Source organism: Streptomyces sp. NPDC085937, assembly GCF_044540535.1.
Lineage (GTDB): Bacteria > Actinomycetota > Actinomycetes > Streptomycetales > Streptomycetaceae > Streptomyces.
This window is the reverse complement of sequence record NZ_JBITSH010000002.1, coordinates 503,307-602,574: the sequence shown is the minus strand read 5'-3', so window position 1 is coordinate 602,574 and position 99,268 is coordinate 503,307. Positions and strand designations below refer to the sequence as shown.

General features: G+C 72.7%; 85 protein-coding genes, 3 tRNA genes and 2 pseudogenes. 40 read left to right on the top strand and 50 right to left on the bottom strand.

The window, feature by feature from the left end; translation table 11 throughout:
* Positions 1-288: 288 nt before the first annotated feature.
* Positions 289-912, top strand: a complete 624-nt coding sequence (locus ACIF8S_RS06165) for a hypothetical protein (protein ID WP_399997597.1) — start codon at positions 289-291, stop codon at positions 910-912.
* On the opposite strand, the gene ACIF8S_RS06160 is transcribed toward ACIF8S_RS06165, so the two are convergent.
* Complete coding sequence (locus ACIF8S_RS06160) at positions 890-1,783, bottom strand: RimK family alpha-L-glutamate ligase (protein ID WP_399997596.1); 894 nt, start codon at positions 1,781-1,783, stop codon at positions 890-892. The two genes, ACIF8S_RS06165 and ACIF8S_RS06160, sit on opposite strands and share 23 nt — an antisense overlap.
* Before the next feature lie 267 nt (positions 1,784-2,050).
* On the opposite strand from ACIF8S_RS06160, the gene ACIF8S_RS06155 reads away from it, so the two are divergent.
* Both ACIF8S_RS06155 and ACIF8S_RS06150 read left to right on the top strand, forming a co-directional pair.
* Positions 2,051-3,520 (top strand): acyl-CoA synthetase, encoded by a 1,470-nt coding sequence (locus ACIF8S_RS06155; protein ID WP_399997595.1) that lies wholly within the window; start codon positions 2,051-2,053, stop codon positions 3,518-3,520.
* Positions 3,513-4,871 carry a carboxyl transferase domain-containing protein gene (locus ACIF8S_RS06150; protein ID WP_399997594.1) on the top strand — a complete coding sequence of 453 codons (1,359 nt, stop codon included), beginning with the start codon at positions 3,513-3,515 and terminating at the stop codon, positions 4,869-4,871. The genes ACIF8S_RS06155 and ACIF8S_RS06150 overlap by 8 nt, the downstream gene beginning before the upstream one ends.
* Here the strand turns inward: ACIF8S_RS06150 and ACIF8S_RS06145 are convergent.
* Positions 4,850-6,334, bottom strand: a complete 1,485-nt coding sequence (locus ACIF8S_RS06145) for a DUF4157 domain-containing protein (RefSeq protein WP_399997592.1) — start codon at positions 6,332-6,334, stop codon at positions 4,850-4,852. The two genes, ACIF8S_RS06150 and ACIF8S_RS06145, sit on opposite strands and share 22 nt — an antisense overlap.
* A 319-nt stretch (positions 6,335-6,653) precedes the next feature.
* On the opposite strand from ACIF8S_RS06145, the gene ACIF8S_RS06140 reads away from it, so the two are divergent.
* From ACIF8S_RS06140 to ACIF8S_RS06130, 3 genes are all read left to right on the top strand, one after another.
* Positions 6,654-7,691 (top strand): rod shape-determining protein, encoded by a 1,038-nt coding sequence (locus ACIF8S_RS06140; protein ID WP_356788307.1) that lies wholly within the window; start codon positions 6,654-6,656, stop codon positions 7,689-7,691.
* 382 nt (positions 7,692-8,073) lie between these two features.
* Entirely contained in the window at positions 8,074-8,691 is a 618-nt protein-coding gene (locus ACIF8S_RS06135; RefSeq protein WP_399997590.1) for an ANTAR domain-containing response regulator, read from the top strand.
* Between the two features lie 53 nt (positions 8,692-8,744).
* Entirely contained in the window at positions 8,745-8,915 is a 171-nt protein-coding gene (locus ACIF8S_RS06130; RefSeq protein WP_167534608.1) for a hypothetical protein, read from the top strand.
* 660 nt (positions 8,916-9,575) lie between these two features.
* Here ACIF8S_RS06130 and ACIF8S_RS06125 read toward each other — a convergent pair.
* Complete coding sequence (locus ACIF8S_RS06125; protein ID WP_399997589.1) at positions 9,576-10,850, bottom strand: alpha/beta hydrolase; 1,275 nt, start codon at positions 10,848-10,850, stop codon at positions 9,576-9,578.
* A 70-nt stretch (positions 10,851-10,920) separates the two neighbouring features.
* Positions 10,921-11,655, bottom strand: a complete 735-nt coding sequence (locus ACIF8S_RS06120) for an alpha/beta hydrolase (RefSeq protein WP_399997587.1) — start codon at positions 11,653-11,655, stop codon at positions 10,921-10,923.
* Between the two features lie 581 nt (positions 11,656-12,236).
* On the opposite strand from ACIF8S_RS06120, the gene ACIF8S_RS06115 reads away from it, so the two are divergent.
* Positions 12,237-12,842: a SigE family RNA polymerase sigma factor gene (locus ACIF8S_RS06115; protein ID WP_349793088.1), complete on the top strand. Its 606-nt coding sequence runs from the start codon at positions 12,237-12,239 to the stop codon at positions 12,840-12,842.
* A 968-nt stretch (positions 12,843-13,810) separates the two neighbouring features.
* On the opposite strand, the gene ACIF8S_RS06110 is transcribed toward ACIF8S_RS06115, so the two are convergent.
* The 3 genes from ACIF8S_RS06110 to ACIF8S_RS06100 all read right to left on the bottom strand — a co-directional run bounded on the left by ACIF8S_RS06110 (position 13,811) and on the right by ACIF8S_RS06100 (position 14,212).
* A tRNA-Ile gene (locus ACIF8S_RS06110) sits at positions 13,811-13,884 on the bottom strand.
* A gap of 177 nt (positions 13,885-14,061) precedes the next feature.
* A tRNA-Asn gene (locus ACIF8S_RS06105) sits at positions 14,062-14,134 on the bottom strand.
* A 5-nt stretch (positions 14,135-14,139) separates the two neighbouring features.
* Positions 14,140-14,212, bottom strand: a tRNA-Asn gene (locus tag ACIF8S_RS06100).
* Positions 14,213-14,381: 169 nt separating this feature from the next.
* Here ACIF8S_RS06100 and ACIF8S_RS06095 point away from each other — a divergent pair.
* The 4 genes from ACIF8S_RS06095 to ACIF8S_RS06080 all read left to right on the top strand — a co-directional run bounded on the left by ACIF8S_RS06095 (position 14,382) and on the right by ACIF8S_RS06080 (position 20,011).
* Positions 14,382-14,687: a YtxH domain-containing protein gene (locus ACIF8S_RS06095; RefSeq protein ID WP_145825585.1), complete on the top strand. Its 306-nt coding sequence runs from the start codon at positions 14,382-14,384 to the stop codon at positions 14,685-14,687.
* A 37-nt stretch (positions 14,688-14,724) separates the two neighbouring features.
* Complete coding sequence (locus ACIF8S_RS06090; protein ID WP_399997586.1) at positions 14,725-16,176, top strand: FGGY family carbohydrate kinase; 1,452 nt, start codon at positions 14,725-14,727, stop codon at positions 16,174-16,176.
* 173 nt (positions 16,177-16,349) lie between these two features.
* Positions 16,350-18,083, top strand: coding sequence for an ABC transporter ATP-binding protein (locus ACIF8S_RS06085; protein WP_399997584.1), 1,734 nt, complete (start codon positions 16,350-16,352; stop codon positions 18,081-18,083).
* A complete protein-coding gene (locus ACIF8S_RS06080; RefSeq protein WP_399997583.1) occupies positions 18,083-20,011 on the top strand; it encodes an ABC transporter ATP-binding protein in 1,929 nt (642 codons plus the stop codon). Before ACIF8S_RS06085 ends, ACIF8S_RS06080 begins: the two co-directional genes overlap by 1 nt.
* Positions 20,012-20,067: 56 nt before the next feature.
* Here ACIF8S_RS06080 and ACIF8S_RS06075 read toward each other — a convergent pair whose 3' ends face one another.
* The gene (locus ACIF8S_RS06075) at positions 20,068-21,381 is read right to left on the bottom strand and encodes an RNA polymerase sigma factor (RefSeq protein WP_399997582.1); all 1,314 of its coding nucleotides are present in this window, start codon (positions 21,379-21,381) and stop codon (positions 20,068-20,070) included.
* A 101-nt stretch (positions 21,382-21,482) separates the two neighbouring features.
* On the opposite strand from ACIF8S_RS06075, the gene ACIF8S_RS06070 reads away from it, so the two are divergent.
* Together ACIF8S_RS06070 and ACIF8S_RS06065 are read left to right on the top strand one after the other, a co-directional pair.
* Positions 21,483-22,139 carry a hypothetical protein gene (locus ACIF8S_RS06070; RefSeq protein ID WP_399997581.1) on the top strand — a complete coding sequence of 219 codons (657 nt, stop codon included), beginning with the start codon at positions 21,483-21,485 and terminating at the stop codon, positions 22,137-22,139.
* Positions 22,136-23,119, top strand: coding sequence for a nucleotidyl transferase AbiEii/AbiGii toxin family protein (locus ACIF8S_RS06065; RefSeq protein WP_399997580.1), 984 nt, complete (start codon positions 22,136-22,138; stop codon positions 23,117-23,119). Before ACIF8S_RS06070 ends, ACIF8S_RS06065 begins: the two co-directional genes overlap by 4 nt.
* 13 nt (positions 23,120-23,132) lie before the next feature.
* Here ACIF8S_RS06065 and dnaG read toward each other — a convergent pair whose 3' ends face one another.
* The 4 genes from dnaG to ACIF8S_RS06045 form a co-directional block, all read right to left on the bottom strand.
* Complete coding sequence (gene dnaG, locus ACIF8S_RS06060) at positions 23,133-25,046, bottom strand: DNA primase (RefSeq protein ID WP_399997579.1); 1,914 nt, start codon at positions 25,044-25,046, stop codon at positions 23,133-23,135.
* 120 nt (positions 25,047-25,166) lie between these two features.
* Positions 25,167-26,432 (bottom strand): NAD(P)/FAD-dependent oxidoreductase, encoded by a 1,266-nt coding sequence (locus ACIF8S_RS06055; RefSeq protein WP_399997578.1) that lies wholly within the window; start codon positions 26,430-26,432, stop codon positions 25,167-25,169.
* A gap of 89 nt (positions 26,433-26,521) precedes the next feature.
* A complete protein-coding gene (locus ACIF8S_RS06050) occupies positions 26,522-27,838 on the bottom strand; it encodes a deoxyguanosinetriphosphate triphosphohydrolase (RefSeq protein WP_399997577.1) in 1,317 nt (438 codons plus the stop codon).
* Between the two features lie 49 nt (positions 27,839-27,887).
* The gene (locus tag ACIF8S_RS06045) at positions 27,888-28,688 is read right to left on the bottom strand and encodes a sirohydrochlorin chelatase (protein WP_399997575.1); all 801 of its coding nucleotides are present in this window, start codon (positions 28,686-28,688) and stop codon (positions 27,888-27,890) included.
* Positions 28,689-28,889: 201 nt separating this feature from the next.
* On the opposite strand from ACIF8S_RS06045, the gene ACIF8S_RS06040 reads away from it, so the two are divergent.
* From ACIF8S_RS06040 to ACIF8S_RS06030, 3 genes are all read left to right on the top strand, one after another.
* Positions 28,890-29,594: a vancomycin high temperature exclusion protein gene (locus tag ACIF8S_RS06040; RefSeq protein WP_399997573.1), complete on the top strand. Its 705-nt coding sequence runs from the start codon at positions 28,890-28,892 to the stop codon at positions 29,592-29,594.
* 35 nt (positions 29,595-29,629) lie between these two features.
* Positions 29,630-29,884 (top strand): hypothetical protein, encoded by a 255-nt coding sequence (locus tag ACIF8S_RS06035; protein ID WP_399997572.1) that lies wholly within the window; start codon positions 29,630-29,632, stop codon positions 29,882-29,884.
* Between the two features lie 146 nt (positions 29,885-30,030).
* Entirely contained in the window at positions 30,031-32,151 is a 2,121-nt protein-coding gene (locus tag ACIF8S_RS06030) for a molybdopterin oxidoreductase family protein (RefSeq protein WP_399997571.1), read from the top strand.
* A 31-nt stretch (positions 32,152-32,182) separates the two neighbouring features.
* Here ACIF8S_RS06030 and ACIF8S_RS06025 read toward each other — a convergent pair whose 3' ends face one another.
* The gene (locus tag ACIF8S_RS06025; protein WP_399997569.1) at positions 32,183-33,829 is read right to left on the bottom strand and encodes a M4 family metallopeptidase; all 1,647 of its coding nucleotides are present in this window, start codon (positions 33,827-33,829) and stop codon (positions 32,183-32,185) included.
* A gap of 199 nt (positions 33,830-34,028) precedes the next feature.
* Between ACIF8S_RS06025 and ACIF8S_RS06020 the strand changes: the two genes are divergently transcribed.
* The 3 genes from ACIF8S_RS06020 to ACIF8S_RS06010 all read left to right on the top strand — a co-directional run bounded on the left by ACIF8S_RS06020 (position 34,029) and on the right by ACIF8S_RS06010 (position 36,058).
* Positions 34,029-34,442 carry a gamma-glutamylcyclotransferase family protein gene (locus tag ACIF8S_RS06020; RefSeq protein WP_399997568.1) on the top strand — a complete coding sequence of 138 codons (414 nt, stop codon included), beginning with the start codon at positions 34,029-34,031 and terminating at the stop codon, positions 34,440-34,442.
* A 310-nt stretch (positions 34,443-34,752) separates the two neighbouring features.
* Positions 34,753-35,298, top strand: coding sequence for a hypothetical protein (locus ACIF8S_RS06015; RefSeq protein ID WP_399997567.1), 546 nt, complete (start codon positions 34,753-34,755; stop codon positions 35,296-35,298).
* A gap of 112 nt (positions 35,299-35,410) precedes the next feature.
* Entirely contained in the window at positions 35,411-36,058 is a 648-nt protein-coding gene (locus ACIF8S_RS06010) for a class F sortase (protein WP_399997566.1), read from the top strand.
* 19 nt (positions 36,059-36,077) lie between these two features.
* Here the strand turns inward: ACIF8S_RS06010 and ACIF8S_RS06005 are convergent, their stop codons facing one another.
* Both ACIF8S_RS06005 and ACIF8S_RS06000 read right to left on the bottom strand, forming a co-directional pair.
* Complete coding sequence (locus ACIF8S_RS06005; protein WP_399997565.1) at positions 36,078-36,305, bottom strand: hypothetical protein; 228 nt, start codon at positions 36,303-36,305, stop codon at positions 36,078-36,080.
* Positions 36,306-36,525: 220 nt separating this feature from the next.
* Positions 36,526-37,308, bottom strand: a complete 783-nt coding sequence (locus ACIF8S_RS06000) for a sulfite exporter TauE/SafE family protein (protein WP_399997563.1) — start codon at positions 37,306-37,308, stop codon at positions 36,526-36,528.
* Positions 37,309-37,501: 193 nt separating this feature from the next.
* Here ACIF8S_RS06000 and ACIF8S_RS05995 point away from each other — a divergent pair, with 193 nt between their 5' ends.
* From ACIF8S_RS05995 to ACIF8S_RS05975, 5 genes are all read left to right on the top strand, one after another.
* Entirely contained in the window at positions 37,502-38,719 is a 1,218-nt protein-coding gene (locus ACIF8S_RS05995) for an NAD(P)/FAD-dependent oxidoreductase (protein ID WP_399997561.1), read from the top strand.
* Positions 38,719-41,316 carry a nitrite reductase large subunit NirB gene (gene nirB, locus ACIF8S_RS05990; protein ID WP_399997560.1) on the top strand — a complete coding sequence of 866 codons (2,598 nt, stop codon included), beginning with the start codon at positions 38,719-38,721 and terminating at the stop codon, positions 41,314-41,316. Before ACIF8S_RS05995 ends, nirB begins: the two co-directional genes overlap by 1 nt.
* Positions 41,316-41,669: a nitrite reductase small subunit NirD gene (gene nirD, locus ACIF8S_RS05985; protein WP_399997558.1), complete on the top strand. Its 354-nt coding sequence runs from the start codon at positions 41,316-41,318 to the stop codon at positions 41,667-41,669. The genes nirB and nirD overlap by 1 nt, the downstream gene beginning before the upstream one ends.
* A gap of 223 nt (positions 41,670-41,892) precedes the next feature.
* On the top strand, positions 41,893-43,050 hold the full coding sequence (locus ACIF8S_RS05980) for an alkaline phosphatase PhoX (RefSeq protein WP_399997557.1): 1,158 nt from the start codon (positions 41,893-41,895) through the stop codon (positions 43,048-43,050).
* Between the two features lie 148 nt (positions 43,051-43,198).
* A complete protein-coding gene (locus tag ACIF8S_RS05975) occupies positions 43,199-43,621 on the top strand; it encodes an LAETG motif-containing sortase-dependent surface protein (RefSeq protein WP_399997556.1) in 423 nt (140 codons plus the stop codon).
* 39 nt (positions 43,622-43,660) lie between these two features.
* On the opposite strand, the gene ACIF8S_RS05970 is transcribed toward ACIF8S_RS05975, so the two are convergent.
* A complete protein-coding gene (locus ACIF8S_RS05970) occupies positions 43,661-44,248 on the bottom strand; it encodes a hypothetical protein (RefSeq protein WP_399997555.1) in 588 nt (195 codons plus the stop codon).
* A gap of 376 nt (positions 44,249-44,624) precedes the next feature.
* On the opposite strand from ACIF8S_RS05970, the gene ACIF8S_RS05965 reads away from it, so the two are divergent.
* On the top strand, positions 44,625-45,035 hold the full coding sequence (locus tag ACIF8S_RS05965; RefSeq protein ID WP_399997554.1) for an excalibur calcium-binding domain-containing protein: 411 nt from the start codon (positions 44,625-44,627) through the stop codon (positions 45,033-45,035).
* 154 nt (positions 45,036-45,189) lie between these two features.
* Here the strand turns inward: ACIF8S_RS05965 and ppdK are convergent, their stop codons facing one another.
* On the bottom strand, positions 45,190-47,937 hold the full coding sequence (gene ppdK, locus ACIF8S_RS05960) for a pyruvate, phosphate dikinase (RefSeq protein ID WP_399997552.1): 2,748 nt from the start codon (positions 47,935-47,937) through the stop codon (positions 45,190-45,192).
* A 505-nt stretch (positions 47,938-48,442) separates the two neighbouring features.
* Here ppdK and ACIF8S_RS05955 point away from each other — a divergent pair.
* Positions 48,443-50,185, top strand: a complete 1,743-nt coding sequence (locus ACIF8S_RS05955) for a CDP-alcohol phosphatidyltransferase (protein ID WP_399997551.1) — start codon at positions 48,443-48,445, stop codon at positions 50,183-50,185.
* Between the two features lie 53 nt (positions 50,186-50,238).
* On the opposite strand, the gene dusB is transcribed toward ACIF8S_RS05955, so the two are convergent.
* Positions 50,239-51,393, bottom strand: coding sequence for a tRNA dihydrouridine synthase DusB (dusB, locus tag ACIF8S_RS05950; RefSeq protein ID WP_399997550.1), 1,155 nt, complete (start codon positions 51,391-51,393; stop codon positions 50,239-50,241).
* Between the two features lie 97 nt (positions 51,394-51,490).
* Here dusB and ACIF8S_RS05945 point away from each other — a divergent pair, with 97 nt between their 5' ends.
* Together ACIF8S_RS05945 and ACIF8S_RS05940 are read left to right on the top strand one after the other, a co-directional pair.
* Complete coding sequence (locus ACIF8S_RS05945) at positions 51,491-52,939, top strand: MFS transporter (RefSeq protein WP_399997549.1); 1,449 nt, start codon at positions 51,491-51,493, stop codon at positions 52,937-52,939.
* A gap of 361 nt (positions 52,940-53,300) precedes the next feature.
* Positions 53,301-53,507 (top strand): hypothetical protein, encoded by a 207-nt coding sequence (locus tag ACIF8S_RS05940; protein ID WP_349793040.1) that lies wholly within the window; start codon positions 53,301-53,303, stop codon positions 53,505-53,507.
* 9 nt (positions 53,508-53,516) lie between these two features.
* Here ACIF8S_RS05940 and ACIF8S_RS05935 read toward each other — a convergent pair whose 3' ends face one another.
* The 3 genes from ACIF8S_RS05935 to ACIF8S_RS05925 form a co-directional block, all read right to left on the bottom strand.
* On the bottom strand, positions 53,517-54,104 hold the full coding sequence (locus ACIF8S_RS05935) for a TetR family transcriptional regulator (protein ID WP_349793038.1): 588 nt from the start codon (positions 54,102-54,104) through the stop codon (positions 53,517-53,519).
* 25 nt (positions 54,105-54,129) lie between these two features.
* Positions 54,130-55,140: an aldo/keto reductase gene (locus tag ACIF8S_RS05930; protein ID WP_399997548.1), complete on the bottom strand. Its 1,011-nt coding sequence runs from the start codon at positions 55,138-55,140 to the stop codon at positions 54,130-54,132.
* A 196-nt stretch (positions 55,141-55,336) separates the two neighbouring features.
* Positions 55,337-56,719: a glycine--tRNA ligase gene (locus ACIF8S_RS05925; RefSeq protein WP_145825617.1), complete on the bottom strand. Its 1,383-nt coding sequence runs from the start codon at positions 56,717-56,719 to the stop codon at positions 55,337-55,339.
* A gap of 163 nt (positions 56,720-56,882) precedes the next feature.
* Between ACIF8S_RS05925 and ACIF8S_RS05920 the strand changes: the two genes are divergently transcribed.
* From ACIF8S_RS05920 to ACIF8S_RS05905, 4 genes are all read left to right on the top strand, one after another.
* On the top strand, positions 56,883-57,869 hold the full coding sequence (locus ACIF8S_RS05920; RefSeq protein ID WP_399997547.1) for a metal ABC transporter substrate-binding protein: 987 nt from the start codon (positions 56,883-56,885) through the stop codon (positions 57,867-57,869).
* Between the two features lie 26 nt (positions 57,870-57,895).
* Positions 57,896-58,666, top strand: a complete 771-nt coding sequence (locus tag ACIF8S_RS05915; RefSeq protein WP_399997546.1) for a metal ABC transporter ATP-binding protein — start codon at positions 57,896-57,898, stop codon at positions 58,664-58,666.
* Positions 58,666-59,568 (top strand): metal ABC transporter permease, encoded by a 903-nt coding sequence (locus tag ACIF8S_RS05910; protein WP_399997544.1) that lies wholly within the window; start codon positions 58,666-58,668, stop codon positions 59,566-59,568. Before ACIF8S_RS05915 ends, ACIF8S_RS05910 begins: the two co-directional genes overlap by 1 nt.
* Before the next feature lie 62 nt (positions 59,569-59,630).
* Positions 59,631-60,044, top strand: a complete 414-nt coding sequence (locus tag ACIF8S_RS05905; RefSeq protein WP_024882920.1) for a Fur family transcriptional regulator — start codon at positions 59,631-59,633, stop codon at positions 60,042-60,044.
* Positions 60,045-60,168: 124 nt separating this feature from the next.
* Here ACIF8S_RS05905 and ACIF8S_RS05900 read toward each other — a convergent pair whose 3' ends face one another.
* Genes ACIF8S_RS05900 through ACIF8S_RS05890 form a run of 3 tightly spaced genes read right to left on the bottom strand, consistent with a single transcriptional unit; the run spans position 60,169 to position 62,061 of the window.
* Positions 60,169-61,002, bottom strand: a complete 834-nt coding sequence (locus ACIF8S_RS05900) for an isoprenyl transferase (protein WP_215212014.1) — start codon at positions 61,000-61,002, stop codon at positions 60,169-60,171.
* Between the two features lie 37 nt (positions 61,003-61,039).
* A complete protein-coding gene (recO, locus tag ACIF8S_RS05895) occupies positions 61,040-61,789 on the bottom strand; it encodes a DNA repair protein RecO (RefSeq protein ID WP_399997542.1) in 750 nt (249 codons plus the stop codon).
* Between the two features lie 56 nt (positions 61,790-61,845).
* The gene (locus ACIF8S_RS05890; RefSeq protein WP_349793023.1) at positions 61,846-62,061 is read right to left on the bottom strand and encodes a hypothetical protein; all 216 of its coding nucleotides are present in this window, start codon (positions 62,059-62,061) and stop codon (positions 61,846-61,848) included.
* Between the two features lie 527 nt (positions 62,062-62,588).
* On the opposite strand from ACIF8S_RS05890, the pseudogene ACIF8S_RS05885 reads away from it, so the two are divergent.
* Both ACIF8S_RS05885 and ACIF8S_RS05880 read left to right on the top strand, forming a co-directional pair.
* A pseudogene (locus tag ACIF8S_RS05885) lies at positions 62,589-62,756 on the top strand (alpha/beta hydrolase); the annotation flags it as partial.
* Between the two features lie 132 nt (positions 62,757-62,888).
* Positions 62,889-63,125, top strand: coding sequence for a hypothetical protein (locus tag ACIF8S_RS05880; protein ID WP_399997541.1), 237 nt, complete (start codon positions 62,889-62,891; stop codon positions 63,123-63,125).
* A 13-nt stretch (positions 63,126-63,138) separates the two neighbouring features.
* Here ACIF8S_RS05880 and ACIF8S_RS05875 read toward each other — a convergent pair whose 3' ends face one another.
* The 9 genes from ACIF8S_RS05875 to ACIF8S_RS05835 form a co-directional block, all read right to left on the bottom strand.
* Positions 63,139-63,801, bottom strand: a complete 663-nt coding sequence (locus tag ACIF8S_RS05875; RefSeq protein WP_349793019.1) for a response regulator transcription factor — start codon at positions 63,799-63,801, stop codon at positions 63,139-63,141.
* Positions 63,798-65,150: a sensor histidine kinase gene (locus ACIF8S_RS05870; RefSeq protein ID WP_399997540.1), complete on the bottom strand. Its 1,353-nt coding sequence runs from the start codon at positions 65,148-65,150 to the stop codon at positions 63,798-63,800. Before ACIF8S_RS05870 ends, ACIF8S_RS05875 begins: the two co-directional genes overlap by 4 nt.
* 62 nt (positions 65,151-65,212) lie before the next feature.
* Complete coding sequence (locus tag ACIF8S_RS05865; protein ID WP_399997538.1) at positions 65,213-67,291, bottom strand: MMPL family transporter; 2,079 nt, start codon at positions 67,289-67,291, stop codon at positions 65,213-65,215.
* Positions 67,292-67,455: 164 nt separating this feature from the next.
* Entirely contained in the window at positions 67,456-68,640 is a 1,185-nt protein-coding gene (locus tag ACIF8S_RS05860) for a hypothetical protein (protein ID WP_399997537.1), read from the bottom strand.
* Between the two features lie 105 nt (positions 68,641-68,745).
* On the bottom strand, positions 68,746-69,780 hold the full coding sequence (locus ACIF8S_RS05855; protein WP_399997536.1) for an SCO2521 family protein: 1,035 nt from the start codon (positions 69,778-69,780) through the stop codon (positions 68,746-68,748).
* Position 69,781: 1 nt separating this feature from the next.
* Positions 69,782-70,747 carry an SCO2522 family protein gene (locus ACIF8S_RS05850; protein ID WP_399997535.1) on the bottom strand — a complete coding sequence of 322 codons (966 nt, stop codon included), beginning with the start codon at positions 70,745-70,747 and terminating at the stop codon, positions 69,782-69,784.
* The gene (locus ACIF8S_RS05845; protein ID WP_349793009.1) at positions 70,744-71,661 is read right to left on the bottom strand and encodes an SCO2523 family variant P-loop protein; all 918 of its coding nucleotides are present in this window, start codon (positions 71,659-71,661) and stop codon (positions 70,744-70,746) included. Before ACIF8S_RS05845 ends, ACIF8S_RS05850 begins: the two co-directional genes overlap by 4 nt.
* Before the next feature lie 3 nt (positions 71,662-71,664).
* Positions 71,665-73,509, bottom strand: coding sequence for an SCO2524 family protein (locus tag ACIF8S_RS05840; protein WP_399997533.1), 1,845 nt, complete (start codon positions 73,507-73,509; stop codon positions 71,665-71,667).
* Positions 73,510-73,563: 54 nt separating this feature from the next.
* Entirely contained in the window at positions 73,564-74,316 is a 753-nt protein-coding gene (locus tag ACIF8S_RS05835) for an SCO2525 family SAM-dependent methyltransferase (protein WP_349793005.1), read from the bottom strand.
* Positions 74,317-74,651: 335 nt separating this feature from the next.
* Here ACIF8S_RS05835 and ACIF8S_RS05830 point away from each other — a divergent pair, with 335 nt between their 5' ends.
* The gene (locus ACIF8S_RS05830; RefSeq protein ID WP_399997532.1) at positions 74,652-75,191 is read left to right on the top strand and encodes a GNAT family N-acetyltransferase; all 540 of its coding nucleotides are present in this window, start codon (positions 74,652-74,654) and stop codon (positions 75,189-75,191) included.
* Positions 75,192-75,213: 22 nt separating this feature from the next.
* Here ACIF8S_RS05830 and ACIF8S_RS05825 read toward each other — a convergent pair whose 3' ends face one another.
* On the bottom strand, positions 75,214-75,909 hold the full coding sequence (locus ACIF8S_RS05825; protein ID WP_349793002.1) for a TerB family tellurite resistance protein: 696 nt from the start codon (positions 75,907-75,909) through the stop codon (positions 75,214-75,216).
* Positions 75,910-76,096: 187 nt separating this feature from the next.
* Positions 76,097-77,818, bottom strand: coding sequence for a 2-isopropylmalate synthase (gene leuA, locus ACIF8S_RS05820; RefSeq protein WP_399997531.1), 1,722 nt, complete (start codon positions 77,816-77,818; stop codon positions 76,097-76,099).
* A gap of 325 nt (positions 77,819-78,143) precedes the next feature.
* Here leuA and ACIF8S_RS05815 point away from each other — a divergent pair, with 325 nt between their 5' ends.
* Positions 78,144-79,214, top strand: a complete 1,071-nt coding sequence (locus tag ACIF8S_RS05815) for a M4 family metallopeptidase (protein WP_399997530.1) — start codon at positions 78,144-78,146, stop codon at positions 79,212-79,214.
* 20 nt (positions 79,215-79,234) lie between these two features.
* Positions 79,235-79,501 (top strand): protealysin inhibitor emfourin, encoded by a 267-nt coding sequence (locus tag ACIF8S_RS05810; RefSeq protein ID WP_399997529.1) that lies wholly within the window; start codon positions 79,235-79,237, stop codon positions 79,499-79,501.
* 485 nt (positions 79,502-79,986) lie between these two features.
* Here the strand turns inward: ACIF8S_RS05810 and ACIF8S_RS05805 are convergent.
* Positions 79,987-80,415 (bottom strand): annotated as a pseudogene (locus ACIF8S_RS05805) (polymorphic toxin-type HINT domain-containing protein); the annotation flags it as partial.
* A gap of 298 nt (positions 80,416-80,713) precedes the next feature.
* Here ACIF8S_RS05805 and era point away from each other — a divergent pair.
* Complete coding sequence (era, locus tag ACIF8S_RS05800; RefSeq protein ID WP_399997528.1) at positions 80,714-81,667, top strand: GTPase Era; 954 nt, start codon at positions 80,714-80,716, stop codon at positions 81,665-81,667.
* 15 nt (positions 81,668-81,682) lie between these two features.
* On the opposite strand, the gene ACIF8S_RS05795 is transcribed toward era, so the two are convergent.
* Positions 81,683-82,993, bottom strand: a complete 1,311-nt coding sequence (locus ACIF8S_RS05795) for a GH1 family beta-glucosidase (protein ID WP_399997527.1) — start codon at positions 82,991-82,993, stop codon at positions 81,683-81,685.
* A 74-nt stretch (positions 82,994-83,067) separates the two neighbouring features.
* Between ACIF8S_RS05795 and ACIF8S_RS05790 the strand changes: the two genes are divergently transcribed.
* Entirely contained in the window at positions 83,068-83,319 is a 252-nt protein-coding gene (locus ACIF8S_RS05790; protein WP_399997526.1) for a hypothetical protein, read from the top strand.
* An 11-nt stretch (positions 83,320-83,330) separates the two neighbouring features.
* On the opposite strand, the gene ACIF8S_RS05785 is transcribed toward ACIF8S_RS05790, so the two are convergent.
* The 7 genes from ACIF8S_RS05785 to ACIF8S_RS05755 form a co-directional block, all read right to left on the bottom strand.
* Positions 83,331-83,684 carry a cytidine deaminase gene (locus ACIF8S_RS05785; protein ID WP_399997525.1) on the bottom strand — a complete coding sequence of 118 codons (354 nt, stop codon included), beginning with the start codon at positions 83,682-83,684 and terminating at the stop codon, positions 83,331-83,333.
* Between the two features lie 20 nt (positions 83,685-83,704).
* A complete protein-coding gene (locus ACIF8S_RS05780; RefSeq protein ID WP_399997524.1) occupies positions 83,705-84,076 on the bottom strand; it encodes an MmcQ/YjbR family DNA-binding protein in 372 nt (123 codons plus the stop codon).
* Positions 84,073-85,383 carry a hemolysin family protein gene (locus ACIF8S_RS05775; RefSeq protein ID WP_356788212.1) on the bottom strand — a complete coding sequence of 437 codons (1,311 nt, stop codon included), beginning with the start codon at positions 85,381-85,383 and terminating at the stop codon, positions 84,073-84,075. The genes ACIF8S_RS05780 and ACIF8S_RS05775 overlap by 4 nt, the downstream gene beginning before the upstream one ends.
* Positions 85,380-85,877 carry an rRNA maturation RNase YbeY gene (ybeY, locus tag ACIF8S_RS05770; protein WP_024888363.1) on the bottom strand — a complete coding sequence of 166 codons (498 nt, stop codon included), beginning with the start codon at positions 85,875-85,877 and terminating at the stop codon, positions 85,380-85,382. Before ybeY ends, ACIF8S_RS05775 begins: the two co-directional genes overlap by 4 nt.
* Before the next feature lie 12 nt (positions 85,878-85,889).
* Positions 85,890-86,960, bottom strand: a complete 1,071-nt coding sequence (locus ACIF8S_RS05765; protein ID WP_145825646.1) for a PhoH family protein — start codon at positions 86,958-86,960, stop codon at positions 85,890-85,892.
* 207 nt (positions 86,961-87,167) lie between these two features.
* Entirely contained in the window at positions 87,168-88,322 is a 1,155-nt protein-coding gene (locus ACIF8S_RS05760) for a carbohydrate kinase family protein (protein ID WP_399997522.1), read from the bottom strand.
* Between the two features lie 167 nt (positions 88,323-88,489).
* The gene (locus ACIF8S_RS05755) at positions 88,490-89,800 is read right to left on the bottom strand and encodes a glucarate dehydratase family protein (protein WP_399997521.1); all 1,311 of its coding nucleotides are present in this window, start codon (positions 89,798-89,800) and stop codon (positions 88,490-88,492) included.
* Between the two features lie 398 nt (positions 89,801-90,198).
* Between ACIF8S_RS05755 and ACIF8S_RS05750 the strand changes: the two genes are divergently transcribed.
* Complete coding sequence (locus ACIF8S_RS05750) at positions 90,199-91,545, top strand: MFS transporter (RefSeq protein ID WP_399997519.1); 1,347 nt, start codon at positions 90,199-90,201, stop codon at positions 91,543-91,545.
* A gap of 310 nt (positions 91,546-91,855) precedes the next feature.
* On the opposite strand, the gene ACIF8S_RS05745 is transcribed toward ACIF8S_RS05750, so the two are convergent.
* The 6 genes from ACIF8S_RS05745 to ACIF8S_RS05720 all read right to left on the bottom strand — a co-directional run bounded on the left by ACIF8S_RS05745 (position 91,856) and on the right by ACIF8S_RS05720 (position 99,074).
* Positions 91,856-92,764 (bottom strand): ribonuclease Z, encoded by a 909-nt coding sequence (locus ACIF8S_RS05745; protein ID WP_399997518.1) that lies wholly within the window; start codon positions 92,762-92,764, stop codon positions 91,856-91,858.
* 3 nt (positions 92,765-92,767) lie between these two features.
* Entirely contained in the window at positions 92,768-93,121 is a 354-nt protein-coding gene (locus ACIF8S_RS05740; protein ID WP_215213067.1) for a histidine triad nucleotide-binding protein, read from the bottom strand.
* A 136-nt stretch (positions 93,122-93,257) separates the two neighbouring features.
* A complete protein-coding gene (locus tag ACIF8S_RS05735) occupies positions 93,258-96,536 on the bottom strand; it encodes a S41 family peptidase (protein WP_399997516.1) in 3,279 nt (1,092 codons plus the stop codon).
* Positions 96,537-96,582: 46 nt separating this feature from the next.
* Positions 96,583-97,125, bottom strand: a complete 543-nt coding sequence (locus ACIF8S_RS05730; protein ID WP_399997515.1) for a hypothetical protein — start codon at positions 97,123-97,125, stop codon at positions 96,583-96,585.
* Between the two features lie 138 nt (positions 97,126-97,263).
* Positions 97,264-98,004: a 16S rRNA (uracil(1498)-N(3))-methyltransferase gene (locus ACIF8S_RS05725; protein WP_399997513.1), complete on the bottom strand. Its 741-nt coding sequence runs from the start codon at positions 98,002-98,004 to the stop codon at positions 97,264-97,266.
* A complete protein-coding gene (locus tag ACIF8S_RS05720; RefSeq protein ID WP_399997512.1) occupies positions 98,001-99,074 on the bottom strand; it encodes a nitronate monooxygenase in 1,074 nt (357 codons plus the stop codon). The genes ACIF8S_RS05725 and ACIF8S_RS05720 overlap by 4 nt, the downstream gene beginning before the upstream one ends.
* Between the last annotated feature and the right edge of the window lie 194 nt (positions 99,075-99,268).

Here is a 99,268-nt window from a genome sequence, read left to right as displayed (position 1 = left end):
GCCGCGGGGAACTGCGCGACCAGCCCCAGCGGCCCCACACCAGAACCACCACCCGCACCACAGGTGCCCCAAAGGGGCGCGGGGAACTGCGCACCCAGCCCCAGCGGCCCCGCACCCGAGACCCCACCCGCACCACAGCCACCCCAAAGGGGCGCGGGGAACTGCGCGACCAGCCCCAGCGGCCCCACACCAGAACCACCACCCGCACCACAGGTGCCCCAAAGGGGCGCGGGGAACTGCGCACCCAACCCCCACACACCCGCACACCCAACTCCCGAACATCCGCCGATGGGCGACGATGACCCCGTGCCCACCGAACGACACCCACCCGAACCCTTCACCCCCCTCCACTTCCAACTGGTACTGCTCCGCCGCATGGCCGACCACAACCCCGCCCCGGTGGAGGACGCCCGGCGCCGCCTGGGCGCCTCCCTCGCCGACATGCGCGAGGCCAACCGCCGCTGGCAGGCGATGGTCCGCTCACCCCGCCCCCGCCCGGCGCTGTCCCGCTACCGTTCCGTACTCGGCGAGCCGGAGTCACGTACCCCGCGCCGCGTCGGCGACCTGGACTGCGAGGCATGGCACTGGCCGGTCCCGCTCTGGCCGGACCTGCGCTTCGAGGTGCTGACCCCGGCGGGCGGGGGCGCGGTGTGGAACGAGTGGCTGGTCCGCGCGCCGGGCGCACCGGCCCCCGTGCTGCGCACGGTGGAGGACCTCACGCCCTGGTCGTGCACGGTGGACGAGGCCGCCCGCGCCTTCGCCCCGGCCCGCCCGCTGGAGGGCTCGGCGCCCACCCGCTGGGGTCTGGCCTTCACGGCCCCCGACGCGGCGGGCGCCCGTCAGGAGGTGGTCGCCGAGTTCACCTGGGGCCTGCTCCAGCGCACAGCGGTCAGCGCCGCGCCGCCCGGATGATCCGCTCCACGACGAGCGGCACCGACTCCGGGTGCAGCCACAGGAACAGGTTCGGCTCGACCAGTTCCAGCTCCATCACCCGGGGCAGCCCGTCGTCGCCGTCCACCAGGTCGACCCGCGCGTACAGCAGCTCGGGCGCGCCGGGCACGGCGGCCAGGGCGCGCTCGGCGACGGCGGTCTCGGCCTCGGTCGGCGTCCAGTCCGTCAGCCCCGGGTGGGCCACCTTGCGCTGGTCGTAGGGCGTACCGGGCGCGAGCACGGGGCCCTTCCGGCTGGCGTGCAGCAGCGTCCCGCCGAAGAACTGCAGCGCCCGCTCCCCGCCGGTGTCGATGGCCCGCACGTACGGCTGCACCATCGCGGTGAACCCTTCGGCGTGCATGCGCCGCACATGCGCCACGGCCGTGTCGCGCTCGCGAGGCGTGTACCGGGCGGCGAACCGCGCACCGGCCCCGGAGGCGGGCTTCACCACGAACTCGTGGCCGTCCGGCAGGTCGACGTCGTCCCCCGGCGCCAGGTACCGCGTCTCCACCACGGGCACACCGGCCGCGGCGAGGTCGGCGAGGTAGCGCTTGTCGGTGTTCCACCGCACCACGTCCGCCGGGTTGGCCAGCCGGGTCAGCTTCCCGCACCGTTCGGCCCACGCGGTGAACTCCGTCGTGCGCCAGCTGTAGTCCCAGGTGGAGCGGATCACGGCGAGGTCGAACCGCCCCCAGTCGACGGCGTCGTCGTCCCACACCTCCGCGGACGCCTCGACCCCGGCCGCGTTCAACGCCCCCACGAGCCCCGGCAGATCCCGGTCGTCAGCCACATCGGCCCCACCCGCACAGGTAACCAACGCAACCCGCACCCCGCCACCCTCCCTCGACCACATCCTTGCCGAAGGAGGCTAACAACCACCGCCCGACCACCACGCCCGCACCGCCCGCATCGGTTCCCCTCCGCCGGGTGGGCGCGTGCGGCCCGCGGCGCGGTCAGGGCGTCGTCCGGGCGCCGCTCGCGGTCCGGGACGGGAGCGGTGGTGGGGTGGCTGGTGGTGGTCGTGCCGGGTTGGGGGTAGGACCCTGGACGCAGCGGGTCCCGGCGCACCACGGCCGCGGGACGGCGGCGGCCGACGACAGCTACCCAAGGAGTACGACGCGTGTCCTCTCTCTTCCCGGCCCTCACCGACGGCCCGGCCGGCGGCTCCGCCGGCCGTCCCGCCCTGCGCTTCGGCGAGCGCGCACTGACGTACGGGGAGCTCGCCGCCGCGGCCGGCGCGGTGGCCGGGGATCTGAAGGGGGTGCGCCGGGCCGCCGTCTGGGCCACGCCGGCCCTGGAGACCGCGGTCGCGGTCACCGCGGCCCTGCTCGCCGGGGTGGTCGTGGTCCCGCTCAACCCCAGGTCGGGCGAGCGGGAGCTGGACCACATCCTCGGCGACAGCGCCCCCGACGTACTCCTCACCGCACAGGGCACCGGCCTGCCCGCCGCACCGGCCGCCCTCCCCCGCGTCGACGTGGACCCGGCCCGCGCGGCGGACCCGGCCTCCGTGCCCGACGACCGGGAGCGGGACCCGGAGGACCCCGCCCTGATCGTCTACACCTCCGGCACCACCGGCCCGCCCAAGGGCGCGGTCGTCCCCCGCCGTTCGATCGCCTCGACGCTGGACGCCCTCGCCGACGCCTGGCGGTGGACGGCCGACGACGTGCTGGTGCACGGCCTGCCCCTGTTCCACGTGCACGGCCTGGTCCTCGGCACGCTCGGCCCGCTGCGCCGCGGCGGCGCGGTGCGCCATCTGGGCCGGTTCACCACCGAGGGCGTGGCCCGCGAGCTGAACGACGGCGCGACCATGCTGTTCGGCGTGCCGACGATGTACCACCGGATCGCGGAGGCGCTGCCCGCCGAGCCGGAGCTGGTGCGGGCGCTGTCCGGGGCCCGGCTGCTGGTGTCGGGGTCGGCCGCGCTGCCGGTGCACGACCACGAGCGGATCACGGCGGCGACCGGGGCCCGGGTCGTCGAGCGGTACGGCATGACGGAGACGCTGATGAACACCAGCGTCCGCGTGGACGGCGCGACCCGCCCCGGCTCGGTGGGCGTGCCCCTGCCGGGGGTCGAACTGCGGCTGGTGGAGGAGGACGGCTCCCCCGTGACGTCGTACGACGGCGAGACGGTGGGCGAGATCCAGGTGCGCGGCCCGAACCTGTTCACCGAGTACCTCAACCGGCCGGACGCGACGGCCGAGGCGTTCACCGCCGACGGCTGGTTCCGCACCGGTGACATGGCGGTGCGCGACCCCGGCGGCGACGTCCGCATCGTCGGCCGAAAGGCCACCGACCTGATCAAGAGCGGCGGCTACAAGATCGGCGCCGGTGAGATCGAGAACGCGCTGCTGGAGCACCCGGGCGTGAAGGAGGCCGCCGTCACCGGGGAGCCGGACGCCGACCTGGGCGAGCGGATCGTGGCCTGGGTGGTGCCGGCCGACCTGCAGTCACCACCCGGCCTGGAGGAGCTGGCCGCCCATGTGGCCGCGCGTCTCGCCCCGCACAAGCGCCCCCGCGTGGTCCGCCATCTCGACGTCCTGCCCCGCAACGACATGGGCAAGATCATGAAGCGGGCGCTGACGCATGGCTGACCGGTCCTCGGCCCGCGAGGCCGTCGCGCTCGTCACCGGCACGTTCACCGAACTGCCGTATCCGCCGCGGCAGTCGTCGCCGGACGGACCGCTCGGCTGGTCCGGCTACGACGCCGCCCGCACCCGCGCCGCCGCACGCACCGGCGAGGACGAGTCCGTGGTCTGCGGGGTCGCGGACGTCGAGGGCACCCGGGCGGTGCTCGTCGCCTTCGAGTTCGGCTTCCTCGGCGGTTCCCTCGGCGAGGGAACCGGTGACCGTCTGGAGGCGGCGTACGCGCACGCCCGCGCCCACCGGCTGCCGCTGGTGTCCCTGGTCGCCACCGGCGGCAGCCGGATGCAGGAGGGCATGCTCGCCCTGACCCAGCTCCAGCGGGTGGCACGCGCGTCGGCGCGGCTCCGGGGGGCCGGGCTGCCCCAGACAGCCGTACTGCGCGACCCCACGACGGGCGGCGGCTGGGCCACGCTCGGCGCGGGCGCGGACGTGGTCCTCGCCCTGCCCGGCGCGCAGGTCGGCTTCGCCGGCTCACGGGTCCGCCCGGCGGACGCGGACCCCGCGGCGTACACGGCCGAGGCGCAGGTGGCGGCGGGCGCGGCGGACGCGCTGGTCCGCCCCGAGGAGCTGCGCGGCACCCTGGGCCGCTGGCTGCGGCTGCTGACCCGCCCCTCCGCCGAACCGGCCCCGCCGCCGCACGCACTGGGCGTGCCGGACCTCCCGGCCACCGGCTGGGACGCCGTCCGCCGGGCCCGCTCGCCCCGTCGCCCGCGCGCCGCCGCCTACCTGGACGCGTACTTCGCCTCACGCGTCACCCTCTCCGGGGACCGCTGCGGCGGCACCGACCCCGACGGCATGCTCTGCGGCTTCGGCGAGCACGAGGGCCGTACGGTCGCGTACGCGGCGCAGACCGGCACGGCCACCCGCCCCGCCGGATACCGCACCGCGGCCCGTCTGGTCGGGCTCGCGGACCGGCTGGGCATCCCGGTGCTGACCCTGGTGGACACCCCGGGCGCGGCGAACGACGCGGCCGCGGAACGGCAGGGCGCGGGCGCCGCCGTCGCGGACCTGTTCGGCGCGGTGGCCGCCGCCCGCACCCCGCTCACCACCCTGGTGATCGGCGAGGGCGGCTCCGGCGGCGCGCTGGCGCTCGCCGCGCCGGGCAACACATGGGTCACGCCGGACAGTTACTTCTCGGTGATCGCCCCGGAACTGGCCGCGGCCATCCTGAAGCGCCGCCCGGACGAGGTGGAGGCGACGGCGGACGCGCTCCGCATCCGCCCCCAGGACCTGGTGGAGCTGGGGGTGGTGCGGGGGGTCATGGGTCCGGCGGGCGCTCAGCCCACCAGTTCCGCCTGAGCGGCCTCGGTCTCACCGGGCAGCGGCTTCCCCGACCGGTTCTTCACGAGCTCGACCTTTTCCACGAACAGCTGGAAAAGGAGCTGGCTGGGGCCGAGTTCGCGGCCGTTCTTGCCGTTGTTGCCCTGCGCGATGCCCAGGCTGTAGGGCTCCCTGTCCTCGGCCTTCACACCGATGTACCCGCCCAGCGTGCCCTCGTTCGCCGTCGCGTTCTGGTACGTCCCGCCGCTCTTGTTCGCCTTGCGGATCAGGTCGTTCTTGTACCCGGGGCCGAGTGCCATGTACTCCGGGCTGAAGAGGAGTTCGTGGGCGCCGGGCTTCAGCGTGAACCTGAGCTGCACCACGTAGGACTCGCCCTCCATGTCGTAGTACCCGTCGGCCTGCCCCTGATCGCCGAGGTGCGCGCCGATCGTGAGGCCCGTGAATCCCTTCTGGCGGAACTCCTTCGCCGTGCCGGTCCCGGACGCGACGTACGCCAGCAGCTCCTCGCGCGCGCCCTCGTCCCCCCAGTAGGTGAGGGCGGCGTAGGCCTCTTCGAAGCTCATGGAGCGGTACAGCTCCAGCTGTCCGTCCGTCTGCGGCTTCGTCGCCAGTTCGGCGAGGAGGCGGGGGCCGACGGACGCGATGATGTCGTCGATCCTGCGTGGCTTGCCCGCCTTGAAGCCTTTCGCCTTCTTCTTCGACTCGGCCTGCAGCTTGGCCTTCTCCTTGGCGGACGCCTTGTCCTTCCCGCCCACCCCCGCCCGGCCCTCCCAGTACTCCTCCGTCAGGCGCTCCCGCGGGTTGTCCACGCGCTGCACCGCGAGCCCCGCCCCCGAGGGTGCCGGGGGCTCCGTACGGCGCTGCACGTCCGCGGCGGGCCGGTGGCCGGGCGCCATGACCCGGGCGGCGTTGGCCTCCGCCTCGCGCTCGAAGCGGTCCGACGGGTCGGAGACCTTCAGCCCCGCGCCGTTGTCGGTTCCGGCGACCGGGCCCTGCCGCTGCTGGATGACATGGGTGAGTTCGTGGGCGAGGGTGTGCCGGTCCCCGCCGCCCGTGCCGAGGACGACATGACTGCCCGAGGTGTAGGCGCGGGCCCCGACCTCGGCGGCGGACGCCCTGGCCGCACCGTCGTCGTGGATGCGGACGTCGGAGAAGTCCGCGCCGAGGCGGGCCTCCATGTCGCCGCGGGTGGCGTCGTCCAGGGGGCGCCCGGAGGTGCGCAGGACGTCGTGCACCGCCGACCGCTGCACCGGCCGCTCACCGGCCGGCGCGTGCCCGCACCCGTCGGTGTGCCGGTGCTGCTCCTCGCCCTGCTGGTGACCGGCCTGCCGGAGCATCTGCACGACCGCGGCGTTGCCGGCGCTCGCCTGAAGCCCGCTCAGCCCCACGGGAGCCGGGGCCGCCCGGGACGTCACGGGGCCGGGAGGCAGCAGCGTCTGCTCGTCCGTCTTCAGCGCCGGGCGGGGTTTCTTGGGACTCACGGGATCGCCTCTTCGCTACGTCGGGGCCGTCGCCCGTCTCGACCAGTCGTTCTGAAGCATTATCAGGAGAGTCACCGGCACTGATCCGCCGTTCGGCGCCCGGCGCCCGCTCTCTGCCCGGACGTCCCCCGGGTTGTACGGCGGACCTGCCCTTTGAGGCAGTTCCGCCCGCACCCGCGGCGTCGCAGAGCGAGGGGACCCCCGTTCGGCGGCCCCTCGCCCGGCCCCCCAGAAAGGGCGCCGCCCCCGCCCGGCGCGCACGATGCGAAGAGGCCCGCCGACCGGCGGGCCTCCGGCCGCGCACTCGGGAGGAACTGCCGTGACCGCCAGTCTGGAGCAGCTGCGCCGCTGCCACTTCGCCGTCGACCTGGGGGCGGCCCGCACCCGGGTGTACGTCAAGGGCGCCGGCCTCGTCGTCGACCAGCCGTCCGTCGCCGCCGTCAACACCCGAACCGGAGCACTGATCGCCGTCGGCGAGTTCGCGGAGAAGATGACCGGGCGCACCCCGGACTACATCCGCGTCGTGCGGCCCGTGACCGGAGGCACCGTCGTCGACATCGAGATGGCGCAGCGGATGCTGCGTCAGCTCATCGGCGACCGCACCCGCCGCGCCCTGCGCCGCAAGCCCCGGCTGCGGGCCGCCGCCTGCACCCCGCACGACGCGGACCCGCTCGCCCAGCGCGCCGCGATCGAGACGCTGGTGGGGCTGGGCGCCCGCCGGGTGGAGCTGGTGGACACGCTCATCGCGGCGGCCGTGGGGTGCGGGCTGCCCGTGGAGCGGCCCGAGGCGACCATGATCATGGTGTGCGGTGCGGCAGCCACACAGGTGGCCGTGCTGTCCCTCGGCTCGATCGTGCGGGCGGAGCGGATCCCGGTGGGCGGCGAGGCAGTGGACGCGGCGATCGTGCAGCACCTGCGCCACCAGCACGAGCTGATGCTCCCGAGCCAGTCCGTACGTCCGCTCCAGCTCGCGCTGGAGGGGAACGGGCTGACCCCGCAGGGTCCCGAGGTCACGGAGATCCACGGCCGGGACGTCGCCACGGGGCTCGCCCGCTCGGTGAAGGTGGACACGGCGGCGGTGCGGCGGGCCATCCAGACGCCGCTCACCGCCGTGCTCGACGGCATCGGCAAGGTGCTGCGGGACTGCCCGCCCGACCTGGTCGCCGACCTCGCCGACCGCGGCATCATGATGGTCGGCGGCAGCGCCCTGCTGCCGGGCCTGGACCAGATGCTGCGTCAGGCGACCGGCATGCCGGTGCACATCGCGGAACGGCCGGAGCTGTGTGCGGTGGAGGGTCTGGGGGCGATGCTGGAGGGCCGCATCGCCCCCATGGTCCTCGACCCCCTGAGCGCCTGACCCCACACCCAGGGCACCGCCCCGGCGGCCCCGGACCAACAACCGGACCTCGACACCGCCCGGCGGGCGCCCGGCCCGCCGGTGTCCGCACCCGCCCCCGTCGCACGGCGGAGCCGTACCGCACGCCTCTGGCCTGCCCGCATCCATGCGGGCAGGCCCCCGTACGTTCCAGGCCATTCCGGGGCACGGTGTGTACCACCGCGCAAGGTGGGCAGGCGATCCGCAGCGCAGCAAGGCCGTGCGCAGCCTCTCGTGCGGGTACCGGCGGCGGCCGGGGCCGCCGGGACGGGCGGCCGGCCACGAGTACCGAGAGGGCGGTGACATGACTTCCGCGGCATCGTTCCCCCCGGGAAGGCAGGACACCTTGGTCATAGCCGGTCGCATGGACGCGGACCGCGCGCTGCTCACCCCGTGCGGTGAGCTGGTCCGCGGCTGCGCCCAGATGCTGGCCGAGAAGCTGGCCGAGCTGCCCGCCGGTACCGCCCGGGTGGACCTGGACATGAGCGGCGTGCACTTCATGGACACCGCGGGCCTCGAGTTCCTCGAGGTGCTGCGTGACCACGCCCGCAGGCAGGCCATGCCCGTCACGACGACCCGCTGGACCGGTCAGCCGCGCCGCATCCTGGAGCTGGCGGGGCTGGACACCACGGACCCGCTGCGCTCCCCGGCCCCCGCCGTGGGGATGTCGTCGGTCGCCTCGGCGGTGGCGCTGGAGCGGCAGGAGCGGCTGCACCTGCTGCAGGAGGAGGTCGAGCAGCTCCGGCAGGCCATCGCCTCCCGCCCGGTCATCGACCAGGCCCGCGGCATCCTGATGGCGACGTACGGCTGCTCCTCGGACGAGGCCTGGCACATCCTGCGGGACGCGTCCCAGCTGTCGAACACCAAGCTCCGGACGGTCGCCGAGTCGCTCACGGCCTCCGCGGCGGCGGAGGGCATCGCCCCGCCCCCGGAGGTGCGCACCGCACTGGCCCGGGCGCTCGAGCGGCGCTCGACGCGGTGACTCCGCCCCGTGCGGGGTACTCGCCGGGGACGGGCCCGCGCGAAGGAGGCAGCATGACCGAACACACGCCGTCCCAGGCCGAGGGCGACCGGGACGACAGCGAATGGACCATCCCCGACGTCGTGCACACGACGCCCTCCCAGGCGGAGGGTGAACGCGATCCGGCGGACGCCCCGACGGAGGCCGACGACAACGCCGTACGGGGGCGGACCGGGGCCGGCTGACCCCGGCTCGGGAGGCGACGGTTCCGTGGAACCGGGCGTGGTGGGGCGGGTGGGACTCGCACCCACGGCCGACACATCATCAGTCCGGCGAGCCGCTCGCCGCGCTCGTGACGCCTGCTGTCGCCCCCTGCCACCGTCTCCCGAACAGTGCAGGTCACAGACCCTACCGGCGTCCCCGGCCGCCCTGTCCTCGTGATGCGTCGTGACGCCTCACGACAGACCGTTGCGGGGCGTCCGGGCGAGCACCGGGCGCAGAGAAGGCCCGCACCACCAGCGGCGATGCGGGCCTTCGTCCTCAGCTCGCCCGAGCCTGCGCCCGCACGGCGACCTGGTCGACACACCCTGACACGAAGGCGAATCTTCCACGTGGGGTGGCTTCGGCAGGCGTGTGCGGTCGAGCCGGGCCTCCAGGCACGCCCGGATGTCGTGGAAGGCCGGCCTGGCCGCGGCGGCGCAGTCCCTCTCACCCGCCGGCATGCAGCGCCTGCTCGGAGGCAAGGCCGGCCGTACGGCCGCCGACCGGGTCCGCGGCGAGTTCTTCAAGGACCTGCCGGTACGTCTCCTCCGGCAGCCGGTCGGGGCAACGGCCCGGCCCCGTCGTTTCTGGACCGTGCCGGCTGGCACGGTGGCGATGACTCCTCCAGAAAGTCGACTACCGACTCACGGCGCCGCGGCTGTGACATCCACTTCAGTGATGGCTGCATCAGGGTGCCGGGCGCCCGTAAGCACCGGGTCCTGCGTCGTGTCGGTGCCGAGGTACCGATGGAAGAAGGCACCGAGGTAGGTGGCAGCGACACGGCGTTGCTGCGGTTCCGTCAGTTGTGTGGTCGGCGTCGAACCCTCGCGGTCGGTGCACTGCCCGGGATGCCCTTCGACCGGTGTGGCGTCGTCGTAGGCAGCGACCTGGCCGCTCCGGGGTGACCATTGCGTGTTGAAGTAGTTGTGGTTGGCCCCGTGGACCGCGAACCGGTGGAAGCCGCTGCGGTTCCCCTGGGCCACGTCGGCCGCGAACGCGAACGCCTCACCGCCCACCTGCCCGTCGCACGTTCCCCTGACGACAGCGAAGGGCGTTTTGGTGATCGTGTAGTCGGACATGTTCTCCGTCATCACGTTGTAGGCGGGTGCCAGCGCCGCCACCGCTTTGACCTTCACGCCCTGGGGCCACTGCCCCCGATGGCGGTCGGCAGCCTGCCAGGTGACCCCGGCTCCGGCCCGGGAATGCCCCATGACTCCCACCTTGCCCAGGTCCAGGTGGTGGAAGAACCCGACGCTTCGTGCCGCCCCGGTCACCGGATCCGTGAACTTCCCGGCGAGTTCTCCCTTGCCGCTGGTGCTGAGCTTCTGCCACATGCGCAGGTGCTGGTTGATGAGATCGGCCCGCGCTGCGGCGTTCTCGTCCCCCGACACGGAGGAGGCGTTGATGCCGTTCGCGCCGGCCGAGACCACGACGAACCCCTGCGCGGCCAGCTTCTGGGCGAGGTAGTCGTACCCGTCCGCGCTGGGCAGGGCGGGCGTACCCTGCGCACAGGGCCAGGAGAACAGTCTGGCGCTGGCAGCCTCGTACGCGGCATCGTCGCCACTGTTCTCGGCGGCCGTGCGTGCGGCCTCGGCCTGCCGGTCGGCGCAGCTCTCGTGCCAGCCGTGGAGCATGACGATCAGCGGATGCCGCCCCTCACTCAGGTCGGTGGGGTAGTGCACCACACCGGTCAATTCGACCGGCTCGCCTGTCTGCGGCAGATGCCAGGCCTCATCACCCAGGTCGTAACGGACCGTCCTCGTACCCCCGGACACGTCCACAGAGGATCGGTCCGCCCCGCCCGTCCCCGTCGCACCCGCCGTCGCCGTGGACGTCAAGGCGGCTGCCGCGAGGGCCAGTCCCGCCACCGGCCCGGTCAGCAGGCGGAGCGAAGTCCTGAAACGCATGTACTTGTTCATCCATGTCTCCATCTGTACGCACCACGCCCCGGGCTGCCTCTCGGCCCGGGCGGACGTGGCACTACTCCTGTCAGCGGGAAGCGGCGTAGGCGTCCGTCACGAACGTGATGACCCGGTTCTGCAGCGCTGTCCCTGCGGCTCCGGTCTGCTTGATCATGTCCGTTCCGTGGAAGCCGCTCTTGTCGATGACGAGCTCCTTGCGGCGGGCGGAAGAGGCGGCGTACACCTCACGGACCTGCCTCTCCACCGCGCCCTGCATGTCACCGGGAGACACCACGAGCAGCGTCGGAACACGCAGCTTGTGCTTCCTCACCGCGGCGACGGCATCCAGCCCGCCGCACCGGGCCGGCGAGGACATCATCAAAAGGCCCGTCACTCGAAGAGGCGTGTCCACGCCGGCGACCGCCGCCGTCGTCCCCCCGCACGACGCCCCCGCCAGGAAGACCCGCGTGGCACCGACACGGCGCAGTTCGGCGAGCCCGGCCCGGGCGTCACGGTCGATGTGCTCGTTGTCGGCCGACTCCTCGGACGCTCCGTGATTGCGGTACTCGGGAATCACCACGTGATAGCCACGCTGTGCCAGCTCGCGTCCGATGTCGACGAACGAGCAGATGTTGTAGCCCTGCTCATGGTCCAGCAGCACACCGTCCGGCCCCTCCCCCAGGACCAGCGCCGACAAGTGCACACCATCACTGGTCGTCAGGGTGGTGACCTTGCTCCTCAGGCTCTTCGGTACGCAACGGTTGACGAGATGCCCCCGCGTCGTACGCACCGTCCGGTCGGGCCAGCTCGGTTTGTACGCCACCGGCTCATGATCGCGTGGCGCGGCTGGAGCGCTGCTCCGCGCCACGGACGGTCCTTGTGCGGTGGGTGCGGTGGACGCCTCCGCGCCACGAGACGGCTCGCCGATCGGGCCGGCGCATCCCGACACCACGGCCGCACAGGCCAGCGCCGCGGCGGCACCTCTGACTTTCAACACGCTGTTCCTCGGATCTCACCTGGTGGCCTCGGCGCACTGTCCTTGAGCCGGACGTCTCTGCCCCGGAGCCAAGCCGGAATCTTCCTCCTACGCCGTGACAGACGTACGGGGGCGACCGAGGTTGCCGGCGGCCCGATCGATCTTCGGAAGGCGCCGGACCGGCCGCGTGCCGATGCCCACCCGTTCCGTACGGCAGGGTGCAACCTGACGGGCCCCCGTACGTCCTTTCAGTAAAGGGCGCCCCACCAGAGCCCTGCCCGATTCGAATCACCCGACAGGTTTGACCTTCATGCGAGAAATGCCCCGCCGGAGCACCGGCTGCGGCGCCCGTCCGGCGCTCCCTCAGCACTCCGGATCCAGCACTCGTCGTCAGGACGCCGCCGCGCCGTCCACGGGGAAAGGCGCCGATGGCAGCCGCCCTGGCCTGTGAAGGCTCCTTCCCGCACGGCCGGTGGAGGTGGCTGCTCGCACGCATCTCCCAGGGACGAACAGGCCCCGTCGCCCAAGGGCGACCCTCCGATACGGCGTCGGAGGAGATCGACGCGCTCTATCGCCACCGCAGACTCGACCTCGTGCGCCTGGCAGTGCTCCTGGTCGACGACATCCCCACCGCCGAGGACGTCGTCCAGGAAGCCTTTGCAGGGCTCTACCGCCGCCACGGCGACGCACTTGACAGCGTCGCCGACCCCGAGGCCTACGTACGGCGCAGCGTCGTCAACACCTCCCGCGACGTCCTGCGCAGGCGCCGCACGGTGCGCGCCTTCATCCCTCCGCGCATCCTTCCCGCGCCCCCGCCCGAAGACGAGGTCCTCCTCAAAGAGGAGCACCAGGAGGTGCTGCGCGCACTGCGGCAGCTCACCCTGCGCCAGCGAGAGGTCCTTGTCCTCAGGTACTGGTCCAACATGACCGAAGCAGACATCGCCACCACGCTCGGCCTGTCCCGCGGCGCCGTGAAGTCCACCGCCAGCCGGGCGATCGCAGCCCTGGCCAAGAGACTGGAGGAGACGTCATGACAGAAGTCGAGGATCGTCTGCGCGCCGCGCTGCAGGCCCGGGCCGAACAGGTCACCGCTCTGCGCCCATCGGCTCCTGCACCGGCTCACGCGCGGTTGGTCAGCCCCGGCCTGCGCAAGGCCGCCTTGGCCGCACTGGCCGCCGTACTCGCCACCGTGCTCCTCATACTGCCGCGCCTCCTCTCACAAGGTGATCCGGCACTACCCGCCGACACCCCGCCTCCCGCCGGCCCGAGCAGCACCACATCGCCTTCCCCCGCCCCCTCCGCACCCGACAGCGCACCCAGCCCGGTCGCCCCCTTGCCTTCCGAGTCAGGAATCCTGTTCGGATAGCTGGCGAGGCGTTCCAGGATCTCGTCCGCGGTCCTGGTCCACACGTAGGGCTAGGGACCGGTGTTCCATGCGGCGATCCGGGTGCGGATGTCCTTCTCCGGCGCTTGGACCCCTCGTGGACGCCGCGCCGTATCTGACCACATGCACGTCCAGGCTCGCCGGTACCTCCTGGTCGAGCCTGATCGGGGACTTCCTGGACTCCTCGGCCGGTGCCGACGGTGCAGGGAGCCGATCACCTTCCCCGTGGCGACCTCCAGGGCGGCGAAGAATGTGGTGGTGCCGTGCGTGGCATTCTTCGGCGTCGACTCCGGCGTCTTGGTGACCACGGCGGCAACCTGCTCGTCGGTGACCGTCCGGGATCCGGCAGAGCAAAGCCCGAGCCTGCGGGGTGGAACGGCGCCACATCCGAATACCGGCTGCCCGGACGCCCACCCAGCCGCCCCGGCGACGAGCACGGTCTGAAGCAGCGACACCGTGCACGCCGCAGCCTGACCCCCACGGGACTTCTGCGTGCCGCTGCGCTTCGGGCGAGCAACGAGCGAGCAAACGATCTTGGACCCTGTCCAAGTAGGCCCGCCCGGAGAAGACTTTGAGCTCCGCCGCAGGTCAGCGAGACCTTGCGGCGAAGCCCGGACGTGGGGCGGGTGGGACTCGAACCCACGGCCGACGGATTATGAGTCCGCTGCTCTAACCGGCTGAGCTACCGCCCCATAGCGGCGTGTCGCGTACATGTGTGCGCGCCGTCTGCCGCAGCATAGCCGCTCATACGATCTCCTGCTTCGGATGGTCGGCTGCGTACGGCCCTGTTGACCATGAAGACTGCGCCGCGTCGCGCACGGTTCCACGGCACATGAAAAAGGACCCCTACGGGGTCCTCGTTCACCATGCTCCCCCGACTGGACTCGAACCAGTAACCTGCCGGTTAACAGCCGGCTGCTCTGCCAATTGAGCTACGGAGGACCGAGCTCCCCCGACTGGACTCGAACCAGTAACCTGCCGGTTAACAGCCGGCTGCTCTGCCAATTGAGCTACGGAGGAATGCCTCGTTCTGCATCGAACGCACCCGCCTGGGTATTCGCCAGAGGGCGCGCGCTCGCTGCGACACATACATTAGCGCAAGCAGGGGGGTGCTCCGCCAATCGGTACTCCCCGGCCCGTCGCCGCGCCGGAGACCCACGCAACTGCAACAACGGGAAGGGTGGCCGCCATGCGTTACCGGCTCACGTTCGTCGCCGGAGTCGTCCTTGGTTACGTGCTGGGCACGAAAGCCGGGCGGGAGCGCTACGAACAGATCAAGAGGTCCGCGCTGCAGCTGGCGCAGAACCCCGCGGTCCGCAACACCGCCGAGTCCGCGGCCCAGCAGAGCCGCGAGTTCGCCGACAAGGCGTACCACGTGATGAGCGACAAGGTCGGCGACCGCGTGCCCGACTCGGTCACCCAGCGCGTGCACGCCCTGCGCGAGCGCAGCGCCCACGGCCCGGCCGAGGACGACTGGGGCACGAGCAACACCTGAGAACCACGCATCTGTCCCCATGCGGCAAAATCGCCGTATGGGGATAGTCGCCGGGTTGGACAGTGCGCCCGATTTCACTCGCATCGTCGTCTGTGACGCGGACACCGGAGCCGTGGTCAGGCAGGGGTACGCCCCGCATCCGGTGCAGGGTCCCGACGGCGGCCGCAGCTCGGACGTCGACCCGCAGGCCTGGCTGCTCTCGCTCGGCGAGGCCGCGGGCGGCGGGCTGCTGGAGGGCGTGCAGGCCATCGGCGTGTCCGCGCAGGCCGGCGCCCTGGTGCCGCTGGACGCGCAGGGCAACACCGTGCGCCCGGCGATGACCGGCGGCGACAAGCGCGCGCAGGTCGCGGCGGCCGATCTGGTCGACGCGTTCGGCGGGCGCGAAGCGTGGGCGCAGGCCGTGGGCTGTGTGCCGGCGGCCGCGCAGCCGGTGACCAAGCTGCGCTGGATGGCCCGCAGCGAACCGGAGAACGCGGCCCGCACCGCCGTGCTGCTGCAGGCCCACGACTGGCTGGTGTGGCAGCTGCTGGGCCGGCCGGTGCGCCGCACCACCGACCGGGGCGGCGCCTCCGGCACCGGCTACTGGGCGGCGGCCACCGGCAACTACCGGCCCGACCTGGTGGAACTGGCGCTGGGGCACCAGGTGATGCTGCCCGAGGTGATCGGCCCGGCGGACGCCGCCGGCACCACGCCCGAGGGGCTGCTGATCTCCGCCGGTACGGCCGACACCATGGCGGCGGCGTTCGGGCTCGGGATCGGGCTCGGCGACGCGGTGGTGTCGCTGGGCGCGTCCGGCTCTGTGATGGCCGTGCACCCCGAGCCGCTCGTCGACCACAGCGGCATGATCACCTCGCTGGCCGACGCGACCGGCATGCATCTGCCCGTGGTCACCACGCTGAATGCGGTCCGGGCGCTGCGCGGCACCGCGGAACTGCTGGGGCTGCCGGATCTGGAGAGCCTGTCCGACCTCGCGATGAAGTCGACGCCGGGTTCGCACGGTCTGGTGTTGCTGCCGTACCTGGAGGGCGAGCGCACCCCGAACCTGCCGCACACCGCCGGGACGCTGGCGGGACTGCGGCGCGAGTCGATGAAGCCGGAGCACCTGGCGCGGGCGGCGTTCGAGGGGATGCTGTGCGGGCTCGCCGACGCCCTGGACGTGCTGCGCGGCCGGGGCGTGGAGGTGCGCCGGGTGTTCCTGCTCGGTCCGGCGGCCGAACTGCCCGCCGTACAGGCGGCGGCGCCGGCGCTGTTCGGGGCGCAGGTGGTCGTGCCGCAGCCGGCGGACTACGCGGCGACGGGCGCGGCCCGGCAGGCGGCGTGGGCGCTCGGCGTGTCGCAGGGCACGCTCGACCCGCGCACCCCGCCGGTGTGGCCGGGTCCGGTGGCGCAGGTGCTGGACCCGGGCGAGGAACTGGCGGTGGGTCAGGCGGTGCGCCAGCAGTACGTCGCGGTACGCGAGCAGACGCATCCGGGGGCGTTCCGGCCGTAGGCGGTCGCGGCCAGGGGCGTTACGGCGGCAGCCGGGCGCGTTGCGACCGCGGGCCGCGTCCGGGGGCGACGCGCGCGGGCCCGTAAATGGGTTGAGGTAACGCGGGTGGAGTGTTCGACGATAGGGGCCACGGGCAACCGAATGGCCCCGCCGACCACTCCGAGAGATGCAGCGTGCTCATACGACTTCTTCGTGACCGTCTACGGCCCTACAAAAGACCCCTGGCCCTCCTGGTGGCCCTGCAGTTCCTGCAGACCTGCGCCACGCTCTACCTGCCCACGCTGAACGCGGACATCATCGACAACGGTGTCGTCCAGGGTGACACCGGTTACATCCTGGGCTACGGCGGCCTGATGATCGGCATCTCGCTGGCGCAGGTCGTCTGCAACGTGGGGGCCGTGTATTACGGGGCCCGGACGGCGGCGGCCCTGGGGCGGGACGTGCGCGCCGCCGTGTTCGACCGGGTGCAGTCCTTCTCCGCCCGTGAGGTGGGCCACTTCGGCGCCCCGTCGCTGATCACGCGGACGACGAACGACGTCCAGCAGATCCAGATGCTGACCCTGATGACGTTCACCCTGATGGTGTCGGCGCCGATCATGTGCGTGGGCGGTGTGGTGCTGGCGCTCGGGCTGGACGTCCCGCTGTCCGGGGTGCTGGTCGCGGTGGTGCCGGTGCTGGGCATCTGCGTGACGCTGATCGTGCGCCGGCTGCGGCCGCTGTTCCGCACCATGCAGGAGCGGCTCGACACGGTGAACCGGGTGCTGCGCGAGCAGATCACCGGTAACCGGGTCATCCGGGCGTTCGTACGGGACACCTACGAGCAGCGGCGGTTCGCGGGGTCCAACACCGAGCTGACCGATGTGTCGCTGCGCACCGGCAACCTGCTCGCTCTGATGTTCCCCGTCGTCATGACGGTGGTGAACCTGTCGTCGATCGCGGTCGTGTGGTTCGGCGCGCACCGCATCGACAGCGGCGGGATGCAGATCGGCGACCTGACGGCGTTCCTCGCCTATCTGATGCAGATCGTCATGTCCGTGATGATGGCCACCTTCATGTTCATGATGGTGCCGCGCGCCGAGGTGTGCGCCGAGCGCATCCAGGAGGTGCTGGACACCTCCTCCAGCGTGGTGCCGCCCTCCGCGCCGGTCACCGAGCTGCGCCGGCACGGTCATCTGGAGATCCGGGGCGCGGGCTTCCGCTACCCGGGGGCCGAGGAGCCGGTGCTGCGGGCGGTCGACCTGGTGGCGCGGCCCGGCGAGGTCACCGCCGTGATCGGCTCCACCGGCAGCGGCAAGTCCACGCTGCTGGGGCTGGTCCCGCGGCTGTTCGACGCGACCGACGGGGAGGTGCTGGTCGACGGGGTGCCGGTGGCGGAGGTCGACCCGGCGCTGCTCGCGCGGACCGTCGGGCTGGTGCCGCAGAAGCCGTATCTCTTCGCGGGCACGGTGGCGACCAATCTGCGCTACGGCAATCCGGACGCCACCGACGAGGAGCTGTGGCACGCCCTGGAGGTGGCGCAGGGCAAGGACTTCGTGGAGCGGCTGGAGGGCGGGCTCGACGCGCCGATCGCCCAGGGCGGGACGAACGTCTCCGGCGGTCAGCGCCAGCGCCTGGCGATCGCCCGGACGCTGGTGCAGCGCCCGGAGATCTACCTCTTCGACGACTCCTTCTCCGCGCTCGACTACGCCACCGACGCGGCCCTGCGCGCGGCGCTCGCGCGGGAGACGGCCGAGGCGACGGTGGTGATCGTCGCCCAGCGGGTGGCGACCATCCGTGACGCCGACCGGATCGTGGTCCTGGACGAGGGCCGGGTGGTCGGCGCCGGCCGGCACCACGAACTGATGGCGGACAACGAGACCTACCGGGAGATCGTGCTCTCCCAGCTGACGGAAGCGGAGGCGGCCTGATGGCGGGGCCTGGGGGCCGGATGACGGCCGGGGGCGCACCCGGTCAGCGGTCGATCGACTTCAAGGGTTCGAGCAAACGGCTGCTCGCCCGGTTCGGGCCGGAGCGCCTGACGATCTACGGGCTGCTGGCCTGTGTCGTGCTGAGCGTCGGGCTCAGCGTGATCGGGCCGAAGATCCTCGGCCGGGCGACCGACCTGGTGTTCGCGGGCATCGTCGGCCGGGACATGCCGGAGGGCGCGACCAAGGAGCAGGTGCTGGAGTCGATGCGGGAGCGGGGCGACGACCAGGTCGCCGACATGCTCCGCTCCACCGACTTCACGCCGGGGCAGGGCATCGACTTCACCGCGGTGGGACACGTCCTGCTGTTCGCGCTGGCGGTGTTCGGGGCGGCCGGCCTGCTGATGGCGGTGGCGACCCGGCTGGTGAACCGGGCGGTCAACCGCACCATGTTCCGGATGCGCGAGGACGTGCAGACGAAGCTGTCGCGGCTGCCGCTGTCGTACTTCGACAAGCGGCAGCGCGGTGAGGTGCTGAGCCGCGCCACCAACGACATCGACAACATCGGGCAGACGCTGCAGCAGTCGATGGGTCAGCTGATCAACTCGCTGCTCACCATCATCGGCGTGCTGGTGATGATGTTCTACGTCTCCTGGATCCTGGCGCTCGTCGCCCTGGTGACGGTGCCGCTGTCGTTCGTCGTCGCGACGCGGGTCGGCAAGCGGTCGCAGCCGCACTTCGTGCAGCAGTGGCGTTCCACCGGCACGCTCAACGCGCACGTCGAGGAGATGTACACCGGGCACGCCCTGGTGAAGGTGTTCGGGCGGCAGGAGGAGTCGGCGCGGAAGTTCGCCGAGGAGAACGACGCGCTGTACGAGGCCGGGTTCAGGGCGCAGTTCAACAGCGGTGTGATGCAGCCGCTGATGATGTTCGTGTCGAACCTCAACTACGTGCTGGTCGCGGTCGTCGGCGGTCTGCGGGTCGCCTCGGGGTCGCTGTCCATCGGGGACGTGCAGGCGTTCATCCAGTACTCGCGGCAGTTCTCGATGCCGCTGACGCAGGTCGCCTCGATGGCGAACCTGGTGCAGTCGGGCGTGGCCTCCGCCGAGCGGGTCTTCGAGGTGCTCGACGCCGAGGAGCAGCAGGCCGACCCGTCGCCCGCCGAGCGGCCGGAGCGGCTGCGCGGGCGGGTGGAGCTGGAGCACGTGTCGTTCCGCTACGACCCGGAGAAGCCGCTGATCGAGGACCTGTCGCTGACGGTCGAGCCGGGCCGCACGGTCGCCATCGTCGGACCGACGGGCGCCGGCAAGACCACGCTGGTCAACCTGCTGATGCGGTTCTACGAGGTGTCCGGCGGCCGGATCACGCTGGACGGCGTGGACGTCGCGCGGATGACGCGGGACGAACTGCGCGCCGGGATCGGCATGGTGTTGCAGGACACGTGGCTGTTCGGCGGCACCATCGCGGAGAACATCGCCTACGGCGCGTCCCGCGAGGTCACCCGGGAGGAGATCGAGGAGGCGGCCCGCGCGGCCCACGCCGACCGGTTCGTCCGCACCCTGCCCGACGGGTACGACACCGTCATCGACGACGAGGGCAGCGGGGTGAGCGCGGGTGAGAAGCAGCTCATCACCATCGCCCGGGCGTTCCTGTCGGACCCGGTGATCCTGGTGCTGGACGAGGCGACCAGCTCCGTGGACACGCGCACCGAGGTGCTGATCCAGAAGGCGATGGCCCGGCTCGCGCACGGCCGCACGTCGTTCGTCATCGCGCACCGCCTCTCCACGATCCGCGACGCGGACACCATCCTGGTGATGGAGAACGGCGCGATCGTCGAACAGGGCGCGCACGAGAAGCTGCTGGCGGCGGACGGCCCGTACGCCCGCCTGTACAAGGCGCAGTTCGCGCAGGCGGTGGCCGAGGTGGACTGAGGCCCCAGGGTGCCGGAGGGGCGAGCACCGGCTCGGCCCCTCCGGCGTCCCGCCGGTCAGTCGAGGTAGCCGCGCAGCTGGTCGGCGTAGGCGTGGTCGCGGAGCTTGTTGAGCGTCTTGGACTCGATCTGCCGTATGCGCTCGCGGGTCACGCCGAAGATGCGGCCGATCTCCTCCAGGGTGCGGGGGCGGCCGTCGGCCAGCCCGTAGCGCAGCTGCACGACCTTGCGTTCGCGCTCCCCCAGCGTGGACAGCACGGCGTCCAGGTGCTGCCGCAGCAGCAGGAACGCCGCCGACTCCACGGGGCTGGCGGCGTCCCCGTCCTCGATGAGGTCGCCGAGCGCGACGTCGTCCTCCTCGCCCACGGGCGCGTGCAGCGACACGGGCTCCTGGGCCAGCCGCAGCACCTCGCCGACCCGCTCGGGCGGCAGGTCCAGGTGGGCGGCGACCTCCTGCGGGGTCGGCTCGTAACCGCGCTCCTGGAGCATCCGCCGCTGCACCCGCACCACGCGGTTGATCAGCTCCACCACGTGCACCGGCACGCGGATGGTGCGGGCCTGGTCGGCGAGCGCCCGGGACATGGCCTGGCGGATCCACCAGGTCGCGTACGTGGAGAACTTGAAGCCGCGCGCGTAGTCGAACTTCTCGACGGCGCGGATCAGGCCGAGGTTGCCCTCCTGGACCAGGTCGAGCATGGTCAGCCCGCGGCCCACGTACCGCTTGGCCACGGACACCACGAGCCGCAGGTTCGCCTCGATCAGCCGGCGCTTGGCCATGCGGCCCATGACGACGAGCCGGTCCAGGTCGTGCGCGAGCCGGCTGTCCAGGTCGGGGGTGAGACGCAGCTTCTCCTCGGCGAAGAGGCCGGCCTCGACCCGGCGGGCGAGGTCCACCTCCTCGGCGGCGGTGAGCAGGGGGATGCGGCCGATCTCCCGCAGGTACTGGCGGAACAGGTCGGCGGAGGGGCCGCCGGTCTCGGGCCGGACACGGGAGAGGTCGACGGGCTCGACGGCCACGTCGCCGTGCTCCTCCGCGGGCTCCGCCGGTTCGGCCGGCTCGGCCGGCTCCAGGGCCCGCGCCGGCGGCTCCGGACCGGTGGCGGGGTGCTGCGCGACACGGCTCTGCGCGGGCATCGCCACCAGCAGATCCGCGTCGGGCGCCGCGCCGGCGGCGTCGGTGTCGGTCTGGGTGAGGGTCCGGGTCTGCACGGGGGCGACCTCCAGGATGATCGCTGCCGGGGGGTGGGGCAGCGGTGCTTCAGGGGCGGAGTCGACGGCCTCGCCGCTGTCCGTCCCGTACGCGATGAGCGGAACAGCGGGGGTGTGCGACCCGTCACCGACGGGCCGGCCGCGCTCCGAGGACTCAGGCACCGCCCCCAGTGTGGGGTACGACACATCGTCCCCACGAGGGGCGTGCGTCGACTTTTTGCGTCCTCTCCGTCACCACCCGATCACCCGCCGCACAAACCCGGATGCCGGACGCGCGGGTGATCTGGCACGATCCGCGGGTGTCCACCGCCCTGTACGAGACCCATGTGACGGTCCGCTGTTCCGGTCCCGGGGAGTTCGAGCGCCTGCGCCACTGGTCCGCCGTGGCCGGCCTGAAGCTGACGCGCATCGAACTGGCCCGGGGCCGGATGCGCGACCAGCCGATGCTCACCCTGGCCGGCGCCCGCTCCCTGGCCGAGGAGTCGGAGCGGGCGCGTGACGTGGTGGCGCGGCTGCGGGCGGACGGCTTCGAGCCGGTGCGGGTGAAGACGGAGTCGACGCCGTGGGCGCCGGAGGTGCCTCAGGGGCCGTGCGGCGGCGGGCGGTACTTCGAGCACCACGTGAAGCTGCTGCTCGACGCGGCGACGGACCTGGCCGCACTCGCCGCCCGGACGGTGCCGCACGGGGCGCATCTGTCGTGGAACGCCCGGCGGGTGCGGGCCGGGGCGCGGCACGAGCGGTTCGTCACCCAGCGCTGCCACGGCGTGGACGTGTCCGCCGCCGACCGGGCGCTGGAGGAGTTGCTGGCGGCGCTGGACGGGCATCATGTGCTGGACGTGGAGCGGGAGTTCGTGCTGTACGACAGCGATGTGACGGTGGACGAGGGCTGGCTCGGGGAGCCGGAGGGGGCACGGACATGAGCGACTGGTCACGGATGATCGAGTCGGGTATGCCCGTCCCACCGGGCGAGCTCGACGAGCGGACCCGGCAGCGGCAGCAACTCCCCCGGACGCTGCGGACGATGGCGGCCGACGAGGTCGAGCAGCGGCTCGTCTTCGACCCGTCGATGAAGCAGTACCACAACGCCTACCGGGCGACCGACCCCCGGTTCGGCGACCCCACGCGCGGCGAGGACTGGCGGGCGGCCCGGCGGCGCGCCCTGGATCTGGTGCTCGCGGCGATCGCCGACTCCGCGTACGCGGACGCGCTGGTCCTGCGCGGCAGCGTGCTGATGGCCGCGTGGTTCGGCGACGCCGCCCGCGAGCCCGGCGACCTGGACTTCGTCGTCGTTCCCGAGACCTGGCGGATCGACGACGGACGGACCGGGCGGATGCTCGACGGGATCGCCCGGGCCGCGCAGGCACGGGCGGAGGCGTACGGCGAGGGCGTCGGCATCTCGGCGCGGGGTGCGGTCGTCGAGGACATCTGGACCTACGACCGGGTGCCGGGGCGGCGCATGGTGCTGCCGTGGGCGGCGCCCGGACTGCCCGGCGGGCACGTCCAGCTGGACTTCGTGTTCAACGAGCCGCTCCCCGAGCCGCCCGAGCCGGTGGAGCTGCCGGGCGGCGCGATCGTGTGGGCGGCGACCCCGGGGCTGTCGCTCGCGTGGAAGCTGATGTGGCTGATCACCGACACGTACGGTCAGGGCAAGGACCTGTACGACGCGGTCCTGCTTGCCGAGCGGTCGCCGCTGCGCCGTGAACTGCTGCACGAGGTGTTCCGGCTGGGCGGCGAGTGGCCGTACGGGAGGGAGCACATTCTGCTGGAGGACGTGGTGGAGGCCGTCGGGTACGTGGAGTGGGGGCACTTCGCCGTCGAGTACCCGCGGTTCGCGGGAGCCGGGGAGGACTTCGGGAGGCGGCTGGTGCGGGCGGTGTCGGGGGCGTTCCCCGAGGGGTGAGACCCGCCCGGCGCTACAGGGCTGCCGCGCCGTGTTCGCGGAGGGCCTGGTCGTACTGCTGGAGGACCCACAACTCGTTCTGCACGGCGGACAGTTCGGCCTGGTCGGCGTGGTTCGACAGGCGGGCCAGCTTGCCGTTGACCTCGCGGACGCGGCGCTCGACGGCCCGGCGCCGCACCCGGACCAGCACCTCGCCCGCGTACACCTCGTCGACCGCCCGGCGCATGATCGCCTCGACGGCCAGCTCGGTGACCATGGCGCGGACGGTGTCGTCGGGGGCCGCGTCGCGCACCCGGATCAGGTACTCCTGCGGGTCCTGGACGCCGTACTCGGCGCCGCCCGCGTCCAGGATCGCCTGGCGCACGGCCGCGTACGGCGGGGCGGTGAACTCGTCGACGCCGTACGCGTCGAAGGCCGGGGAGACCAGCTCCGGACGCTGCAGGGCGAGCTTGAGCAGCTCGCGCTCGGTGGCGAAGACCGGGTTGCGGAGGTTCAGGGCGGGGCCGCGCGGGGCGGAGGGGGCGGCGGCGTACTGCTGGGGGGCACCGCCTGCGGGCCGGCCGCGCTCCGGGGCCGGGCCCTTGCCGCCGCGGTCGCGGGCCCAGCGGGCGAGCTGGGCGACCCGCTTGACGACGAACTGGGTGTCCAGGATGCCGAGCATCCCGGCGAGCTGGACGGCGACCTCGTGCTGCGCGCCGCTGTTCTTGATGCGGGCGACGATCGGGGCGGCCTCGTCGAGGGCGCCGGCCCGGCCGGCCGGGGTGTCCAGGTCGTAGCGGCGGACGATCTGGCGCAGGGCGAACTCGAACAGCGGGGTGCGCGGCTCGACCAGGTCGGCGACGGCCTCGTCGCCCTTGGCCAGGCGCAGGTCGCAGGGGTCCATGCCGTCGGGGGCGACGGCGATGTACGTCTCGGCGGCGAACTTCTGGTCGTCCTCGAAGGCGCGCAGGGCGGCCTTCTGCCCGGCCGCGTCGCCGTCGAAGGTGAAGATCACGCGGGCCGAGCCGTTGTCCATGAGCAGGCGCCGGAGGATCTTGATGTGGTCGCCGCCGAAGGCGGTGCCGCAGGTGGCGATGGCGGTGGTGACACCGGCGAGGTGGCAGGCCATGACGTCGGTGTAGCCCTCGACGACGACGGCGCGGGAGGACTTCGCGATGTCCTTCTTCGCCAGGTCGATGCCGTAGAGGACCTGGGACTTCCGGTAGATCGCCGTGTCGGGGGTGTTGAGGTACTTGGGGCCGTTGTCCGCCTCGTAGAGCTTGCGGGCGCCGAAGCCGACGACGTCCCCGCCGATGTCGCGGATGGGCCACATCAGCCGGCCGCGGAAGCGGTCGATGGGTCCGCGGCGGCCCTCCTGGGCGAGCCCGGAGAGCACCAGCTCCTTGTCGCTGAAGCCCTTGCCGCGCAGGAAGCGGGTGAGGTGGTCCCAGCCCTGGGGGCTGTAGCCGACACCGAAGTGGAGGGCGGCGGCCTGGTCGAAGCCACGGTCGGCGAGGAAGACCCGGCCGGTGTCGGCCTCGGGGGAGGTCGCGAGCTGTTCCGCGTACCACTCGGCGGCCAGCTTGTGCGCCTCGACCAGGCGGATCCGCTCACCGCGCTGGTGGGTGGGGTTGTACCCGCCCTCCTCGTAGCGCAGGGTGATGCCGGCCTGTCCGGCCAGCCGCTCGACCGCCTCCGAGAAGGAGAGATGGTCGATCTTCATCACGAACGTGATGGTGTCGCCACCCTCCTGGCAGCCGAAGCAGTGGAAGAGTCCCTTGCTGGGGCTGACCTGGAAGGACGGCGACTTCTCGTCGTGGAACGGACACAGGCCCTTCAGGTTCCCGCCGCCCGCGTTGCGCAGCTGGAGGTACTCGGACACCACGGCGTCGATCGGGACCGCGTCCCGTACCGCCTTCACGTCCTCGTCATTGATCCGTCCTGCCACGCGTAGATTCTACGGGTGCGCCATGACATCCCCGGAGCGCGGAGCGCCCCGGGGAGGGCCCGGCCCTGTGACATACGCGGCACCGCGAGGGCGGCCTCGGGGCCGTGACGTCGGGGACCCTTACCCAGCCAGGCTCTCCAGCGGCACGTGCGGGTCGGCCAGCGCCTCCGTGTCCACCGCCTCGCGGGACCGGATGAGCCGCTGGACAGGATCGGTGACGTCCCACACGTTCACGTTCATCCCGGCCAGCACGCGCCCTTCGCGCACCCAGAACGCGATGAACTCCCGCTTCCCCGCGTCGCCCCGGATCACCACCTGGTCGTACGACCCCGGCGGCGCCCAGCCCGAGTACTCCATGCCCAGGTCGTACTGGTCGGTGAAGAAGTACGGGACGCGGTCGTAGATGTCGTCCCGGCCGAGCATGGCGCGGGCCGCGGCCGGGCCGCCGTTCAGCGCGTTGGCCCAGTGCTCCACCCGCAGCCGGGTGTCGAACAGGGCGTGCGGGAAGGACGCGACGTCTCCGGCCGCGAAGATGTCCGGGTCGGACGTGCGCAGCCGCTCGTCGACGAGGACACCTCCGCCGGACGCCGGGTCGGCGAGCTCCAGGCCCGCCGCCTCGGCGAGGGAGGTCCGCGGGGCCGCGCCGATCGCCGCGAGGACGGCGTGCGCCGGGTGCTCCTCGCCGTCGTCGGTGCGGGCGGCGAGGACCATGCCGTCCTGGCCGGTGATCTCGGTGAGCGTGGCACCGAAGTGGAAGCGCACGCCGTGGTCGCGGTGCAGTTCGGCGAAGAGCTGCCCGAGTTCGGGCCCGAGCACCGAGTGCAGCGGGGTCTGTCCCCGGTGGACGACGGTGACCTCCGCGCCGTAGCCGCGGGCCGCCGCCGCGATCTCCAGGCCGATCCAGCCCGCTCCGGCGATCACCAGATGGCCGTTGTCCCGGCCGAGGGAGGTGAGCACGCCCTTGAGGCGCTCGGAGTGAGCGAGGCGGCGCAGGTGGTGCACGCCCGCGAGGTCGGTGCCCGGGATGTCCAGCCGGCGGGGTTCGGCGCCGGTGGCGAGCAGCAGTTTGTCGTAGCGGACGGTGGTGCCGTCCTCGCCGAAGCGGACGGTCTTCGCGGCGCGGTCGACGGCGGCGACGGTGGCCCCCAGGTGGAGCTCGACGTCGTGCTGCGCGTACCAGGCGGGTTCGTGGACGAAGACGCTGTCGCGCCCGGCCTTGCCCAGAAGGTAGCCCTTGGACAGCGGCGGACGCTCGTAGGGGTGGTCGTGCTCGTCGCAGATCAGTATCACGCGGCCGGTGAAGCCCTCCGCTCTCAGCGTCTCGGCCGCCTTCGCGCCGGCCAGGCCGCCTCCCACGATGACGAATGTCTGATCCGCGTCGACCACGTGATGCCTCCTTCGAGCGTTGCCACCAGCGAGCCTCCCGCAAGCGGGAGGCTGCGGGAAGGGGGAGTGACCCGATCAGGCCACCTCCGTCACGTCCGGGCGGTGAGCCGGGCGTGCAGCGAGCGGGCCGAGGCGTCCGTCAAGGACGCGATCTGGTCGACGACGACCCGCTTGCGGGCCCGGTCGTCCGGGGCCCGGTCGAACAGGCTGCGGAACTGCGGGTCCAGGCCGTCGGGGGCGCGGGCGGTGAGCGCCTCGGCCAGTTCCATGACGACGACCCGCTGGTCGGCGCGGAGCCGCTCCTGTTCGGCGCGCTGCATGACGTAGCGGTCGGCGACCGCCTTGAGGACCGCGCACTCCAGGCGCGTGGTGCGCGGGACGACCAGTTCCGCCCCGTACCGGGTGAGGCGGCCGCCGCCCCAGGCCTGCCGGGTGGCGCTCTCGGCGGCGAGGCAGAAGCGGCCGATGAGCTGGCTGGTGGCGTCCTTCAGGCGGGCCTGGGCGACGGCGGTGCCGTCGTAGCCGTGCGGCCACCACTCCTGGGCGAGCAGCCGGTCGAGGGCCTCCGCCAGCTCCGCGGCGTCGGTGTCCGCCGGGACGTACCGGCCGACGGCGACCGCGAAGACGGCCTCCCGCTCCGGGTCGGCGTGCAGGCAGTTGGGGTCGATGTGGCCGGCGTGCAGGCCGTCCTCCACGTCGTGGACCGAGTAGGCGACGTCGTCGGCCCAGTCCATGACCTGTGCCTCGAAGCAGGTGCGGGTGCCGGGGGCGTCCTTGCGGAGCCACTCGAAGACCGGCCGGTCGTCGTCGTAGACGCCGAACTTCACCGACGCCGGGTCGGTGGGGTGGGCGCCGCGCGGCCACGGGTACTTGGTGGCCGCGTCGAGGGCGGCCCGGGTGAGGTTGAGACCGACGGAGCCCTCGGGGGTGAACCGCTTGGGCTCGATGCGGGTGAGCAGCCGCAGCGACTGGGCGTTGCCCTCGAAGCCGCCGCAGTCCTCGGCGAACTCGTTCAGCGCCTGCTCGCCGTTGTGGCCGAACGGGGGGTGGCCGAGGTCGTGGGAGAGGCAGGCGGCCTCCACCAGGTCGGGGTCGCAGCCGAGGGCGGCGCCCAGTTCCCGGCCGACCTGGGCGCATTCGAGGGAGTGGGTGAGACGGGTGCGGGGGCTGGCGTCCCACACCTGGCTCTGCTCGCCCGGGGTGACGACCTGGGTCTTGCCGGCGAGACGGCGCAGCGCCCCGGAGTGCAGCACCCGGGCCCGGTCGCGCTGGAAGGCGGTGCGGCCCGGCCGCTTGTCGGGCTCGGCGGCCCAGCGCTCGACGGCCGACGGGTCGTATCCGGCGGGCGGGACGTGGTTCGCGGGCGGGACGTGGTTCGCGGACGTGTCGGACGTGATGCCTTCCATGACCCGACAGTAGCCCCGGCCGGTGACATCACGGACACCGGTGGTCGTGTCACGCCGGGGCGAGGGCGGTGACCCCGGTGACCGGGGCCGCGGTCCGCAGCGCCTGGTCGTAACGGTGGAGGAGCAGGCGGGCCATCGCGGGGTGGGTGCCCAGCGGGGCGGAGACGGTGCCGGGCGCGGCCGCCGCGCACTCGGTGGCGAAGCGGCCGGGGGCGGTGAAGCAGGAGGCGACGGCGATCCGGGTGCGGCCGCGGGCGGCGAGGGCGCGGACGGCGTCGGGCACGGTGGGGTCGGCGGCGGAGGCGTAGGCGGGGACGACGGGGACGCCGAGCCGGGCGGCGAGCAGGGCGGCGATGCGTTCGGTGTCGGCGCGCGAGGCGGGAGCGCGGGACCCGGCGGCGGCGAGCACCACGGCGCTCGCGCGGCGGCTCTCGGCGTCCCGGGGGGTCTGCCAGCCCGCCTCGGTGAGCCGGGCGTGCAGGGCGTCCACGAGCAGCGGGTGCGGGCCGATCGGGTCGGCGACGCGGGTGGGCAGCGGTGCCGCCGCGGCGGCGTCGGGGATGTCCCGGGTGACGTGGTGACCGCGGCCGAACAGCAGCGGGACGAGGACGGCGGAGGCGGTGCCGCCCGCGCCCAGCTCGTCGAGGGTGCCGGGGAGCAGGGGGGCGTTCAGCTCGATGTGGCCGAGGTGCACGGGCAGGCCGGGGCGCAGCGCGCGAACCCGCTCCAGCAGCCGTCGCACGGTGGCCAGGGCGCGCGGGTCGCGGCTGCCGTGGGCCACCACGACGAGGGCGGGGGGCGGTGCGGCCGGGCGGGGCCGGGCGCCGGGATGCATCGGATACGCCGTCATGCAGCGAGCGTGACCGCAGGAGGTTGCCCTGCCGTTGCGCGGGGGTCACGCGTGTTTTCGGGGCGTTCACGCGGGGGCGGGGGACGGTGTGAGGCGGCGGAATCCCTTCCCCGGCGCCGTGAGGCCGGTCACAGGGCGCGAACCGCGGGCCCCGGCCCGGCGTCCTACCGGGTCAGGACCGACCCGGAGGAGGCCGTCCGTATGCGCCGTTTCACGTTCCGCCGTCCACGGCTGCCGCGCACCCGCGCGGGACGGCGGCGGCTGGTGCAGGCCGTGGTGGCGGTGTGTGTGCTGGGGCTGCTGCCGGCGACCTGGCTGCGGCTGAGCACGGGCGACCGGCTGCGCACCGTCGCCGACGTGCCGCGCACCGAGGTGGCCGTCGTGTTCGGGGCGGGGCTGTGGGAGGGGGAGCCGTCGCCGTACCTCGCGCACCGGCTGGACGCGGCGGCGGAGCTGTACCGCGCGGGGCGGATCGAGGTGGTGCTGGTCACCGGCGACAACAGCCGGGAGGACTACGACGAGCCGGACGCGATGCGCGCCTATCTGACCCGGCACGGGGTGCCCGACGCGCGGATCGTCAGCGACTACGCGGGCTTCGACACCTGGGACTCCTGCGTCCGTGCCCGGAAGATCTTCGGCGTGGACCGGGCGGTGCTGATCAGCCAGGGCTTCCACATCCGGCGGGCGGTGGCGCTGTGCGAGGCGGCCGGCGTCGCGTCGTACGGCGTCGGCGTGGACGACCGGCACGACGTCACCTGGTACTACGGCGGCGCCCGCGAGGTCCTGGCGGCGGGCAAGGCGGCCCTGGACGCGGCGTTCCGCCCGGATCCGCACTTCCTGGGGCCGGAGGAGCCGGGGGTACGCAGGGCGCTGGCCGACGCGGAGGGCTCCGGCACGCCGGGCTGACGGGCGGCCCCGGTACTCGACGGTACGTTCCCCTCGTGGCGGACACGGCACGGATCACGGTGACGCTCCCGGCGGTGCTCGTCGCCGCCCTGCGGGAGCTGACCGACGACGTCCCGGGGTATGTCGCCGAGGCGGCCGCGCGTGAGCTGCTGCGGCGGTTGGCCGAGGCCGATCTTCAGCGCCACCAGGAGGAGCACGGCGCCTCCACCGAGGCGGAGCCGGCGGACGCCCGTTCCCGGATCGTCGAGCACACGGATGCCGGCGCGTCGGCGGACAGGCCGAGCCGGTGACCGAGCGGGCGGCGGACGTCGCAGCCGCCCGCGGTGACGTGGCGGCGGCCCCTCACCACGCCCCCCGCCCGCCCGAGAGGGCACCGTGTCCGGGGTGTAACAGCGGTCGGCGTGGTGCGTAACACCGGGCACGCAGCCTGAGCCGTATGCGAGAAACCGTGACGTCCACGCACTGCCCCTACTGCGCGCTGCAGTGCGGCATGAACCTGACGCCGGCCGCCGACGGGCGGGCCGTCGAGGTGAGCGAGCGCGCGGACTTCCCGGTGAACCGGGGGGCGCTGTGCGGCAAGGGGCGGACCGCCCCGGCCCTGCTGTCGTCGGCCGTGCGGCTGACCTCCCCACTGGTCAGGTCGGCGGCGGGGACGCTGGAGCCCGCCTCCTGGGAGGAGGCGCTGGACCGGATCGCCGAGGGCATCGGAGGCGCCCGCGCGGAGCACGGCGCGGACGCGGTCGGGGTGTTCGGCGGGGGCGGGCTGACCAACGAGAAGGCGTACGCGCTGGGGAAGTTCGCCCGGGTGGTGCTGGGCACCTCGCAGATCGACTACAACGGCCGCTTCTGCATGTCGTCGGCCGCCGCCGCGGGAGGCAGGGCGTTCGGCCTCGACCGGGGGCTGCCGTTCCCGCTGGAGGACGTCCCGAGGACCGGCTGTGTGATCCTCGTCGGCTCCAACCCGGCCGAGACCATGCCCCCGGCACTGCGCTACTTCACGGAGCTCAAGGAGAACGGCGGCACCCTGATCGTCGTCGACCCGCGGCGCACGCGGACCGCCGAGCACGCCGACCTGCATCTGGCCCCACGCCCCGGCACGGACCTCGCGCTGGCGCTGGGCCTGCTGCACCTGGTCGTCGCCGAGGGGCGCACGGACGAGGAGTACATCCGGGAGCGCACAACGGGCTGGGAGGAGACCCGGGCCGCCGCGATGGCGCACTGGCCGGAGTACGTGGAGCGGATCACGGGCGTGCCCGTGCCCCAACTGCGTGAGGCCGTACGGCTGTTCTGCGAGCCGGAGCACGCGATGGTGCTCACGGCGCGGGGTCCGGAGCAGCAGTCCAAGGGCACCGACACGGTCAGCGGGTGGATCAACCTGGCCCTGGCCACCGGCCGCCCCGGCCGCCCGCTGTCCGGGTACGGCTGCCTGACCGGGCAGGGCAACGGGCAGGGCGGGCGCGAACACGGCCAGAAGGCGGACCAGTTGCCCGGCTACCGCAAGCTGACCGACCCGGCCGCGCGGGCGCACGTGGCGCAGGTGTGGGGGGTGGACCCGGACAGCCTGCCCGGTCCGGGCCGCAGCGCCTACGAACTGCTGGACGCGCTGGGCACGGACATCCGCGCCCTGCTGCTGATGGGCTCCAACCCGGTCGTGTCGGCGCCGCGCGCCGCGCACGTCGAGGAGCGCATCCGCTCGCTGGACTTCCTCGCCGTGTGCGACGTGGTGCTGTCGGAGACGGCCGAACTCGCCGACGTGGTGCTGCCGGTGACGCAGTGGGCGGAGGAGACGGGCACCACCACCAGCCTGGAGGGCAGGGTGCTGCTGCGCCGCCGGGCGGTCACCCCGCCGGCGGGCGTGCGCAGCGACCTGGAGGTGCTGCACGAGCTCGCGGCGCGGCTGGGCGGCGAGGACAGCCCGGAGAAGCGCTTCCCGGCCGACCCGGAGGAGGTCTTCGAGGAGCTGCGCCGGGCCAGCGCGGGCGGCCCGGCCGACTACTCGGGGATCACCTACCGGCGGCTGGCCGAGGGGAACGGGGTCTTCTGGCCGTGCCCCTCCCCCGCCGAGCCCGCCGGCCCCGCCGAGGGGACCGTCCACCCCGGCACCCCGCGCCTCTTCCTCGACCGGTTCGCCACCGAGGACGGGCGGGCGCGGTTCGTACCGGTGTCGCACCGGGCGACCGCCGAGGAGCCCGACGAGGAGTACCCGGTGCTGCTCACCACCGGGCGGGTCGTGGCGCAGTACCAGTCCGGCGCCCAGACGCGGCGCGTGGACGAGCTGAACGCCGCGGCTCCCGGCCCGTTCGTGGAGCTGCACCCCCGGCTGGCGCAGCGGCTCGGCGCGGCCGAGGGCGACCCGGTGGCCGTGGTGTCGCGGCGCGGGCGGGCGGTGGCGCCGGCCCGGATCACCACCGCGATCCGTCCGGACACGGTGTTCATGCCGTTCCACTGGGCCGGTGAGGGCCGCGCCAACACCCTCACCAACCCCGCCCTCGACCCGACGTCGAGGATGCCGGAGTTCAAGGCGTGCGCGGTACGGCTGGAGGCGGTGCGCCCGTGAGCGCACCGCCTCCGGAACACGGGTGGCGCGGTCAGCCCACGTCCACCGCGCTCCAGGCCGCCGCGACCGCGTCGTACTCGGTGCCGCCCTCGCCGTAGAGGTCCGCCGCCGCCTTCAGGGTGGCGGTGCGGGCGCCGGCGTAGTCGGTCGACGAGGTCATGTGGACCGTCAGGGCGCGGTACCAGATCGCGCCGAGCTTGGCGCGGCCGATGCCGGTGACCGTGGAGCCGTCGCAGGTCGGGGAGCTGTGCGCGGTGCCGCCCACGGTCCTCGCGCCGCTGCCCTCGGCGAGCAGGTAGGCGAAGTGGTTGGCGACGCCGGAGGAGTGGTGGACGTCGAGGTCCTTGACCGACGCGTCCCAGCAGTCCGCCGAGGAGCCGTCCTTCGACGGGTGGTCCATGAAGCGCAGGGCCTCCTGGCCGAAGCCGTCGCGGACGACCTCCTCGCCGATCAGCCAGTCGCCCGGGTCCTCGGGGTTGGCCGCGTGGAACTCCACCAGCGTGCCGAAGATGTCGGAGGTCGCCTCGTTGAGGCCGCCCGGCTCACCGGAGTAGGTCAGCCCGGCGGTCTTGGACGTGACGCCGTGGGTCATCTCGTGCCCGGCCACGTCCAGCGCGACCAGCGGACCCATCCGGGTGCCGTCGCCGTCGCCGTAGGTCATGCAGAAGCAGCGGTCGTCCCAGAAGGCGTTGTTGTAGGCGTTGCCGTAGTGCACGCGGTTGTACGAGCCCTTGCCGTCGCCCGCGATGCCCCGGCGGCCGTGCACGTCCTCGTAGTAGTCCCAGGTGACGTCGGTGCCGTACTGCGCGTCCACGGCGACGGTGGCGCGGTCGGCGGTGTCGCCGGTGCCCCAGTGGTTGTCGGCGTCGGTGAGGACGGGGGCGGGGGCGCGGATCACGCAGACGACGAGGACGCACAGGTCGGTGCGGTTGCCCGCGTCGCCGGTGTAGGTGCCGCCGCGGGTGGGGTCCTTCAGCTCGTACCCGGACGCGGTCTTCGTGGTCTCCAGCGGGACCGTGCCGCCGTAGAGGGACCTGCCGTCGCCGGTGGCGCTCTCCAGACGGTCCCAGGCGTCGATGCGGGCGCCGGTGTGCGCGTCGGTGAGGACGGTGCGCGCGACCGGGTTGCCGGCGGAGTCCTGGGCGGCGGCGTCGGTGCGCCAGGCGAGGCGGGGGGCGCCGTGCAGGGCGTCGACGACCAGCTGCGGGCGGGCGGTGAGCCGGTTCAGGGTCTCGCCGAGGTGCGCGGCGCGCAGCAGGTTCGCGGCGAGGTCGGCGGCGCGGGGCGCGGCGAGACGCGGGGAGACGGTGGGCAGGTCGATCGCGGCGCGGGTGGCGCGGGTGACGTCCCGGTAGGACCCGTCGGGGGCGAGGTGGAGTACGAAGTCGCCGCCCAGCACGGGGAGTCCGCGGTAGGTGCGGTCGTAGCGGACGTGGCGGCTGCCGTCCGCGTCGACGACGACGTCACGGACCTTCGTGTCCTGGGCGGCGCCGAGACCGAGGGCGTCGGCGCGGTCGGCGAGGACGGAGGCGGCGGCCTCGGCCGCGGCGGCGCGGGTGGGACGGTCGGCCGCTCCGGCGGTGGTGGGGGTGAGGGCGGCGGCCAGCAGGGCGGCGCCGGTGACGGCGGCTCCGGCCACGGCGAGACGGGGACGTCGGGCATGCCGTATCGGGCTCAAGCGGTCTCCTGGAACGGGCGCCCCGACGGGGGTGGGGGGACGGGGCGGGGCTGGTGGTGACCGCGATTCAAGTGGGGTGCGCCTGTCATGTCCATAGCGCGAATGTGGGGGTGTGTGAGGGGAGAGAATCGTTCCCGCAAGGCTCCGGTGGCACTTCGGTGCAGAGGGGCTCCGCCGACCGTCCGCGCAGGTGAAGCGAGTGAACCTCCCCTTCTTCGTCTACGGCACCCTCCGCCCCGGCGAGGTCAACCACGACCGCTTCCTGCGTGGCCGCACCGCACGCGAGGAGCCGGGCCGGCTGCGGGGCACGGTGCTGTACGAGGGGCCCGGTTACCCCTACGCCGTGGAGGCGCCGGACGGGGAGGTGCGCGGGGAGCTGGTGACCGCCCTGCCGGAGGCGTACGCGGAGTTGCTGACGCGCCTGGACCGGCTGGAGGAGTACGTCCCGGGCGACCCGCGCAACCTGTACGACCGGGTGGCGCGGCCGGTGGTCCGGGAGTCCGACGGCGCGACGGTCCGGGCGTGGGTGTACGTCGCCGCCCCGGCGGTCGCGGCTCGCCTGCGGGCGCGCGGGACGCGGGTCGAGGGCGGGGACTGGAGAGGGCCGGCCTGAGGCGCGCGTACGCCCCCCGGAACACGCCGGGGCGTGCGCCCTCGCCCGGTCAGCCCTTCGCCGCCCCGCCCGGCCCAATCCGCCCGCACGCCGCACGGCCGCCCGCTGCCACGGCGTTGACCTGCTGAAACACACCGCGGGCCGAGGTGGCCGCGGACAGCCTGACACCCGTTCAGCCGCCGCCCTGACGCCGCCTCAGGAAGCGCCACCCGCCCCGGGGCACTTACCTCGGAGGGGCAGGGACGCGGTCGACGGCGGCACATGGGGGTGCCGCGGGCCGGGTCGCCTCCGTGAGCTCGAGGGAGCATCGATGCGACGTACCGCCCGGCTGCTGACCGGCATGACCGGCACCGCGCTCGCCGTGGCCACCGCGGGGCTGCTCGCCTCCCCCGCGCACGCCGGGGAGGCGCCCGGCCCGTCGACCGGGGGTCTGCGGATGTACCCGTCGTCGGTCGCGCCGGGCGCGCAGGTCTCCGCGAACACCGCGGCGTGCGGCGACGAGGGCACGGCGGCGGGCGACGCCTCCGCCGTCGGGGCCGGCCGGTTCACACTGGCGCCGAGCACGCACGAGCGGGACGCGATCGGGCAGTTCCAGGTGCCGCCGAGCGCGCAGCCCGGGACGTACGAGATCGTCGTCGCCTGCGCCGGGAGCGGGCGCGAGGTGACCGGTGACCTCGTGGTGACGCTGACACCGGACGCGGAGCTCGTGATTCCGCGAGGAAGTGTGAAGACGGGGGTCGGTGGCGCGCTGGGCACCGACCCCGTACAGACCGCGGCCGGGGTGACGGCGCTCGCCGTCGCCGCCGCGGGCGGTACCTGGCTCCTGCATCGCCGGGCGAGAGGCGACGGGATCTGACGGGCACCCTCCGCTGCCCGTCCCACAGGTACCGCAACCCCTCCCCCTCCGGGTCCGACGCCCCTCGCGGCCCGGAGGGGGGTACGGGGCCGATTCGAGGTGAGGTCTCCCGATGCGCCGCAGGTTCCGCCGGACCCGGAGTCCCGGCAACACGGCGATAGCCGCCGTCACGGTGTGCGCCCTGTGCGCGGGGGCCGTGCTGCTGCGGGACGGCGGGGGCGACGCCCCGCCGCAGCCGTCCGCCGCGCAGGCGCACTCCGAGACCGACGCGCACGGCCCGGCCCGCTCCTCGGTCCCGGCGCTGCCGCCGTCGCCGCCCGACCGGGTCCGCATCCCCGCGATCGACGTGGACGCGCCCCTGACCGGCCTCGGACTGACCGGGACCGGTTCCCTCGACGTCCCGCCCGCCGACCGGCCCGACCTGGCCGGCTGGTACGAGGCGGGCACCACCCCCGGCGAGCGGGGCACCGCGATCGTCGCGGGCCACGTGGACAACGCCGACGGCCCGGCCGTCTTCTACTCGCTGGGCGCCCTGGACAAGGGCAGCACGATCGAGATCGCCCGGCGCGACGGCACGGTCGCCGTGTTCACGGTGGACGCCGTCGAGGCGTACGACGCCCGCGACTTCCCCGACGAGAAGGTCTACGGCGCGGCCCACCGCCCGGAGCTCCGCGTCATCACCTGCGGCGCGGGCTACTCCCCCACGACGGGCTACCGGGGCAACGTGGTGGTGTACGCCCACCTGACGGGGACGCGCTGACGCCGGGGTGGCGCGGGGCTCAACCGGAGACGCCGTCCGGGCAGGCCTCCGCGTCCGGGACCACCAGAAGGACCACCGGGTACGACGTGATCTGCTGGTTCGCCCCGGGCCTGCTGCCGCAGATCCGCCATGCCTGCGGGTCCACCACCTCGCGGTTCTTCCCCGTGGCGTCCTCGAAGCGGACCTGCGCGCCGTCCATCTGCTCCTGTGCCCGGAGCGCGTCGCCCCCGGTGACGTCGGGCATCACGGCGGTGACGGGCCGGGCGGCGGTGGCCGAGGGGGACGCGGGGACCGCCGCCCTCCTGTCGGGCTCGGGGTGCGTTCCGCAGGCGGCGGCCGCGCAGACGACCGCGGCGGCGAGAACGGCTCTCAGCGGTGCGGTGACCGTGGGTCTGGTGATGGCCGTGCCTCTCGTGAGGTGATCATGTCCGGCTCAGTATCCCCACCGGACACCCCCGCGCACAGTCCTACGCCAGCCACTGCTCGTACGCCATGTTCGCCACCAGGGCGAAGACGACCGTCAGCAGGACCACGCGGACGAAGCCGCTGCCGCGCTTGAGGGCGGTGCGGGCGCCCAGCATGCCGCCCGCCAGGTTGAAGACCGCCATGATCACCGCCAGCTGCCACAGCACCGCGCCCTGCCAGGCGAAGGTGGCGAGCGCGCCCGCGTTGGTGCAGCAGTTGACGATCTTCGCGGTGGCCGAGGCGGTGACCAGGTCGAGGTGGAGCAGGGCGGTGAGGGCCAGGACGAGGAACGTGCCGGTGCCGGGGCCGATCAGGCCGTCGTAGAAGCCGATGCCGAGGCCGGCCAGGCCGATCGCGGCGAGGATCTGCCGCCGGGTCGCCGGGCCGGACGCGGGGGCGGTGCCGAAGGCGGGCCGCAGGATGACGAAGGCGGCCACCGCCAGCAGCACCACCATGATCACCGGCTTGAGCACCTCGGTGCTCATCCCGGCCGCGAGGAACGCCCCGCCCGACGACCCGGCGAGGGCGGCGAGACCGATCCGCACCGCGGTCCGCACGTCCACCGGCGCCTTGCGGGCGTACGTCACCGCCGCGCCCGTGGTGCCTACGATCGCGACCGCCTTGTTGGTGCCGAGCGCGTGCGCGGCGGGGGTGCCGGCGGGCAGGCCGAGCAGCAGGGCGGGCAGGAGCAGCAGTCCCCCGCCGCCCACCACGGCGTCGATCCAGCCGGCGGCGAGCGCGGCCACGCAGAGCAGGACGACCGTGGTCAGCGATATGTCGGGCATGGCCGTGAGCCTATGGAGGCGATAGATGGTGCGTCCATCAAGATGAGCGTTTGTTGAGGTTGGGCTCCTCACACCCGCCCCGGGACCGCCTCCGGAAGCCTCACATCCCGTGCCCCCGACCGCTGAGGGCAGCGTTCCGCGCGGGAAACAGAGGGGATGCCACCGGGTAACACCCGCCCCGCACGCTCGGGACATGACCTCGAACGAGCGTGTGGTGGTGATCGGCTCCGGCCTCGCGGGCGTACGTCTCGCCCGGCGGCTCGGCGAGCTGGGCACGCCCGTGACGCTGATCGGCGAGGAGGAGCACCCGCCGTACAACCGGGTGCTGCTCGCCGAGGTGCTCGCCGGGCGCTACCGGCCCGAGGTGATCGCCCTGCCCGCCCCCGCGGAGCTGGTCCGCGCCCGGGTCACCGGCATCGACCGGGGCCGGCGGACCGTCGCCTGCGCGGACGGCACGGAGATCGCCTACGGGCGGCTGGTGCTGGCCACCGGCTCCAACCCCGTCCTGCCGCCGCTGCGCGGCCTGTTCACCGAGGACCACGAGCTGCCCCGGGGCGTGCACGCGTTCCGCACCCTGGACGACTGCCTGGGCCTGTCCGCCGAGGTGCGGCCGGGCGTGCGGGCGGTGGTGATCGGCGGCGGGCTGCTCGGGGTGTCCGCGGCCCGCGCGCTGGCCGTGCGCGGCGCGCAGGTGGTCCTCGCCCAGCAGTCCGAGCGGCTCATGGAGCGCCAGCTCGACCCGGCCGCCTCCGCGCTGGTCCGGCGCCATCTGACCGGGCTCGGCGTGGAGGTGCACACCGAGTGCCGGGTGCGCGACGTGCGCTGCGTCGGCGGCGCGGTCCGCTCGGTGGAGATGGCCGACGGCTACGCCCTGGACGCCGACCTCGTGGTGCTGGCCTGCGGGGTGCACCCGAGGGTGTCCCTCGCGCAGGCCGCCGGCCTCGACGTGGCCAAGGGCGTCGTCGTCGACGACGAGCTGCGCACCTCCGACCCGTACGTCCACGCGGTCGGCGACTGCGTCCAGCACGCCGGCACCGTCTACGGGCTGGCCACGCCCGCCCTGGAACAGGCCGACGCGCTCGCCGCGCTGCTCGCCGGGGACACCACCGCCCGCTACACCGGCACCCGCTCGCTCACCCGCCTCACCCTGACCGGCCCGGACAGCCCCTTCGACCTGGCCGCGTTCGGCGAGACCGAGGTGCTGCCGGGTGACGACGTGGTGCAGCTCACCGACGCCACCCGCGGCACCTACCGCAAGGTCGTGGTCCGCGACGACCGCCTGGTCGGCGGCGTGCTGGTCGGCGAACTCGGCACCGTCGGCGCCCTCGCGCGCGCCTGGGAGGGAGCAGAGCCGCTCCCGTCCGACGGCGGGCCCCTGCTCCACCTGCTCACCAACGACGGAGGCTCCTGATGCCCACGGACACCTCGACCATCGTGCTCGTCGGCCACGGCATGGTCGGCCAGCGCTTCCTGGAGGCGCTCGCCGAGCGCGGCCTGACCGCCACGCACCGCGTGGTCGTGCTGTGCGAGGAGCCGCGTCCGGCGTACGACCGGGTGCAGCTGACCTCGTACTTCTCGGGCCGCACCCCCGAGGACCTGTCGCTGACGGACGCCCGGTTCATCGAGGACCACGGCATCGAGCTGCACGTCGGCGACCCGGCCGAGCACGTGGACCGCGAGGCGCGCACGGTGACCGCCCGCTCGGGGACGGTCGTCGGCTACGACGTGCTGGTACTGGCGACCGGCTCCTACCCGTTCGTGCCGCCGGTGCCGAACAAGGACGCCGAGGGCTGCTTCGTCTACCGCACCATCGAGGACCTGCTCGCCATCGAGGAGTACGCGAGGAGCAGGGCGAAGACCGGTGCGGTGGTCGGCGGCGGCCTGCTCGGCCTGGAGGCGGCCGGCGCGCTCAAGGGCCTCGGACTCACCTCGCACATCGTGGAGTTCGCGCCGCGCCTGATGCCGGTGCAGGTCGACGAGGGCGGCGGCGCGGCGCTGCTGCGCACCATCGAGGACATGGGGCTCTCCGTCCACACGGGCGTGGGCACCCAGGAGATCGTGGTCGACGATTCCGGCGCCGTCTCCGGCATGAAGCTGTCCGACGGCTCCGAACTCGCCACCGACATGGTGGTGTTCTCCGCCGGTGTCCGCCCCCGCGACCAGCTGGCCCGCGACTGCGGTCTGACGGTCGGCGAGCGCGGCGGGATCACCGTGGACGAGCAGTGCCGTACGGTCGCCGACCCGCGGGTGTTCGCGATCGGCGAGTGCGCGCTGGCCGCGGACGGCCGGGTGTACGGCCTGGTCGCGCCCGGCTACGAGCAGGCGGAGACGGCCGCCGCGACCATCGCCGAGGACGAGGCCGCCTTCACCGGCGCCGACCTGTCCACCAAGCTGAAGCTGCTCGGCGTGGACGTGGCGTCCTTCGGCGACGCGCACGGCACCGCCGAGGACTGCCTGGACGTCGTCTACTCCGACTCCCGCGCGGGCCTCTACAAGAAGCTGGTGATCGGCCGGGACGGCACGCTGCTGGGCGGCATCCTGATCGGTGACGCGGAGGCGTACGGCACGCTGCGGGCGTTCACCGGCTCGGTGCCGCCGGTCGCGCCGGAGTCGCTGGTGCTGCCCGCGGCGGCCGGGGCCCCGGCCGCGCTCGGCCCGTCCGCGCTGCCGGACGAGGCGGTGATCTGCTCCTGCCACAACGTCACCAAGGGCGCCGTCCGCGGCGCGGTCACGGACCACGCGTGCACCACCGTGCCCGAGGTGAAGAAGTGCACCAAGGCCGGTACCGGCTGCGGAAGTTGCGTCAAGGTGCTGGGCCAACTGGTGGACGCCGAGCTGGAGGCGAGCGGCGTCGAGGTCGACAAGGGCCTGTGCGCCTGCTTCTCCCAGACCCGGGAGGAGCTGTACGAGATCGTCCTCGCCCTGCGCATCGCCTCCCACCGCGAACTGCTGGACCGCCACGGGCGCGAGGAGGCGCGCGGCGGCGACGGCTGCGAGGTGTGCAAGCCGACGGTCGGCTCGATCATCGCCTCCCTGGCGCCCGCGATCGGCGCGAGCACGTACGTCCTCGACGGCGAGCAGGCGGCCCTCCAGGACACCAACGACCACTTCCTCGCCAATTTGCAGAGGAACGGCTCGTACTCGGTGGTGCCGCGCATCCCCGGCGGGGAGATCGCGCCCGAGAAGCTGATCGTGATCGGCGAGATCGCCCGCGACTTCGGCCTCTACACGAAGATCACCGGCGGTCAGCGGATCGACATGTTCGGCGCGCGGGTCGAGCAGCTGCCGCTGATCTGGGCCCGGCTGGTCGACGCCGGCTTCGAGTCGGGCCATGCGTACGGCAAGTCGCTGCGCACGGTGAAGTCCTGCGTGGGGCAGACCTGGTGCCGGTACGGCGTGCAGGACTCGGTGCGGATGGCGATCGACCTGGAGCTGCGCTACCGGGGCCTGCGCTCCCCGCACAAGCTCAAGTCGGCGGTCTCCGGCTGCCAGCGGGAGTGCGCGGAGGCCCGGTCGAAGGACTTCGGCGTCATCGCCACCGTGGGCGGCTGGAACCTGTACGTCGGCGGCAACGGCGGCGCCACCCCGCGCCACGCCGACCTGCTGGCCCAGGACCTCTCCGACGCCGAACTGGTCCGCCTCATCGACCGGTTCCTGATGTTCTACATCCGCACCGCCGACCGGCTGGAGCGCACCAGCGTCTGGCTGGACCGTGTCCCCGGCGGCCTGGACCACGTGCGGGACGTGGTGGTGCACGACTCCCTCGGCATCTGCGACGAGCTGGAGTCGCTGATGGCCGCGCACGTCGCGCACTACCGCGACGAGTGGGCCGAGACGATCAACGATCCCGAGAAGCTGGCCCGGTTCGTGTCCTTCGTCAACGCCCCGGACACCCCCGACCCGGTGGTCGCCTTCGTCCCCGAACGCGACCAGATCAAGCCCGACCTGCCCCTGCTGAGCATCGGCCTGCGTCCCGCCGACGACGTCCTGGAAGGAAGCGCACACTGATGACCCTGGCACTCGAGACGACCACCGGCCTGACGATCCGACTCCGCCTGGAGGACGACTGGTTCGAGGTCTGCGACCTCGGCGCGCTGATCCCCGGCCGGGGCGTGGCCGCCCTGCTGCCCGACGGCCGGCAGGCCGCCGTCTTCACCGACCGCGCGGGCCGCCTGTACGCCCTTGACAACCGCGACCCGTTCACCGGCGCGGCAGTCCTCTCCCGCGGCCTCACCGGCACCCACCGGGGCCGCCCGTTCGTCGCCTCCCCGCTCCTGAAGCAGCGCTTCGACCTGGAGACCGGCCGCTGCCTGGACGACGACACGGTCCGGGTGACGACGTACGAGGTGAAGGCGGCGTGAGCGGCCGGGGCTGTCGTGTCCGGGCCGCTGCGGCCCCGGGCCCCCGGGTGGCGGTGCCGCAGTGAGACGCGGGGCCGCCGGCCCGGTGCGCGCCCGCCCGCGAGACGGCCACCCGCCCGTACGCCGCCAGCCATGAAACGTCCATGTCATGCCCGTAGGTTCGCTGCTCGCACGCCCCCGTCGCCGACCGGCGGCGGGGCGGTAACGGCAACCTGGAGTGACAGTGGAACGTCGTACCTTCCTTCGTGCGACCGCCCTCGGCGGCAGCTCCGCCGTACTCGGCGGGACCCTGTGGCGCGGTGCCGCGTACGCCGCCCCCGCCCAGCCCGGCACCGGCCCGTACGGGGCGCTCGGAGCGGCGGACGTCAACGGGATCGCGCTCCCGGCGGGATTCACCAGCCGGGTGATCGCCCGCTCCGGGCAGCGGGTCGGGAGCACGTCGTACACCTGGCACAACGCCCCGGACGGCGGGGCCTGTTACGCCGACGGAAGCGGCTGGATCTACGTCTCCAACTCGGAGATCAACCCGTCGGGCGGCGCGAGCGCGGTGAAGTTCTCGGCCACCGGCGCCATCACGGGCGCGTACCGCGTCCTGTCCGGCACCCGGCAGAACTGCGCGGGCGGGAGGACCCCGTGGAACACGTGGCTGTCCTGCGAGGAGGTGGACCGGGGGTACGTCTACGAGACCGACCCGTGGGGCGTGAAGGCAGCCGTACGCCGTGACGCCATGGGGCGCTTCAAGCACGAGGCGGCGGCAGCCGACCCGGTGCGCAGGGTGATCTACCTGACCGAGGACGTCTCGGACGGCTGCTTCTACCGCTTCAGGCCCACGACCTGGGGCGACCTGTCCTCCGGCACACTGGAGGTGCTGGTCGGCGGGAGCGGCGCCGGCGGCCCGGTGAGCTGGGCCCGGGTCCCGGACCCGTCCGGCGCCACCGCCACCCGCAACCAGGTCTCCGGGGCCAAGCGCTTCAACGGCGGCGAGGGCTGCCACTACGCGAACGACACATGCTGGTTCACCACCAAGGGCGACAACCGGGTCTGGCAGTACGACGCAGCCGCCCAGACCGTCGAACTCGCCTACGACGACTCGCTGGTGACCGGCGGAACGGCCCCGCTGACCGGGGTTGACAACGTCACCGGCTCCTCCTCCGGCGACCTCTTCGTCGCCGAGGACGGCGGGACCATGGAGATCTGCGTCATCACTCCCGACGACGTGGTGGCCCCGTTCCTGCGCGTCAGCGGTCAGCCGGGCTCCGAGATCACCGGCCCGGCCTTCTCCCCGGACGGCACCCGCCTGTACTTCTCCAGTCAGCGCGGTACGAGCGGGAGTTCGTCGGGCGGCATCACGTACGAGGTGAAGGGTCCCTTCCGGGCGTGACGCGCGGGAGGTGGCGGACAGCCACCTCCCGGTCACATCACGTTCCCGTCACGGGTCCTTCATCTTCCCCACGCGCCACGAGCCCCCCAGTAGCTTCGACACCCTCGCACCGATCAGACGCTTTCGTCCGACCTGGGGGCTCCTCACCATGATCCCGTTCCGTACCTCAGCAGCCGCGCTGCTCACCGCCGTCGCCCTGGCCGCCGCACCGGCCACCGCCGTGGCCCACGACGGCAACCACCCGTTCGAGAACTGCACCGACGCGTACGACAACGGGTACAGCGACATCCCCAAGGGCGACGAGCACTACGGCAAGCACCTCGACCGGGACAACGACGGCGTCGGCTGCGACCAGCCGCCCGCCGGCTTCGTGCCGCACGACGACAGCGCCGACGGCGCCGGCGCGGGCGCCGAAGGCAGCGGGGCCAAGGAGGAGAACGGCGGCGGCACCGACCTCGCCGAGACCGGGGGCAGCGACACCACCCCGTACCTCGCGGCCGGAGGCGCGGCCGTCGTCCTGCTGGGCGGCGGCCTGATGATCGCCGCACGCCGGCGCCGCGACAACCGCTGACCCGCCCTCCCGGGGGCCGGGTGCCCGGCCCCCGGGGGATCACAGCGACAGCAGCAGGGAGCTCTCCTTGCCCTGGCGGCGCCGCACATGACCGCGCCACCCGGCCAGGGCCGCCATCAGCGTCCAGGTCACCAGACCGGCGAACGCTCCGTGGAGACGGCCGGCGGCGTCCACCTGGCCCGCCCACTCCATGGGCACCACGCCGTCCGGGTCACGGATCACTTCGAACCGCTGCCCCGGCCGGGGAGCCCGGTCGCCCTTGTAGGTCATCCGCTCGGACAGTTCCCGGCCGTCCTCGGTGCGCAGCGTGAGCCGGTGACTGTCGCCGCCCGTCCCGTCCGCGCTGTCGGCGACGATCACCACGCTCTCGCGCACCCCGCGCAGCTCCAGCGCCATTTCGGGCGCGTACTGGACGGCCCCGACGAGGACCATCAGGCCGGGCGCCAGGGAGAGCAGGGCGATCCAGCCCGCGCGGTGCAGCCAGATCAGCAGCCCGCCGAAGGCCAGGCAGAGCACGCCCCCCACGACGATGGGGGCCGCCACCCACCGCAGCGCCAGGTAGGACACGCAGGCGGTGACGAGCGCGGCGACCCAGCCGTACAGCGCCACCCACAGCGTGCGCCGCACCGACCGCCAGGGGTCGACGGCGCGCCCGCCCGTGCCGTCCTGATTTCCGGTTCTGCTTCCCCGTATCACCGGTGACACCGCTGCGCCTTCCGCTCCCCCGCCGTGGCGGCACTCGTCCGGCTCAGGACACTACCGGCGACCCTCGCCGTCCGGTTCCGGGTGGCCGAAATCGAACCCACACCCCTCTCGACCTGGGCTTTCGGCGCGAAACGGAGGAAGGATCGCCTCCGTTCGTGGCGGTCCGCCACGAAGCCGTCACATCACGTTCACATCACAGGTCACTCGTAACCCTCTGCATCACTACTGAACGGCCAGTAACTTCATCACGCCACAGCCCACTTACCGGCACCCGCAATCGGACTGGGGGGCATTTAGCATGCACCTGACACGAAGCATCCTCACGGCCCTCGCCGCCCTCACCCTGGCCGCCGTTCCCGTCACCGCCTCGGCCCACGACGGGGACCACCCGTTCAAGAGCTGCGCGCAGGCGTACGACAACGGCTACTCCAGGCTTTCCAGCGGGGACGACCACTACGGCCCCGAACTCGACCCCGACGGGGACGGCATCGCCTGCGACGAACCCCCCGCCGGCTTCATCCCGCGCGACCACACCGAGGTCGGCGAGGACACCACACCCGTGGCCGAGACCACCACCGCTGCCCGGAGCGACGACCTCGCCGACGAGGACAGCGGCCTCACGACCTACGTGACCACCGGCGTCGCCGCCGTGGTCCTCCTCGGAGGCATCGTGCTCCTCGCCTCCCGCATGCGCCGCAACCGCACCTGACCGCCCCACCGGGCGCGTACCGCGTGTGCGCACGACGGAAGGGGCGGCACCCCCGCACGGGTGCCGCCCCTCCTTCGTGATCCGGAACCGTCGCCGATCGGTGAGGGTGGTCGGGTGACAGACGACGGCCCCGGGGCCGGACGCCCCGGAGGGCTCAGCGGTGGTCGCTGCCCTCCGAGGTCACGGCGGCGCGGCCGGCCTCCAGCCGGGCCACCGGGATGCGGAACGGGGAGCAGGAGACGTAGTCCAGTCCCACCTCGTGGAAGAAGTGGACCGACTCCGGGTCGCCGCCGTGCTCGCCGCAGACGCCGAGCTTCAGGTCCGGGCGGGTCTCACGGCCGGCCTTGGCCGCGGACTGCACCAGTGAGCCCACGCCGTCCTTGTCGATCGTCTCGAACGGCGACACCCCGAAGATGCCCTTCTCCAGATAGGCCGTGAAGAAGCTGGCCTCCACGTCGTCCCGGGAGAAGCCCCACACCGTCTGGGTGAGGTCGTTGGTGCCGAAGGAGAAGAACTCGGCCGCCTCCGCGATCTGGCCGGCGGTCAGCGCGGCGCGCGGCAGCTCGATCATCGTGCCGATGGCGAGCTTGAGCCGGGTGCCGGTGGCCTCCTCGACCTCCGCGATGACCTTGTCGGCCTCCTCGCGGACGATCTCCAGCTCCTGGACGGTGCCGACCAGCGGGATCATGATCTCCGCACGCGGGTCGCCCTTGGCGTTGCGGCGCTCGGCCGCGGCCTCGGCGATCGCCCGCACCTGCATGGTGAACAGGCCCGGGATGACCAGTCCGAGACGGACACCGCGCAGACCCAGCATCGGGTTCTGCTCGTGCAGCCGGTGCACGGCCTGGAGCAGCCGCAGCTCGTTCTCGTGCGGCTCCTGCCGGGACTCGGCGAGGGCCACGCGGACCGACAGCTCGGTGATGTCGGGCAGGAACTCGTGCAGCGGCGGGTCGAGCAGGCGGATGGTGACGGGCAGACCGTCCATCGCCTCGAACAGCTCGACGAAGTCCTGCTTCTGCAACGGCAGCAGGCCCTTGAGGGACTCCTCGCGCTCGGCCTGGGTGTCGGCCAGGATCAGCCGCTCCACCAGCTCACGCCGGTCGCCGAGGAACATGTGCTCGGTGCGGCACAGGCCGATGCCCTGGGCACCGAACCGGCGGGCGCGCAGGGCGTCCTCGGCGTTGTCGGCGTTGGCGCGCACCCGCAGCCGGCGCTTGCGGTCGGCGAACGCCATCATCCGGTGCACGGCCTCGACCAGCTCGTCGGCGTCGTCGGCGCCAGGGTGCATCCGGCCCTCGAAGTACTCCACGACCGGGGACGGGACGACCGGGACCTCGCCCAGGTAGACCCTGCCGGAGGAGCCGTCGATGGAGATGACGTCGCCCTCCTCGACGACCTGCCCGCCGGGCACGGTCATCCGGCGGCGCTTGGTGTCGACCTCCAGCTCCTCGGCGCCGCAGACACAGGTCTTGCCCATGCCGCGGGCGACGACGGCCGCGTGGGAGGTCTTGCCGCCGCGCGAGGTGAGGATGCCCTCGGCGGCGATCATGCCGTCCAGGTCGTCGGGGTTGGTCTCACGGCGGATCAGGATGACCTTCTCGCCGGACCGGGACCACTTGACGGCGGTGTAGGAGTCGAAGACCGCCTTGCCGACCGCTGCGCCCGGGGAGGCGGCGATGCCCCGCCCGACCTGCTCGACCTTCGCCTCGTCGTCGAAGCGGGGGAACATCAGCTGGGCGAGCTGGGCGCCGTTGACCCGGCACAGGGCCTCGGCCTCGTCGATCAGGCCCTGGTCCACCAGCTGCGTGGCGATGCGGAAGGCGGCGCCCGCGGTGCGCTTGCCGACGCGGGTCTGCAGCATCCACAGCTGGCCGCGCTCGATGGTGAACTCGATGTCGCAGAGATCCTTGTAATGGTTCTCCAGCGTCTCCATGATCTGCATCAGCTGGTCGTACGACTTCTTGTCGATCTGCTCCAGCTCCGCGAGCGGGACCGTGTTGCGGATGCCCGCGACGACGTCCTCGCCCTGCGCGTTCTGCAGGTAGTCACCGTAGACGCCCTGGTGGCCGGAGGCGGGGTCGCGGGTGAAGGCGACGCCGGTGCCGGAGTCGGGGCCGAGGTTGCCGAAGACCATCGAGCAGACGTTGACGGCGGTGCCCAGGTCGTGCGGGATGCGCTCCTGGCGGCGGTAGAGCTTGGCCCGCTCACCGTTCCAGGAGTCGAAGACCGCCTTGATGGCGAGGTCCATCTGCTCGCGCGGGTCCTGCGGGAAGTCCCGGCCGCACTCGGTCTTGACGATCTTCTTGAACTTGGTGACGAGCTTCTTGAGGTCGGCGGCCTCCAGCTCGGTGTCGACCGTGACCTTCTTGGCCGCCTTGGCCGCCTCGAGCGCGTCCTCGAACAGCTCGCCGTCCACGCCGAGGACGGTCTTGCCGAACATCTGGATGAGGCGCCGGTAGGAGTCCCACGCGAAGCGGTCGTCGCCGGCCTGCTTGGCCAGGCCCTGCACGGACTTGTCCGACAGACCGATGTTGAGGACGGTGTCCATCATGCCGGGCATGGAGAACTTGGCCCCCGAGCGGACCGACACGAGGAGGGGGTTGTCGGCCTGGCCGAGCTTCTTGCCCATGTTCTGCTCGAGCGCGTCGAGGTGGGCGCTCACCTCGTCACGCAGTGCCGCGGGCTCCGCGCCGCTGTCGAGGTAGACCTTGCAGGCTTCGGTGGTGATGGTGAAGCCGGGTGGCACGGGGAGACCGAGGTTGGTCATCTCGGCGAGGTTGGCCCCCTTGCCGCCCAGCAGGTCCTTGAGGTCCTTGTTGCCCTCGGTGAAGTCGTAGACGAACTTCACGCTCTCAACGCTCGTGCCCGACTGAGCTACGTGGGGATCTTTGTTTTCCGACACGGGTCTCGACTCCTCGAGGACGCGGTGGCTGCCCTGACGGCGAGGAATGTACCCAGATCAAAGGCCTCTGGGTACGTCCACTTGTGCGTCGTGCGCCTGTGACCGGCCGAGTGCCAGCGGATCGAAAGTCAAGGCTTGGCAAGCGGTCAGGGCCGAGTGTTTTCACTTCTTGAACGCGGAGTGCCTCCCGGAACGGCGTGAGCCGCTCATGTGAGCATCTTTGCCCACGTTTGATTTCGCTCGATGAACGATCACCGGGTGGCACTGAGTGCCAATCTTTGAGAAGTGCAGCCTCCCATGATCCGCTCATCTGAGCGGAACCCCTATCAGGGGTGGCGAGAATCACGCTGCCACACGGCGCCGGGTTTCACCATGCGGACCAACAGAACGGCCGCCTGGGTGAACACAACGGCCCGCCCGCCCGTACGGAACAGCGGCGGATCCGGGCCCCCACGCCGGATCCGCCACCCTCTTCACCGGCCTCGGTACGGAAGGAACCTCCGGGTTGCCTGTCTTCACTCGCGCCCTCGCGCGCCTGCGCGCCCTCCGTGTTCCCACACGCCTCGGGACCACACGTGTCCTCGCGCGCTGGCGCCACGCACGCGACGCCCACCCCGCCGCCGACCGGGCCCTGCGCCGCACGGTGCACGTGCTCGCCGCCCTGCTGGTGTGCGCCGCCCTGCTGATGCCGAACACCATGCCGGGCCTGCGCCCCGACCGCTTCACCCGGATCCCCGCCGAGGCGATCGTGGGGGCGGTGCTGCTGCTCGTCCTGCCGCGCCGGCCCCGCGTCGCCGTCGCCGCGCTGTACGGCACGGGCCTCGGCCTGCTCACCGTGCTCAACCTGCTGGACATCGGCTTCAGCGAGTACCTGGGCCGCGGCTTCAACCTGGTCCTCGACTGGGGCCTGCTGGACGACGCCCTGTCCTACGTGCGGGACTCCATGGGCGGCTTCGTCGCCACCGCCGCGGCCGTCGGCGCGGTCCTGCTCGCCGTGCTCGTCGTGGTCCTCATGGCGCTGGCCGCGGTGCGGCTCGGCAACGTACTGGCCCGGCACCGCGCCCGCGCCAGCACGGGCGCCATGGTGGCGGGCACCGTGTGGATCACCTGCGCCTCGCTGGGCCTGCAGATCTCGGGCCTGCCGGTCGCCTCGGACCGCGCCGCCGACACCCTGCGCGGACAGACCCACCGGGTGGTGGACACCCTGCGCGACGAGGCGGCCTTCGCGAAGGAGGCGCGGACCGACGCCTTCGGCGCCACCCCGCCCCGGCTGCTCCTGCCGGACCTGCGCGGCAAGGACGTGGTGATCGCGTTCATCGAGAGCTACGGCCGCGTGGCCGTCGACGACCCGCTGATCGCCCCCGGGGTCACCAGCACCCTCGACGCCCGCACCGCCGCGCTCGCCCGGGCCGGGTACCAGGCGCGCAGCGGGTGGCTGACCTCGTCGACGTACGGGGGGAGCAGCTGGCTCGGGCACTCCACCACCCTGTCGGGGCTGTGGATCGACAACCAGCAGCGCTACCGCACCGCCACCAACAGCGACCACCTCACCCTGACCAAGGCGTTCCAGAAGTCCGGCGCCTGGGACACCGTCGGCATCATGCCCGGCGTGCAGAAGACCTGGCCGGAGGCGGAGTGGTACGGCCTCGACAAGGTCTACGACGCCTTCGAGATGGGCTACGAAGGGCCGAAGTTCAGCTGGTCCACCATGCCCGACCAGTACGCCCTGGAGGCGTTCGAGCGTCTGGAGCACGGGAAGAAGCGGAACCGGCCGCTGATGTCGGAGGTCATCCTCACCTCCAGCCACCAGCCCTGGGCGCCGGTCCCGGAGATGGTCGGCTGGGAGGACCTGGGCAACGGCTCGGTCTTCGACACGATCGAGGAGGCGGGCCGTGACGCCTCCGAGGTGATGGCCGACTCCGCGGAGTCCCGCAAGGAGTACGGCAGGTCCGTCTCGTACTCGGTGACCGCCCTCACCGAATGGCTGGAGCGCTACGGCACCGACGACACGGTGCTGGTCTTCCTCGGAGACCACCAGCCCATCGCCCGGGTCACCGGGCACACGAAGAACCGGGACGTGCCGGTGACGGTCGTCGCCAAGGACCCGGAGGTGCTGCGGAAGATCGACGGCTGGAACTGGACGCCGGGACTGCGGCCCGCCGACGACGCGCCGGTGTGGAAGATGGACGCCTTCCGCGACCGCTTCCTGACGGCCTACGGGTCGGTGCCCCGGCCCACCGGGGACTGACCCCGGCCGGCGGCCTCCGGGAGGGCCGGCCGGCCGACCCGGGTCGGCCCGGGTCAGCCGCCGGAGGTGTCCAGTTCCGCGTCCTCGCCGACGCCCGCGCAGTCGTAGGGGTCCTTCAGCCAGCCGTCCGGCAGCACCACGCGGTTGTTGCCGGACGTACGGCCGCGGGGGCCGTCGGCACCGGCCGGCCAGGACTGGTCGAGGTCCAGCTCGTCGAGGCCGTCCCGCAGCTCCTGGAGCGAGGAGGTGACCGCGAGCCGCTTGCGCATCTCCGAGCCGACCGCGAAGCCCTTCAGGTACCAGGCGACGTGCTTGCGGAAGTCGATCACGCCGCGCGACTCGTCGCCGATCCACTCGCCGAGCAGGGTGGCGTGCCGGACCATGACGTCGGCCACCTCGCGCAGGGTGGGCCGGACGTAGGCGTCGGAGCGGCCCTCGAAGGCGGCGACCAGGTCGGCGAACAGCCACGGCCGGCCGAGACAGCCGCGGCCCACGACCACGCCGTCACAGCCGGTCTCGCGCACCATCCGCAGGGCGTCGTCGGCGGACCAGATGTCGCCGTTGCCGAGCACCGGGATCTCCGGGACGTGCTCCTTCAGCCGGGCGATCGCCTCCCAGTCGGCGGTGCCGCCGTAGTGCTGGGCGGCGGTGCGGCCGTGCAGCGCGACGGCGGTGACTCCCTCCTCGACAGCGATCCGGCCGGCGTCCAGGTAGGTCAGGTGGTCGTCGTCGATGCCCTTGCGCATCTTCATCGTCACCGGCAGCTCGCCGGCGCCGGAGACGGCCTCGCGCAGGATGGCACGGAGCAGGTGCCGCTTGAAGGGCAGGGCGGAGCCACCGCCCTTGCGGGTCACCTTCGGCACGGGGCAGCCGAAGTTGAGGTCGATGTGGTCGGCGAGGTCCTCCTCCGCGATCATGCGGACGGCCTTGCCGACGGTCACCGGGTCGACGCCGTACAGCTGGATGGAGCGTGGCTGCTCGCTCGCGTCGAACCGGATCAGCTGCATGGTCTTCTCGTTGCGCTCGACCAGCGCCCGGGTGGTGATCATTTCGCTGACGTACAGGCCCTTGCCGCCGCTGAACTCCCGGCACAGGGTGCGGAAAGGCGCGTTGGTGATCCCGGCCATGGGGGCGAGCACGACGGGCGGTTGCACCGCGTGCGGGCCGATGGACAGGGTCGTGTTCACGGTCGGCGAGGCTGTGGGCATTCCCCCATTGTCCCGCATGCCGCAGGACGCTCCGCACAATGCTTGTGTAACGGTCATTAGTTAGCCGCACTATCGACATGCGCGTACGATGACCCGCATGCCCGAGCTCAGCCACGGCCATCGCATGCTGGTGCTCGCGATCTGCTGCATGAGTCTGCTGATCGTGAGCCTGGACAACACGGTTCTCAACGTCGCCCTGCCCTCCCTCCAGCGGGAGCTGGGCGCGAGTACCTCGGGACTGCAGTGGACCATCGACGCGTACACGCTCGTCCTGGCCTCGCTGCTGATGCTGGCCGGCTCGACGGCCGACCGGATCGGCCGGAAGCGGGTCTTCATGGCCGGCCTGGTGGTCTTCACCCTGGGCTCGCTGCTGTGCTCGCTCGCCCCGGACCTGAACTGGCTGGTGGTGTTCCGCATGGTGCAGGCGGTGGGCGGTTCGATGCTCAACCCGGTCGCCATGTCGATCATCACCAACACCTTCACCGATCCGCGCGAGCGCGCCCGCGCGATCGGCGTCTGGGGCGCCGTCGTCGGTCTCTCGATGGCGGCGGGTCCGCTGGTCGGCGGAGTGCTGGTGGACTCGGTCGGCTGGCGCTCCATCTTCTGGGTCAACCTGCCGGTGGGGCTCGCCGCCGCGCTCCTGACCTGGCGTTTCGTCCCGGAGTCCCGCGCCCCGCGGGCCCGCCGTCCCGACCCGGCCGGGCAGGTGCTGGTCATCGCCCTGTTCGGCTCCCTCACGTACGCGATCATCGAGGCGCCACACGGCTCCTGGCAGTCCACCGCGCCCTTCGCGGCGCTCGCGGTGATCGCCCTCCTCACCCTCCTGCGCTACGAGCCACGCCGCCCCGAGCCGCTGATCGACCTGCGCTTCTTCCGCTCCGCTCCGTTCAGCGGGGCCACGGTGATCGCGGTGAGCGCCTTCGCGGCACTCGGCGGCTTCCTGTTCCTGTCCACGCTCTACCTGCAGAACGTCCGAGGGCTGAGCGCGCTGGAGGCGGGGCTGTGGATGCTGCCGATGGCCGTCCCGACGTTCATCTGCGCCCCGCTGTCCGGGCGGCTCGTCGGCAGCCGGGGCCCACGGCTGCCCCTGCTGATCGCGGGCGGGGCGATGACGGTGAGCGGGCTGCTGTTCGCCCTCTTCGAGGCTGAGACGTCGAACGTCACGCTCTTCGCCGGGTACGTCCTGTTCGGCGTCGGCTTCGGCTTCGTCAACGCCCCGATCACCAACACCGCGGTCTCCGGCATGCCCACCGCCCAGGCCGGGGTGGCCTCCGCGGTCGCCTCCACCAGCCGCCAGCTGGGCCAGACCCTGGGCGTGGCGGTGCTGGGCGCGGTGCTGGCGGCGGGGGTGGGGGCGTCCTCGTACGCCGACACGTTCGTGACGGCGTCGCACCCGGGCTGGTGGATTCTGGCAGCGTGCGGGGCGGTGGTTCTGACGCTGGGCGTCGTCACGACGGGCCCGTGGGCCCGAGCGACGGCGGAACGGGTGGCGTGCCGCCTGAAGGGGGAGGAACCGCGGCTTCGCCGCGCGGGGGTGGACGCCTGAGGGTGCCCCCGGGCCGCCGTCGTGGCTGGTCGCGCAGTTCGCCGCGCCCCTCACGGGGCGCCTCCGCCGCTGCGGGCAGTCGTGCCGCTTGGGGCGGCACGGGTGGGCGCAGCGGCACCCCAGCGACGCGGCACCGTTCCCGTAGCGCCCCGCCCCGCCCCGCTGCCGTGCCAGGTGCGGGTGGGACGTGGCTGGTCGCGCAGTTCGCGGCGCCCCTGACGGGGCGCTTGCGTCTGCGCGCACTCGCCCCCGCAGGGCCCCGTGCGCGACACCCCTTGCGCGACTTCTGCGGAGCCCCGCCTGTTGATGTTGGTTTTGCTGCACACTCGGCGACACCGATCTGCCGACTGCCGGAGGCACCATGCCCCAGATCGATTCGAGCAAGGTAAGCCGCTGGGATCTGCACGGCCGTGAGCACACCGTGCGCGTCCAGCGCACCGGGGTGCAGCGGACGATCAGATGCGACACGTGCGGCTGGCGCAGAGGCGCCCAGTTCCTGCCGTGGCTCAAGGCGCAGGAGCACCTGGAGCAGGCGCACCAGGCCACGGTGGACCCCACCGCCGCCTGACCCGCACGCTCAGGCCCGCAGCCCTCGCACCAGCAGGCTGACGGCCGCCTCGAAGTCGGTGTCCGCCTCCGGGGTGCTCCACTCCGCCACGTAACCCGGGTCGTGGAAGCGGCCGGTCGCCTGGAACACGGCACGGGCGCCGGTGGCGGGGTCGACGCCGTGGAAGACGCCGGCGGCCACCCCGTCGGCGACGATCCGGGTCAGCTGCCCGGTCAGCTCGGTGATGTGCTCGCCCACCGCCTGGACCTGCTCGCCGGCCAGCACGCTGTAGGTGGCGAACAGCTCCGGGTCGTCACCCGCCTTGCGCCGCTTGGCGGCGAAGAGGGCGGCGAGCCAGTCCCGCAGCCGGGACTCCGGGTCACGGGACGCGTCGTCGGCTATCCCGCCCAGCGCCTCGGACGTACGGTCCAGCCAGCGTTTGGTGACCGCCTCGCGCAGCGCCGCCTTGGTGCGGAAGTGCCGGTAGACGCTGCCGTGGCTGACCCCGAGGGCGCGGGCCACGTCCACCACGGTGGCCTTCGCCGGGCCGTGCCGCCGCAGCACCTCCTCGGTCGCCTCCAGGATGCGCTCGGCGGTCAGGGTCTCGGTCGCTGCCATGTCTAGACCGTACCCGGCACGGATGTCACTCCTTGGTGCCGAGGTGTGCCATCTGCTGCTCCGGGTAGCGGGCGCCCGCCGCCGCGCCGGGCGGCACCGCCCGCTCGATCGCCGCGAGGTCGTCCGCGTCCAGCGTGACGTCCAGCGCGCCCAGCGCCTCCGTGAGCCGCTCCCGGGTGCGGGAGCCGACCAGCGGCACGATGTCCTCGCCGCGCGACAGCACCCAGGCGATGGCGATCTGCGCGACGGTGACGCCCTTGCGGGAGGCGATCTCGCGCAGCGCGTCGACGAGGGTCAGGTTGTGCCGGAGGTTGTCGCCCTGGAAGCGGGGCGAGTGGGCCCGGAAGTCGCCCGGGGAGAGCTGCCGGTCGGCGGTGAAGTGGCCGGAGATCAGTCCGCGCGAGAGCACCCCGTACGCCGTGACGGAGATGCCCAGCTCACGGGTGGTGGGCAGGATCTGGTCCTCCACGGCCCGGGAGATCAGCGAGTACTCGATCTGGAGGTCCGTGATCGGCGCGGTGGCGGCGGCCCGGCGGACGGTGTCGGCGCCGACCTCGCTGAGGCCGATGTGCCGTACGTGGCCCTGCTGGACGAGTTCCGCGATGGCGCCGACGGTCTCCTCGATCGGCACGTCGGGGTCGGCGCGGGAGATGCGGTAGACGTCGATGTGGTCGACGCCCAGGCGCTGCAGGGAGTACGCGGCGAAGTTCCGCACCGCGGCCGGGCGGCCGTCGATCGGGCCCCAGCCGCCGTCCGGGTCGCGCATCGAGCCGAACTTGACGCTGGTCAGCGCCTGTTCACGCAGACCGGCCGGAGCGGTGCGCAGTGCCTCGCCGATCAGCAGCTCGTTGTGCCCCATGCCGTAGAAGTCGCCCGTGTCGAGCAGGGTGACGCCGGCGTCCAGGGCCGCGTGGATCGTGGCGATCGCCTCGCTCCGGTCCGCTTCGCCGTACAGCGCGGACATGCCCATGCAGCCGAGGCCGAGGGCGGAGACGCGGGGGCCGGTGGTTCCGAGAGGTCGGGTGTGCGTCGTCATGCCCCCACTATGGCATGACGAATGACAGAAATCAATATCTGTCATTCGTCAGTTGTCATCTGTCGGTTGTCACATCCCCGGTGTCCGGGACCCGCGCCCCGGACACCGGGACCCGCGGTACCCCGGGAACGCGAAACGCCGGGCCCCGGTGTTCCGGGGCCCGGCGTCGTGCCGGTGAGGCGGGTGAGGCGGAGGATCAGGCGCCGACGAGGCGCGCGGCCAGGTAGCCCTCGATCTGGTCGAGGGAGACCCGCTCCTGCTTCATGGTGTCGCGCTCGCGCACGGTCACCGCGTTGTCGTCGAGGGTGTCGAAGTCGACCGTCACGCAGAACGGCGTGCCGATCTCGTCCTGGCGGCGGTAGCGGCGGCCGATGGCGCCGGCGTCGTCGAACTCGATGTTCCAGTTCTGCCGCAGGGCCTGGGCGAGGCCCTTGGCCTTCGGGGACAGCTCCGGGTTGCGGGAGAGCGGCAGCACCGCGACCTTCACCGGCGCGAGGCGGTGGTCGAGCCGCAGCACCGTGCGCTTCTCCATCTTGCCCTTGGCGTTGGGCGCCTCGTCCTCGACGTAGGCGTCGAGGAGGAACGCCAGCATCGCCCGGCCGACACCGGCCGCCGGCTCGATGACGAACGGCGTCCAGCGCTCGCCGGCCTCCTGGTCGAAGTAGGAGAGGTCCTGGCCGGAGGCCTTGGCGTGGGCGGAGAGGTCGTAGTCGGTGCGGTTGGCGACACCCTCCAGCTCGCCCCACTCACTGCCGCCGAACTGGAAGCGGTACTCGATGTCGGCGGTGCGCTTGGAGTAGTGGCTGAGCTTCTCCTTCGGGTGCTCGTACCACCGCATGTTCTCCTCGCGCAGGCCGAGACCGGTGTACCAGTTCCAGCGCTGCTCCATCCAGTACTCCTGCCACTGCTCGTCCTCGCCCGGCTTGACGAAGAACTCCATCTCCATCTGCTCGAACTCGCGGGTGCGGAAGATGAAGTTGCCGGGCGTGATCTCGTTGCGGAAGGACTTGCCCATCTGGGCGATGCCGAACGGCGGCTTGCGGCGCGAAGTGGTCTGCACCTGGGCGAAGTTGGTGAAGATGCCCTGGGCGGTCTCGGGGCGCAGGTAGGCGATGGAGCCGGAGTCCTGCGTCGGGCCGAGGTGGGTGGAGAGCAGGCCCGAGAACTGCTTGGGCTCGGTGAAGGTGCCCTTGTTGCCGCAGTTGGGGCAGTTGAGGTCGGCGAGGCCGTTCTCCGGGGCGTGGCCCTTCTTCTCCTCGTACGCCTCCTCCAGGTGGTCCGCGCGGAACCGCTTGTGACAGGAGGTGCATTCGGTCAGCGGGTCCGTGAAGGTGGCGACGTGACCGGAGGCGACCCACACGTCCGGGGCCAGGATCACGGACGAGTCGATACCGACCACGTCCTCGCGCGAGGTGACCATGTAGCGCCACCACTGACGCTTCAGGTTCTCCTTGAGCTCGACACCCAGCGGTCCGTAGTCCCAGGCGGCCTTCGTGCCGCCATAGATCTCACTACTGGGAAATACGAAGCCACGGCGCTTGCTCAGGCTGACGATGGTGTCGATCTTGTCGGCGGCCACGGTGCTCTCTTCATTACGACGACGGGCGACGAAGCGAGATTGCTTCCAGCGAAGCCTTCAGGTTACCGGCGGGGACGGCCCCTCGACCAAATCGGCCCCTCCATGCGGGACCACGAGGAGGGCTTGTTGACAACGGTTTCCATCTCAGTTGAAAATGACTGTCATGAACGTACGACGACGTCCCATATCCGCGGTCGCACTCGCCGCTGTCACCGCCCTCGGGCTCTCCACCCTGACCGCCTGCTCCTCCGACAGCGCCGCCGCGGGCACCACGGACACGTTCGACGTCGTCGCGTCGTTCTACCCGATGGCCTTCCTCGCCGAGCGGATCGGCGGCGAGCACGTCCACGTCACCAGTCTCACCGAGCCCGGACAGGAACCGCACGACCTGGAGATCAGCGCCCACCAGATGGGTCAGCTCGAGAAGTCCGACGCGGCTCTCTACCTCAAGGGCCTCCAGCCCGCCGTCGACAAGGCCGTCGGCCTGGCCGAGGTTTCCACGAAGATCGACGCGGCCGAACTGACCACGCTGGAGACGCACGGCACCGAGGCCGGCGGCCACGAGGACGAACACGGCGACGAGCACGCACACGAGGACGAGCACGGCCACGACCACGACCACGAGGGCGGCACCGACCCCCACATCTGGCTCGACCCGGTCAAGTACGCCGAGGTCGCCGAGGGGGTCGGCAAGGCCTTCCAGAAGGCCGACCCGGACCACGCCGCCGACTACCGGAAGAACACAGCGACCCTGGTCAAGGATCTGAAGGCGCTCGACGATAAGTTCCGCACCGGCCTCGCGAACCGCAGGACGGACGTCTTCCTCACCACCCACGCCGCCTTCGGCTACCTCGCCGAGCGCTACGGCCTGACCGAGGAGGCCATCAGCGGCCTGGACCCGGAGTCCGAGCCCAGCGGGGCGCGCATGAAGGAGCTCCAGGAGATCGCGAAGGCCGACGGGGTCACCACCGTCTTCTACGAGACACTGGTCAGCGACCGGACCGCGAAGACGCTCGCCGCCGACGTGGGCCTGAAGACCGACGTCCTCGACCCCGTCGAGGGCATCACGGACCACTCCCGCGGCGAGGACTACCTCCAGGTGATGGAAGCCAACCTCACGGCCCTGCGCACCGCCCTGGGCGCCCGGTGAACGACGACGACGTACCGGAGGACGGCATGACATCCGAGCCCGTGATCACCCTGCGGGGGGTGCGCGCCGAACTGGGTTCGCGTCCCGTCCTGCGCGGTATCGACCTCACCGTGCGGCGCGGCGAGGTCGTCGCCCTGCTCGGTGCCAACGGCTCCGGCAAGTCCACCGCCGTCCGCTCCGTGATCGGCCAGGTGCCCGTCACCACCGGGGAGATCGAGCTGTTCGGCACCCCGCAGCGCCGGTTCCGCGACTGGGCGCGGGTGGGCTACGTCCCGCAGCGCACCACGGCAGCCGGCGGGGTGCCCGCCACGGTCACCGAGATCGTCTCCGCGGGCCGGCTCGCCCGTTCCCGCTTCGGCCTGTTCCGCAAGGCGGACCGTGCGGCCGTCCGGCGGGCCCTGGAGCTGGTCGGCATGGCGGACCGCGCCGACGACTCCGTCGACGCCCTCTCCGGCGGCCAGCACCAGCGGGTCCTGATCGCCCGCGCGCTGTCCGCCGAGCCGGATCTGCTGATCATGGACGAGCCGATGGCGGGCGTGGACCTGGCGAGCCAGGAGGTCCTCGCCGACACGCTGCGGACGCAGGTGGAGCGGGGCACCACGGTCCTCCTCGTGCTCCACGAACTGGGCCCGCTGGAGCCCCTGATCGACCGCGCGGTCGTGCTCCGCGACGGCTGCGTGCTGCATGACGGCCCGCCCCCGAAGGCGGTCGGCCAGCACGCCCTGCCCGGCCACGACCACGTACACCCGCACGCACCGGCGGACGCCGGACCGATCCGCACGGGACTGCTGAGCTGATGGAATTCCTCGACTACGCCTTCATGCAGCGGGCGCTGCTCGCCGCCGTCCTGGTCGGCGTGACCGCCCCCGCCATCGGCGTCTACCTCGTCCAGCGCCGCCAGGCGCTCATGGGCGACGGCATCGGCCACGTCGCGATGACCGGCGTGGGCCTCGGCTTCCTGCTGTCCTGGTCCCCGGTGTGGATGGCGGCCCTGATCTCCGTCCTCGGCGCCGTCCTCATGGAACTGGTCCGCTGGTACGCCAAGACCCGCGGCGACATCGCCCTCGCGATGCTCTTCTACGGCGGCATGGCCGGCGGCGTGATGTTCACCAGCCTCGCCCCCGGCGGCTCCACCTCGAACCTGTCCTCGTACCTCTTCGGCTCCCTGACCACGGTCTCCTCGTCCGACGTGACCGCGATCTGCGTGCTGGCCGCGCTGGTGGTGCTGGTCACCGTGGGGCTGCGGCGGCAGCTCTTCGCGGTCAGCCAGGACGAGGAGTTCGCGCGGGTGACGGGCCTGCCGGTGCGGTTCCTCAACCTGCTCACGGCGGTCACGGCCGCGGTCACGGTGTCCGTGGCGATGCGGGTGGTCGGCCTGCTGCTGGTGAGCGCGCTCATGGTGGTGCCGGTCGCGGCGGCCCAGCAGCTCACCCGCAGCTTCGCCGCCACGTTCGCCGGCGCCGTCGCGATCGGCGTGAGCGTGACCATCGGCGGGACCGTCACCTCGTACTACCAGGACGTGCCGCCCGGCGCGACGATCGTGCTGCTGACCATCGCCGCCTTCATCGCGCTGACCGCGCTGGCCGCGCCCCTCGCCCGCCGCCGCGCCCGGGCCCTGGCCGCAGCGGGGCCCGTGGGCGATCCCGCGGAGTGCACGATTCCGGCCAGCCGTCCGGCCGACGGCAAGGTCGGCGCCTGACTCGCCCCGACCAGGGCTGGCACAATGGCCCGGGCAAGGGCCAGACGTGAGGAGGCAGACCGGTGACGACCGCAGGACCGCCCGTGAAGGGCCGCTCCACCCGGCAGCGTGCCGCCGTGGCGGCTTGCCTTCAGGAGGTCGACGAGTTCCGCAGCGCCCAGGAGCTGCACGACATGCTCAAGCACAAGGGCGACTCGGTCGGGCTCACCACGGTCTACCGCACGCTGCAGTCCCTCGCCGACGCGGGCGAGGTCGACGTCCTGCGCACCGCCGACGGCGAGTCCGTCTACCGCCGCTGCTCCACCGGTGACCACCATCACCACCTGGTCTGCCGCAGCTGCGGCAAGGCCGTCGAGGTCGAGGGCCCGGCGGTGGAGAAGTGGGCGGAGGCCATCGCCGCCGAACACGGCTACGTCAACGTGGCCCACACGGTCGAGATCTTCGGTACCTGCGCGGACTGCGCGGACGTCTCCTGACGGCGGACGGCGGGGGCCGGACGCCCGGGACGGCGCTCCCCGGCCGCCTCCCGCCACACGCGGGACGGTGTGACGATCACGGCTCGTCACCGAAGGGCCGGGGAGAGGCCTTGACTGAGGCCGGTTACTCCTGGCGGCCCTCCATGGCCAGCAGTTCCTCGTTCGGGATGGCGCCGCCGAAGCGGCGGTCGCGGGAGGCGAACTCCAGGCACGCCCGCCACAGGTCGCGGCGGTCGAAGTCGGGCCACAGCACGTCCTGGAAGACCATCTCGGCGTAGGCGCTCTGCCACAGCAGGTAGTTGGACGTACGCTGCTCACCGCTCGGCCGCAGGAACAGGTCCACGTCCGGCATGTCCGGGTAGTACATGTACCGCTGCAGCGTCTTCTCGTCGACCTTCGACGGGTCGAGCCGCCCGGCCCGCACGTCCTCGGCGAGCGCCTGCGCGGCGTCGGCGATCTCCGCCCGCCCGCCGTAGTTCATGCAGAAGTACAGCGTGAGCCGGTCGTTGTCCTTGGTCTGCTCCTGCGCGACCTGCAGCTCCTTGGCCACGGACTTCCACAGCCTGGGCATGCGGCCCACCCAGCGGACCCGGATGCCCAGGTCGTCCAGCTGGTCCCGGGTCTTGCGGATGAAGTCCCGGTTGAAGTTCATCAGGAAGCGCACCTCGTCCGGCGACCGCTTCCAGTTCTCGGTGGAGAAGGCGTACAGCGAGATGGCGCCCACCCCCATCTCGATCCCGCCCTGGAGCACGTCGAGCACCCGCTCCGCGCCGACCTTGTGGCCCTCGGTGCGCGGCAGCCCCCGCTCCTTCGCCCAGCGTCCGTTGCCGTCCATGACGATCGCCACGTGCTTGGGGATCAGTTCCCCGGGAAGCTTCGGGGGCCGCGCACCGGAGGGGTGCGGTTCCGGGGTGCTGTACTCCCGGCGCTGCCGCCCCAGGAATCCGCGTACGGCCATGTGTCTCTCGTCTCCTCGTGCCAACGTGATCGGGTCTTTACTGCTTCTCGACGTACCGGAGCGAGCGCAGTCCGCGCTCCAGATGCCAGTGGAGGTAGGCGGACACCAGCCCGCTCGCCTCCCGGACGTGGCGTGATTCGCTCGCGTCCGCGGTCTCCCAGTCTCCCGTGAGCAGCGCTCCGAGGAGTTCCAGGGCCTGCGGCGAGGGTACGACGCTGCCGGGGACGCGGCAGTCGGCGCATATGGTTCCGCCCGACGCGACCGAGAAGAAACGGTTCGGTCCGGGCATCCCGCACTTCGCGCAGTCGGTGAAGCTGGGCGCGTACCCGTTGACCGCGAGGGAGCGCAGCAGGAACGCGTCAAGCACCAGGTGCGGCGCGTGCTCGCCGCGGGCGAGGGTACGCAGTCCGCCCACCAGCAGCAGGTACTGCTGCACGGCCGGCTCGCCCTCGTGGTCGGTGAACCGCTCGGCGGTCTCCAGCATGGCCGTCCCGGCGGTGTAGCGCGCGTAGTCGGTGACGATGCCGCCGCCGAAGGGCGCGATCGTCTCGCTCTGCGTGCACAGCGGCAGGCCGCGGCCGACGAGTTCGCTGCCCCGGGAGAAGAACTGCACGTCGACGTGGGAGAACGGCTCCAGGCGCGCACCGAACTTGGACTTCGTCCGGCGCACGCCTCTCGCCACGGCGCGCACGCGCCCGTGACCGCGGGTGAGCAGGGTGATGATCCGGTCCGCCTCACCCAGCTTCTGGGTGCGCAGCACGATGCCGTCGTCGCGGAACAGACTCATGGCCCCATTCTCCCGTACGCGGGCACCGCCCCGTCACCTGGCGCCCGGGACCGCCGTCAGGTGAGTTCCCCGCGGCTGCGGGCGTTGACGTAGGCGGTGGTCGCACGCAGGCGCTCGGCCGGGGTCGCGCACCGCACGGCGCCGGGGTCGGCGTCCCACTCCCGGCCGCCGCCGTACGGTCTCAGCTGCACGTAGGGGCCCTCGTGCCCCATGACGATGCCGATCCGCTCGGTCCTGGTGTCCACGACGTGCGCACCCACGGGCGGCTTCACCGGGCCCGGCCTCCGTGCCGCGGGGACCCCCCGTGACGCAGGGACATTCCGGCTGTCGCGAGTGCCGCCCGCAATTCCGTCACCACACCTTCCGTTCCGTCGGCGCGGAGCGCCGCATGCCGTGCCGTCACCGTGCTTCCCCACCCTTTCCTCTTTCACTCTTCGTATGTCGGCGATGACGGTGCGTACCTATACTCCTGAGACGTGTGTGTTCCACGGGCACGCGTCCGCACAGGGGGTACGGCAGCCGTGCGTCTGGGGTAAACCCCCCTGCTTTCCCGGCTGTTGGCCGGATGGGACGAACGCCGGCACTCCGCGAGGCTCGTGCCATGACGCAGCGCGAACGCACCAGCCGCATCCGCACCGCCGCCGTCGGCGTGTCCGCCACCCTCCTCGGCGTCACCGCACCGGTGACCGCCTCCGCGACGGGTGAGAGCCCGCCCGGGGCCCTCACCTGGTCGGTCTGCGCGGGAACCGGCCTCGACCCCCGGCAGGAGTGCGCCACCCTCGACGTGCCGATGGATCACGGCGCGCTGAAGCTGCGGAAGGCGTTCGGCGGGCGGGCGGTCATGGTCACCGTGAACTCCTCCGGACACGACGCCTACCTCGCCAACGGCAACGCGTGCGGCGACCGCACGGTCTCCCGCTTCCTCGCCACCGGCGTGCGCCCCGCCCGGGACGTGTACTGCCGCTGAGGCGAGTTCGGCAGCTAAGGCGATGAGCTGTCGATGACGCCGTCGGCGTGACGTTTCGCCCCGCGCGGAACCGGGGCACCCGCGGCCGGCCTCCTGTCCTGCAGCAGCGACACCTCTGGTGAGGAGACCGACATGACCGCGACCGCGTTCCCGCGCGAAGGCGACTACCTGCTCCCTCCCCCGCGCCCGGCCGACCGCCTCGGCGCCGGCATCGACCCCCGCGACCGCCGCCGCCTCGACCTGCACGCCGCCCTGACGGCGGCCGGCATCCCGCCGCGTCCCGAGGACCGCGAGGCCATCGAGCACCTGAGCGCCCTGTCGGCCGGCATCAACAGCACCATCCAGCGCTGGCTGCACCACACCCTGTGACCCGGCAGGCCGGTCACGCCCTGCCCGGTGCGACCAGACCCGACTCGTAGGCCACGATCACGAGCTGGGCCCGGTCGCGGGCGCCGAGCTTGCCCATCGTCCGGCTCACGTGGGTCTTGGCGGTGAGCGGGCTGAGCCCCAGCGCCTCGGCGATCTCCGTGTTGTTGAGGCCGCGCGCGACCAGCGCCAGGACCTCCCGCTCACGCTCGGACAGGCCGTCGGGCCCCGCGGTGACAGGCGCCGCGGGGCTGCTCAGGAACCGTGCGATCAGGCGGGCCGTGGGCCCGGGAGACAGGAGCGCGTCGCCCGCCGCCACCGTGCGGATGGCGTCGAGGAGTTCGGCGGGCCGGGTGTCCTTCACCAGGAAGCCGGAGGCCCCGGCCCGCAGCGCGTCCACGATGTTCTCGTCCGTGTCGTAGGTGGTGAGGACGAGCACCTTGACTCCGGCGAGGTCGTCGTCCGAGGCGATCAGGCGGGTCGCCTCGATGCCGTCGAGGTCCGGCATCCGGATGTCCATGACGACGAGGTCGGCCCGTTCGCGGCGGGCCAGCTCCACCGCCTGCCGTCCGGTGGCGGCCTGGCCGACGACCTCCATGTCGGGTGCCGACTCGACGAGCATCGCGAACGCCTCACGCACGAGGGTCTGGTCGTCGGCGAGCAGGACGCGGACGGTCATCCGGTGGCTCCTTCCCTGGTCGTGGTGGTCAACGGCAGGGTCGCGGTCACCTGGAAGCCCCCGCCCGCCCGTGGCCCGGCCTCCAGCGTGCCGCCCACGCTGCGGGCCCGCTCCCGCATGCCGAGAATCCCGAAGCCGGGGGTGCCGCCCGGGACGGGGCCCGTGCCGTCGTCGGTGACGATCAGCCGCAGCACCCCGTCCCCGCCGCTCAGGTCGACGCGCACGGCGGGCTCCGGTCCGGCGTGGCGCACCGCGTTGGTCAGCGCCTCCTGCACCACCCGGTAGGCGGCGGCGCCGACCGCGGGCGGCACCGGCTCCGTGACCCGCACGTCGTGCTCCACCCGGGCGCCGGCCAGCCGCGCGCCCTCCACCAGGTCGCGCAGCCCGTCGAGCCCCGCGAGCGGGCCCCTGGCGTCCTCGGGGCCGGTGTTGTCGCGCAACACCTCCAGGGTGGCGCGCAGTTCACCGCGCGCGGTGCGGCAGGTGCCGGCGATGTCGTCGAGGGCCTTCGCCACGGCCACCCGGTCCAGGCGCCCGGGGTCGGCGGTCAGGACGTGCGCGGCGACCGACGTCTGCACCCCGATGAGGGTGATGCTGTGCGCGAGCAGGTCGTGCAGGTCCCGCGCCATGCGCAGGCGTTCCTCGGCGACCCGGCGGCGCGCCTCCTCCTCGCGGGTGCGTTCCGCCCGTTCCGCGCGTTCGACGATCGCGGCGACGTACTGCCGGTAGACACGGACGTCCAGGCCCAGGAGGAGCACCGCGACGACCCAGCCGATGATGCGGAGCAGTTCGACGAGGCCGTCGGGGTTGGTGAGCGCGTTCACGGTGAGGGTCGTCCCGATGACGACGGTGCCGATCAGCAGCGTCCGGCGCGGGGTGCCCGTGGCGGCGACCGTGTAGAGGGCCACCACGGTCGCGGCTATGGGCGCTCCGTGGTGGTTGTCCAGGGCGTGGTACGGCACCACCGGGGCCAGCGCCGCCAGCAGCACCGGCAGCGGCCGCTTCCGTCGCCAGGCCAGCGGCACATGGGCGGCGAGCAGCAGGACCCAGCCGAGCGCGTCGGGCCGGCGGCCGTCGCCGGTCAGCAGCGCCAGCGTGACGCCCAGGGCGGCGGCGCACGCGGCGAGGATCGCGTCGTTGCGGACGGCGTGCGGGCGGGTCAGGGGGTCACGGCTGAGCGCGGTGATGATGCCGTTCCCGGTACGGGAGTCCGCCGCGTGTGACGTCCGGGGGCCCGTGGACCCTGAGTCGGTACGCCCGGGGTGCGGGTTTCCGGGGCCCCGGTCACGGGAGTTCCCGGTCCGGGCGGGCTCGGCTGCCTGTGCTGTCGTCGGGTGCACGGGGTCCATCCTCGGGGAGGAGGGCGCCCCTCCGGGAGGGAGGGGCGCCCTGTCACGGTCGTACGGGCGGATCACACCGGCTCCGGCTGCCGCTCACCGCGTTCCGGTTCGGGCGTGGAGGACAGCGCGCCCGGCCACCACATCCGGCGGCCCAGCAGCACGCTCGCCGTGGTGACCAGGTAGGTGCGGACCAGGAAGGTGTCGAGGAGGACGCCGACGGCGATGACGAAGCCGAGTTCCACCATCGCCACCAGGGGGAGGGTGGTGAGCACGGCGAACGTCGCGGCGAGCACGACGCCCGCGGAGGCGATCACCCCGCCCGTGGTGCGCAGCGCGGTGAGGGCGGCCGCCTCGGGTTCGGCGCCGTTCAGGGACTCCTCCCGCATGCGGTGCATGAGGAAGATGCCGTAGTCGACGCCGAGGGCCACCAGGAACACGAAGGACAGCAGCCCGATCCCCGGATCGGTGCCGGCGAAGCCGAGCAGCGGTCCGAAGACCAGCCCGCCGATGCCGAGCGCCGCGCCCCAGACGGCGACCACCGCGCCGAGCAGCAGCAGCGGGGCGACGAGGCTGCGCAGCAGGACGACCAGGATCAGGAACACGGCGGCCAGCACCAGCGGCACGATCACCGCGCGGTCCCGCGCCTCGCTCCGTGCCAGGTCGAGATGCTCCGCGCTGGGCCCGCCGACATGGGCGCCGGTGCCGTCGAGCGTGTCGCGCAGGGCCTCGATGGTGCGGGTCTCCCCCGCCGACTCCGGCGGCGCGGTGGCGAACACGGTGATCTCGGCCCAGGTGTCGTCGGCCCGTCCCGGGGTGGCCTCGGCGACCCCCTCCGTCCCCCGGACCCGCTCGACGACCTCGTCGGCGTCCCCGGCGGGCGCGATCACGGTGATCGGCTGGGCGCCGCGCTCCGGGTACTCCTCCGCCAGCGTGCGCATCGCGCTGACGGAGTCGGGCCGGGCGGTGAAGGCGTCCTCCTGCCGGAGGTCGCCGCCCAGGTTGAGCGTGCCCAGGGCGAGCGCGCCGAGGAGCACCGCGCCGCCGGTCAGCACGGCCGCGGGCCGGCGGGTGGCGGACGTGCCCATGGCGGCGAACAGCGACCGCCGTGCCTTGGGCGTACTGCCGTAGGCCGGGATCAGCGGCCAGAACACGCGCCGCCCGAGCAGCACCAGGACGGCGGGCAGCAGCGTCGTCATCGCGACCAGCGCGGCGAGCACCCCGACCATGCCGACGGGGCCCATGCCGCTGCTGCTGTTGAGGTCGGCGGCGAGCAGGCACAGCAGTCCGGCGGCGACGGTCCCGGAGGAGGCGAGCACGGCGGGGCCGCAGCCGCGCAGGGCGGCCCGCATGGCGTCGTACGGCCGCTCGTGGCGGCGCAGTTCCTCGCGGTAGCGGGAGACCAGCAGCAGCGCGTAGTCGGTTCCGGCGCCGAGCACGAGGACGGTCATGATGCCGCCGCTCTGTCCGGTGATCGTGATGCCGAACAGCTCGTGCGTGCCGTACGCGGCGGCCATCGCCAGGACGGTCGCGGCGCCCGCCACGGCGAGCGGCACCAGCCACAGGAAGGGGCTGCGGTAGATCAGCACCAGCAGCACGGTGACCACGCCGAGCGTGGCCGTCAGCAGCGTGCCGTCGATGGTCTCGAACACCTCGTCCATGTCGGCGCCGACCGCCCCGGGCCCGCCGACCTCGGCGCTCAGCCCGCCCGTCCCCCCGACGCTCTCCCGCACCCCGCCGACGAAGGCGAGCTGCGCCTCCTCGTCCTGCCCCGGCCCCGTGCTGGAGACCGGGTACATCAGCGTGCTGCCGTCCGCGGAGGGAACGCCCCGCGGCACGTCCGACAGCTCGAACTCCCGCTCCACCTCGGCGATCTGCGCGGCGGCCGTCTCCCGGTCGGCGGGGGTCAGCCCGCCGTCGCGGTGGTAGACCACCACCAGGTCGGTGGACTCGCCGCCGGGCAGCTCGTCCTGGACGCGCGCCACCTGCGTCGAGTCGGCGCCGTCGGGCAGGTAGTCGACCGCCCGGTTCTGCTGCACGTCGGCGAACTTGCCGGCGAGCGGCAGGAGCAGCATCAGCGCCGCCACCCACAGTCCCGCCACCGCCCAGGGCACGGCCCGCCGCCCCCGTGCGCCCGTCATGTCTGGCCCCATGGCCTCGGCTCCCCTCCGGTCCGGTCGTCTGGATACGCTGTCCAGCCTTCCGGCGGCGGGGAGCCGGGACGTCCGGCGTGAGACCGAAACGGCGGGTACCGCGGCGGGCGGCCGGTGCGCGGCCGTTACTCCCCCGGGAGTAACCGGCGGGGTCCCGCGGGAGGTCAGCCCCGGTCGACCATCCAGGTGCCGTCCTCCTCGTCGTCGACCCGTACCTCCAGCTCGCGCAGGCTCATGCCGGCCTCCCAGAGCTCCCGGAAACGCTTCATCCGGTCGTGCACATGGTCCTGACGGGCGATCAGCCGGGTGCGGATGTTGACGTCGCGCAGGTCCTGGTCGATCTCGAAGGACACCGCCTCGTCGTAGACGATGAAGTCGTTGGTGGTGCCGCGCAGCAGGTGCGGCGGCAGCTCCGGCAGGACGGCGACGCGCACCTCGATGTGCAGCACCTCCTGCTCCTCGCACAGCCGCAGCAGCCGGTCGTCCAGCTCCCGCGCGCTCTCCAGCAGGAACAGCCGCCGCACCGGCACGCCGTGCTCGATGGCCTCCTTCTGGGCGTGCAGATAGCGGCTCGCGGGCTCGCTGTTCCAGAACTGCCGGTCGACGGAGGTGCTGGTGGCGCTGATCGACTTCTCCGCCGCCCGGGTGAGGGTGAGCATCCAGTCGTGGTTCTCGCCCGGGCATTCCGCGGTGAGGGTCGTGAGGTCGGTCATGTGCCCGATCACCCGCTGCATCTCCAGCCGGACGAACGTGGAGAGGATCGGCAGGCCCGGGGCGAGGACCTCCGCGAAGTTGGTGGCGAGGTCGGACACGGAGTCGATGCGCACCACGGCCGGCGACGGCGGCTCGGGCTCCGCCGTGCGGGCCGGCGGCACCAGGCGTGTCTCGACGAGCTGTTTCATGTCCTCGGTGTGCCGGTTCAGGCCGTGCCGCAGTTCGTCGTAGCGCCGTAAGCCGCCACGGACGGAGTCGGCGGTCTCGGCCAGCAGGATCTCCGCCCGCCGGGCCCGCTCCTCGGCCGCCCGGTCCGGGACCAGGACGAGGTGCTGGACGGCGACGGCGGCCACGGCGCACAGCGCGGCGGCGCCGACCTGCCGGGCGGCACCGTCCTCCGGGCTGAGCAGCGCGGCGACGCCCCAGGCGAGCAGTCCGACCACCAGAGCGACCAGCAGCCGGCGCGGCCACGGGGTGGGCTCGGGGTGCTGGTCCGGTCCGTCGGCCCCGGTGGCGTCCGGGGTACGGGGCGGTGTGTCGCGGCCGGGCGGCGCCGGTGCTCGGCCGGCGGGGTGTTCCGGTGTGCCCGGCGGGCCGGTCGCGTTGTCGGGCTGGGGTGACTGTGCCGTGCTCATCTCGCTTCTCCCCCCGTTGGGAAACACGTCGGTTCGGGATGCGTACGGGTGCGTGGGGGTCCGGTCGAGTCCGCTCACGGCTGGTGGGCGTCTCGTGGGCGGGGATCAGGGAGCGGGCTCCACCTCCCGGTGCGCCGGCGGGATCGCGTGCAGGGTGAGCTGGTCGCGGACACGCTGCACCAGGGCGAGCCACTGCCGGGTGAACCCGGGCCGCTCCTCCAGCGCCTCCCACAGCGGGGCCAGCTCCCCGGACACCCGGGCCCGCGGCATCCACAGGTGCAGCAGATGGTCGACGGCGGGCCGCAACGCCCGTACCACCGGCGGCAGATCGCCGTCCGGGCCGGTGCGGGGCCAGGACCGGTCCCCGGCGGGGCCCAGACGGATGCCGTCGAGGACGCGGACCAGGGTGGTCAGCAGCCAGTCGTGCAGGGCGAGGTCGTCGCAGAGCCCGGCCAGGTCCGCGGCCGGGGTGCCCTCGGGGACCCGCAGCCGTACGGTGCGCAGCTCGTCCTCGGCGAGGGTGAACCGCTCCAGGGCCGGCGGCTCGCCCGGGGGCCCGGTCAGCGCCACCCAGCGCAGCCGGGTGGGCCGGGACCTCAGGGGCGGCCGCTGGTCGAGCAGCGGGTGCCGCAGCAGCCGGGTGAGCAGCCCGCCGGCGATCAGTCCGACGTCGAGGTCGCCGTGGCGTCCGCCGTCGAGGAGACCGTCGGCGACCGCGTCGCGGGGCAGCTTGCCCAGCGGCTCGACCAGTCCGGGCCGCACCAGGTAGTCGCCCCAGGGGCGTCGGTGGTCGGGTCCGGAGGCGGGGAGGCGGAAGTGGGCGGAGGCCTGCAGCACCCTGCCCTCGGTGAGCGCGGCCCGCGCGGCGACCGTGCCGACCGCGCGGACCCGGGCGCCGTTGGCGCTGGGCAGCGGGCAGTCGACGCCGGTCAGGGTGTCCGGGGAGCGTGCATAGAGGTTGGGGCGCTCGGAGACCAGGACCCGTTCGTCGGCGCGCAGTCGCAGCAGCTGGGCGGCGGCACGGCTGTCGAGGGCCTGCGCGGCGGGCAGCAGACAGGTGCGGACCTCGCCGCAGGCGAGCACGGCGCGCGGTGCGGTCCCCTCCGGCCGCACGTCGGGTCCCCCCGCCGGCTCCCGCATCTCAGGTCGCCTCGTAGTACACGTAGGAGACGCGGTCGGTCACCGGGCCGGGGACGGGCACGCCCTCGCGCCCGGAGCGTGTCGCGACCTGGGACAGCGCCTCCCGGTCCACGTCGGTCCGGTCGAGGATCACCCGCACGGCGTGCTCGACGGGCAGGAAACGGTTGGGGAGCACGGAGCAGGTCCGGTAGGCGGCGAAGGGGTCCGCCCGGGGGTTGAGCCGCACCAGCGGGGGCAGTTCGTCCCAGTCGTCGGGGAACGCGTCACCGGTGTGCGGCTCCGCCGTGAAGACGGCCTCGCCCTGGTGGCGGAGCAGCCCGAGGCGGGCGAGCTGCCACACGGCGGCCAGGAAGGGGCAGGACCACAGGCGCTCTCCGCCGGCACCGTCGTTCCACAGCTCGACGTCCAGGAACACGGAGTGGCGGCGGGCGGCGGTCTCGGTGGGCGGCTGCCAGGCGGTGGCCTTGCGCATCGCCTGGGGGGCGCGGACGGTGGGGCTGCGCACCCCGTTGGCCAGCCAGCCGGTCCGCGCGGTCGGCGGCCGGTGGCCGTAGCTGCCGGGCGGCGGTTCCTCGACGATGCGGGCGGCCACCGCCTCGGCGACCGGCACCGTCCCGGTGACGGCGCAGCCGGACTCGCGGGCCAGGTAGTCGACGCTCAGCCCGGCGCGCTCGGCCTCCGCCAGCAGCAGGGGGACGACGTCGGCGGGGCTGGAGAAGCGGGCGAAGTAGTCGTCGACGAGGAAGCAGGTGCTGACACGGGGGCGTTTCCCGCCTGCCCGGTCGCGCGCGTCGGCGCGGGCGGCCTCCACCCAGGGCCGCACCCGGGCGAAGTGCCGGCGCAGGTGGTCCGCCCCGGCCTCGAAGTCCTCCATGTACAGGTGGCCCAGCTCCAGGGAGAGGTGGGACAGCGGCACCGCCTGGGTGCGTGGTTCGGCGGTGGTCTCACGGAACACCGCTTCGGTCATGGCAGCCCCCAGTGCGCGTCGTCGGTGAGCCGCCGGGCGATCTCCTCTAGCGCCTCCAGCGTCTCCTTGTTGGCGATCTGGGTGGCGAGCACGTCGTCCTCGGTGATCAGCTGCTCGCGCCATTGCAGGATCGGCTCCAGCGGTACGGTGCCGAGCACCACGCTGTCGCCGATGTGCTGGTCGGAGGCGAGCCGGCGCAGCGCCTTGTTGCAGGACTGCATCCACGCCGCCTGGGCGGGCGAGCCCTGCGCCCACATGGCCGACTCGGGGTCGGGCACGGCGGCCCGGACGAAGCGGATGTTGCCCCGCAGGGCCGCCTCGTCGTGCCCGCGGTCGACGCCGCCGCGCAGGATGCCGTTCTCCTTGTGGACCAGCCCGGCGGCGGCGATGACGTGCTGCCGGGTCCAGCGGTGGAAGACCAGCCAGCGGTGGGCGACATGACGCATCCGGGGATGGGCCGTGGCCGCCAGGACCAGGTCGACGGCGTAGCTGCGGCCGGCGCTGAGGTCGACCAGGACCAGGTCGAACTCGCTGTTGAGCCGGAGCAGCAGGTCGATGCAGCGCTCCAGCGCGTCCTCGCCGGTGGCGAACTCGCCGCCGCCCGCGTCGCCGGGGTAGAGCACCAGCCGGCCGGCCTGGTTCTGCCGGGCGCGCAGCACGGTGTGCTCGGTCTGCCGCCAGATGTCGATGCTGGCCGGTTCGGTGACCTCGCCCTCCAGGTAGGAGTGCAGGCCCCGTTCCTCGGTGCCGCGCAGCGCGCTGGGCACGTCGAAGACGGCGGCGGCGGTGGGCGAGCCGAAGTCGAAGTCCACATAGGCGACGTGGTCGCCGTTGAGGGCGCGCTGGTAGGCCAGGTTGGCGCTGGTGACCGAGCGGCCCGTGCCTCCCTTGTCGGAGGCCGCGAAGACGAGCACGGCTCAGCCCTCCTGTGCGGCGGCGTCCCGGGCCTGGGCCAGGGTGTCGAGTTCCTGGAGCACGGGCAGGGCGAGCGCGAAGGCGGTGGCGGGCCGGTCGTCGACCAGGCCGCGGGCGTGGTCGAGCCGGCTCTCTATGCTCCGCATGGCGCGGCCGCGGCTGCCCTCGGCGGTGGTGGACGCCTCCAGCTGTTCCTTGCCGAACAGGTGGGTCGCCTCGCTGAGCAGGTCCCGGGCCAGCTCGGCGAGTTCCGGGCTGCGGATGGGCTGCTGCTCGTACATGTTGCGGGCGGCCACCAGGCACTCGGTGACGCGCTCGGTGACGCTCCAGGACAGGCGGCGGTTGACGTCGCGGGCGTCGGGGAAGACGGCCCGGACGTCGTCCCAGAGGCCGGCGCCGTGGCCGTCCTCGATCCTGCGGTTCCACAGGTGCTCGAAGGTCTGCTCCGCCAGGCGCAGCAGCCGGTCCTGGGCGTCGATGTTCCGTGACAGCTCGGCGAGCTGGACGGTCCGCTTCAGCAGTTGGGCGGAGAAGTCGGTCATCCGCCACTGCAGCAGCGACCCGGACCGCTCGGAGCCGGCGAGCGGCATCAGCACGCCCGGGTCGTGCAGCTGGACGACGGTGTCGTTCCTGGTCATACGGCTGGTGACGCGGCCGCGGTCGGCGAGGCGCTCCATGATGGAGACGGTGCGCGTGAGGTCGTCGTCGGTGGCCTTCCGGCGCACCAGGTCGTGGACCAGGATGGCCGCGACGGTGAGGGAGAAGTACTCCGACTCCAGGCGCAGTCCGGTGGTCTGCCAGGGCAGGTCCTCCAGGGGCCAGCGCTCCGAGCCGAAGCGGGCGACGGCCGACCAGTACTGCTGGCTCAGCTCCCAGCGCAGCCGCAGTGCCTCGGCGAGTTTCTGCTGGTCGGCGTCGAGCAGTCCGAGGGTGAGGGTGCGCTCGGAGAACAGGTCCTGGATGCCGTCGAGGGCGACGACGGTGAAGTACACGTACGGCAGCCGGTCGGCGATGCCGTCGGGCTGGCCGGCGACCTGGACGTCCAGGTCGGTGATCCGGGGGGCGTCCTTGACCACGCCCCAGGCCCAGCCGCACTCGAAGAGCTGGCTCTCGTCGCGGATGGCCTCGTCGACCTGGATGCCGCGGCTGAGGCTCTCGATGATGGTGGCGCGCAGCGGCCGGAAGCGGCGGGAGAACTGCTGGAGCACCGCCCGGTCGGAGTGCCGGTTCTGGCCGATGACCTGGATCAGCCGCCGGCCCTGTTCGGACTCGGCGTCGAAGACGTTCACCGTGAAGGAACGCAGCAGGCTGATCATGGCGGCGGTCAGCCGCGTGTTGGTGGCGTCCCGGAGTTCGCCGAGCGCCCGGCGCACTTCGGGGCGGGTGGTGCTGCTCTCGTAGACCTTGAGGAAGCCGAGGGTGGCCAGGCACAGCGTGACCGACATGGAGTAGGAGTCGACGACACCCAACTTGCCCTGCTCGTGCGTGAGTTCGTCGCCCGAGTCGACCGGTTTGAAGTACGGCCCGCCGGCGAAGGTGGGGCTGTCGTCGGGTCCGGTGTGGGTGCGCATGAACTGGGTCAGCGCGGTGATCAGGTTCGGCGGGATCTCCAGCCGGCTGCCGACGCGCTCCAGCGCCATGAGCACGTCCCGCTCGGTGGTGTCCGGCTGGTCCAGGCGGAAGGCGGGGATCTCGGTGGCCGGGTACAGCAGGCAGAGCAGCCGTTCGGCGTCCGCGACACTGCTCAGCCCGTCGGTGTCCCCCCAGACGAGCTTGCCGTCGTCGAACGAGTGGCGGGCCGCGGCCCGCCAGATGTCCAGCAAATGCTGGCGCGGCTTGATCTGCATCCCCCTACCCCTCGTACAGATCCGGTTGCCCGTGTGCAGACATGGTCCCCGCTCCTACGTGTCGGCAATCGCCGAATTCCGCCGTCCCAGGGCGAGGATGATGCCCTCGTGTCCCGTCCGCACCATGTGGTGCAGATCGTGGATCTCCAGGTCGTCGGCCCAGTCCCGCAGGGAGTCGCGCACCCCCCGCTCGTTCACCCGGTAGGCCGGATACCGATGGTCGCCGACCTGGTAGCCGACCGATTCCTTCATGAACGCGGTGGCGAACGGAGCGCCCTCGTTCAGCGCGCCCATGAAGCAGGTCACGCCGCGGCGGAACTCGTCGGGGCACTCCGACATGGAGTCGGCGACGAAGAACATGGTCCCGATGTCCCAGCGGCGCCGGCCGTCGAGGTCCAGGAGGTTGGCCCGCTCCACGCCCACGATCTCGCCGAAGCGTCCCCTCGGCTCGACGTCCGCGTAGGCGGGGTGCTTGCCCAGCTGGTCCCAGAAGGGGTCCCAGACCACGTCGTACCCCGGGGGGGACGCCTGCTTCTCCAGGTACTCCACGTTCGGCCGGGCGTACTCCAGCAGCGCGACCTTCTCGCACCACGGCAGCATGGACAGCGCCGGGTAGAGGTTCGCACCGGCACCCACGTCGACGCCGCGCACCGAGTCCGGGACGCCGTCCGCGAAGCACTTCCCGAAGTAGTCGCGCATCAGCCGCACGATCAGCAGATCGACCTCGAGCGGAGTGCGGTAGTTGGCGTCGACATAGGCCTCAGGATCGAACTTCGACCACGGGGCGTCGGCGTTTCGGTCCATCATCACCCTGCCGCGTTCCATTCGGTGTCGGACGAGACCGTGTGCCCTGACTGCGCGTTCCGGCGAACGTCGGCAGGTGAAGCAGCATCTCCGGTTCTCGCACGGTAGGCCGAAGTGGCACGCGGAGACAGCCAGGAACACGCCAGTCCTCTATGACGGGCGCACGGCAGGCGCACGTCAGCATCTCCGTGCACGCCTGAACTCGCCCTTGCACGCGGTGAGTTGACGGCTCACTCTAGCCAGAAGACGCCACCGGCCGCCACCGGAAGCCACCATCCTCCCGGGTGAACGCGCCGGTGCGTTCGCGTTGACGTCCGCACGTCCCGACTGGGGGTGGCATGACCGCCGAACCGCTGGAGCGCACGCTGGACCGGCACGGGCACCTCGGGGGCCCCGACGGGTTCCCCGAACCGGGCGCCCCGGTCCTGCGGGTGGCCCGGGAGTCCGACCTGCCCGAGCTGCGCCGGCTCGACGAGGAGGTGTTCCAGGAGGTCGCGTACCCGGCCTTCCTGCTGCGCCAGCTGTTCGACGTGTACGCCGAGCACTTCCTGGTCCTGGACGACGGCGCGGGCGGACTACGCGGCTACGTCCTGGCCGCGACGACGGCCTTCAGCCGGGACAGCTGGATCCTCGGCCTGTGCGTGACCGAGGGGCACCGCCGGCACGGGCTGGGCCGGGAGCTGATGACGGAGATCCTGGCGCGGCTGCGCGAGGACGGCATCGACCAGGTGCGCCTGACGGTCGAGCCCGCCAACCGCGCCGCGATCCTCCTCTACCGCTCCCTGGGCTTCCACCCCGAGGAACCGGACGGCGGACTGCGCCGCGACTACTTCGGTCCGGGCGAGCACCGCCAGATCATGCACCTGGAGCTGCGCTGAGGGCGCCCGTCACCTACACGGTTCAGGACGGCGTCCGGGCCGCTGCCAGGAGGCGGCCGACGTCGTCCGAGCAGATGGTGAGGGCCGCGCCCACCGTGGCGAGGGCGTCGCGTTCGGCGGGGGTGTACGGGCCGTCGGCGAGGGCGATCCGGGCGCCCTGGAGCAGGATCGCCTCGCGGCCCGGGCCGGCCAGGTGGGGCGCGAGCGGGTCCAGCGCCTCGTGCAGTTCGATGGACAGGCCCGCCACGCAGGGCTCACCGGTGAAGCGTCCGGTGTCCGCCTCCAGCGCCTCGACCAGCGCGGCGAGCTGCTCCTCCGTGCAGTCCTCGATGCCGGCCGCGCGCACTCCGGCCGCGGCGGTCTCCAGGGCGGCGCGGGAGCAGGTGCCGCCCGCGGCGAGCACGGCGAGGGCGACGGTGTGGACGGCGTCCCGCAGCATCGCGGAGAAGCGGGTGGTGGTGGGGTGGTCCAGCACGTCGGTGCCGAAGTGGCGGCGGCAGGCGGCGCACTCCACGGTCGGCGCGCAGGCCCCGCGCGGCAGCACCGGAACACCCAGCACGGTGAAGCGGCGACGGCCGGTCAGCCGCTGGTAGTTGCGGTCCCCGCCGCAGCCGGGGCAGAAGAACTCCCCGTCGCCGACGGCGGTCCAGGCGGCGCGGGTGCCGAACAGGCGCACGCGTGCGGAGGTACGGCCGTCGGGTCCCCGTTCTGGCAGCACGTCGCACCTCCATCAACGCCACAGCACCGTCGCCGCGTCTGCGTGATGTTAGCCACATCCGGGAGGTGGAGTCAGTACCCGGGACGAGACCTTTCCGTGACCTCCACAGTGATTGGCCGGTAACCGACGCCGGGCCCCGCCCGCCGGTGACGGCGGACGGGGCCCGGCAGTGACCCCTACCGGCTGATCAGCGTGCCGCGCGGTTGACGGCGGAGACGACCGCCTTCAGCGAGGCGCGGGTGGTGTTGGCGTCGATGCCGATGCCCCACAGCACCTTGTCGCCGATGGCGCACTCGATGTACGAGGCGGCCTGCGCGGAGGCGCCCTCGCTCATGGTGTGCTCCTGGTAGTCCAGCAGGCGTACGTCGATGCCGATGCCCTGCAGGGCGTGGAAGAAGGCCGAGATCGGGCCGTTGCCGATGCCGACCAGGGTGGTCTCCTCGCCGTCGACCGTGGCCTGCACGGTGAGGGTGTCCACGCCGTCGCGGTCGGTGGTGGACTGGCCGGTGGCGACCTGGATGCGGCCCCAGGGGTTGTCCGGGTTCGGCAGGTACTCGTCCTGGAAGACCGACCAGATGTCGGCCGGGGTGATCTCGCCGCCCTCGGCGTCCGTCTTGGCCTGGATGATCTTCGAGAACTCGATCTGCATCCGGCGCGGCAGTTCCAGCTTGTGGTCGTTCTTCAGGACGTACGCCACACCGCCCTTGCCGGACTGCGAGTTGACCCGGATGACCGCCTCGTAGGAGCGGCCGACGTCCTTGGGGTCGATGGGCAGGTACGGGACCGCCCACTCGATGTCGTCGACGGTGACGCCCTTGGCCTTCGCGTCGGCCTCCATGGCGTCGAAGCCCTTCTTGATGGCGTCCTGGTGGGAGCCGGAGAAGGACGTGTAGACCAGGTCGCCCACGTACGGGTGGCGCGGGTGGACCTCCATCTGGTTGCAGTACTCCCACGTACGGCGGATCTCGTCGATGTCGGAGAAGTCGATCTGCGGGTCGACGCCCTGCGAGAACATGTTCATGCCCAGGGTGACCAGGTCGACGTTGCCGGTGCGCTCACCCTGGCCGAACAGGCAGCCCTCGACGCGGTCGGCGCCGGCCATGACGGCCAGTTCGGCGGCGGCGACGGCGGTGCCCCGGTCGTTGTGCGGGTGGACGGACAGGCAGACGTACTCGCGCCGGGAGAGGTTGCGGTGCATCCACTCGAAGCGGTCGGCGTGCGTGGACGGCGTCGAACGCTCCACGGTGGCGGGCAGGTTGAGGATGATCTCGCGGCCCGGGCCGGGCTGGTAGACGTCCATCACCGCCTCGCAGACCTCCAGCGCGAAGTCCAGCTCGGTGTCGGTGAAGATCTCCGGGCTGTACTGGTAGCCGAACTCCGTCTCCGGGCCCAGCAGTTTCTCGGCGTACTCCACCACCAGGCGGGTGCCGTCGACGGCGATCTGCTTGATGTCGTCCTTGGAGCCGCGGAAGACGACCCGGCGGAAGACCGGCGCGGTGGCGTTGTACAGGTGGACGGTCGCCCGCTTGGCGCCCTTCAGGGACTCCACCGTGCGCTCGATCAGGTCCTCGCGGGCCTGCGTCAGCACGGAGATGGTGACGTCGTCCGGGATGGCGTCCGGGTCCTCGATGATGGAGCGGACGAAGTCGTAGTCGGTCTGGCCCGAGGAGGGGAAGCCGACTTCGATCTCCTTGTAGCCCATGCGTACCAGCAGGTCGAACATGGCGCGCTTGCGCACGGGCGACATGGGGTCGATCAGAGCCTGGTTGCCGTCACGCAGGTCGGTGGAGAGCCAGCGGGGCGCGGCGGTGATCCGCTGGTCGGGCCAGGTGCGGTCGGGGATGTCGACCTGCTCGTACCGGCCGTACTTGTGGATCGGCATGGGGCTGGGCTGCTGGCGGTTCGCCATGATGCGGGGGCTCCTCGATGGTCCGCGGAATGTCCTGGGGACGGCCGACGGCGCAGCGCCATTCTCCGCGGGGAGGGGGTCGGCCTAACGCAGACCCTCACCGCGGCAGCTAAGGAGAAACAGCCCGAAGTGCATGATGCTCCGCAGCTTAACCGAGTCGCCCACCGTGCGGGGTTCCGTATCAGTATGCGGGATCCGGCGGACGAACAGGACAAAGAGTGCCGTATACCACTCCCTCGACGGGCGGCAGGCGGAATGACGTGGAATTTCATCCGTCATTGTTGCGGGTAGTGACAGGACGGTCACGCAGTGCGATGGTGCCGACATGACGACGAACGGGGGCCACCGGCCCGTCTTCTGCACCATCGTCCCGCCGCACGTCCTCGACCGGCTCTCCCAGGCCGAGGACCCCCTGCTCCACGGCCCCGCGCGCCGCACTCTGCGCCGCGACGCCTACGAGCGCACCCAGCGCCGGCTGACCACGGTGGTCGGCGCACCGGCCGTCGCGACGCTCGCCGGCGCCGAGCCCGGCACACCGCAGCGCACCGTGTACGACGCCGGGCACGGCACCGACCTGCCCGGCGAGAAGGCGCGCGGCGAGGGCGACGAACCGGGCCAGGACGCCACCGTCAACCGCGCCTACGCCGGTCTCGGAGCCACCTTCGACCTGTTCCTCAAGGAGTTCGGCCGGGACTCCATCGACGGCGGCGGACTGCCGCTGGACGCCACCGTCCACTACGACCGCGAGTACAACAACGCCTTCTGGAACGGCGAGCAGATGGTCTTCGGCGACGGGGACGGCGAGATCTTCCTCGACTTCACCATCGCCGTCGACGTCATCGGCCACGAACTCGCCCACGGCGTCACGCAGTACACGGCGAACCTCGACTACTTCGGCCAGTCCGGCGCGCTCAACGAGTCGGTGTCGGACGTCTTCGGCGCGCTCATCAAGCAGTACACGCTCGGCCAGAGCGCCGGGGAGGCCGACTGGCTGATCGGCGCCGGGCTGCTCGCCCCGCGCGTGACCGGCGTGGCGCTGCGCTCCATGAAGGAACCGGGCACGGCCTACGACGACGACGTGCTCGGCAAGGACCCGCAGCCGGCGACGATGGACGACTACGTGCAGACCGGCCGGGACAACGGCGGCGTGCACATCAACTCGGGCATCCCCAACCACGCGTTCTACCTGGCGGCCACCACCCTGGGCGGCAACGCCTGGGAGCGCGCCGGGCAGGTCTGGTACGACGTGCTGACCGGCGGGGAGCTGGACCAGGACGCGCAGTTCACCGACTTCGCGACGCTCACCGTGAAGGCGGCACGCGCCCGGTACGGGGAGGGCGAGGAACTGGTCGCGGTGACCAAGGCGTGGGAGCGGGTGGGGGTGCGCACGCTGTAGTTCCGTACTAGACACGGACCATGCGTATTCAGGTACGGCGCACGGGCGGCTTCGCGGGCATCGAGCGGCGGGCCGAGGTGGACACCTCGGGACGGGCCGACGCCCACGAGTGGCACGCGCTGGCGGAACGGGCCGTGGCGGCCGGCGGGACGACCCCGCCGGCCGGCGTCCCCGACGGTTTCAGCTACCGGATCACGGTGGACGGCGTGACGGTGTACTGCGCGGACCCCCGGCTGACGGAGGAACAGCGGGCGCTGATCAGGAGGGTGCTGAAGGAGGGGGCGTGAAGGTCAGTCCTCGACAGGCTCCAGGCGAACGGGTTCGGCACCACCGAGATACAGCATGCACCCCGCCTCCTCGTCGTCGGCCTTCTCCGGTGGCAGCACGTGGATTCCCGCCGTGGGCGCGGGGGACCATCCGAGATTGCGCGGAGGGTCGCACTCCTCGTAATGCCCGACATGAAGACGCGTCGGCGGAATGGACACCCTGCACATCTCGCCCACGCGAAGTTCCGATGCCGCGGGCTCGATCCGGTAGGGAACCCATTCCGGGTGCGCGTCGCCGTACGGCAGGGCGTTCGTCCCGTCCCACCGGCATGCTCCGGAAGGCAGTTGCGGCACCCGCCGCCCGGACTGACCCCCGATGAAAGGTCGAAGCGCTGACCGTTGTCGAGAACGGCATGCCCCGACATTCCGCCCGGCTGCTCGAAGCCACTGGCCGCTTGGTGCGCCCGGTTGAGGCCATCCTCCATGTCCGCTTCACAAGGGAGCGAATTGTGGACAAGGAGGTATTCCTGTCCGGCCAGCACAGAGTACGTGTGGGTTTCACCGATGGTCAGGTTATGGACTGTCGCCCCAAGCGCGGTCCAGCGTTCCAGCGCCGTGATCTGGACGTGCGTGCCGACGCTCGTTTGGAGCCACTGGCCCGGCTGGAGGTCGGTGGCGTCGAGCCACTTCCCGAGTTCGGGGACCCAGAAGGGGTGGCTGTCGGTCGCGGTGACCTCGGCGGTGGCTTCGCCCTTGTCGCCGTCGGTGTCGATGACGACCTTGACCAGGTGCTTCAGGCCCTCGCCCTTGATCTCGGCGGTGACCGTCTCGATCCGGGTCTCACCGGTCTCGGGATCGGTGGCGACGACCTTGTCGCCGGCCTCGACCTCCTCGATCGGCTTGGTCGTGCCGTCCGCCATCAGGACCTTGGTGCCGCACCAGCCGGAGCGGGGCGAACCTGCCGACCGCCCTCGGCATCCCCGACGTCAGCGGCGACGGCATCCCGGACATCTGGGCCCGCCTGAGGTCCGAGGGCGCGACGCGGATCTACAACCCGTCCCGGACCAGCACCGGAGCCTCGGTGAAGACGGTCCTCAGCACGAACCGGAACAAGGTCAAGGCCTCCGGCTGACGGCCGCCGCGGCGTTCCTCGTGGGCCCCGGTCTCCCCCTCGCGGGGGGCCGGGGCCCGCGTTGGTTCGACCGGGTCCGGGGATCAGGGAGAATGGGCGGCATGAGTGTTCGTACCCAGTCATCCGAGCAGCCGGCCGACGCCGACCACCGGGCCGGTTTCGCCTGCTTCGTGGGCCGTCCCAACGCGGGCAAGTCCACCCTCACGAACGCTCTGGTCGGGCAGAAGGTGGCGATCACCTCCAACCGGCCGCAGACCACCCGGCACACCGTGCGCGGCATCGTGCACCGGCCGGACGCGCAGCTGATCCTGGTGGACACCCCCGGGCTGCACAAGCCGCGCACCCTGCTCGGTGAGCGGCTGAACGACGTCGTGCGCACCACGTGGGCCGAGGTCGACGCGATCGGGTTCTGCCTGCCCGCCGACCAGAAGATCGGGCCCGGCGACCGCTTCATCGCCAAGGAACTGGCCGGGATCAAGAAGACGCCGAAGGTCGCCGTCGTCACCAAGACCGACCTGGTGGACAGCAAGGCGCTGGCCGAGCAGCTGATCGCCGTCGACCAGCTCGGCAAGGAGCTGGGCATCGCCTGGGCGGAGATCGTCCCGGTGTCGGCCACCGCGGGCAAGCAGGTCGAGCTGCTGGCGGACCTGCTGATCCCGCTGATGCCCGAGGGCCCCGCGCTGTACCCGGAGGGCGACCTCACCGACGAGCCCGAGCAGGTCATGGTCGCCGAGCTGATCCGCGAGGCCGCCCTGGAAGGTGTCCGCGACGAGCTCCCGCACTCCATCGCGGTGGTCGTCGAGGAGATGCTGCCGCGCGAGGACCGCCCCGCCGACAAGCCGCTGCTCGACATCCACGCCAACCTCTACATCGAGCGCTCCAGCCAGAAGGGCATCGTCATCGGCCCCAAGGGCAAGCGGCTGAAGGACGTCGGCATCAAGTCCCGCAAGCAGATCGAGGCGCTCCTCGGTACGCCCGTCTTCCTGGACCTGCACGTGAAGGTCGCGAAGGACTGGCAGCGGGACCCCAAGCAGCTGCGCCGCCTCGGGTTCTGAGCGGCGCCGCTCCCGTCAGCCGCGCTGCTCGCACAGCATCTTCCTGTACCAGCCGTACGACGCCTTCGGGGTGCGCCGCTGGGTCGTGAAGTCCACGTGGACCAGGCCGAAGCGGCGCGCGTACCCTTCCGCCCACTCGAAGTTGTCCATGAGGGACCACACGAAGTAGCCGCGTACGTCCACGCCCGCCTCCACCGCCCGGTGCAGGGCGCGGACGTGGCCGTCGAGGTAGGTGACGCGGCCGGTGTCGTCCAGTCCCTCGTACGCGCAGCCGTTCTCCGTGACGACGACCGGGGGGAGGCGGTCGCCGTAGCGGGCGCGGAAGGTGGTGAGCAGGTCCGTCAGCCCTTCCGGGACCACCGGCCAGCCGAAGTCCGTCACCGGGTATCCCTCGATCTCCCGTACGGAGAAGGGGAGTCCGGCCGGCATACGGACACCGCCGAAGTCGATCTCGGCGCCCTGCGGCGCGCCCACCCGCGTCGGCGCGTAGTAGTTGATCCCGTACCAGTCGATGGGCTCGGCGATGACCTTCAGGTCCGCCTCGACGTCGCCCGGCATCAGCTCGCCGATGCCCTCGGGATAGCGGCCGAGCAGCAGCGGGTCGGCGAACAGGCGGTTCAGCAGGACGTCGTAGAAGTCGGCGGCCGCCACGTCCGCCTCGTCCCTGGACGCGGCCCAGGTCGGGCCGTGGGAGTTCGCGATGCCGATGTCGCCGGCCCCGGCCGCGCGCAACGCCCGTACCGCCAGGCCGTGCGCCAGCAGCTGGTGGTGGGCCACCGGCAGCGCGTCGAACAGCAGCGTCCGGCCGGGTGCGTGCACACCGAGCGCGTGCCCCAGCAGGGTGTGCTCGGCGGGCTCGTTCAGCGTGATCCACTTGGCCACGCGGTCACCGAGGCGCGCGGCGACCCGCGCCACGTACTCCGCGAACCGCTCCGCCGTGTCCCGCTCCAGCCAGTCCAGGTCCGCCGGCAGGTCCCAGTGGAACAGCGTCGGCACCGGCCGTACGCCCGCCGCCAGCAGGTCGTCGACCAGCCGGTCGTAGAAGTCGAGACCGCCCTCGGCCCGCACCCGCGGCCAGGACACCGAGAAGCGGTACGCGTCCACGCCGAGGTCCGCGAGCAACGCCACGTCCTCGCGGTGGCGGTGGACGTGGTCGCAGGCCACCCGCGCCGTGGAGCCGTCCCGCACCTTCCCTGGCTCGGCGGTGAACTGGTCCCACACCGACGGTTCGCGCTCGTCCGCGGCGCCCTCGATCTGGTGCGCCGAGGTCGACACACCCCACAGGAAGCCGGCCGGGAAACGGGGCATCGGATTCGTCGTCACCATGGCCCGGATCATCCGCACCCCGCGGGAGTCACGTCAACGCCCCTACCCAACGGGGTTGTTGCCCCCCTCCGGCGATGTCGGAAAGCATGCAGTACCGCAAAGCCAACTACCCGAGCGGGCCCTGCATGCCATCGAGAAGCCCGTCACCAACGAAGACGGCCGACGCGACGATCCAGGCCGGGCACCCGCTCGATGCCCGACCCAGATCGGCCGACGAGGGGTCAGCGAACACGAACGGCCCCGGGGCCTGCGGCCCCGTCGCCGCGCAGGTGATGGTGATGAAGCCGAAGAGCCTCACCACCTGCGGTGACACCGCGGTGGCGTGACCGGGCCCGGATCAGCCCGCGGTGAGCGTCTCGCGGACCGTGCCGTCCGGGCCGGCCACCAGCACCGGCGTGTCCGCCCCGCCCAGGTCCCGTACGGCCGCGCGGTCCTCCGCGGAGGCCGACTCCGCCGCCGTCACCACCGCCGCCGCCTCCAGCGAGGTCGCGCCGGACACCACCGCCATCGCCACCGCCGTACGCAGGGCGCTGAGCTGGAGCGAGTCTAGGGCGACGGTACCGGCGACGTACGTACGGCCGGTCTCGTCGCGTACGGCCGCACCCTCGGGCACGCCGTTGCGGGCCCGGACGGAGCGGGCCAGGGTCACGATCTTGCGGTCCTCGGGGTCGAGGTCGGGAGTCTCGGTCATGATCCGAGCATAAGGGGGCGCTACGGCCGGTCGAGGCGGAGGCGGTCCGCTCGTGGGAGACCGGCGACGACCAGGTCGTAGGAGTCCTCCACCAGTTCCCTGACCAGGCGTTCCGGGAGCTCGCCGGCGGGTCCGCCGGACACCGTCACCGTGTTCCAGTGCCGCTTGTTCATGTGCCAGCCCGGCACGATCAGGTCCGGGTGCTCGGCGCGGAGACGGATCGCGTCCTGCGGGTCGCACTTGAGGTTGACCTTGAGCGGGCGCGCGTCCAGGGCCGTCAGGGCGAACATCTTCCCCAGCACCTTGAAGACCGAGGTTTCCGGGCTGAAGGGGAACTCCTCCACCGCCGCGTTGAAGGACAGGCAGAGGGCGCGCAGCCGCTCCGGGGTCACTCCTCCCCCGCCTCCTCGCCGGCCGGCGGCTTCGCCGGGCCCACCGGCTCCACCAGCACCGTCACGATCTTGTTGCGGCGTCCGGCGGAGGACTCCGCGGTGAGCCGCAGCTCCCGCCCGTCCGGCAGCTCCATGACGGCCGAGGCGTCCGCGATCGGCACCCGGCCCAGGCGCTTGGCGAGCAGTCCGCCGACGGTCTCGACGTCCTCGTCGTCGAACTCCTCCAGCCCGTACAGCTCACCCAGGTCGGTGATGTCGAGGCGGGCGGTGACCCGGTAGCGGTCCTCGCCCAGCTCCTCCACGGGGGGCAGTTCGCGGTCGTACTCGTCGGTGATCTCGCCGACGATCTCCTCGAGGATGTCCTCGATGGTGACGATGCCCGCCGTGCCGCCGTACTCGTCGACCGCGACGGCGACGTGGTTGCGTTCCTTCTGCATCTCGCGCAGCAGGTCGCCGGCGTTCTTGGTGTCGGGCACGAAGAAGGCCGGCCGCATCGCCGTGGACACCAGTTCGTTCTCCGCGTCCCGGCTGATGTGCGTCTTGCGGGCCAGGTCCTTGAGGTAGACGATCCCGACGATGTCGTCCTCGCTCTCGCCGGTCACCGGGATGCGGGAGAAACCGGAGCGCAGGGCGAGGGTGAGGGCCTGCCGGATGGTCTTGTACCGCTCGATGACGACCAGGTCGGTGCGCGGCACCATCACCTCGCGCACCAGGGTGTCACCCAGCTCGAAGACCGAGTGCACCATGCGGCGCTCCTCGTCCTCGATCAGTGACTCCGCCTCCGCGAGGTCCACCAGCGCGCGCAGCTCCGCCTCGGAGGCGAAGGGGCCGTGCCGGAAGCCCTTGCCGGGCGTGAGGGCGTTGCCGATCAGGATCAGCAGCGAGGGGATCGGGCCCATGATCCGGGCCAGCGGCACGAGCACGTACGCGGCGGCCGTGCCCGTGTTCAGCGGGTGCTGCCGGCCGATGGTGCGCGGGGAGACCCCGACGGCGACGTAGGAGACGAGCACCATGATGGCGATGGCGATCAGCAGCGCCTCGGCCGTCCCGTCGAACTCACGCACGCTGCCGTAGGTGATCAGCGAGGCGGCGGACATCTCGCAGATGATGCGGACCAGCAGCGCCACGTTGAGGTAGCGGGTGGGGTCCGCGGCGATCTGCGCGAGCTTGGCGCTGCCCCGGCGGCCGGAGCGTACGGCCTCCTCGGCGCGGAAGCTGGAGACGCGCGCGATGCCGGCCTCCGCGCAGGCGGCGAGCCAGGCGACGACGACCAGCGCGAGGGCCCCCAGGACGAGTTGCGCGCTCATGACACGGTCGGGGCGGGAGATGGGCCGGTGAGGCCCTTCTCCGCGCGCCAGCCGTCCACGATGGCGGCCTGAAGGCCGAACATCTCGGCCTTCTCGTCCGGTTCCTCGTGGTCGTAGCCGAGCAGGTGCAGCACACCGTGGACGGTGAGCAGCTGCAGCTCCTCGTCCATGGTGTGCCGCGTCGGTGCTTCCTCGCCCTGCTTGGCGGCGACCTCGGGGCAGAGCACGATGTCGCCGAGCAGCCCCTGCGGCGGTTCGTCGTCGTCCTTCGACGGGGGCCGCAGCTCGTCCATGGGGAACGACATGACGTCCGTGGGCCCGGGCAGGTCCATCCACTGGATGTGCAGCTGCTCCATGGCGCCGGCGTCCACCACGATCACCGAGAGCTCGGAGAGCGGGTGGATCCGCATCCGCGCGAGCGCGTAGCGGGCGATGTCGAGGATCGCCTGCTCGTCGACCTCGGTTCCGGACTCGTTGTTGACGTCGATCGACATCTGGTGCTCGGTCTACTTCCCCTTGTGCCCGGACCGGCCGCGGCCGCCCTTGTGGGTGCCGTTCTCGGTGCCGTGCGTGCTGTCGTACTTCTCGTACGCGTCGACGATACGGCCCACCAGCTTGTGCCGGACGACATCCTGCGACGACAGCCGGGAGAAGTGGACGTCGTCCAGGCCCTCCAGGATGTCCTGCACCTGCCGCAGACCGGACTTGGTGCCGTCGGGCAGGTCCACCTGGGTCACGTCACCCGTGATCACGATCTTCGAGTCGAAGCCGAGGCGGGTGAGGAACATCTTCATCTGTTCGGGGCTCGTGTTCTGGGCCTCGTCCAGGATGATGAACGCGTCGTTGAGCGTGCGGCCGCGCATGTACGCCAGGGGCGCGACCTCGATGGTGCCCGCGGCCATCAGCCGGGGGATCGAGTCGGGGTCGAGCATGTCGTGCAGCGCGTCGTACAGGGGGCGCAGGTACGGGTCGATCTTCTCGTAGAGCGTGCCCGGCAGGAAGCCCAGCCGCTCGCCCGCCTCGACCGCCGGCCGGGTCAGGATGATGCGGTTGACCTGCTTGGACTGCAGGGCCTGCACGGCCTTGGCCATGGCCAGGTAGGTCTTGCCGGTGCCCGCGGGACCGATGCCGAAGACGATGGTGTGCTTGTCGATCGCGTCCACGTAACGCTTCTGGTTGAGCGTCTTGGGGCGGATCGTGCGACCGCGCGAGGACAGGATGTTCTGCGTGAGCACCTGGGCCGGGGTCTCCTGGCCGTCGCTCTCCCCGCTTTCGCTCGCCTTGAGCATGGCGATCGAGCGTTCCACTGCGTCCTCCGTCATCGGCTGACCGGTGCGGAGCACCAGCATCATCTCGTCGAACACGCGCGAGACGAGGGCGACCTCAGTGGCGTCGCCGACCGCGCTGATCTCGTTGCCCCGGACGTGGATGTCGGCCCCCGGGAAGGCCTTCTCGATCACACGCAGGAGGGAGTCGCCGGATCCCAGCACGGTCACCATGGGGTGCTGGGCGGGAACGGTGAACTGCACTCTCGCCTCCCCCTGCGCGGGGGTGTGAGCTGTGGGTGTCTGAGTCATGGGCCGGCTCTGAGGCCTGCGGTTCCTCCTCGTCACGGCCGCGCAGCTGTGGGCGGCCTCGCGATTCCCAGGGTACGACGGAGGGGTGACAAGCCCGTAGGCCTTTTATCCGACCGGGCGATCGACCCCGTTCGTCCCCTTCCCCGAGGACGCCGTCTCAGGCCGACCGGCGTCACGGGCCCAGCGGCATCTCGGTCGGTCGGCGTCTCAGGCCGACCGGCGGAACCCGATCGTCGGCACCGCGCGCCGCAGCGGCCAGGGCCGCACCGCCTCCTCAGGGACCAGCCCGGCCAGGAAGCCGTAGCGCCGCAGCGCGGAGGGGTCCTGGCCCTCGACCGACTGCACCCTGCGCCACCACCCGGCGATCTCCGCCCAGCCCGGCGCGGACAGCGAGCCGCCGAACTCCTGCACGGACAGCGCGGCCGTCAGTCCCGCGAAGGCCAGCCGGTCGGCCAGCGGCCAGCCCGCGAGCGTGCCGGTGACGAAGCCGGCGACGAACACGTCTCCCGCGCCCGTCGGGTCCAGCGCCTCCACCTCGATGGCCGGCACCGACGCGGTCTCTCCCGTCCGCCGGTCCACCGCGTACGCGCCCTCCGCGCCCAGCGTGACCACGGCGACCGGGACGTGCTCGGTGAGGGCGTGGGCGGCGGCGCGCGGGGTGTCGGTGCCGGTGTAGCGCATGGCCTCCTCGGCGTTCGGCAGGAACGCCTCGCAGTACCTGAGGTCGTCCAGGCCCGCCAGGTCCCACGCCCCGGTGTCGTCCCAGCCGACGTCGCCGAAGATGCGGGTGCCCCTGCGGGCCGCCTGCGCGATCCAGGGGGCGCTGTGGCCGGGGGTGAGGGAGGCGACGGCGGCGCGGGCCCGGGGCGGACAGTCGGGGGCCGGCTCCTCGGGAGGCGGTTCGTGGCCGTGGGAGACCATCGTGCGCTCGCCCTCGTACGCCATGGAGACGGTGACCGGGGAGTGCCAGCCGGGGACCGTGCGGGACGGGGAGAGGTCGATGCCCTCGCCCTGTTCCAGCGCGTCCCAGCAGTACTCGCCGTAGTGGTCGTCGCCGAAGGCGGCCGCGAGGGAGGTGCGCAGGCCGAGCCGGGCCAGGGCGGTGGCCATGTTGGCCACGCCGCCCGGGCTCGACCCCATGCCGCGCGCCCAGGACTCGGTGCCGCGCACGGGGGCGGAGCCGAGCCCGGTGAAGACGATGTCGAGGAAGACGGTGCCGGTGAGGTAGACGTCCCAGGCGGGGTCGTCCGGGCCGCGCAGGGCGGCGAGCGGGTCGACGTGGGGCGGGCAGGGTCCCGCGGCCGGTTCCTGCCCGGCTCTCTTGCCGGCCCTCTTCCCGTCCCTCTTCCCGGTGGACGCCATCACGGTGCGCTCCCTGACGTGGTACATGACGTGGTGCGGTTTCAGCCAGTGTGCACCACACCGCCGACAGGCCGGCCGCCGTCACGCCGAGCCGCCCCGGGGGCCGTACCGACCGCCGTCCCGGGGGCCGTACCGACCGCCGTCCCGGGGGGCCGCTCAGAGGAGCGTCACCAGCGGGGCACGGCGGGCCGGGTCCAGCCCGGCTCGGCGATCCGCATGGCGGCCGTGTCGTCGCGGTCGCGCAGCGTGCCGTCGTCGTCCAGCCACCGCCGGTGCAGGAAGGCCATCCGGTCCCGGTCGAGTTCGACGCCGAGGCCGGGCGCGTCCGGGACCCGTACGGTGCCGCCCTCGAAGGTGAGCCGCTCGGTGAGGACGTCCTCGGACTGCCAGGGGTAGTGGGAGTCGCAGGCGTGGTGCAGGTTGGGCACGGTGGCCGCCACGTGGGTCATGGCGGCGAGGCTGATGCCCAGGTGCGTGTTGGAGTGCATGGAGACGCCCACGCCGAAGGTGCGGCAGATCGCCGCGAGCTGCTGGGTGTTGCGCAGGCCGCCCCAGTAGTGGTGGTCGGAGAGGACCACCTGGACGGCGTCCCGGGTGAACGCCTCCTTGATCTCGGCGAACGTCGTCACGCACATGTTGGTGGCGAGCGGCACTCCGGTCCGGGCGGCCACCTCGGCCATGGCGGGCGTACCGAGGGCGGGGTCCTCCAGGTACTCCAGGACGTCCCCGAGCTCCTCGGCGACCTTGATCGAGGTCTCCACGGACCAGGCGCCGTTGGGGTCGAGGCGCAGCGGGTGTCCGGGGAACGCGGCGGCGAGCGCGCGGACGGCGGCGATCTCCTCGTCCGGCGGGAAGACGCCGCCCTTCAGCTTGAACGACGTGAAGCCGTACACCTCCTTGAACCGGCGGGCCTGCTCGACGACGCCCGCCGGGTCGACGGCGGCGCCCCAGTCGTCCTTCTCCGCCGGCACCCCCTCGGGGTGGTCGGCCCACTTGTAGAACAGGTACGCGCTGTACTCCACCGCGTCGCGCACCTTGCCGCCGAGCAAGGCGTGCACGGGCAGGCCGAGGCTCCTGCCGAGGGCGTCGAGGCAGGCGACCTCCAGGGCGGACAGCACGGACAGCCGCAGCTTGTCGGCGGTCTGCACGCCCCGCAGTCCGCCGACGTCGACCTGGCCGGAGACCCGGGCGGCGTCGACGGCTATGTCGTCGGCCTCGGCGAACAGCCTGTTCAGGTCGCCGGCCGGGTGTCCGACGAGCTTGTCGGCGAGCGGCCGGGCCAGTTCCAGGTACTTGGTGTCGCCGTAGGTCTCGCCGAGGCCGGTGATGCCGCCGGCGGTCACCACCTCCACGATCAGCCGGGGGGTGTACGGCTGGTGCACGCCCTGGGTGTTGAGCAGGGGCGGGTCGGCGACCAGCACCGGGGTGAGGCGGACCTCGGTGACGGTCAGGTCGTCCCGGGAGGTGGATGCGGTCACAGGGCGGCTCCTACGAGGTCGGGTCCGGCGTCGTGCGGGGTCCTGAGGGCGGTGAGGTCGCTGCCGCCTGCATCGGTGCCGGGGCTCACTCTCGCCCATCTCCCTACATGGACGGCATCCATGTATGAGAACGAAGGCTAGAGGGGTGAACCGGGGGCGTCAATGGGGCGGTCGGCCGTCGGGCAGCGGTCGCCCAGCGCACGCCGGGGCGCGAAAAGCGCGCTGTTACCCAGCCCCTCAAACGTCCAAACAAAAGAGTGACCTAGATCACATCAACCTCGCTGCCGTCGCACCGCTCCCGCTTGATACAAATTGCCCGCGCGTTCTCGTCCGTCGACGGTCGTCGCCCCCACATCTCCTTTCTCGCACCGTCCCTTTCGCACGCCTTGGGAACGCCCGTGTTCGCCCCTCGCACCACCCCCTGGCCCCTCGTCGCCCTCTTCACGGCCGGGTACCTCGCGCCGTATCTGCTGCCCACCACCGTCGGCCGGCTGGAACGCGGCCTGGCCCTGTCGGCCACCCAGGCGGGGGCCGTCGGCAGCCTGCTGCTGCTCAGCTCCGCCACGGCAGGCTTCCTGCTGGCCTCGCACGTCGAGCGGACCGGGCCGCGGACCCTGTCCCGCCTCGGGCTGCTCCTCGCCGTCGTCGGCTACGGCGGGGCCGCCCTGACCACCTCCGTACCGGCCGTGGTCGCCGGTGCCGTGATCGGCGGGTTCGGCTCGGGCACGGCCACCACGGTCGCCGCCACCCGGATCGCCGCGGAGAAGGACCCGCACCGGGCCTCCACCCTGGGACTGCTCAGCGTGTCCGCGCTGGCGGGCGCCGTCTATCTGACGGTGCCGCACCTGCCCGGGCACGGGCTGACCCTCGCCGCCATCGCCCTCACGGCGCTCGCGGTGTGGCCGCTGACCTCCCGGCTGCCCGGCGGGACGGCCGGCCCGCTCCCGGCGGAGCCGCACACCGACGCCTACGGCACCGGCACGGACCGCCTGCCGCACCTGCGTTCGGGCATGGTGCTGGCCGGGGCGATGCTGCTGTGGTCCATGGCGCAGAACGCGCTGTGGGGCGTCAGCGGGCGCATCGGCGTCGACCAGGCGCGCCTGTCCGAACCGACCGTGGGCGTGGTCTTCGCGCTGGCGTTGGGCGCGGGCCTGCTGGGTGTGCTCGGCGCGGGCGCGCTCGGCTCACGTCTCGGGCGCGCGCTGCCCATCGGCGGCGGCACGGTCGTCATCGCCGGCTGCATCGCGCTGAGCGCCTCGGCCGACGGGCTCGGGAGCTTCGCCTCGGGCGAGATCGCCTGGAACACGTTCTACCCGGTGGTGCTGTCGTACCTGATCGGGCTGGCCGCCTCGCTGGACCCGAAGGGCCGCTGGGCGGTGCTGGTCGGCTCCGCGTCCGCCCTCGGCACGGCGGCCGGGCCGATCACCGGCAGCGTGCTGTCCGCGCTGGCCGGCTTCCCGGTCATGGGCGCGGTGCTCGCGGTGGGTCTGCTGCTGGTCGCGGTGCCGATGACCGGCGTCGCCCTGCACACCGGCGGGCGTCCGCTGCTGCCGGGTGCGGTGCGGCGGCGGGGCGGTCACGCGGCGGCACTGGTCGCCGCGACCACGGGTACGCCCACGGGGCCGGTTCCTGAGATCGGGGCGCCGGAGCAGCCGGTGGTCGAGATTCCCCTCGACGGGACGCCTGCGGCGGCGCGGGGTGCCTACGACACGGCGGCGGCCACCAGGGCGCCGGGCGCGATGTGAGGTACGTGGGGACAGCCGCGGTCGGCTGAAAGGTGCCGCCGCGCCCACCCGTGCCGCCCCGCGGCACGACTGCCCGCAGCGGCGGCGCCCCCTGTCGGCGCGGGGAACTGCGCGACCCGCCACCGACCACCCGCACCCGGCGCCGCAGAGGTGCGCCCACCCCTCACCACCGCCCCAGCGGCACGACTGCCCTCAGCGCAGGCGCCCTTCAGGGGCGCGGGGAACTGCGCGACCAGCCACCATCCACCCGCACCCGACGTCGCAGAGGCGCGCCCCCTCCCCCAGCGCCCCGCGGCACGACTGCCCGCAGCTACGCTCGGCGTTTGGGGAGGGGGATCCTCTGCAGGTCCCTCGCCACCGTCAGGTCCGCCTCGTACCCCGCCGCGCGCGCCTGGCGTCCGAACTCGTCCGGATCCGGGTAGCGCTGGCTGAAGTGCGTGAGCACCAGATGCCGTACGCCCGCCTCGCGGGCCACGCGGGCGGCCTGGCCGGCGGTCAGGTGGCCGAACTCCACGGCGAGTTCCTCGTCCTCGTCGAGGAAGGTCGACTCGATGACCAGCATGTCGCAGCCCTCGGCGAGCGCGTACACCCCGTCGCACAGCCGGGTGTCCATGACGAACGCGAACCGCTGCCCGCGCCGCACCTCGCTGACGTCCTCCAGGGCGACCCCCTTCAGGGAGCCCTCGCGCTGGAGGCGGCCGACGTCCGGGCCCTTGATGCCGTGCGCGGCGAGCCGGTCGGGCAGCATGCGGCGGCCGTCCGGCTCGACGAGCCGGTAGCCGTACGCCTCGACGGGATGGGAGAGCCGGCGCGCCTCCAGCGTGTAGCCGGGGGTGCGGGCGAGCGGGCCGTCGGTGTCGACGGGCTCCTCGGCGAGGGCGACGGTCTCGCGGTAGGCGGTCGCGTACCGCAGCCGGTCGAAGAACCGCTGCCCGGAGCGCGGGTAGTGCGCGGTCACCGGGTGCGGCACCTTGTCGAGGTTGATCCGCTGGATCACCCCGGCGAGCCCCAGGGAGTGGTCGCCGTGGAAGTGGGTGACGCAGATGCGGTGCACGTCGTGGGCGGCGACCCCGGCGCGCAGCATCTGGCGCTGGGTGCCCTCGCCGGGGTCGAACAGGACGCCCTCGCCGTCCCAGCGCAGCAGGTAGCCGTTGTGGTTGCGGTGCCGGGTGGGGACCTGGCTGGCGGTGCCGAGCACCACCAGTTCACGGACGGACAAGGCTTATCCGGGGGGCCATTCGAGACCGCGCCCGCCCAGGACGTGGGCGTGCGCGTGCCACACGGTCTGGCCGGCGCCGCTGCCGGTGTTGAAGACGATGCGGTAGCTCTCCAGCTTCTCGTCGTCCGCGACGGCCTGCGTCTCGCGCAGCACGTCCGCGGCGAGCCCGGGCGCCTCGGCGGCGAGCGCCGCGGCGTCCCGGTGGTGCGCCTTCGGGATCACCAGGACATGGGTGGGCGCCTGGGGGTTGATGTCACGGAACGCGACGGTCGTGTCCGTCTCGCGCACGATCGTCGCCGGGATGCTGCCCGCGACGATCTTGCAGAACAGACAGTCGTCCTGAGGTTCCCCTGCCATACGCCCTCCTCGACCCGACGATCACTACAGACGATCACTACAGGGGCATGCTACCGACCCGGCCCCGGGCCGTCGTGCCGCACGGGTGCGGTCACGACGGCTCCGGTCACGACGGCTCCGGTCACGACAGCTCCGGTCACGACAGCTCCGGCGCCACCTTCGCGGGCGTCTCCTCCAGCGCCTCCAGCGCCAGCCGTACCGCCTCGTCCAGCTGGACGTCCCGCCCGGCGGCGTGGTCCTGCGGCCGCTGCACGACCTCCACGTCCGGGTCGACGCCGTGGTTCTCCACGTCCCAGCCGTACCCCTCCAGCCAGAAGGCGTACTTGGGCTGGGTGACGAGCGTGCCGTCGACGAGCCGGTAGCGGCTGTCGATGCCGATGACGCCGCCCCAGGTGCGGGTGCCGACGACGGGGCCGATGCCGAGCGCCTTGATCGCCGCGTTGACGATGTCGCCGTCGGAGCCGGAGAACTCGTTGGCGACGGCGACGACGGGGCCCCGGGGCGCGTCGCGCGGGTAGCTCTCCGCGCGCATGCCGCGCGGCAGGTCCCAGCCGACGATCCGCCGGGCCAGCTTCTCCACCACGAGCTGCGAGGTGTGGCCGCCGCGGTTCTCCCGCACGTCCACGACCAGCCCCTCGCGCAGCACCTCCACCCGCAGGTCGCGGTGGATCTGCGCCCACCCGGGCGCCTGCATGTCGGGGACGTGGATGTAGCCGAGCCGGCCGCCGGACTTCTCCAGCACGTAGGCGCGCCGGTCGGCGACCCAGGCGTGGTAGCGCAGCGGCTCCTCGTCGGCGAGCGGGACGACGACCGCGTGCCGGTGCTCTCCGCCGCCGGCCGGTGACACGGTCAGTTCGACGGGCTTGCCGGCCGTGCCGACGAGCAGCGGCGCCGGTCCGGTCACCGGGTCGACCGGCTGTCCGGCGACGGCGACGATCGCGTCCCCGGGCCGGATCGCGACGCCGGGCGCGGCGAGCGGGGAGCGGGCCTCCGGGTCGGAGGTCTCGGCGGGCAGGACGCGGTCCACCCGCCAGCTGCCGTCCTCGTGCCGGGAGATGTCTGCGCCGAGCAGTCCCTGCCGGGCGCCGCCGCCGAAGCCGCCGCGCGGGGTGACGTAGGCGTGCGAGGTGCCGAGTTCGCCGTGCACCTCCCACAGCAGGTCCACCAGGTCGTCGTGGGTGGCCAGCCGGTCGAGGACGGGACGGTAGCGGTCCAGGACCCCGTCCCAGTCGACGCCGCTCATGTCGGGACGCCAGAAGTTGTCCCGCATGATGCGGCCGTTCTCGTCGAACATCTGCCGCCACTCGGCGGACGGGTCGACGAACTGGCGGACCCGGGCGAGGTCCACGGTGATGTTGGTGTCGCTGTCGTCGTCGCCGGAGGCGCGCCGGTCGCTGGGCACGACCTTCAGCCGTCCGTCGGTCCACAGCAGCACCCGCTTGCCGTCCCCGCTGACCTCGAAGTGGTCGGCGTCGACGGCGAGGTGCTCAATGCGCTGCTGGGCGAGGTCGTAGCGCTCCAGTTCGGTCTTGGGGTCCGGGTCGTCGGGCGTGGCCCGGGACGCGCCGAGCACGCCGCGCACCGGGTGCCGCAGCCAGAGCACGCCGTCCTTGGCGGCGCGCAGGTCGCTGTAGCGGGAGGCCTCGACCGGGAAGGGCACGATGCGGTCGGCCAGCCCGTCGAGGTCGATGCGCGTGGTGGGCGTGCCCTCGCTGTCGGGCGTCTCGTCCCGGTCCGGGGTCTCGAAGGGCCGGCCGTGCCGCTGCGGCCCGAACGGCGACGGGGTGGTCGCCGCCAGCGTGATCAGGTACGGCCGTACGCCCTCGACGAAGGCCAGGTCGAAGACGTGCTCGTCGTAGACCGGGTCGAAGGAGCGGGTGGACAGGAACGCGAGGTGCTTGCCGTCGAGGGTGAAGGCGGGCGCGTAGTCCTGGAAGCGCAGCGGGGTCGCCTCGGTGACCGACAGGTCGGTGGTGTTGGCGAGCTTGATCTGGCTGAGCGGACGCGGGCCGGGGTGGGACCAGGCGAGCCAGGTGGAGTCGGGTGAGAAGACCAGCCCGGAGACGTCGCCGTCCTCGCTCCGGTCCACCTCGCGGACCTCGCCGGTCTCCCGCTCCACGAGCAGGACGCGGCCGTCGTGCGAGGCGATCGCGGCGCGGCTGCCGTCGGGCGCCATCGCCAGCTCCACGACCCGGCCGAGCTGTCCGGCGGCCAGGCGGCGCGGGGTGGCGCCGGGGGCCGGTCCGGTGGCGGGGGCGAACTCCAGGGCGTCGTCGCCCTCGGCGTCCGTCACCCACACCACGCATTCCTCGCCGTCCGCGCGGAAGGTGCGCGGACGGCGGGCGCGGACGCCCGGGGTCGCGGCGAGGGCGCGGGCGGGGCCGGAGCGGTGGGTGACCCAGTGGACGGTGCCGCGCACGCAGACGGCGCTGCCGCGCGCGGTGTGGTCGGGGGACGCGGAGCCGAACCAGCGGGCCGCGTTCACCGGGAACGGCTGGAGGTCGACGCGCTGCCCGCCGAGCCGGACGTCGAGGCGGCGCGGCTCGGCGGTGTCGAGGTCGTCGAGGATCCACAGCTCGCCGGCGCTGGAGTACACGACCCTGCTGCCGTCGGTGGCCGCGTGACGGGCGTAGAAGCCTCCCCCGCTCTCGGCTTCTCCCCCACTCTCGACTTCGCTCGAGCGGGGGGACCCCCATGAGCGGGAGGTACCCCCGAGCGGCGTGTGGCGGCGCAGGTCGGAGCCGTCGGCGAGGGACGAGTACAGCGCGCCCGTGCCCTCGTGGTCGGAGAGGAACGCGACCCTCTCCCCGACCCACAGCGGGTACTCGATGTTCCCGTCGAGGTCCTCGTGCAGCCGGACGAACTCGCCGTCGCCGTCGCGGTCGATCCACAGCTTGCCCGCGGTGCCGCCCCGGTAGCGCTTCCAGGCGGCGGCCTCACGGCCCATCGTGGCGGACAGCAGGACGGTGTGCGGGCCGGCGGCGACGTCACCGACCGGACCGTACGGCAGGGTCTCGGCCGGGCCGCCGTCGAGCGGCACGGCGCGCGCCCAGGTGCGGCGCAGGCTGGCCTGGCCGTACGTGCTGAGCGCGAGGACACGGCCGTCGGCGGTCCAGCCGCGGACCTGGGTCCTCAGGCTGCCCCAGTGGGTCAGCCGCCGGGCGGGGCCGCCGTCGACGGGCGCGATGTGCACCTCGGGCGCGCCGTCGCGGGTGGAGGTCCAGGCGACGGTGGTGCCGTCCGGGGAGATCCGTGGATGGTTCACCGGCACGTTGTCCGCGCTGGCCCGCCAGGCACGGCCGCCGCCGAGCGGGGCGAGCCACACGTCGTCCTCGGCGGTGAAGGCGAGCAACTCGCCGTGCAGATGCGGGAACCGGAGGTATGCGGTGGATGCGACCGATGCAGGCTGTGTCACCCGATCACCCTATGGGGGCCGCGCCCGGTCGGGCCAGGGGTTCGGATCACTTGCCCTCGACGGGGCGACAGGAGGGGTACTGGTCGCACCACACCGTCGTCGTGACGGTCACGGTGACGGTGGGCTCGGGGCCGCGCTGCGTGGGATCGCCCACCCGGGGCGGGTTCTTGGAGTCGCAGTCGCCCAGTCCCTCGACGTGGAACACCTGCCGGCCGTCCACCTCGGCGGTGAGATCCCCGCGGACGCAGGCGCCGTTGACGGCGTGGGTGACCTCGCCGGTGACGGTGATCTCCTTGCCGCCCTCGGTCTCGCCCTCGCAGTCGACCGAGGCGGCGGTCGCCCGCGACGCCGGTGAGGCGGAGCCGCCCCGGTCACCGAAGGACGCGTCGCAGGTGAGCCAGCGCACCTTGTCCTTCTGCCGGTTGAGCTCCTTCGTCACCGTGCCGTCGGTGGTGAGCGCGACGGCGGCGGAGCTGAGGCTGCCGCCCTCACAGGCGGTCACGCCGGTGACCGCGGCCACGGCGAACACGACGACGGCGGTGTGCCGCCGCCAACGCGGCCCTCGTCGGGTCCAGTTCATCGCCCCCATGCACGGCAGCGTGCCACTGCCGCTCGCGCGGCGGTAGGGCGCATCGGGCCACGTGTGGCGCCCCCTCGCAGGGGCGGAGCCACACCATCGGCCCCTCCGGCGTTCGAGGAGCGGGGTCCGGGGCGGAGCCCCGTGGCGTCAGGACCAGCGACCCGTACGCCCCAGCAGCAGCGCCGCCGCAGCCGTCCCCGCCGTGGAGGTCCGCAGCACACTCCGCCCCAGCCGGTACGCCCGAGCCCCGACGCTCTCGAACAGCGCCAACTCCTCCGGGGACACCCCGCCTTCGGGCCCCACGACCAGCACGATCTCACCGGAGTCCGGCAACGGAACGCCGGCCAACGGCTCCGTCCCGCTCTCGTGCAGCACCGCCGCGAACTCCGCTTCGGCGAGAAGTGAGGCAACCCCCTTGCTCGTCGCCGCGTCCGCGACCTCCGGGAACCGCACCCGGCGCGACTGCTTGCCCGCCTCCCGGGCCGTCGCCCGCCACTTGGCGAGGGCCTTCGCGCCCCGCTCGCCCTTCCACTGGGTGATGCAGCGCGAGGCCGACCAGGGCACGATCGCGTCGACGCCGACCTCGGTCATGGTCTCCACGGCCAGCTCACCCCGGTCGCCCTTGGGCAGCGCCTGCACGACGGTCAGCCGGGGCGTCTCGACGGGCTCCTCGACGATCTCGCCGAGCCGCACGATCAGCCGGTCCTTGCCCTCGGTGCCGTCCACCTCGCCCGCGGCCCAGCGGCCCGCCCCGTCGGTGAGGACGACCTCCTCACCGGCGCGCAGCCGCTTCACGGAGACGGCGTGCCGCCCCTCGGGGCCGTCGAGCACATGACGGCCGGTGCCACCGGTGTCGAAGTGGTCGACGACGAAGACGGGCGCGGTCATCGGGCACCTCCCGCCGACAACGCTGTCCGGGCGGCGGCCAGTTCGGCGGCCAGCACCTCCACCAGCTGACCGGCGGGCAGCTCGCGGGCCATCCGGTGGCCCTGTCCCGCCCACATCGCGAGGCCCTGCGCGTCCCCGGCCTTCGCGGCGGCCTTGCGCAGCGGCGCGGTCAGGTGGTGGACCTCCGGGTAGGCGGCGGGCGCGTAGGGGCCGTGCTCGCGCAGGAAGCGGTTGACCAGGGCGCGCGCCGGGCGGCCGGTGAAGGCACGGGTCAGCTCGGTGCGGACGAAGAGGGGATTGGTCAGGGCCTGCTTGTGCAGGGCGTGCGCGCCGGACTCGTGGGCGGCGACGAAGGCGGTGCCGAGCTGGGCGGCGGCGGCCCCCGCGGCGCACACGGCGGCGATCTGCCCGCCGCGCATGATGCCGCCCGCGGCGACGACCGGGATGCCGACGGACTCGCGGACCTGGGTGACCAGGGACAGCAGTCCGATGCCGCCGCCGTCCGCCTCCGGGGCGTCGCGGTGGGTGCCCTGGTGACCTCCGGCCTCCACGCCCTGGGCGATCACCGCGTCGGCGCCGGCCCGTTCCACGGCGCGCGCCTCCTCGGGGGTGGTGGCGGTGACCAGCGTGACCGTGCCGACGCGGTGCAGCGCGTCGACGACCTCGCGGGCCGGCACGCCGAAGTGGAACGACACGGCCGGCACGGGGTTGTCGAGCAGCACGGCGAGCTTGGCGTCGTAGCCGTCGTCACGGCCGCTGTCGGGGTCGCCCAGCCCGGTCTCGTACCAGGAGGCCTCGCCGGCCAACTGGTGGGCGTAGACGTCGACGGCGGCGGGGTCGGCCGTCTCCGGCTGGGGCAGGAAGAGGTTGACGCCGAAGGGGCGGGAGGTCAGTCCCCGCAGCTGCTTGATCTCCTGGTACATCCCGTCCGCGGTCTTGTACCCGGCGGCCAGGAAACCGAGCCCGCCGGCCTCGGACACGGCGGCGGCGAGCTGCGGCACCGAGACACCGCCCGCCATGGGCGCCTGCACGATCGGGTGCCGGAAGAGATCGGTCAGTACGGAGGACATGAACGAATGTTGTCACGTCCCCCGACCAACACGGCATTGGCCCTTCCCCGTGGCATACGCCACTTTCCGGCGGGCCGCCGAGCACACCGGCGGCCCTCCGCGGGAAAGCGGGTCAGCGCCCGTTGAACGCGTCCTTCAGCCGGGAGAACAGCCCCTGCTGCCCCGGCTGACCATGCCTGCCCGGGGGGCGACCC

What these genes read in the sequence shown, in the direction of transcription:
- ACIF8S_RS06045 (WP_399997575.1), bottom strand. Translation starts at nt 28,688, where the DNA reads ATGACGGCGTATCCGATGCATCCCGGCGCCCGGCCCCGCCCGGCCGCA.
- ACIF8S_RS05730 (WP_399997515.1), bottom strand. Translation starts at nt 97,125, where the DNA reads ATGGGGGCGATGAACTGGACCCGACGAGGGCCGCGTTGGCGGCGGCAC.
- nirD (WP_399997558.1), top strand. Translation starts at nt 41,316, where the DNA reads ATGACCCTGGCACTCGAGACGACCACCGGCCTGACGATCCGACTCCGC.
- ACIF8S_RS06095 (WP_145825585.1), top strand. Translation starts at nt 14,382, where the DNA reads ATGCGTTACCGGCTCACGTTCGTCGCCGGAGTCGTCCTTGGTTACGTG.
- ACIF8S_RS06090 (WP_399997586.1), top strand. Translation starts at nt 14,725, where the DNA reads ATGGGGATAGTCGCCGGGTTGGACAGTGCGCCCGATTTCACTCGCATC.
- ACIF8S_RS06135 (WP_399997590.1), top strand. Translation starts at nt 8,074, where the DNA reads ATGGACGCGGACCGCGCGCTGCTCACCCCGTGCGGTGAGCTGGTCCGC.
- ACIF8S_RS05995 (WP_399997561.1), top strand. Translation starts at nt 37,502, where the DNA reads ATGACCTCGAACGAGCGTGTGGTGGTGATCGGCTCCGGCCTCGCGGGC.
- ACIF8S_RS05965 (WP_399997554.1), top strand. Translation starts at nt 44,625, where the DNA reads ATGCACCTGACACGAAGCATCCTCACGGCCCTCGCCGCCCTCACCCTG.
- ACIF8S_RS06165 (WP_399997597.1), top strand. Translation starts at nt 289, where the DNA reads ATGGGCGACGATGACCCCGTGCCCACCGAACGACACCCACCCGAACCC.
- ACIF8S_RS05860 (WP_399997537.1), bottom strand. Translation starts at nt 68,640, where the DNA reads ATGAGCACGGCACAGTCACCCCAGCCCGACAACGCGACCGGCCCGCCG.
- ACIF8S_RS06150 (WP_399997594.1), top strand. Translation starts at nt 3,513, where the DNA reads ATGGCTGACCGGTCCTCGGCCCGCGAGGCCGTCGCGCTCGTCACCGGC.
- ACIF8S_RS05760 (WP_399997522.1), bottom strand. Translation starts at nt 88,322, where the DNA reads ATGGCGTCCACCGGGAAGAGGGACGGGAAGAGGGCCGGCAAGAGAGCC.
- ACIF8S_RS05795 (WP_399997527.1), bottom strand. Translation starts at nt 82,993, where the DNA reads ATGGTGACGACGAATCCGATGCCCCGTTTCCCGGCCGGCTTCCTGTGG.
- ACIF8S_RS05835 (WP_349793005.1), bottom strand. Translation starts at nt 74,316, where the DNA reads ATGATGGACCGAAACGCCGACGCCCCGTGGTCGAAGTTCGATCCTGAG.
- ACIF8S_RS06080 (WP_399997583.1), top strand. Translation starts at nt 18,083, where the DNA reads ATGGCGGGGCCTGGGGGCCGGATGACGGCCGGGGGCGCACCCGGTCAG.
- ACIF8S_RS06115 (WP_349793088.1), top strand. Translation starts at nt 12,237, where the DNA reads ATGGCAGCCGCCCTGGCCTGTGAAGGCTCCTTCCCGCACGGCCGGTGG.
- ACIF8S_RS05915 (WP_399997546.1), top strand. Translation starts at nt 57,896, where the DNA reads ATGACATCCGAGCCCGTGATCACCCTGCGGGGGGTGCGCGCCGAACTG.
- ACIF8S_RS05975 (WP_399997556.1), top strand. Translation starts at nt 43,199, where the DNA reads ATGATCCCGTTCCGTACCTCAGCAGCCGCGCTGCTCACCGCCGTCGCC.
- ACIF8S_RS05830 (WP_399997532.1), top strand. Translation starts at nt 74,652, where the DNA reads ATGACCGCCGAACCGCTGGAGCGCACGCTGGACCGGCACGGGCACCTC.
- ACIF8S_RS05790 (WP_399997526.1), top strand. Translation starts at nt 83,068, where the DNA reads ATGTCGGAAAGCATGCAGTACCGCAAAGCCAACTACCCGAGCGGGCCC.
- ACIF8S_RS05900 (WP_215212014.1), bottom strand. Translation starts at nt 61,002, where the DNA reads ATGGCCGTACGCGGATTCCTGGGGCGGCAGCGCCGGGAGTACAGCACC.
- era (WP_399997528.1), top strand. Translation starts at nt 80,714, where the DNA reads ATGAGTGTTCGTACCCAGTCATCCGAGCAGCCGGCCGACGCCGACCAC.
- ACIF8S_RS06130 (WP_167534608.1), top strand. Translation starts at nt 8,745, where the DNA reads ATGACCGAACACACGCCGTCCCAGGCCGAGGGCGACCGGGACGACAGC.
- ACIF8S_RS05910 (WP_399997544.1), top strand. Translation starts at nt 58,666, where the DNA reads ATGGAATTCCTCGACTACGCCTTCATGCAGCGGGCGCTGCTCGCCGCC.
- ACIF8S_RS05945 (WP_399997549.1), top strand. Translation starts at nt 51,491, where the DNA reads ATGCCCGAGCTCAGCCACGGCCATCGCATGCTGGTGCTCGCGATCTGC.
- nirB (WP_399997560.1), top strand. Translation starts at nt 38,719, where the DNA reads ATGCCCACGGACACCTCGACCATCGTGCTCGTCGGCCACGGCATGGTC.
- ACIF8S_RS06000 (WP_399997563.1), bottom strand. Translation starts at nt 37,308, where the DNA reads ATGCCCGACATATCGCTGACCACGGTCGTCCTGCTCTGCGTGGCCGCG.
- ACIF8S_RS05855 (WP_399997536.1), bottom strand. Translation starts at nt 69,780, where the DNA reads ATGCGGGAGCCGGCGGGGGGACCCGACGTGCGGCCGGAGGGGACCGCA.
- ACIF8S_RS06015 (WP_399997567.1), top strand. Translation starts at nt 34,753, where the DNA reads ATGCGACGTACCGCCCGGCTGCTGACCGGCATGACCGGCACCGCGCTC.
- ACIF8S_RS06125 (WP_399997589.1), bottom strand. Translation starts at nt 10,850, where the DNA reads ATGAACAAGTACATGCGTTTCAGGACTTCGCTCCGCCTGCTGACCGGG.
- ACIF8S_RS05870 (WP_399997540.1), bottom strand. Translation starts at nt 65,150, where the DNA reads ATGGACCCCGTGCACCCGACGACAGCACAGGCAGCCGAGCCCGCCCGG.
- ybeY (WP_024888363.1), bottom strand. Translation starts at nt 85,877, where the DNA reads ATGTCGATCGACGTCAACAACGAGTCCGGAACCGAGGTCGACGAGCAG.
- ACIF8S_RS05725 (WP_399997513.1), bottom strand. Translation starts at nt 98,004, where the DNA reads ATGACCGCGCCCGTCTTCGTCGTCGACCACTTCGACACCGGTGGCACC.
- ACIF8S_RS05930 (WP_399997548.1), bottom strand. Translation starts at nt 55,140, where the DNA reads ATGACGACGCACACCCGACCTCTCGGAACCACCGGCCCCCGCGTCTCC.
- ACIF8S_RS05740 (WP_215213067.1), bottom strand. Translation starts at nt 93,121, where the DNA reads ATGGCAGGGGAACCTCAGGACGACTGTCTGTTCTGCAAGATCGTCGCG.
- ACIF8S_RS06010 (WP_399997566.1), top strand. Translation starts at nt 35,411, where the DNA reads ATGCGCCGCAGGTTCCGCCGGACCCGGAGTCCCGGCAACACGGCGATA.
- ACIF8S_RS05940 (WP_349793040.1), top strand. Translation starts at nt 53,301, where the DNA reads ATGCCCCAGATCGATTCGAGCAAGGTAAGCCGCTGGGATCTGCACGGC.
- ACIF8S_RS06050 (WP_399997577.1), bottom strand. Translation starts at nt 27,838, where the DNA reads ATGGAAGGCATCACGTCCGACACGTCCGCGAACCACGTCCCGCCCGCG.
- ACIF8S_RS06030 (WP_399997571.1), top strand. Translation starts at nt 30,031, where the DNA reads ATGCGAGAAACCGTGACGTCCACGCACTGCCCCTACTGCGCGCTGCAG.
- ACIF8S_RS05815 (WP_399997530.1), top strand. Translation starts at nt 78,144, where the DNA reads ATGACGACGAACGGGGGCCACCGGCCCGTCTTCTGCACCATCGTCCCG.
- ACIF8S_RS05865 (WP_399997538.1), bottom strand. Translation starts at nt 67,291, where the DNA reads ATGGGGCCAGACATGACGGGCGCACGGGGGCGGCGGGCCGTGCCCTGG.
- ACIF8S_RS05810 (WP_399997529.1), top strand. Translation starts at nt 79,235, where the DNA reads ATGCGTATTCAGGTACGGCGCACGGGCGGCTTCGCGGGCATCGAGCGG.
- ACIF8S_RS05720 (WP_399997512.1), bottom strand. Translation starts at nt 99,074, where the DNA reads ATGTCCTCCGTACTGACCGATCTCTTCCGGCACCCGATCGTGCAGGCG.
- leuA (WP_399997531.1), bottom strand. Translation starts at nt 77,818, where the DNA reads ATGGCGAACCGCCAGCAGCCCAGCCCCATGCCGATCCACAAGTACGGC.
- ACIF8S_RS06160 (WP_399997596.1), bottom strand. Translation starts at nt 1,783, where the DNA reads ATGTGGTCGAGGGAGGGTGGCGGGGTGCGGGTTGCGTTGGTTACCTGT.
- ACIF8S_RS05840 (WP_399997533.1), bottom strand. Translation starts at nt 73,509, where the DNA reads ATGCAGATCAAGCCGCGCCAGCATTTGCTGGACATCTGGCGGGCCGCG.
- ACIF8S_RS06065 (WP_399997580.1), top strand. Translation starts at nt 22,136, where the DNA reads ATGAGCGACTGGTCACGGATGATCGAGTCGGGTATGCCCGTCCCACCG.
- ACIF8S_RS05785 (WP_399997525.1), bottom strand. Translation starts at nt 83,684, where the DNA reads ATGACCGAGACTCCCGACCTCGACCCCGAGGACCGCAAGATCGTGACC.
- ACIF8S_RS06070 (WP_399997581.1), top strand. Translation starts at nt 21,483, where the DNA reads ATGCCGGACGCGCGGGTGATCTGGCACGATCCGCGGGTGTCCACCGCC.
- ACIF8S_RS05920 (WP_399997547.1), top strand. Translation starts at nt 56,883, where the DNA reads ATGAACGTACGACGACGTCCCATATCCGCGGTCGCACTCGCCGCTGTC.
- ACIF8S_RS06040 (WP_399997573.1), top strand. Translation starts at nt 28,890, where the DNA reads ATGCGCCGTTTCACGTTCCGCCGTCCACGGCTGCCGCGCACCCGCGCG.
- dusB (WP_399997550.1), bottom strand. Translation starts at nt 51,393, where the DNA reads ATGCCCACAGCCTCGCCGACCGTGAACACGACCCTGTCCATCGGCCCG.
- ACIF8S_RS05775 (WP_356788212.1), bottom strand. Translation starts at nt 85,383, where the DNA reads ATGAGCGCGCAACTCGTCCTGGGGGCCCTCGCGCTGGTCGTCGTCGCC.
- recO (WP_399997542.1), bottom strand. Translation starts at nt 61,789, where the DNA reads ATGAGTCTGTTCCGCGACGACGGCATCGTGCTGCGCACCCAGAAGCTG.
- ACIF8S_RS05880 (WP_399997541.1), top strand. Translation starts at nt 62,889, where the DNA reads ATGACCGCGACCGCGTTCCCGCGCGAAGGCGACTACCTGCTCCCTCCC.
- ACIF8S_RS05875 (WP_349793019.1), bottom strand. Translation starts at nt 63,801, where the DNA reads ATGACCGTCCGCGTCCTGCTCGCCGACGACCAGACCCTCGTGCGTGAG.
- ACIF8S_RS05765 (WP_145825646.1), bottom strand. Translation starts at nt 86,960, where the DNA reads ATGACTCAGACACCCACAGCTCACACCCCCGCGCAGGGGGAGGCGAGA.
- ACIF8S_RS05935 (WP_349793038.1), bottom strand. Translation starts at nt 54,104, where the DNA reads ATGGCAGCGACCGAGACCCTGACCGCCGAGCGCATCCTGGAGGCGACC.
- ACIF8S_RS05850 (WP_399997535.1), bottom strand. Translation starts at nt 70,747, where the DNA reads ATGACCGAAGCGGTGTTCCGTGAGACCACCGCCGAACCACGCACCCAG.